The organism is Clostridium uliginosum (assembly GCF_900112485.1).
GTDB classification, from domain to species: domain Bacteria; phylum Bacillota; class Clostridia; order Clostridiales; family Clostridiaceae; genus Clostridium; species Clostridium uliginosum.
In genome coordinates, this window is sequence record NZ_FOMG01000012.1 from 1 (window position 1) to 100,213 (window position 100,213).

At 29.3% G+C, this 100,213-nt stretch carries 88 protein-coding genes and 2 pseudogenes; 69 read left to right on the forward strand and 21 right to left on the reverse strand.

The annotated features are described in order from the left end of the window. Positions 1–563 precede the first annotated feature (563 nt). The 3 genes from BM027_RS09235 to BM027_RS09245 form a co-directional block, all read right to left on the reverse strand. Positions 564–860 (reverse strand): hypothetical protein, encoded by a 297-nt coding sequence (locus BM027_RS09235; RefSeq protein ID WP_090091123.1) that lies wholly within the window; start codon positions 858–860, stop codon positions 564–566. A 455-nt stretch (positions 861–1,315) separates the two neighbouring features. Beyond that, positions 1,316–1,786, reverse strand: a complete 471-nt coding sequence (locus tag BM027_RS09240) for a hypothetical protein (RefSeq protein ID WP_090091125.1) — start codon at positions 1,784–1,786, stop codon at positions 1,316–1,318. Between the two features lie 3 nt (positions 1,787–1,789). Beyond that, entirely contained in the window at positions 1,790–1,987 is a 198-nt protein-coding gene (locus BM027_RS09245; protein WP_090091127.1) for a helix-turn-helix transcriptional regulator, read from the reverse strand. Between the two features lie 267 nt (positions 1,988–2,254). Between BM027_RS09245 and BM027_RS09250 the strand changes: the two genes are divergently transcribed. The 10 genes from BM027_RS09250 to BM027_RS09295 all read left to right on the forward strand — a co-directional run bounded on the left by BM027_RS09250 (position 2,255) and on the right by BM027_RS09295 (position 12,432). After that, on the forward strand, positions 2,255–2,911 hold the full coding sequence (locus tag BM027_RS09250) for an HAD family hydrolase (protein WP_090091129.1): 657 nt from the start codon (positions 2,255–2,257) through the stop codon (positions 2,909–2,911). Between the two features lie 420 nt (positions 2,912–3,331). After that, positions 3,332–4,066: a phosphocholine cytidylyltransferase family protein gene (locus tag BM027_RS09255; protein ID WP_090091294.1), complete on the forward strand. Its 735-nt coding sequence runs from the start codon at positions 3,332–3,334 to the stop codon at positions 4,064–4,066. 14 nt (positions 4,067–4,080) lie between these two features. Continuing rightward, positions 4,081–5,379, forward strand: a complete 1,299-nt coding sequence (gene aepX, locus BM027_RS09260) for a phosphoenolpyruvate mutase (RefSeq protein ID WP_090091131.1) — start codon at positions 4,081–4,083, stop codon at positions 5,377–5,379. A 2-nt stretch (positions 5,380–5,381) separates the two neighbouring features. Beyond that, a complete protein-coding gene (gene aepY, locus BM027_RS09265; RefSeq protein WP_090091133.1) occupies positions 5,382–6,518 on the forward strand; it encodes a phosphonopyruvate decarboxylase in 1,137 nt (378 codons plus the stop codon). Positions 6,519–6,539: 21 nt separating this feature from the next. Further along, the gene (locus BM027_RS09270) at positions 6,540–7,646 is read left to right on the forward strand and encodes a 2-aminoethylphosphonate aminotransferase (protein WP_090091135.1); all 1,107 of its coding nucleotides are present in this window, start codon (positions 6,540–6,542) and stop codon (positions 7,644–7,646) included. Positions 7,647–8,259: 613 nt separating this feature from the next. After that, positions 8,260–8,472: a hypothetical protein gene (locus BM027_RS09275; RefSeq protein ID WP_090091137.1), complete on the forward strand. Its 213-nt coding sequence runs from the start codon at positions 8,260–8,262 to the stop codon at positions 8,470–8,472. After that, positions 8,450–10,345, forward strand: coding sequence for a ribosomal protection-like ABC-F family protein (gene abc-f, locus BM027_RS09280; RefSeq protein WP_090091139.1), 1,896 nt, complete (start codon positions 8,450–8,452; stop codon positions 10,343–10,345). The genes BM027_RS09275 and abc-f overlap by 23 nt, the downstream gene beginning before the upstream one ends. 124 nt (positions 10,346–10,469) lie before the next feature. Then, entirely contained in the window at positions 10,470–10,802 is a 333-nt protein-coding gene (locus BM027_RS09285; RefSeq protein WP_090091141.1) for a PadR family transcriptional regulator, read from the forward strand. A 1-nt stretch (position 10,803) separates the two neighbouring features. After that, a complete protein-coding gene (locus tag BM027_RS09290; protein WP_090091143.1) occupies positions 10,804–11,514 on the forward strand; it encodes a DUF2812 domain-containing protein in 711 nt (236 codons plus the stop codon). A gap of 738 nt (positions 11,515–12,252) precedes the next feature. Beyond that, on the forward strand, positions 12,253–12,432 hold the full coding sequence (locus BM027_RS09295) for a hypothetical protein (protein WP_139209540.1): 180 nt from the start codon (positions 12,253–12,255) through the stop codon (positions 12,430–12,432). Between the two features lie 20 nt (positions 12,433–12,452). Here BM027_RS09295 and istB read toward each other — a convergent pair whose 3' ends face one another. Together istB and istA are read right to left on the reverse strand one after the other, a co-directional pair. Next, on the reverse strand, positions 12,453–13,211 hold the full coding sequence (gene istB / locus BM027_RS09300; protein WP_090091145.1) for an IS21-like element helper ATPase IstB: 759 nt from the start codon (positions 13,209–13,211) through the stop codon (positions 12,453–12,455). Positions 13,212–13,220: 9 nt separating this feature from the next. Continuing rightward, positions 13,221–14,396 carry an IS21 family transposase gene (gene istA, locus BM027_RS09305; protein WP_175559960.1) on the reverse strand — a complete coding sequence of 392 codons (1,176 nt, stop codon included), beginning with the start codon at positions 14,394–14,396 and terminating at the stop codon, positions 13,221–13,223. A gap of 566 nt (positions 14,397–14,962) precedes the next feature. Here istA and BM027_RS09315 point away from each other — a divergent pair. From BM027_RS09315 to BM027_RS09340, 5 genes and pseudogenes are all read left to right on the forward strand, one after another. Continuing rightward, positions 14,963–15,580 carry a DUF1062 domain-containing protein gene (locus tag BM027_RS09315; protein WP_090091149.1) on the forward strand — a complete coding sequence of 206 codons (618 nt, stop codon included), beginning with the start codon at positions 14,963–14,965 and terminating at the stop codon, positions 15,578–15,580. A gap of 305 nt (positions 15,581–15,885) precedes the next feature. Beyond that, complete coding sequence (locus tag BM027_RS09325; protein ID WP_090091153.1) at positions 15,886–16,341, forward strand: LytTR family DNA-binding domain-containing protein; 456 nt, start codon at positions 15,886–15,888, stop codon at positions 16,339–16,341. 1 nt (position 16,342) lies between these two features. Beyond that, positions 16,343–17,041, forward strand: a complete 699-nt coding sequence (locus BM027_RS09330) for a LiaF transmembrane domain-containing protein (protein ID WP_090091155.1) — start codon at positions 16,343–16,345, stop codon at positions 17,039–17,041. A gap of 248 nt (positions 17,042–17,289) precedes the next feature. Beyond that, positions 17,290–17,472 (forward strand): hypothetical protein, encoded by a 183-nt coding sequence (locus tag BM027_RS18520; protein ID WP_242943303.1) that lies wholly within the window; start codon positions 17,290–17,292, stop codon positions 17,470–17,472. A gap of 142 nt (positions 17,473–17,614) precedes the next feature. Then, positions 17,615–18,028: pseudogene (locus tag BM027_RS09340) on the forward strand (transposase); the annotation flags it as partial. Positions 18,029–18,156: 128 nt separating this feature from the next. On the opposite strand, the gene BM027_RS09345 reads toward BM027_RS09340, so the two are convergent. Next, a complete protein-coding gene (locus BM027_RS09345) occupies positions 18,157–19,287 on the reverse strand; it encodes an ROK family transcriptional regulator (RefSeq protein ID WP_090091158.1) in 1,131 nt (376 codons plus the stop codon). A gap of 474 nt (positions 19,288–19,761) precedes the next feature. Here BM027_RS09345 and BM027_RS09350 point away from each other — a divergent pair, with 474 nt between their 5' ends. The 4 genes from BM027_RS09350 to BM027_RS09365 all read left to right on the forward strand — a co-directional run bounded on the left by BM027_RS09350 (position 19,762) and on the right by BM027_RS09365 (position 23,636). Further along, the gene (locus tag BM027_RS09350; protein ID WP_090091160.1) at positions 19,762–20,787 is read left to right on the forward strand and encodes a zinc-dependent alcohol dehydrogenase family protein; all 1,026 of its coding nucleotides are present in this window, start codon (positions 19,762–19,764) and stop codon (positions 20,785–20,787) included. A gap of 17 nt (positions 20,788–20,804) precedes the next feature. Beyond that, positions 20,805–22,163 carry a GntP family permease gene (locus BM027_RS09355; RefSeq protein ID WP_090091162.1) on the forward strand — a complete coding sequence of 453 codons (1,359 nt, stop codon included), beginning with the start codon at positions 20,805–20,807 and terminating at the stop codon, positions 22,161–22,163. Positions 22,164–22,274: 111 nt separating this feature from the next. Next, the gene (locus BM027_RS09360) at positions 22,275–23,234 is read left to right on the forward strand and encodes a carbohydrate kinase family protein (protein ID WP_090091164.1); all 960 of its coding nucleotides are present in this window, start codon (positions 22,275–22,277) and stop codon (positions 23,232–23,234) included. A 15-nt stretch (positions 23,235–23,249) separates the two neighbouring features. Continuing rightward, positions 23,250–23,636, forward strand: coding sequence for a VOC family protein (locus tag BM027_RS09365; protein WP_090091166.1), 387 nt, complete (start codon positions 23,250–23,252; stop codon positions 23,634–23,636). A 438-nt stretch (positions 23,637–24,074) separates the two neighbouring features. On the opposite strand, the gene BM027_RS09370 is transcribed toward BM027_RS09365, so the two are convergent. The 3 genes from BM027_RS09370 to BM027_RS09380 form a co-directional block, all read right to left on the reverse strand. Next, on the reverse strand, positions 24,075–24,374 hold the full coding sequence (locus BM027_RS09370) for a hypothetical protein (protein WP_090091168.1): 300 nt from the start codon (positions 24,372–24,374) through the stop codon (positions 24,075–24,077). A 143-nt stretch (positions 24,375–24,517) separates the two neighbouring features. Continuing rightward, positions 24,518–24,637 (reverse strand): helix-turn-helix domain-containing protein, encoded by a 120-nt coding sequence (locus tag BM027_RS18890; RefSeq protein ID WP_090091296.1) that lies wholly within the window; start codon positions 24,635–24,637, stop codon positions 24,518–24,520. Next, complete coding sequence (locus tag BM027_RS09380) at positions 24,619–25,410, reverse strand: AraC family transcriptional regulator (RefSeq protein WP_090091170.1); 792 nt, start codon at positions 25,408–25,410, stop codon at positions 24,619–24,621. The genes BM027_RS18890 and BM027_RS09380 overlap by 19 nt, the downstream gene beginning before the upstream one ends. Positions 25,411–25,628: 218 nt before the next feature. Here BM027_RS09380 and BM027_RS09385 point away from each other — a divergent pair, with 218 nt between their 5' ends. From BM027_RS09385 to BM027_RS18710, 4 genes are all read left to right on the forward strand, one after another. Beyond that, entirely contained in the window at positions 25,629–26,870 is a 1,242-nt protein-coding gene (locus BM027_RS09385) for an MFS transporter (RefSeq protein ID WP_090091171.1), read from the forward strand. Between the two features lie 110 nt (positions 26,871–26,980). After that, positions 26,981–27,592 carry a sugar O-acetyltransferase gene (locus tag BM027_RS09390; RefSeq protein WP_090091173.1) on the forward strand — a complete coding sequence of 204 codons (612 nt, stop codon included), beginning with the start codon at positions 26,981–26,983 and terminating at the stop codon, positions 27,590–27,592. A 373-nt stretch (positions 27,593–27,965) separates the two neighbouring features. After that, a complete protein-coding gene (locus BM027_RS09395; protein ID WP_090091175.1) occupies positions 27,966–29,861 on the forward strand; it encodes an endonuclease MutS2 in 1,896 nt (631 codons plus the stop codon). A 65-nt stretch (positions 29,862–29,926) separates the two neighbouring features. Next, positions 29,927–30,058, forward strand: a complete 132-nt coding sequence (locus BM027_RS18710; RefSeq protein ID WP_278320225.1) for a hypothetical protein — start codon at positions 29,927–29,929, stop codon at positions 30,056–30,058. Positions 30,059–30,504: 446 nt separating this feature from the next. Here the strand turns inward: BM027_RS18710 and BM027_RS09405 are convergent, their stop codons facing one another. After that, positions 30,505–31,200 carry a GntR family transcriptional regulator gene (locus BM027_RS09405; RefSeq protein ID WP_090091176.1) on the reverse strand — a complete coding sequence of 232 codons (696 nt, stop codon included), beginning with the start codon at positions 31,198–31,200 and terminating at the stop codon, positions 30,505–30,507. A gap of 1,187 nt (positions 31,201–32,387) precedes the next feature. Here BM027_RS09405 and BM027_RS09410 point away from each other — a divergent pair. The 10 genes from BM027_RS09410 (at position 32,388) to BM027_RS09455 (ending at position 44,387) form a co-directional block, all read left to right on the forward strand. Continuing rightward, a complete protein-coding gene (locus BM027_RS09410) occupies positions 32,388–33,161 on the forward strand; it encodes an acyl-CoA dehydratase activase (RefSeq protein ID WP_090091188.1) in 774 nt (257 codons plus the stop codon). A gap of 19 nt (positions 33,162–33,180) precedes the next feature. After that, positions 33,181–34,416 (forward strand): 2-hydroxyacyl-CoA dehydratase subunit D, encoded by a 1,236-nt coding sequence (locus BM027_RS09415; RefSeq protein ID WP_090091190.1) that lies wholly within the window; start codon positions 33,181–33,183, stop codon positions 34,414–34,416. A 1-nt stretch (position 34,417) separates the two neighbouring features. Beyond that, positions 34,418–35,542 (forward strand): 2-hydroxyacyl-CoA dehydratase subunit D, encoded by a 1,125-nt coding sequence (locus BM027_RS09420; RefSeq protein ID WP_090091192.1) that lies wholly within the window; start codon positions 34,418–34,420, stop codon positions 35,540–35,542. A 241-nt stretch (positions 35,543–35,783) separates the two neighbouring features. Next, entirely contained in the window at positions 35,784–37,382 is a 1,599-nt protein-coding gene (locus BM027_RS09425) for a class I adenylate-forming enzyme family protein (RefSeq protein WP_090091194.1), read from the forward strand. After that, positions 37,379–38,518, forward strand: a complete 1,140-nt coding sequence (locus BM027_RS09430) for an acyl-CoA dehydrogenase family protein (protein WP_090091196.1) — start codon at positions 37,379–37,381, stop codon at positions 38,516–38,518. The genes BM027_RS09425 and BM027_RS09430 overlap by 4 nt, the downstream gene beginning before the upstream one ends. Positions 38,519–38,536: 18 nt before the next feature. Beyond that, complete coding sequence (gene etfB, locus BM027_RS09435; protein ID WP_090091198.1) at positions 38,537–39,322, forward strand: electron transfer flavoprotein subunit beta; 786 nt, start codon at positions 38,537–38,539, stop codon at positions 39,320–39,322. 15 nt (positions 39,323–39,337) lie between these two features. Further along, a complete protein-coding gene (locus tag BM027_RS09440; RefSeq protein WP_090091200.1) occupies positions 39,338–40,519 on the forward strand; it encodes an electron transfer flavoprotein subunit alpha/FixB family protein in 1,182 nt (393 codons plus the stop codon). A gap of 59 nt (positions 40,520–40,578) precedes the next feature. Then, positions 40,579–41,808 (forward strand): CaiB/BaiF CoA transferase family protein, encoded by a 1,230-nt coding sequence (locus tag BM027_RS09445; RefSeq protein WP_090091202.1) that lies wholly within the window; start codon positions 40,579–40,581, stop codon positions 41,806–41,808. Between the two features lie 464 nt (positions 41,809–42,272). Further along, the gene (locus tag BM027_RS09450) at positions 42,273–43,328 is read left to right on the forward strand and encodes a PTS sugar transporter subunit IIC (protein WP_090091203.1); all 1,056 of its coding nucleotides are present in this window, start codon (positions 42,273–42,275) and stop codon (positions 43,326–43,328) included. 72 nt (positions 43,329–43,400) lie between these two features. After that, the gene (locus BM027_RS09455) at positions 43,401–44,387 is read left to right on the forward strand and encodes a D-isomer specific 2-hydroxyacid dehydrogenase family protein (protein WP_090091205.1); all 987 of its coding nucleotides are present in this window, start codon (positions 43,401–43,403) and stop codon (positions 44,385–44,387) included. A 345-nt stretch (positions 44,388–44,732) separates the two neighbouring features. Here BM027_RS09455 and nrdJ read toward each other — a convergent pair whose 3' ends face one another. Both nrdJ and BM027_RS09465 read right to left on the reverse strand, forming a co-directional pair. Next, positions 44,733–46,826 carry a ribonucleoside-triphosphate reductase, adenosylcobalamin-dependent gene (nrdJ, locus tag BM027_RS09460; RefSeq protein ID WP_090091207.1) on the reverse strand — a complete coding sequence of 698 codons (2,094 nt, stop codon included), beginning with the start codon at positions 46,824–46,826 and terminating at the stop codon, positions 44,733–44,735. A gap of 277 nt (positions 46,827–47,103) precedes the next feature. Further along, positions 47,104–47,721 carry a histidine phosphatase family protein gene (locus BM027_RS09465; protein WP_090091209.1) on the reverse strand — a complete coding sequence of 206 codons (618 nt, stop codon included), beginning with the start codon at positions 47,719–47,721 and terminating at the stop codon, positions 47,104–47,106. Positions 47,722–47,854: 133 nt separating this feature from the next. Between BM027_RS09465 and BM027_RS09470 the strand changes: the two genes are divergently transcribed. The 6 genes from BM027_RS09470 to BM027_RS09495 all read left to right on the forward strand — a co-directional run bounded on the left by BM027_RS09470 (position 47,855) and on the right by BM027_RS09495 (position 54,721). Continuing rightward, positions 47,855–48,742: a LysR family transcriptional regulator gene (locus BM027_RS09470; protein WP_090091211.1), complete on the forward strand. Its 888-nt coding sequence runs from the start codon at positions 47,855–47,857 to the stop codon at positions 48,740–48,742. Positions 48,743–48,976: 234 nt separating this feature from the next. Then, positions 48,977–49,993, forward strand: coding sequence for a LytTR family transcriptional regulator DNA-binding domain-containing protein (locus BM027_RS09475; protein WP_090091214.1), 1,017 nt, complete (start codon positions 48,977–48,979; stop codon positions 49,991–49,993). 277 nt (positions 49,994–50,270) lie between these two features. Further along, positions 50,271–51,116, forward strand: coding sequence for an ABC transporter ATP-binding protein (locus BM027_RS09480; RefSeq protein ID WP_090091216.1), 846 nt, complete (start codon positions 50,271–50,273; stop codon positions 51,114–51,116). Next, complete coding sequence (locus BM027_RS09485; RefSeq protein ID WP_090091218.1) at positions 51,116–51,832, forward strand: ABC transporter permease; 717 nt, start codon at positions 51,116–51,118, stop codon at positions 51,830–51,832. The genes BM027_RS09480 and BM027_RS09485 overlap by 1 nt, the downstream gene beginning before the upstream one ends. Positions 51,833–51,914: 82 nt before the next feature. Further along, complete coding sequence (locus tag BM027_RS09490; RefSeq protein ID WP_090091220.1) at positions 51,915–52,820, forward strand: TraB/GumN family protein; 906 nt, start codon at positions 51,915–51,917, stop codon at positions 52,818–52,820. A gap of 434 nt (positions 52,821–53,254) precedes the next feature. Beyond that, a complete protein-coding gene (locus BM027_RS09495) occupies positions 53,255–54,721 on the forward strand; it encodes a methyl-accepting chemotaxis protein (protein ID WP_090091222.1) in 1,467 nt (488 codons plus the stop codon). Positions 54,722–54,991: 270 nt separating this feature from the next. Here the strand turns inward: BM027_RS09495 and BM027_RS09500 are convergent, their stop codons facing one another. Beyond that, the gene (locus BM027_RS09500; RefSeq protein WP_090091224.1) at positions 54,992–55,549 is read right to left on the reverse strand and encodes a class I SAM-dependent methyltransferase; all 558 of its coding nucleotides are present in this window, start codon (positions 55,547–55,549) and stop codon (positions 54,992–54,994) included. Positions 55,550–56,124: 575 nt separating this feature from the next. Here BM027_RS09500 and BM027_RS09505 point away from each other — a divergent pair. Together BM027_RS09505 and BM027_RS09510 are read left to right on the forward strand one after the other, a co-directional pair. Beyond that, the gene (locus tag BM027_RS09505) at positions 56,125–56,931 is read left to right on the forward strand and encodes a nuclease-related domain-containing protein (protein ID WP_175559961.1); all 807 of its coding nucleotides are present in this window, start codon (positions 56,125–56,127) and stop codon (positions 56,929–56,931) included. 270 nt (positions 56,932–57,201) lie between these two features. After that, on the forward strand, positions 57,202–57,516 hold the full coding sequence (locus BM027_RS09510) for a hypothetical protein (protein ID WP_090091228.1): 315 nt from the start codon (positions 57,202–57,204) through the stop codon (positions 57,514–57,516). Positions 57,517–57,816: 300 nt separating this feature from the next. Here BM027_RS09510 and BM027_RS09515 read toward each other — a convergent pair whose 3' ends face one another. After that, positions 57,817–58,206, reverse strand: a complete 390-nt coding sequence (locus BM027_RS09515) for a DUF4234 domain-containing protein (RefSeq protein ID WP_090091230.1) — start codon at positions 58,204–58,206, stop codon at positions 57,817–57,819. A 233-nt stretch (positions 58,207–58,439) separates the two neighbouring features. Next, on the reverse strand, positions 58,440–59,996 hold the full coding sequence (locus BM027_RS09520; protein WP_090091232.1) for an ABC-F family ATP-binding cassette domain-containing protein: 1,557 nt from the start codon (positions 59,994–59,996) through the stop codon (positions 58,440–58,442). Between the two features lie 453 nt (positions 59,997–60,449). Here BM027_RS09520 and BM027_RS09525 point away from each other — a divergent pair, with 453 nt between their 5' ends. Continuing rightward, positions 60,450–60,719, forward strand: a complete 270-nt coding sequence (locus BM027_RS09525; protein ID WP_090091297.1) for a metal-sensitive transcriptional regulator — start codon at positions 60,450–60,452, stop codon at positions 60,717–60,719. Between the two features lie 443 nt (positions 60,720–61,162). On the opposite strand, the pseudogene BM027_RS18525 reads toward BM027_RS09525, so the two are convergent. After that, a pseudogene (locus BM027_RS18525) lies at positions 61,163–61,362 on the reverse strand (IS5/IS1182 family transposase); the annotation flags it as partial. 341 nt (positions 61,363–61,703) lie between these two features. Here BM027_RS18525 and BM027_RS09530 point away from each other — a divergent pair. Both BM027_RS09530 and BM027_RS09535 read left to right on the forward strand, forming a co-directional pair. Continuing rightward, positions 61,704–62,732 (forward strand): phosphodiester glycosidase family protein, encoded by a 1,029-nt coding sequence (locus BM027_RS09530; protein ID WP_175559963.1) that lies wholly within the window; start codon positions 61,704–61,706, stop codon positions 62,730–62,732. A gap of 19 nt (positions 62,733–62,751) precedes the next feature. Further along, on the forward strand, positions 62,752–63,786 hold the full coding sequence (locus tag BM027_RS09535; protein WP_090091234.1) for a dipeptidyl-peptidase IV: 1,035 nt from the start codon (positions 62,752–62,754) through the stop codon (positions 63,784–63,786). Between the two features lie 126 nt (positions 63,787–63,912). On the opposite strand, the gene BM027_RS09540 is transcribed toward BM027_RS09535, so the two are convergent. Together BM027_RS09540 and BM027_RS09545 are read right to left on the reverse strand one after the other, a co-directional pair. Further along, positions 63,913–64,362 (reverse strand): threonine/serine exporter family protein, encoded by a 450-nt coding sequence (locus tag BM027_RS09540; protein WP_090091236.1) that lies wholly within the window; start codon positions 64,360–64,362, stop codon positions 63,913–63,915. Positions 64,363–64,366: 4 nt separating this feature from the next. After that, the gene (locus tag BM027_RS09545; RefSeq protein WP_090091238.1) at positions 64,367–65,131 is read right to left on the reverse strand and encodes a threonine/serine exporter family protein; all 765 of its coding nucleotides are present in this window, start codon (positions 65,129–65,131) and stop codon (positions 64,367–64,369) included. A gap of 384 nt (positions 65,132–65,515) precedes the next feature. Between BM027_RS09545 and glyA the strand changes: the two genes are divergently transcribed. From glyA to ymfI, 9 genes are all read left to right on the forward strand, one after another. Continuing rightward, positions 65,516–66,751, forward strand: a complete 1,236-nt coding sequence (gene glyA, locus BM027_RS09550; RefSeq protein WP_090091240.1) for a serine hydroxymethyltransferase — start codon at positions 65,516–65,518, stop codon at positions 66,749–66,751. Between the two features lie 791 nt (positions 66,752–67,542). Next, positions 67,543–68,712: an ABC transporter substrate-binding protein gene (locus BM027_RS09555; protein ID WP_090091242.1), complete on the forward strand. Its 1,170-nt coding sequence runs from the start codon at positions 67,543–67,545 to the stop codon at positions 68,710–68,712. A gap of 24 nt (positions 68,713–68,736) precedes the next feature. Next, entirely contained in the window at positions 68,737–69,630 is an 894-nt protein-coding gene (locus tag BM027_RS09560; RefSeq protein ID WP_090091301.1) for a branched-chain amino acid ABC transporter permease, read from the forward strand. 3 nt (positions 69,631–69,633) lie between these two features. Then, positions 69,634–70,689 carry a branched-chain amino acid ABC transporter permease gene (locus tag BM027_RS09565; protein ID WP_090091244.1) on the forward strand — a complete coding sequence of 352 codons (1,056 nt, stop codon included), beginning with the start codon at positions 69,634–69,636 and terminating at the stop codon, positions 70,687–70,689. Between the two features lie 2 nt (positions 70,690–70,691). Next, complete coding sequence (locus BM027_RS09570) at positions 70,692–71,462, forward strand: ABC transporter ATP-binding protein (RefSeq protein ID WP_090091246.1); 771 nt, start codon at positions 70,692–70,694, stop codon at positions 71,460–71,462. Next, positions 71,455–72,165 (forward strand): ABC transporter ATP-binding protein, encoded by a 711-nt coding sequence (locus tag BM027_RS09575; RefSeq protein WP_090091248.1) that lies wholly within the window; start codon positions 71,455–71,457, stop codon positions 72,163–72,165. The genes BM027_RS09570 and BM027_RS09575 overlap by 8 nt, the downstream gene beginning before the upstream one ends. Before the next feature lie 284 nt (positions 72,166–72,449). Then, on the forward strand, positions 72,450–73,382 hold the full coding sequence (locus BM027_RS09580) for a metallophosphoesterase (protein ID WP_090091250.1): 933 nt from the start codon (positions 72,450–72,452) through the stop codon (positions 73,380–73,382). A gap of 16 nt (positions 73,383–73,398) precedes the next feature. Beyond that, positions 73,399–74,334, forward strand: a complete 936-nt coding sequence (locus BM027_RS09585; protein ID WP_090091252.1) for a dipeptidase — start codon at positions 73,399–73,401, stop codon at positions 74,332–74,334. 137 nt (positions 74,335–74,471) lie between these two features. Then, positions 74,472–75,215, forward strand: coding sequence for an elongation factor P 5-aminopentanone reductase (ymfI, locus tag BM027_RS09590; RefSeq protein WP_090091254.1), 744 nt, complete (start codon positions 74,472–74,474; stop codon positions 75,213–75,215). 305 nt (positions 75,216–75,520) lie between these two features. On the opposite strand, the gene BM027_RS09595 is transcribed toward ymfI, so the two are convergent. Next, the gene (locus tag BM027_RS09595; RefSeq protein WP_090091257.1) at positions 75,521–76,549 is read right to left on the reverse strand and encodes a branched-chain amino acid aminotransferase; all 1,029 of its coding nucleotides are present in this window, start codon (positions 76,547–76,549) and stop codon (positions 75,521–75,523) included. A 225-nt stretch (positions 76,550–76,774) separates the two neighbouring features. Continuing rightward, the gene (locus BM027_RS09600) at positions 76,775–78,673 is read right to left on the reverse strand and encodes an NAD(+) synthase (protein ID WP_090091259.1); all 1,899 of its coding nucleotides are present in this window, start codon (positions 78,671–78,673) and stop codon (positions 76,775–76,777) included. A gap of 276 nt (positions 78,674–78,949) precedes the next feature. On the opposite strand from BM027_RS09600, the gene BM027_RS09605 reads away from it, so the two are divergent. Together BM027_RS09605 and BM027_RS09610 are read left to right on the forward strand one after the other, a co-directional pair. Continuing rightward, positions 78,950–79,384, forward strand: a complete 435-nt coding sequence (locus tag BM027_RS09605; RefSeq protein ID WP_090091261.1) for an NfeD family protein — start codon at positions 78,950–78,952, stop codon at positions 79,382–79,384. Between the two features lie 2 nt (positions 79,385–79,386). Beyond that, a complete protein-coding gene (locus BM027_RS09610; RefSeq protein ID WP_423230329.1) occupies positions 79,387–80,328 on the forward strand; it encodes an SPFH domain-containing protein in 942 nt (313 codons plus the stop codon). Positions 80,329–80,520: 192 nt separating this feature from the next. Here the strand turns inward: BM027_RS09610 and ptsG are convergent, their stop codons facing one another. Further along, positions 80,521–82,563: a glucose-specific PTS transporter subunit IIBC gene (gene ptsG, locus BM027_RS09615; RefSeq protein ID WP_090091266.1), complete on the reverse strand. Its 2,043-nt coding sequence runs from the start codon at positions 82,561–82,563 to the stop codon at positions 80,521–80,523. Positions 82,564–83,012: 449 nt separating this feature from the next. Between ptsG and BM027_RS09620 the strand changes: the two genes are divergently transcribed. From BM027_RS09620 to purD, 14 genes are all read left to right on the forward strand, one after another. Then, positions 83,013–83,525, forward strand: a complete 513-nt coding sequence (locus tag BM027_RS09620; protein WP_090091268.1) for a hypothetical protein — start codon at positions 83,013–83,015, stop codon at positions 83,523–83,525. Positions 83,526–83,730: 205 nt separating this feature from the next. Further along, positions 83,731–84,555, forward strand: coding sequence for an amino acid ABC transporter substrate-binding protein (locus BM027_RS09625; RefSeq protein WP_090091270.1), 825 nt, complete (start codon positions 83,731–83,733; stop codon positions 84,553–84,555). Positions 84,556–84,617: 62 nt separating this feature from the next. Beyond that, a complete protein-coding gene (locus BM027_RS09630) occupies positions 84,618–85,259 on the forward strand; it encodes an amino acid ABC transporter permease (RefSeq protein ID WP_090091272.1) in 642 nt (213 codons plus the stop codon). Between the two features lie 15 nt (positions 85,260–85,274). Continuing rightward, a complete protein-coding gene (locus BM027_RS09635; RefSeq protein ID WP_090091274.1) occupies positions 85,275–85,958 on the forward strand; it encodes an amino acid ABC transporter ATP-binding protein in 684 nt (227 codons plus the stop codon). A gap of 145 nt (positions 85,959–86,103) precedes the next feature. Beyond that, positions 86,104–86,259, forward strand: coding sequence for a zinc-ribbon domain-containing protein (locus BM027_RS09640; RefSeq protein WP_090091276.1), 156 nt, complete (start codon positions 86,104–86,106; stop codon positions 86,257–86,259). 308 nt (positions 86,260–86,567) lie between these two features. Continuing rightward, entirely contained in the window at positions 86,568–88,157 is a 1,590-nt protein-coding gene (locus BM027_RS09645) for a ClC family H(+)/Cl(-) exchange transporter (RefSeq protein ID WP_242943305.1), read from the forward strand. A gap of 540 nt (positions 88,158–88,697) precedes the next feature. Beyond that, on the forward strand, positions 88,698–92,444 hold the full coding sequence (locus tag BM027_RS09650) for a phosphoribosylformylglycinamidine synthase (RefSeq protein ID WP_090091279.1): 3,747 nt from the start codon (positions 88,698–88,700) through the stop codon (positions 92,442–92,444). Positions 92,445–92,590: 146 nt separating this feature from the next. Then, on the forward strand, positions 92,591–93,070 hold the full coding sequence (gene purE / locus BM027_RS09655) for a 5-(carboxyamino)imidazole ribonucleotide mutase (protein ID WP_090091281.1): 480 nt from the start codon (positions 92,591–92,593) through the stop codon (positions 93,068–93,070). Next, positions 93,070–93,777 carry a phosphoribosylaminoimidazolesuccinocarboxamide synthase gene (purC, locus tag BM027_RS09660; RefSeq protein ID WP_090091283.1) on the forward strand — a complete coding sequence of 236 codons (708 nt, stop codon included), beginning with the start codon at positions 93,070–93,072 and terminating at the stop codon, positions 93,775–93,777. Before purE ends, purC begins: the two co-directional genes overlap by 1 nt. 25 nt (positions 93,778–93,802) lie before the next feature. After that, positions 93,803–95,233 (forward strand): amidophosphoribosyltransferase, encoded by a 1,431-nt coding sequence (gene purF / locus BM027_RS09665; protein ID WP_090091285.1) that lies wholly within the window; start codon positions 93,803–93,805, stop codon positions 95,231–95,233. A gap of 9 nt (positions 95,234–95,242) precedes the next feature. Further along, a complete protein-coding gene (gene purM, locus BM027_RS09670; protein ID WP_090091287.1) occupies positions 95,243–96,244 on the forward strand; it encodes a phosphoribosylformylglycinamidine cyclo-ligase in 1,002 nt (333 codons plus the stop codon). Next, on the forward strand, positions 96,232–96,843 hold the full coding sequence (gene purN, locus BM027_RS09675) for a phosphoribosylglycinamide formyltransferase (RefSeq protein WP_090091289.1): 612 nt from the start codon (positions 96,232–96,234) through the stop codon (positions 96,841–96,843). Before purM ends, purN begins: the two co-directional genes overlap by 13 nt. 15 nt (positions 96,844–96,858) lie before the next feature. Next, positions 96,859–98,358, forward strand: coding sequence for a bifunctional phosphoribosylaminoimidazolecarboxamide formyltransferase/IMP cyclohydrolase (purH, locus tag BM027_RS09680; RefSeq protein ID WP_090091290.1), 1,500 nt, complete (start codon positions 96,859–96,861; stop codon positions 98,356–98,358). 84 nt (positions 98,359–98,442) lie between these two features. Next, on the forward strand, positions 98,443–99,693 hold the full coding sequence (gene purD, locus BM027_RS09685) for a phosphoribosylamine--glycine ligase (protein WP_090091292.1): 1,251 nt from the start codon (positions 98,443–98,445) through the stop codon (positions 99,691–99,693). The last annotated feature ends 520 nt before the right edge of the window (positions 99,694–100,213 follow it).

Consider the following 100,213-nt stretch of genomic DNA (forward strand, 5'->3'; position numbering starts at 1 on the left):
AAGAAAACTTCGTACCAAATCTTCGGTAAGCTTCATTTATAGAGTAGCATAAATTTTATCATATTTCAAAAAAACAGATGTAAATCTGTTTATTTGTTGCACCCAAAAATATTATTTTGTAGCATGTATAGTAAGACAAAAAAGTCACCTAAGAATATTTTCAATATCCTTAGATGATCTTGACAAGGATAAATCCTTATCTAAATGACATTGGTCAGTTGCTAGTCTATTTTGTGTCATACTGAGTCAGCATATTGGATTAATAATTAACCATTGAGCCAATACGATTCCTTGTCTGACTTAAAATATACATCGCATCTTTGACTTGTTATTTTCTTTTATGTGCCTAAATGAAGATAGTATATAATTTATAAGAAATAAAAAAAATGAGGCAAGATTTAAGCCTCATTTTCTTGATTAAAAATATATAAGTTATTTTATTGTTATATAAAATAAAGGATAACTAGTTAATAAAATTTATCTTATTACTACTATTACTAACACCCTTATTTTCTAAAGTTCATATGTAGAGAGTATTTCTCATAAGAAAATTCAATATGAACCTAAGAATCACTTGATTCAGAATCTTTATTAACACATTCTGAAATCCAAGGCAATGCTCCCTTGTGTAAAAATCCTGCGTGATCAGGAGTAATTTTAGATATGAAGAAAAGAGTATTAGCTTCTATTACTGTTTCGATAGAAGATTTTATTTCTTCTGAAGTCATTGAAGTTGTTACAATCCAAGCTGAAGGCATAACATGTCCCCATGAACCTAATGATTTGATTTTTCTACTTAAATTATCATTTTCATCATGTTGATGATGATCTAAATGATATGTAATTAAATATACATTCATATTAATACCGCCTTTAAATAATACTATTTTGATATGAATTTATTATACATCAATTGATAATTAATTGCAATAAACAATTGAATTCAATTATGAAATTTATTTATATTAGTTTGTGAAGAAAATTATAAAATATACATAAGAGAAGTAGTTGAAGATAAATTTAATGTCCTAGAGTAGCATAAGTTACCCTAGGGCATTTTTAACTTTGGCTCTGTTTTAAAATAGTGTTGATATTGTTATATAATAGCGAATTGACATTGAAATTTGCTTTGTAGAACTCTTAATGGATATTTGTACTATTAATTGCTTGTCACAATCTTTGATTGGGAACATGCATTAATAGGACTAATATTTATTTTAGAGTTCTTAAAGTAAATTTCATCGTCCACGAGCGTTATAAAACAATATCAACACTCAGCTAAAACAGAGCCTTAACTTTAGACATATGAAAAAAATTATATAATTTTCTTTAAAACTAAATTAACTATTAGTAATATTATACTAAATACAGCTAGAGAACATAGTAGAGTAATTAAAACAACAAAATTATAAATTCCTGAAAGTAATATTGCAATATATAATAATAATGCAAAAATGAATGCAGATATTGACAAAGTTTTTTGAAGAATAAATCTATTTCGTTCATCATTATCTTGAATCTCAGCTTTTTTAAATTTATCTTCATTTTTAAGATAGATGTTATTCTTTATTATTGTTGCTATACCAGCACCAATTAAGCCACCACCGGTTCCAATATAAAATCCACTTGAAAAATCATTTGTATATTTTAATTCATTAATTTTCATAAAAATAACAATTGAAATAGAAAATATACCACATAAAATAAAGATAATACTTAAAATAATTCTAAGGATTATTTTTTCTTTAAAAGATATATTGTGTAAATTAAATTTTGATAAAAACATAAGTTATTCCTCCTCAAAAATGAAAACTTCTTCAATAGACAGATTAAAAAATTTAGAAATTTTATAAGCAAGAGATAATGAAGCATTATATCTACCATTTTCTAATGAAATTATAGTTTGTCTGGTAACACCAACTGCATCTGCAAGTTCTTGCTGAGTAATTTTTTTTGGCTTTCTCAATTGGTTTATTCTATTATTCAAAATCAATCCCCTTTCTTAATGTAATGTACGCTTTACAATTTAAGTATAGTTAACTTTACTTATAATGTCAAGCAAACTATACAAAAATAATTAAATAAAAAAGAAAGTTATATATAATTATAAAATTTTCTTAAATAGTAGTATGTTTTTTGTGTTAGTAAAAATATTATAAATTAGTATTTAAAAGTTGGAAATATTTAAAGTAACATGTTAGTATAAGGTAAGGGTAATAACAAAAATATTTATATACAAAAGGAGAATAAAATAATGAAAGATATAAATGCTGTTATTTTTGATATGGATGGATTATTATTTGATACTGAACAAATATCATTTGAATCTTTTAGACAAGTTATTAGGGAATATGGTCTTGATATGGAAAAGGAACTACATCTAAATATAATTGGTAGAAATGTTAATGGAATAAAAGAAAAAATGATGGAAAACTATGGACAAGACTTTCCGTTTGATAAATTATACGAACAGAAAACTAAAGTAATGACTGATTGCTTAAATAACAAAGGAGTACCTGTTAAAAAGGGAGTCTACGAATTACTTGATTATTTAAAGAAAAAAAAATATAAAATAGCTGTAGCCACTTCAACAAGAAGAGAAAGAGCAATTGAGTTATTAGAAATGGCAAAAATTAAAGATAAATTTGATTGCATAGTTTGTGGAGATGAAGTTATAAATTCTAAACCAGATCCAGAGATTTTCTTAAAGGCAGCAAAAAAACTTGATGTGCCTACTGAAAATTGTATTGTTTTAGAAGATTCAGGGACAGGTATACGAGCAGCACATGCAGCTGGAATTAAGAGTATAAATGTTCCAGACATGAAAAAACCAGATGAGCAAATGAAAAAATTAGCATTAAGAATATGTGAAAGTTTATTAGAAGTAAAAACCATTTTAGAAAGTGAGTAGGAAGAGATTCATAGTAATGCATTAGTAAGGTCAAAATTATTTAGAAACTATTTTACTTTTATATAATAAAAATGGATATATGCGTTCTATTGATATAGCAAAAGAATTAAATATACAGGCATACTGGTCTATTATTTTTTTGAATGTGCCTTATAAAGTGATTCTTAAAACGATTTAAAAGCTATCTAACTAGTTAATGGTTAGATAGCTTTTTTCGTTTGAAAAATAAAATGCAATATTTTTACATGAACATATTGTATTGAACAATGAATAATGATAATATAAAGTTGTTCAAAAAATGAACAATAAATCAGGAATAAAAAGTAGTGTAATAAAAATTATTTATTTTGCTACAAAATAGACAAACATATTGGTCTGTTATTTTTTGAATTTGACGTAGAAAGGAGTTAGATGAATTTAGTGAAGAGGATAACTACTGCTGTAATTCTAGCAGCTGGAATGGGTACACGAATAAGTGAAATAACTAATGATAAGATACCTAAAGGATTTATCTCAATAAGTGGAATAAGCTTAGTTGAGAGATCGATTAGTAAGTTGAAAAAAGTTGGAATAGATAAAATATATATAGTAACAGGTCATTTAAATCATTTTTATGATGAAATAGTAAGCGAAGGAATAAATATTTATACAAAAAAGAATGAAAATTATAAATGTACAGGCAGTATGGGATCATTAGCAATTTTAGAGAATGAGTTAAAAGAAGATTTTTTACTACTTGAAAGTGATCTTGTTTATGAAATTAGTGCGTTAGTTAATGCTATTAATTATCCCCAAGATGATTGTATTATGCTAAGTGGAAAGACTAATTCAGGAGATGAATGTTATGTAGAAATAAAAAACAATAATTTATATAAAATTTCTAAAAATATTAAAGATATAGAATTTGTATATGGTGAATTAGTTGGAATTTCAAAAATATCATTAAAATTATATAAAGAAATGCTAAAGGAATATAAGAATTCAAATATAGAACAATATCATTATGAATATGCAATCTTTGATGTTGCAAGGAAAAGTAATGTTGGATATTTAAAGGTTGATGATTTGGTATGGGCAGAAATTGATGATAAAAATCAGCTTGAAAGAGTAAGAGATATTATAATGCCTAAATTATATAAAAAAGGTGAGGAGTAAGAAAGGAGATTATTATGAAAAAAGTATACATTGCAATGAGTGCAGATATAGTCCATCATGGTCACTTAAATATAATTAATGAAGCTAGGAAATTAGGGGATGTAATAGTAGGCCTTCATACAGATAAGGTTATTTTAGAATATTGGAGAAATCCTGTAATGAAGTACGAAGAAAGGAAAAGGGTAATTGAAAATATTAAAGGAGTTTCAGAAGTGATTCCTCAAGATACTTTAGATCAAGTACCAAACCTTCTTAAAATCAGACCTGATTATGTTATGCATGGTGATGATTGGAAGACAGGATTACAAAAAAATCTTAGAGAAAGAGTAATAAGTGCGATTAAGGGATGGGATGGTAAATTAATAGAGATAAAATATACAGAAGGTATATCTATTACAAAATTAGAAGAAGCATTGATGGGAATAGGGACAACACCTCAAATGAGAATGAAAAAACTCAAAGAATTAATATATTCAAAAAAGTTAGTTAGAATACTTGAAGCGCACAATGGACTTACAGGGTTGATTGTTGAAAAGACTAAAATAGAAAAGAATGGTAAGATAAAAGAATTTGATGGTATGTGGGTAAGTTCACTTTGTGATTCAACGTCTAAAGGTAAACCAGATATAGAGTTGGTTGATTTAACATCAAGATTAAATACAATTAATGATATTCTTGAGGTTACCACAAAGCCAATAATTCTTGACGGAGATACAGGTGGAAAGGTAGAACATTTTGTTTATACTGTTAAAACATTAGAAAGATTAGGGGTATCGGCTATTATTATTGAGGACAAAGTTGGACTTAAGAAAAATTCATTATTTGGTACTGATGTTGATCAAACTCAAGATACTACAGAAAACTTTTGTGAAAAAATAAAAGCTGGAAGAGAAGCAAGAGTAACTAGTGACTTTATGATAATTTCAAGAATTGAAAGCTTAATTGCAAAGGCTGGAATGGAAGATGCATTAAGTAGAGCTAAGGCATATATACATGCAGGTGCCGATGGAATTATGATTCATAGCAAAGAAAAAGATGGAAAAGAAATAGTAGAGTTTTGTGCAAAATATAATAAATTTGAAAAGAGAGTACCATTAATAGTAGTTCCAACGTCATATAATTTTATGACAGAAGATGAACTTTCTAACTTGGGAATTAATGTAGTTATATATGCAAATCATTTGATAAGAAGTGCGTACCCAGCTATGGTAAATACGGCAAAGAGCATTTTAATAAATGAAAGAGCTAAGGAAGCATCAGAAAATTGTATGCCAATAAAAGAAATCCTAACATTAATACCAGGAGGAATGTAAAAATGATAGAGGTTTCAAGTTTTTACAAAGAACTAATAAATAATAATATGAATTTTTTTTCAGGTGTTCCAGATTCTCTATTAAAATCTTTTTGTGCTTATCTTAAGGATAATGTAAATGAGGAAAATAATATAGTTACTGCAAATGAAGGAAATGCTGTTGCATTAGCAACCGGACATTATTTAGCTACAGGAAATATAGGACTTGTTTATATGCAAAATTCAGGTTTAGGTAATGTTATAAATCCACTTACATCTCTTGTAGATAAATTGGTATATAGTATCCCGATGATGCTAGTTATAGGATGGCGAGGAGAACCTGGAAAAAAAGATGAACCTCAACATAAAAAGCAAGGATTAATTACTATTGAAATGTTAGAAACTTTAGATATAAAGTATGATATTTTAAGTGAAGATAATAGTGATGAAGAGATGAAAGATATATTAAATAAGGCTTGCATTTATATTAAAGAAAATAAAGAGCCATATGCTTTAGTCGTAAAAAAAGGATCATTTGGAGAATATAAGAATATAAACAATACTGTAATTGATTTTGAAATGAGTAGAGAGGAAGCCATAGAAGTCATAATATCTAAAATGAAAGAGAATTCTGTAGTAGTATCTACAACAGGGATGGCATCTAGGGAACTTTTTGAATTAAGAGAAAAAAGAAGAGAATGTCATAGCAAAGATTTTCTGACAGTTGGCTCTATGGGACATGCTTCTCAAATTGCATTAGGAATTGCATTAAGCAAAAAAGATAGAGATGTTTACTGCATTGATGGAGATGGAGCTTTAATAATGCATCTTGGAGGACTTGCCATAATTGGAACACAAAATGTAGCTAATTTTAAACACATAGTAATCAATAATGGTGCTCATGATTCTGTCGGAGGGCAAGAAACTGTTGGATTAAATATAGATGTTTCAGCTATTGCAAAGGCATGTGGGTATAAGCAATGCTATTCTTGTAATACGAAAGAAGAATTACTAATGTATGCAGAAAATATCAAGAATAGTAAAGGCCCAACATTGTTAGAGATTAAAGTTAGAAAAGGTGCAAGAAAAGATTTAGGAAGACCTACTACAACTCCAATTGAGAATAAAGAAGCATTTATGAGTTTTTTGAATATATTTTAAAATAAGAAAAGAGGAACTAAAATGGAAATCAAGAGAAATATATTGCTTAATCCAGGACCAGCAACAACTACAGATAGTGTTAAATTTTCTCAAGTTGTACCAGATATTTGTCCAAGAGAACATGAATTTGGACAAGTTATGGAATTTGTATCAAAAGAGCTAACTAATATAGTAGCTTCAAATGATAAGTATACTGCTGTTTTATTTGGTGGTTCAGGAACAGCTTCAGTTGAAGCTATGTTAAGTTCAGTAGTTGGTGATGATACTATTTTAATAATTAATAATGGTGCTTATGGAAAGCGGATGTGTGAAATAGCTGAAATATATAATTTAGATTATATGGAATTTGATAGCTCTCCTATAGATGCTATAAATTTTGTGGAATTAGAAGAAACAATTAAAAATAGTAAAAAGACAATAAGTCATCTATCATTAATACATCATGAAACTACAACAGGATTATTAAACGATATTAAAAAAGTAGGAATGATTTGTAAGAAGTATAAAATAGATATGATTGTTGATGCAATGAGTTCATTTGGAGCTATACCTATTAATATGGAAGAGATGAATATTAAATATTTAGCTTCTAGTTCAAATAAGTGTATACAAGGTATGGCAGGAATTAGTTTTGTAGTATCAAATTTAGAAGCTTTAGAGAAGACTAAGAATATTAAGCCAAGAAATCTTTATTTAAATTTGTATAAGCAGTATGATAATTTTAAAAATGCTTATCAAATGCGATTTACACCACCAGTACAAGTAATATATGCATTAAAGCAAGCAATAATAGAATATAAGGAAGAGACAATAGAAAAGAGATATACAAGATATAAGAGTTGTTGCAATATTTTATGGGATGGACTAGAAAGATTAAAATTAAATAAACTAGTAGATAAGAAAAATCATTCTATGCTTATAACATCAATTCTCGAACCAGAAGTAGAAGGCTATAGTTTTGATGAAATGCATAAATATTTATATGACAGAGGTTTTACAATTTATCCGGGAAAAATATCACTTGAAAATACATTCAGAATAGCTAATATAGGAGAAATATATCCACAAGATATGGAAAAATTTATAAAAATATTAGAAGAATATCTTAATATGATAGTTTATAAATGAAGATATCATTTTAATAAGGCACATGCAAGAAAATGACAGATAAGAATACTGGTCTGTTATTTTTTTATGTGATTAAGTTATAAAATATAAAAATAGATTGTAATGTAGATGTTCAAGTTGTATATTACCAATATTTGATGTATAATTAATTTAATTATTTTAAAAGGAGGGTAGATCATGGCTAATATAGTTAGTACTGTTAGAATTATTTTAAATAAACGATGGAAATACAGTAGTTCCATTACAAAAAGCGCAATTTCAGCTTTCAACGGGAGAAGTGCGTCCATTTTTAGAATAAGTACTTACTATAGTGTAAATCCATGATTCTATATCTTTCGGTTAGTTGAATTCATTATATATGTGATATGAATTTTATTGCTAATTAAGTTAAGATCTATTTAGGACTCAAGGTTTTATACTTTGAGTCCTTTTAATATGTACTTATTTAAACTAATAAGCTTTTGACTTTAAAAACTTATGTGAAAAAAATTCGTTAAAAACTCGAATTCTTTATCATATATGTTTAATGTTGAAGTTGAAAGACTTGGGGATACATTTTCTTTCATAAGCCTTTTGCTATTAAGCTTTTTTAATAATTTTCTATTAAAGAAGCATGGATAGAGGGCTTATTTTTATTTGCAAAAAACTTGGAAATATTAATTTGTTGGAAGATATATTAGCAGGAAAAATAGGTTTTTCAATAACCTTTGGAATTATAGGATTACTGTATATTCCAGTGAGGTTATTTTTAATCCTAAAGCTTATGAAACACAAAAATAGAGAAAATTTTGGAGGAATTAAAAATGATAGAATTAGCTTTAAATAAATTACAAAAGTACTATGGAGCCACTATGGTTTTAGATGATATCACCTTTGAGGTACAAACATCTGAAAAGGTAGGAATTGTAGGTAGTAATGGGTGTGGAAAAAGTACACTTTTAAAAATAATTATGGGCATTGAAGATTATGAACACGGGATGATGTCAATTAAAAAAGGAGTAAAATTAGGGTATCTTGAGCAGATGCCAATTTATCCGGATAGCTTTAAAGTCATTGATGTATTAAATGCAGCCTTTGAAAAGGTTGATAAATTGTATAAAGAATTAGAACTGCTGGAAAAACAGCTTTCAAGTGTTGATGAATCTAATATGGAGAGACTATTAAATAAGTATTCAAAGATGCAGGATCTTTATGAGAGTTTAGGAGGCTATGAAAAAGAAGAAAAGTTAAGTAAAGTTTGTACAGGACTTAAGATTAATGATAAATTTAAGAAAAAATTATTTTCACAATTGAGTGGTGGAGAAAAAACTACAATAATCCTTGGTAAAATACTACTTCAAAATCCTGATATATTATTGCTGGATGAGCCATCAAATCATTTAGATTTAGATGCAATGGAATGGCTTGAAGCCTATCTTAAAGAGTACAAAGGTATAGTAATAATAGTATCCCATGACAGATACTTTTTAGATAATGTAGTAACAAAGATAATTGAAATAGAGGATATGGTATCAAAAAGCTATAATGGTAATTACACAGCTTTTGTAAAAGAGAAGGAAAGACAGCTTAAGCTTCAGATGGATGCCTTTTTAGATCAGGAGAAAAAGATTAAAGCTATGGAAAAGTCCATTGCTCAGTTAAGAGACTGGGGAATGAGAGGGGATAACAGTAAATTTTTCAAAAGAGCAGCAAGTATGCAAAAGCTTCTCGATAAGATTCAAATAATAAATAAGCCTGTGCTTGAAAGAGAGAGTATTAGTATTAATGCAAATACTGCAGACAGGTCTGGAGATAATGTAGTTATAGTTAAGGACTTATGTAAGAGTTATGGTGAAAAAGTCCTTCTAGATAAAACTAATTTGCTGGTAACCAATAGAGAAGCTGTAGCATTAATAGGAGCAAATGGCTGTGGAAAATCAACCTTGATCAAAATTTTATTGGGGATTGATGAGGCTGATGATGGAACTGCATTCTTAGGAAGTTCTATAAAGCTTGGATATCTGCCACAGAATATAACGTTTAATGATGAGAATAAGACTATATTGGAATGCTTTAGAGAGGATATAGTAATAACTGAAGGAAAAGCAAGAGAATATCTTGCAAAATATATGTTCTTAGGTGAAAGAGTGTTTAAAAAGGTTAAATCTCTTTCTGGAGGTGAAAGAAGCAGACTGAAGTTAGCCATGCTCATGTATAGTCAAGTGAACTTATTAATTTTAGATGAACCGACAAACCATTTAGATATTGATTCAAGAGAGGAACTAGAGGACTTTTTAAAAGAGTTTAAAGGTACATTGTTATTTGTATCTCATGATAGATATTTTATAAATAATATAGTAAGTAGAGTGATAGAACTATCAGAGGGTTCCATAATTTCCTATGGTGGTAATTATGAGTATTATAAAGAAAAATCAGTACAACTAAAAGGTTCAACAGTAATTAAAAAAGCTGTCAATGAAAATAAGATAACAAAAGCAAAAAAAGAAAAAATATCTAAACAAACTAAACCGCGTAATAATGAGTGTCAGAAATTGAAATTAGAAAAACAAATAGAAGAATTAGATGAAAGTTTGAAGGTTATAGAAGAGGAAATTAATAAATTCTGTAATAATTATGAAAAGGTAAATAACTTATATAATGAAAAGTTAGAGCTACAGAAAAGCATTGATAGATTGATAGAGAAGTATTTAGAATATTAAATAAAAGTGAACATTTTTGAAAATAAAAATAAACTATATCATTTATTGACACATATATCATTTGATGATATAGTTTATTTAATGATATATCATTAAAAGATATACGGCGGAGGTGACATAGGATTTGGCTAGAAATAAGTCTTTAGAGATGGGTGAACTCACAGATGCTTACTATTATATTCTGCTATCTTTAATAAAACCTAAACATGGTTATTTAATTATGAAATCAGTTGAAGAAATGTCTGAAGGTGCATTTTCAATAGGTCCTGCATCATTATATACAAGTATAAAAAAACTTCTTGATGCAGAATTTATAAAACTTACACAAGAATCAGAACAGAAAAAAGTTTATGTAGTAACAGATAACGGTATTGAATCTTTAAAAAATGAAATTAAAAGAAAGAGTAAAATGATTAAAATTGCTGAAAAGATATTTAATGATGAGGAGATGTTATAATATGTTTAATACAAAATATGTTATGAACAAGGGATTATCAGTTGCAGAACATGAAGAAATGCAGATGTTATCAGAATATGCTAGTAGGGGTTGGAAGTTAGATAAATGTGTATTCTTAGGATATAAACTAAAAAAAGCTAAACCTGAAAATTTACAATATGATTTAGATTATAGAAAAAATCCAGATAAAGATTATTTTTTATATTTTGAAGAAGCAGGATGGAATAAGGTGTGTTCTGTAGGAAATACGATACATATCTTTAGTGCTCCTGAAGGAACAAAATTAATTTATACTGATAATGATACTGAAATAGAAAAATATATAAGCATATATGAGTCAACTAAAAAAGTGGCAATACCATCTTCGGTATGTTCTATTTTACTTATGTTTTTAATACTTCTTGCTAAATATAATTACTTACCTGACATATGTAGAATAAGATTTGCTGTTATTTTAATGCCTACACTAGCAATTACTATTTTTACAACAATACCATGTATAAATTATTATTCTAAAATAAATGAACTTCAGAAAGTTTCTAATTCCAATAAAAAACATAAAATAAGTAGATTTGCAATAATAATGCTTATATCATTTATATTTTTGCTTATTTTATTCGGTTTAAAGATTATAAGTATAAGCATGGCAATATTTTCTTTTATTTGGTTAATTATTATTCTATTATCTGTATCCAGAAATTCTGTAAAATAAAAATACTAGAATCATATATCTTAAAAATTATTTGAGATATATGATTCTAGTATTTTTATGTTTATGTACTAACATTTAACTATGCAACAGGTGGTATGTAATATTCAAAATAAACAACAGATTAAAATATTACATTCTGAATGTGCACAATACTACTAAGAGATGTTACCCCAAACTATATCACTTACTACTGATACGGTGAACCTTACCATAAGTAAATGTAAAACACACTGAAAGTAATATGGTAAGCTTTGTTTAATTTATATATAATATAGATGGGATAAAAATATAATTTAAGATGTATTATAGATATCTAAATTAAGAACTAAATTTAATAATTTTTTGATTTTATTGAATTTAGGCACATTTAAAAAAATAACAAGTCCATCTGCCAAGCCTATTTTCCATCATACTGCGTCAGCAGATTTCCCTAATAGGCCCACTATGAGGGCACTCTACTTCCTTGCCTGATAAAAAATAATCGATGGCATTTTGGACTTATTATTTTCTTTCATGTGCCTTAAGTTACTATGATGTTTCAGGTTTTTAAATTGATTATTTATAGTAAGAAGTTTGAATGAAAATCTATACAATTGATAGGCAAAAAGGAGGCATGTTTTTTATGGGTACACCTGTTATTTATGCATAGCAAAGGCTATTGCATAACAGTTAATAATTAAATTATGAAATAGCTTTTGCCCAAACCTAAAATAGTATTATATTTAGGAGGAGCAGATAATGAGCTATGCAAGTGCCAGGGAGATTTTCCCTGAAGATATATTAAAAATAATACAACAATATGTGGATGGTGAATGCATTTATATACCAAGGAAAGAAGAAAATAAAATGGCATGGGGGGAGATAACCTGTAAATGTCAACATCAAAATGTTGAAAAGTTCCAACATGAAAATGCATAAATATTTGATAGTTAATTTAATTAGTCTCTAGTTCTTTCTTGTTGAATTAGATCATAAACATCCTTTGTTCTATATGAGGGTCCAACAATTTTTACAATATGAGAATGATGCAATAGTCTATCTAATATTGCATTAGCCAAAGTTACATCAGAGAAAACATCTCCCCACTTACTGAATGGCTGATTAGTTGTTATTATAGTAGAATTATGCTCATATCTCTTTGTTATAAGTTGAAAAAATAAATTAGCACCTAAGTGGTCGACTGGAAGATATCCAATTTCATCAATGATTAATAATCTATATTTATTATAGTGCTTTAATCTTGCTTCTAAACGATTTTCATCATATGCTTTTCTTAAATTTTGTATTAAATCATGGCAGGTAATAAAATATGTAAGATATCTTTTACTCGCTGCTTCAACTCCGATAGCGGTAGCTAAGTGCGTTTTTCCAACACCAGGAGTTCCATAGAACAATATATTTTCTTTATTCTCAATAAATCTTAATGAACACAAATCTTTAATCTGAGCCTTATTAACCGAAGGTTGGAAGTCATAATCATATTCATCAGCTCTTTTTACAAAAGGAAAACCGGCTACCGTTATTTGTATCTTTGAAGCCATTGCATTTTTATATGCTATTTCTTTATCGGTTAGATGCACAAGGGCATCTAACACAGGAGTTCCTTCTTTTACAGCAGTATCTAAATAGTTAGGAACATAGGAATACATTTTTTCTAATTTTAAAGTTTCTAAGTTATTTAATAATTTGGCATACATTTAAATTCCTCACTCTCTTAATAATATATCCATCATCGTCATATTTTCTTTTATAAATTCATCTATTTTCGCATCTGTAAGATGCTTACATGCATCAGATTTTAGTATTTCATGCATATGCCCAACTTTATAGTTATATTTATTTTCACTTAGTGAGTGACATACAATGAAATCTTCATTATAATAAATACTGATATTGCCATCACATGCCTGGGTAATATTAACCTTTAGACCAATGTATTTGGTTGGAACAGAGTATTTTCTACCTTTGTAATTAACCATAGATTCTTTTGATACCTTATATTCTTTTTCGCAGGAGACATATGATACCAATGAATCCATTGGTGGCAATGGTTTAAGATACTCTAGTTCTTTATTTAAACGACTTAAAGGAGTTTCGTTTATTGCTTGTGATACTTCATTATTCACTTCTTTCATGAAATCTTGGACTATTCTATCTAAATCATCATAATCCTCAAATTCGCAATTATAAACGGCCAAACGGTTAGTAAGACGTGCGAGGGATTCAACTTTTCCCTTTGTTTGTGGCCTATATGGCCGACATGCAATAGGTTTGAAACCAGCATCATTTGTAAAATGTTTAAAAATTTTATTAAATTCAACACTAGAAAATGTTGATTTACTTCTATCTACTACTGTTTTCATATTATCAAATAATATTTCCTGTGGTATTCCTCCAAAATAGCTAAATGCAGAGATCATGCATTTGAATAGAGTTTTCTGTTCTCTATTAGTAGTTAGTTTTACATATTTTATTCTTGAATAACCAAGTACCATTAGGAAAATATTCACCTTAAATATTTCGCCATGTTTACTTATCATAGTCAAATTTTCTTTCCAATCTACTTGGGCTTGTAGCCCTGGCGTTGTTTCAAATCTAACAGTCGCTTTTTGAATTTCAACATTTTTATATTTTTTTACAAATGCGGCTACTGTACTATATTTACCTTTATATCCTTTCTTCTCAATAAATTTATACACTGCCATAGCAGTGGCTCCGTAAGTATCTACTTTTTCAATAATAATGGATTTATAATCATCAATAAATGATTCATAAACCCTTGATGATTTTTTAGGTTCTAGCTCCCCTGAATTGATTTTTAAATACCTGTCTATTGTTCTTGAATCGCAATTAAATCTTCGTGCTAATTCACTTTTATTCAATAAGCCATGCTCCTCTCTAGTGTATTTTTTTAGTTTATTATGTATATCTGTTCTCATTATAATTGCACCTACTTCATTAGAAATCCTATACAATTATATCTTGAAAAAACTATACATAAAAAGTGCATAAATTCCTACATTTCCATGTTGGAACTTTTATGCACTTTCATATTAACATTTACAATAACCAAAAGTAAAGAAGAACTTCTGGTTAGAAACAAGAGGATATATGAAGATTATTTATCAGGAATATCTATTCAAAACCTTTCAAAAACATATTATTTGTCACCAAAAACTATACAAAGAATTATTTTACAAAAAAAGAATATATGATAATAGAAAGTGCGCTGTCTAATTTGTACTGGATGGCGCATTTTTATTTATTAAATAAGAATGAGGTTTTATGTAATATGCAGAGTTGATAAAATATATATAGAAAAAAGATTGGAGGAATTATTTATGACAATAGATATTTTTAATGCATAGCAGAGGCTATTGCATTATGATAAAAATGTGATGAAATAGCCTTTGCAAATCCTAAAAAATAAAGACTTTGGAGGAGCAAAATGAGCTATTTTAAAAAATATCAATGGGAACTAGTCCCTAAAAATTTACCAATAGTAAGAAGGAATTGCCCTAAATGTAATGAAAAAGCACGCTATATAAATAGTGAAAAATTTAGAGTAAATGCAAATAAAAATAGCATTGATATTTGGTTGATTTATCAATGTGAAAAATGTAAATCAACTTGGAATATGACAATATATGAAAGAATAAAACCATATGATATTAATAAAGATGAGTATGAAAAATTTCTTTCTAATGATAAAGAATTGGCTAGAGAATATGCTTTTAATTTAAGTATATATAATAAAAATAAAGCTGAAGTTATCCTAGAAGACGTTAATTATGAATTAATCCAAAAGAAATTAGAAGCATATTATATCAATGAAAATGAACTTGTTATTGAAATTGTTTGTAAGTATCCAATAGAACTCAGAGTAGATAAGCTTTTAAGTGATACACTTGGAATTTCAAGAAACAAAATAAAAAATATGAATAAAAAAGGAGTAATCTTCATTAAGGATAATAAAAATTCATTAAATATAAAAGTAAGAGATAAAATGGAGATACATGTTTTAAATGTAGTAGAAAATATAGAAATTTTAGAAGCTATAGTATAAGTCATTTCAAAAATCACTATAAACAAAGCTGGAGAGAGTGAAGCAATAGAGCTTAATATAAGTGATAACTTAATAATGTATTTAAGTAATGGAGGAGAACTAAGTCCGGATTATGGAGGTGGTTCTCCTTCTTCTTTGCTTTATAGAATAAGGTTGAAGATAAATCCTGCGAATTATTTTATGTAATTTAATATAACATCTGTATAAAAAATATACCACTTACAAGTAATAACTAACCACTTACTATTGTTATATTTACAAGCAAAAAAGGAATCAATATAATAATAACTGTGGGGAGTGAAAATATGAAAATACGAGTTGAATTAGATAATAAAATTAAAGAAAATGAATTTATTATTAGATGTAGTGAACTAAGTGAAGATGTTAAACACATTCAAATTATTCTTGGCGATATGCTATCGAAAAAGAAAGGTATAACTTTTTACAGAGGTGATACTGAGTATTATCTTTCTTTGGAAGAAATTTTATTTTTTGAAACTGAAGAAAATGGGATTTGTGCACATACCATTGACAATATATATAGTGTAAAATATAAACTTTATGAACTTGAAGAATTATTGCCAGGATATTTTATGCGAGTTTCAAAATCAACAATTTTAAATACAAATCATATTTACTCCATAACACGTAGCCTATCATCAGCAAGTAAGGTTGAATTTCAAAATACTCACAAACAGGTATATGTTTCAAGATATTATTATAAACCATTAAAAATTAAATTATTAGAAAAGAGGAAATAAGATGAAAAAAGAAAGTGTTTTTTGGGGAGTTTTATTTATATTAGCAGGTATTTTTTTGATTATAAGTAAACTTGGATACTTCCCAGATGTGAATATATTTAGTTTATTGTTAACAGTTTTTTTGGTAGTAGTTATTGTGAAAAGTTTGCCTCGTCTTAATTTTTCAGGTATTCTATTTCCTAGTGCATTTATTTGCATAATATATGATAAACAATTAGGGCTTACAGCTATTACACCTTGGACTGTATTGATTGCAGCACTATTTGGTAGTATTGGTCTTTCCATGATTTTTCATAAACACATTAAATGGATTAATCACAAGCATAATCATGAAGATTACAAGTTTGAGAAAATTGATATAGAAGATGAAAGTCATGTTGGATTTAAAAATTTATTTGGTGCTAGTATAAAATATATAAATACAGATAAGTTTGAGCAAGCTGACTTTAATTGTTCTTTTGGAGCTATGAAGGTGTATTTTGACAATGCAATCATGAGTAATGAAAATGCTATAGTTAGGATTAATGCTTCTTTTTCAGGAATAGAATTATATATACCAAAAACTTGGAATGTTGACGATAAAACTAATGTATTTTTGGGTTCTGTTAATGAAAAAAATAGAAATAATCAAATAACAACAAATAATTTAACATTAGTTGGTGATGTTAGCTTTTCAGGAGTAGAAATAATTTATATCTAAATAAAATAAGAAAACCTGTTATAAAAAGGAAATGTGCTAAATATAAGTTGAACTGAGCCCTGTTAAGTAGACACAGTTAAAGAAGCTGTTGTATTAGTTACTTAATGGGGTGATTTTATGTCTAGAAAACAAAGAGAAAATTCATTTGAAATAAAGTTAGAAGCAGTAAAACTTTATCTTGAGAAAAATATAGGAAGTACGACCATTGCAAAAGAGCTTGGACTAACAGATGGTAGACGAGTAATGTTGTGGATCAAAAGAAAAGATATAAGGAATTTGGTGAAGATGGTCTTAAAGAGCGTCGTGGAGCAGATAAATGGTTGTCAAAGGGAAGAAGTAGTAGTAAAGAATTAACTCTAGAAGAAGAAAATTTAAGACTAAAAGTAGAAGTAGAATATCTAAAAAAGTTACTTCAAGTAGAAAGGTTGTGATAAATATAATATAATAGTTACTCTTAAAAACACATATAATATTAAATAGAGACTTTGAAGCATCAAAGCTTAACGAAAAATGGGTTACCGATATTACATATTTATATTATGGTAAAAATCGTAAAAAGGCTATTTATCAGCAGTTATGGATTTATACAATAATGAAATTGTAGCTTATAAATTAAGTTCATCATTAAAAATGGATTTTGTTAAGGATACTTTTAATGAGGCTTTTTCTAAACAAAAGGGACTTGATTTAAGTGATTTAATTGTACATAGTGATCAAGGTGGGCATTATAAATCTTTACAATATAAAAAGATAATTAAAAATAATAAAGCTAAATTAAGCATGTCTAGAAAAGGAAATTGTTATGATAATGCTTGTATTGAAAATTTCTTCGGTCATCTTAAATCAGAACTAATATATCAAAATTTCTTTGATAATAAGAACGAATTATTTAAGGCAATTGATAGCTATATTTATTGGTATAATAACTCAAAATTTCAATCTGTATTAAAAAACCGTACCCCTATCGAAGTAAGGTGTACGGCTTAGAAAAAAGCATCTTTTTTAAACTATGTCCATTTAATTGGGCTCAGTTCAATGTTTGCTGGAGCATCACCTTTTATACTCGACCGTAGGGAGATTTTGTTCTTTACTATGTTTTAAGTAGAATTTATATTTTATATTGTTTTTAAAAACTTATCTACTAATATGAGAGCACTACCTATTGCGGGAGATAATTCTCCATAATGACTGAGTGTGATAAAATTATCAATTATTGGGAAGGGTAGTGATGCAGATACACGTTCATTAAGGGAGTTTATATCTTCTTGTATTAAATAAGGTGCTAGGAAGCCGCTAACGATAATATTACAGTCTAAAATAACATTTAAATTTCTAATAGCTATTGCAAGATTATCTAAATATTCAATCCATATTTTATTACAAAAGGAATCGTCTTCTCTAAGTTTTTTAAAGAAAGAATCCAAATCTTCTCCTGCTGATTTTTGGAGACTATTTGCAGAACAATATGTTTCTAGACAGCCTTGGCTTCCACAATAACATAAAGGACCATTATGGTTGATACACATGTGTTCTATTACTCCACTATGCATGTTTATACCATAATGGACTTCACGATTTACAATAACAGCACTACCAAAGTTTCTATTTAATAAGAATACAACGGCATCTTTTAAATTTTTATGATTCCATAATTCTACATAGGCGGCAGCTTTAGAATCATGTTCTAGAATACAATTATAAGGAATATACTTTGAAATATTATCTAAGTTTAATCCTGTATCAGTTAATATCTTTCCATAAGAAATAGTTTTACCATCGTTTGAAATTATACCTTGAATGGCAATTCCTACTCCAAGTATAATGTCTTTATGCCATAAATTCATTTCTATAAAACTATTAATTGAATTACCAAGTTTGTAAAAGTATTGATCAGAAGACTCAAATTTAATATCGATTGTACTACTATTTAAAATGTCTCCATATAGAGTGATAGCAACAATATGAACACAGTCTTTTAAAATATCTACACCAATAGAAATACGTGCAGTACAATTAATTTGAATAGCTTGTGCTTTCCTTCCTCCTGTTGATTCATAATGTCCATTTCTTTCAATGAGTTTTTCTTCTTCTAATATTTTTAAATTTTGTGTAACAGTAGTTAGTCCTATATTTAATTTCTGTGCAATCATCTGTTTAGAAATTGATTTCTCAGAATAAATCAAAGAATATATAGTGCTTTTATTAATTTTTTTGACTTCCATTGTTGTCATTCCGGTGGTCGTCATAATAATCACCTTTTCTTCTATATTTATTTATATTTGGCTATGTTTTAGTATAATTTTGAAAATTTATGATTTTTAAAGAAAGTTCACAAAAATACATCCCTTAATTTGCCATGTAAGCATTAATGTGTTGAATATGGAAAATTACTTTTTAATTTATAAATTCGGCCTAATTATAGCATACCAAAATAAACATATCAAATTTCAACATTTAATTAAAATACAGCCTTATATTTAAATTTTTTAGTTTATATCACTAGTACAGATACTAATATATATATTATGTTGTAACAAATTGGAATTGAAGGTAATTAAAAATTAAATTGTGAAATCATACAAAAAACAAAGGAATCAATTGTGATTTATAACAATTGATTCGTTTACAGTAATCGTTTATTATAAACTTATAATCACCTATTAAACATAAGTAAAAACTATAAGGCGTGATTCAAAAGAGAAAATTTAGGAGGAATAAAAATGAAAAGTGCAGTATTTTATGGAAAACATGAAATGAAAATTAAAGAGGTAGAATTACCAATAGTAGGTCCAGATGATGTTTTAGTTAAGGTAAAAGCTTGTGGAGTGTGTGGTACAGATGTGCATATCTATGAAGGAGATAAAGGTGCAGCAGAAGTAACACCTCCAACAATTCTTGGTCATGAATTTGCAGGTATAGTAGCTAAAGTGGGGAAAAATGTAACAAAGTATAAAGAAGGAGACAGAGTATGCGTAGACCCTAACTGTTACTGTGGTAACTGCAAATATTGTAGAAGTGGTATTGCTCACTATTGTACAGATATGATTGGTTATGGAACAACAATGAATGGTGGTTTTGCTGAATATTGCAGTGTAAATCAAAAACAAATTTATCCGATTGGAGATAATACAACATTTGAAAAAGGTGCTATGGCAGAACCAGTAGCTTGTTGTCTTCATGGAATTGATATGTGTAATATTCATCCAGGAAGCAATGTTGTAATTATTGGAGGTGGCATGATTGGATTATTAATGATGCAGCTTTCTAAATTATCAGGAGCAACAAAAGTAGCTTTATTAGAGCCAGTGGAAAAGAAACGAGAAACCGCTATGAAATTAGGTGCAGATTTTTGTATAGATCCAATTAAAGAAGATGTAAAAGCTAAATTAAAAGAAAATGGAATGACATGGGTAAATGTAGTTATTGAATGTGTTGGACGTCCATCTACAATTGAACAAGCAATTGATATTGCAGGTAATAAAGCAGTTGTTATGATGTTTGGCTTAACAAAACCAGATGAAACAATATCATTAAAACCTTTTGAAATATTCCAAAAAGAGATAGAGTTGAAAGCATCTTATATCAATCCATATACACATAAACGTGCAATAGAATTAATTGATTCAGCAAGATTAGATGTAAGCAGTATGATATATGAAGTATGTGGCCTTGAAAAATTAGAGGATATTTTAAGCAAGCCAGAACTTCGTGCAAATGGTAAATATATTATAGCTCCTTACAAATAAGAAGGTGAAAAGTTATTATGGTAAATGAAGCATTTGTAACAGATCCAACAAGGTTAATGATAGCAGCTGTTACAGGAATTATAGTTTTGCTATTATTAATTATGAAATTTAAATTCCATCCAATTCTATCATTATTGATATCTGCTTTATTTATTGGGTTAGGTGCTGGGATGCCAGTACCTAACTTGATCAAAACAGTTGAATATGGTGCTGGAGACACATTACAGGGAATAGTTCTTTTAATTGGTCTTGGATCTATGTTTGGAGGAATCCTAGAAGTATCTGGAGGAGCTGAATCAGTTGCTAAAAAATTGATTCATAAATTTGGCGAAAAGAAAGCAGGATGGGCATTAGGAGTAACTGGGCTTGTAGTAGGAATTACTGTATTCTTTGAAGCTGGGGTCGTAATTTTAATTCCACTTGCATTTGGACTTGCCAAGAAGACAAAGAAATCTACTTTATATTATGTGATTCCTTTATTGGCAGGATTAGCAACGTCATTTGCATTTATACCTCCTTCAGCAGGTTCAGTATTGGTAGCCAATATGTTAAATGTTGATTTAGGGGTTATGATTTTAGTTGGTGTACCAGTAGGAATTTTAGCTATGTTAGTTAGTGGGATACTATGGGGAAAATATATTGGAAATAAAATTCATTTAAAACTTCCTAGTAATATTAGAGACGTTGTAGAATCTGAAGAAGAAAAATTACCTAGCTTTGGAATTGTTTTAACTATTATTATGATTCCATTGATACTTATTTTACTTAGTACAGTTTCTACATATATTCAGTTTTTAAAACCAGTACAGCCTATATTGGAATTCTTAGGAACTCCTTTTGTAGCACTTATTATTGCTACTCTTGTTGCTATGTATTTACTTGGTATAAAACATGGGTATAATAGTGAACAATTAAAGCAAATTTTAGATAAATCTTTAAGACCTACAGGTATGATTTTGCTTGTAATTACTGGCGGCGGTATCATTCGATGGGTACTACAAAACGCAGGGATAGGAGGAATTATTGGGCCGACTTTGGAAAAGAGTGGGTTACCATTGATCATTATAGCTTTTTTTATAGCAGCATTAATTCGTACATCGGTTGGGGCAGCAGTAGTAGCAATGACTATGGCAGCTGGGATTATGGCAACAATGCCTGCAGTAGCGGAATTATCTCCAATATATAGAGCTGCAATGGTATGTGCTATTAATGGAGGAGCAACAGCATTTAGTCATGTAAATGATTCTGGATTCTGGTTAGTATCTTCTCTTTTAGAGATGAATGAAAAAAATACACTAAAATCATGGACTATAATGGAGACATTAATTGGTATCACAGGTTTATTATGTGCATTAATTATTTCTTGCTTCGCATAGTAGGTAAGGATATAAAAATAATTTTAATAATATATTAAAGATAATACAGAATGTAAAGAAAGCATTAAATATATAAGAATTCAAATTGATAGAAAGGATACAGAAGGAATTATGAATAAAACAAGATTTGATATTACAGCTTTTGGAGAAATGTTAATTGATTTTACGTTTCAGGGTTTTAATGAAAAGGAACAAAAGTTATTTTCACAGAATGCAGGTGGAGCTCCTGCAAATGTACTTGTAGCGGCAAGTAAGTTAGGTGCATCTACAGCTTTTCTTGGAAAAGCAGGAAATGATATTCATGGAAAATTTCTAAAAGAAACATTAGAGAAAGAAAATGTTGATAATACAGGATTTGTATTAAGCGATGATGTATTTACAACACTTGCTTTTGTTGATTTAAATAAACAAGGAGAAAGAACATTTTCATTTGCAAGAAAGCCAGGGGCAGATACTATGATGGAAAAAGAAGAAATTTCTTTACCAGTTTTAAAAAATAGTCATATATTTCACATAGGATCTTTATCACTTACAGATAATCCAAGTAAGGAAACTACATTATATGCATTAAAGAAAGCAAAAGATTTTGGAAGTATTATTTCTTATGATCCTAATTATAGAGATTCATTATGGGAAAGTGAAGAAAAAGCTGTGAAAGAAATGCGTTCAGTTATTCATTATGCGGATATTATGAAGATCTCTGATGAGGAGATTAGACTTATTACAGATGAAAAAGATCCAGAAGCAGCTGCAAAAAAATTAATCCAGCAAGGTGTAAAAGTTGTTGTAGTTACACTAGGTGCAAAAGGAGCTTTTGTGGCAACAAAAGATGGAGGAACGGTAGTGCCAGGTTTTGAAAGTAAGGTAGTAGATACAACAGGTGCAGGAGATGCTTTCTGGGGAGGCTTTCTATTTAAAATAAGTAGAAGTGAAAAAAATCTAAAAGAATTAACGTTGGAGGAGTTAGAAGATTTTACGAGATTTGCTAATGCTGTTGCAAGTATTTGTGTACAAGGATATGGGGCAATTGCATCTATGCCAACTATAGAAAATGTAAATGAGATAATGTAGAATGGGGGATATATAATGAAGAGTTTATCAGATGGAATTGCACATATTGGAATTCCTACAAATAATATAGAGAAAACAATTAAATTTTACACAAAGTTAGGATTTGAAATTGCTTATGAGACAGTAAATAAAGAAGCAAACGAAAAAGTAGCTTTTTTAAAATTAGGAAATTTAATTATAGAAACTTATGAAAATAATTCTGCAAAAATGGAATCAGGTGCAATAAATCACGTGGCAATTAATATTACAGATATTGAAAAGGCATATGAATATATAAATACAAAAGGATTAAACACAACAAATGATAAAATTAAATTTCTTCCATTTTGGGATAAAGGAGTACGTTTTTTTACAATAGAAGGACCAAACAAAGAAAGAATAGAATTTAGTCAAATATTATAAAATTAATATAAAAATAGCATTAATATTTATTTGATAGATAGAATAGAGCTTCCTATCTATCAGTTAGTCTATAACCTTGTTTGTGGACACGGGTAATTACCAAAGGGAACCCCAACCAGCCAAACATAGAATTCTACCTGATGGAATGATACGCTTTTTTACGGGTATAAGCTTATAGAGCTCGTCAGAGGGGACACATCTATCCTCTATTTAGGAGTATTATACTAAAATAAATAATAAGATGTTTCCAGAGGGGAAAGATGAAGAACATACCTAAATATGTAGCTAGATTTATTAAGAAATTAAGAAGAGAACTAGAGAAGTAAGTTTATTTTAAGTAAGAAAGTGTAGTGTGTGTGGTGGTGCTTCGCCTCCACCATGAAACCTACGACAATACTAATATGTGTTGTCGTAGTTTTTTTTATTGTGACATAGTTTTTATATTAAATAGATAATTTCATATTCAGGACAGATTTTTTCTACAGCAGCTAAATCTATGTTGCCTACATTTTTCTTAGAATCTTCTATTTTTTGAATCGTTTCATCTGATAGTTGGTTATTTGATTGTCCTCTATTTGATCGTAAATCAATATGTTTGGAATCATCTAAACGAGTATGTATATTATCTATACCATTAGGAGCAACTTTAGCAAGTTTAGCTTTCATACTCTCTGGGCTCTCGCCCTTTACACGTGTATAAATATCTGTATAATAATATGATGGAATATCTATTGACATATTTTTCCCTCCTTATTTAAGATTGTTTTTGTTTTATAATTATATATTCGTATACATTTTGGAAATATTTATATAAAAGTAACAAAAATTAACTTATAGAAATTAATTGTAACTATTTAGCTATAGCAATTATTTTATATTTATTATAATTTAGGGTGGGTGTGTCTTCTATATTCTGTTGGTGTAATATGATAATAACTCTTAAATTTGCGATTGAAGTTAGAAAGATTGTGAAATCCACTCTCTAAGGCAATATCAGAGATGGATAAATCAGTTGTCTTAAAAGTTCGTTAGCAACTCTGAGGCGAACTTGGATGATGTATTCAACGCAGGAGATACCTACTGTTTGTTTAAATAAGCTCATAAAATGAGTCTTGCTAAAATGGCATAAGCCTGCTAATTCCAATATAGAAATAGACTCTTTGTAGTTATCTTGGATATATTGTAGAACTGTTTTAATTTTGCCCATATAAATGGATGTTGTCCCAGAAATATTTGTTTTCATAAAACATTGATATTTAAAGAGTAGGTATAAAAGATGGTATAACTTTTCTTTTAAAATCAGCTCTAAATAAGTATCTTTGTTTTTTATACAAATAAAAATTTCGTTAATACATGCTGACATTTCTAAATATGAAGGATGGTTTTGATTTATATGCGATAGTAGACGGAGAGAGCCATTAAAAAGTGGACGCAGATAGGTGAGGGTACATTGATCCATAACTGAGTAACCAAGTAAATCCAAGTGAAAAACCAGAGTGTCAGAAATTTGTGTAAGTCCGGCAATAGGATAAACTGAATGTAAGGTATTAGGGGATATAAAGATTAGGTCACCTTTTTGAGAATGAAAAGTTTCTTCGCCAATTTGATAAGTTGCACTGCCATCTCGTACAAAAGTCACTTCAACTTCAACATGCCAATGAAGCAATACATCAGGCAAAACAGTTGGTATGATACAGTGGTAGTAAGAATATGGTGCAAGCTGGTCTCCATGGTTGATAGCATCTTTCTGGGATGATAATAAATATTTTTCCAAAATAAGTTCCTCCTAAAATGAATATTTAATAAAAATAGTATAATAGTATCAGTTTTTGAGAGTATAATACAAGAAAATTGCATAACTATCATGTTATAATATCAGAAAATAATGAATACAACAATATAAAACTAATATTGCTGCATTTGTACAAATACATAGAACTTTTTAAACTAATTACTAATGTAGAGTCAATTTAATTCAAAGGTGGGGGAACTGTGGTAAAGGAAATAATAAATAAAAACAGATCAAACTTAGTGTTTATTGGGTTGGTTATAATAAATATATGTGTATCCTACCTTACTGGTAGTACAGGAATATATGCAGTTACAGCTTTTCGTGAATACGGTAGATTAGATTTGTTCAACACCATGTTTGTAATAGAACCATTAGCAAGGAGTATTTCATTACTTATTTCTGGTAGAGTCGGAGAATATTTTGGGCGTAAACAATTATATATATGGAGCGTGGGTGCTTTTGCTCTAAGCATTGCAATTAGTGCAGCCGCATCAAGTGGAACTATATTTCTGCTTGCTAGAGGTGCTTCAGGTTTATTTTGGGGATTATTTTTGGCAAATGTATTTACAATGGTAAATGACATAGTGCCAGAAGAAGAGTACCCTGTTAGAATTGGTATTATGCAGACCATTTATTCTTTGGTACTCATTGTGGGACCAGTACTTTGCGGAATATTTACAGAAAGGTGGAATTGGCGTATATCACTTGCAATACTACTTCCTTTATTTGTAATTGGGATGCTATTAGTAGGCTGTTTTATGCCGGCAAGTAGGATGAAAAAAGAAATGTGTATAGGCAGCATAAAGGAAGATTCTAAAGGACAAAATTTACATAAAAATAGAAATGGTATAAATGAATTAATGATTATAAAATTACTAAAACAGAAGGGTTATCCCATAATTATTTTAATTACTTTTATAGTTACATGTATTTCTTGTAGTGGTAACTATATACCACTTTATGCGCAAACAGAATTAGGGGCTAATGCAACTATTAGTGCTATTGTGCTTGCTCCTTGCAATATTTTTGTCATGGCTTTCTCAAGTGCTGCAGGCATATATATTTCAAAGAAAGGCTGCACAAAGTCCAGTTTAATGCTAATGTCAGGAACTGCTCTTGTAGGAACGTTTATTTATATAGCAACATTAATTATATCTAGTTACGTTATTATTATACTAGCTACTGCAATCATGGGTATAGGAGTGGGTATACATCAAGTTGTTCCATTTGCATTTGCACAGAAGCATTTAGATGATAATCTGATTGCAGAAGGAATCTCATTTATTAGTTTTGTACAAGGAGTTGCAGGGGTTATTGTAGGTATGATTTATTCAGCAACCATGAGAAATGGAATCGCATTTTCATTGGCATTTGCAGCAGTTTATAGTGTTATTCTAATTTTAATTATTATATTAAAATATAAAGAACCAAAAGGTGATTAGTATTAAATAAATAATATTCTAATAAGGTAATACATAATTAATTATGAAAAATTTAAAAAGTAATAAAAAGTAATTACAAAAATAAAGATAAAGAAAAGGGGAATAGAGAAATGAATCAAAAAGAAAGAATGCTAGAAGGATTACCATATAAAGCTTGGTTAGATGGGCTTAGTGAAGAAAGAATGAAAAATAAGTTAAAAATACATGATTATAATTTACTTCGTCCAGATGAAATAAATAAAATGGATGAATTGATTAAAGATATATTGGGGAAAACTGATGATAAAGTTTTTATAGAGCAACCATTTCGCTGTGATTATGGTAAAAATATTGAAGTGGGTAATAATTTTTTCGCTAATTACAATTGTACAATATTAGATGTCGGAAAGGTAGTAATTGGTGAAAATGTTATGTTCGCACCTAATGTATCAATTTATACAGCAGGGCATCCAATTCATCCACAATCAAGAAATTCAGGTTATGAGTATGGTATTGAAGTAATAATTGGAGATAATGTATGGGTAGGAGGAAGTGTTGTAATAAATCCAGGTATTAAGATAGGAAATAATGTTGTAATAGGCTCTGGAAGCGTTGTAACAAAAGATATACCAGATAATGTTATTGCAGTAGGAAATCCATGTAAGGTAGTACGAGAAATAACAGATGATGATAGAAAATACTATTTTAAGGATAGAGAATTTGATGTTCAAGATTATTTATAACAATTAATTTACAAAGATTAGTATATCTATGTATAATAACATTGACAATTAGATTAAATTTAATTTATACTGTATAAGATAGATTTCAAAAAAAGAGAGGTATTTTTGTGAGTGTTTAGTATCTAAAATAGTTAAGTTAATATTAATTCTAAAAAATAAGGGGTATACCTTTTATTTGTTATGGAATTAATTTGTACTATTAAAGATACAAGTCCACGAATTTACTTTAAAGAGGTAAGAGAATTACCTTTATTAATTGTTGAATTTTAAGCTGTGGAGGTATCCATAGCTTTTTTTATTATATAAAAATAGAAATCTATCAAGATTTCGTAGACTTGTAGTGTAATAAAAGATACAAGGAAGGATTATTAATATGAATAAAGTAACATTAGAAAAATTACATTACTATGAGTTGAAAGAAACAGTAAAAGGATATTGCGTTAGCGGATTAGGAAAAAGATTAATTGATAAATTAGAACCTAGTAGCAATATAAAAATTGTAAATCAAAGACTAAATGAAACATCAGAGGGAAGAAGATTATTAGATGCATCTTATAATATACCGCTAGAGGGTATTTTTAATATATTACCTCTTATTGAAAAGATTGAAAAAGGAGCATCTTTAGAGGTAGCTGATTTGACTATGATGTCAAATTTTTTAAGAGGATGTAGGAAAGTCAAGTTATTTATAAAGGACAAAGAGGGATATGCGCCTACATTAAGTTCTTATGGGGAAAACATTTCTGATTTGAGCTACATTGAAGATGAAATAAATCTATCAATGAGAGGAAGTATTGTTGACTCAAATGCTAGTAAGGATCTTAAAAAAATAAGAAGACATATTGATATATGTGAAAGTAAGATAAAAGAGAAGTTAGATAAGTTCCTTAAAAATGGTCAAAATAAAGAGTATATTCAAGAATTTTTTATTAGTCAGCGTGATGGAAAATACACAATTGCAATTAAGGCAGCACATAAAAATCAAGTTCAAGGAACCATTATTGAAACATCTTCAAAAGGAACGACTGTTTTTATGGAGCCAAATGTTATTTCAAAGCATACAAGTGACTTAGTAGTATTAAAAGCAGAAGAAAGTATAGAAGAGTACAGAATATTAGCTACTTTAACGGATATGCTTTTTGAAAGAATAAAAGATTTGAAGATGAATGTTGATGTTATATCTGAATATGATATGATTTGGGCAAAAGCTAAATATAGCAAAGCAATAAAGGGAATAAAACCTAAACTAAATGACTATGGATATATAAAAATGATTAAAGCGAAATATCCTCTTATTAAAGATAGTATACCGTTAGACTTTGAAATTGGTAAAAATTACAGAGGATTAATAATAACAGGACCAAATGCAGGTGGTAAAACTGTAGTATTAAAGACAGTTGGGTTGTTAACATTAGCAATACAATCTGGATTTCATATAGAAGCTGAAGAAGGGACAGAATTTTCAGTATTTAAAAAGTTATTTGTTGATATTGGTGATAATCAAAGTGTTGAAAATGCATTAAGTACATTTTCATCTCATGTAAAAAATCTAGCAGAAATAATTAGAGAAAGTACAAAGTCAACACTACTATTGTTTGATGAAATTGGCAGTGGAACAGAACCCAATGAGGGATCTGCTCTGGCTATTGCAATATTAGAAGAATTGTATCATAAGGGTTGTATAACTATAGCAACTACTCATTATGGAGAAATAAAAAACTTTTCAAAAGAACATCCCGATTTTGAAAATGCAGCTATGGAGTTTGAAAAAGAAACTTTGGAACCGCTATATAAGCTTAATATAGGAAAAGTAGGCGATAGTAATGCTTTATATATTTCTAAAAAGATGGGGTTATATGATTCAATTATTGATAAAGCAAGAAAATATATTGATACTAAAAGTTATAATTATAATTTAATAGAAGATAGCAAGGTTATAAAAAATAAAGAGTTGCAAGCAAAGGAAGATTTTTATGAATACTCTGTAGGGGATAAAATTATTTTTTTAGAAAATAATGAATCAGCTATTGTGTATAAAGAAAGAGATAGATTAAATAATGTGACTATACTATACAATAAGGAATTTATTGAAGTTAATTATAAAAGAATAAAACTAGAATTAAAGGCAAGTGAACTTTATCCAGAAGGTTATGATTTAAATCAGTTATTTATAATCTATAAGGAAAGAAAGCTAGAAAAAGATATTGAGAGGGGCTCAAAAAAAGCATTAAAAAAAATAAAAAAAGAAACTTTAAAATGCTCTAAATAAATTCACAAAACGGAGGGTACATTTATGGAAATAAATATTATCCACGTTTCGGATTCTAGGAAACTTTGAATTTTGGAATTGGAGCACCATTTGAAATTCCTAGTGAAAATTTTATGGCAATTGAACTTGTAAAGAATTCACTTAAAGATGTAAAAGGTAAGGTAGTATACGCTAAAGAATTTTTTGAGCAAGAATAATATACAAAACTTTAAATAGGACTGTGTTTAATCTGATACCTTTGTCAAGGACAATTAAAAAAAGAGAGTGTTATATCTATACTGATACCTATGGACTGGACACTTAGAAAAAAGTGTTTAGTCTGTCTGTATTTTTTTAAAACGGAGATTGTATACTGGTAGCCCTAAATCACTATGAAGTATTAAAGGCTTAGTTGGATTTTGTAGCTCCATAGCGATTTTTACTGGCTTTGTGGATATCTATAATTACTTTTTTTATCTTATTATCCTATAATTCTCGATTACTTGATTTCTTATTATGTATTTGTAATAGGAACTTCTACATATTTTTAAAACCTTGCACATAAGCTTAATATCATGATATTTCTTGTTGTTAGTAATGATTCAACTAACAACCACCACTTTTATTAACCATATCAACATATAAATAATGATAAAACACTAGATTATTTTGTAAAATATTGTGGATATTTTTCCTTTGCCCTGCCAGCAATTTGAGAAATAGTTTCCAGATGGGTTTCCATAGCATGCTGAGCTTTAATAAGGTTATTCTCTTTAATTGCATTTTCAATGGCTCTATGCTCATCTATTAATTCAGGTAGCCTATTATCAAAAGCCACATCAAAGTTACGCCATCTGGCAATGTGAAGCATCGGATTCTCTAAAATTTTTACCAATCGATAACGTTTTACGCTATCAATCATAATTTTATGGAATGCAGAATCTAGTTTTTGGAATTCTTTACCGTATAATTGCATGCTCCGACAATGCTCCTGTAATTCTAAATTGTTTTCTAACTCTTCTACTAACACCAGGCGTTTACTTTCTTTAATTTTTGTAAACATCTCATATAATACTTCTTTTTCTACTGCAGTCCGCAATATCAGCAAGTCTTCTATATAGTTCAAATCAATCAAACTGACATAAGTTCCTCTTTGTGGATAGATGGTAAGTAATTCCAATTGATTCAACCGGATAAATACATTACGAATGATAGAGCGAGAAACTCCATATTCCTCACACATCTGATTTTCACTAATTTTCTGTCCTGGCTCTAACTGCAATTTTAATATCTTTTTGCGAATGTCACGATATACCTGTTCTACGCTAATTGGCTGATTGTTGCTTGAAATATAATCCATGCGAATCCTCTTTTCATAATGCTTTTAGTCACTTGTGGAATTCCGCAAGCGTCCATCCAAATAGGATGAAAATTATACTGTTTGTAAATGTATTGAAATATGTCTATCTTCTTTTAAATTTAATCCGTGTATTGAGCAACCCAAAACAGTGAGTAAATCAACTATGCGTGTTGATTTATATTTAACAGCTATTTCTAAACTTATAAATGTAATACTGGCTTACGTCATGAATAATCTAGAATATATTATAAGCATAAATAAACTTCTTAAATAAAGAAGCTTAATCAACATATTCATAATTGAATATCAAACCATATGCTACTCATGCCTTTTTACCAAAAGGCTTTTTGTCGTACTTTTTTTGGGGATTTTCAAGCAAAGTTTCGAAAGTTATCTACATTATTTCTTTCTTGATTCTACAATCATCTAATAATGTTTTAATATTATACTAGTATACCACAATTCAAATTTAATGCAAAATGAGAAACTGACTCAGTTTGGTCAAGTCCTAGTGGTCAATAATGCAAGTATTAGTGAATATCTTATTCGTCAATTGAGTTAGGCGATTTATTAATATAATCTAAAAATCTGTCTAAACATCGAAGGTAATACTGAACTGTTATTGCACTATATCCCATAAGCTCTAAATTTACTATTTTATTAGATTTAGTGTTTATAGATCCAGCATATTGCCGGATATGTCAAAAAATTTCGTAGCGAAGTTTGGGAGGTGAAAAATGCCTAAATGAATTGATGAATGAATATTGGATTCATTTAGACATATGGATAAATTTTAATATAGATTTTGACGAGTGCCTAAATGATTTGATAAAAGAACACATAGAAATAATATAAGGAATTAAAGAAAAAAATAAAAAACGCAAGATAGCATAGCAAAACACCTAAATACAATTAATGGAATTAGTGAATGTGTAAGAAAAGAGTATCAACACTACAGTATTTTAAAAAATAGGGAATCATATTTATGATTTTGTATAGGAAAACTATTGTTTTAATGTGAACTTTGTGAAAAGATAAGAAAACATTTACAAACAAAAATCAGTATGGTATTATTTAATTACAAAACTTGTATACAAGAATACTAGAAAACCAAAAAACTATAAGACTGAAATAGCCATAGTCAATTTATAGAAGTTATTTTGGAGAGAAAAGGGGAATTATTAATTATGTATACCTTAGGTATTGATATAGGTTCAACAACATCAAAGTGTGTGATTGTAAAAGATGGAAAAGATATAATTGCTTCTTCCATTGTTATTGCAGGAACAGGGACAGAAGGACCAAATCAGGCAAGGGAAGAAGTGCTGAAAAATGCTGGATTGAAGCAAGAGGATTTGAAATATGTGGTAGTAACTGGATATGGAAGAACTATATATACAGATGCTGATGCTGAAATCAGTGAATTAAGCTGTCATGCATTGGGAGTAAAGCACATATTTCCTGATGTGAGAACAATTATTGATATTGGTGGACAGGATGCAAAAGTACTAAGTCTAAATGAGAAAGGCAATATGGTTAACTTTTTAATGAATGATAAATGTGCAGCAGGTACAGGCAGATTTTTAGATGCTATGGCTGGAATTTTACAGTTAGACATTAATGATTTGGAAATTAAGGCATCAGAAGCGACTAATCCAGCTAAGATTTCTAATACATGTACGGTATTTGCAGAATCAGAGGTAATATCTCAACTTGCAGCTGGGGTAGAACTCAATAACCTAGTTGCTGGAATTTGTAGTTCTGTAGCCAGTAGAGTTGCTTCTCTAGCTAAGCGTATTGGAATTAGAGAAAAAGTGTGTATGAGTGGTGGTGTAGCACGTAATGGTGGAGTCAGAAGTGCTCTATCAAAGGAATTAGGAGTAGAGATTTTTTATTCACCTTTCGCTCAATTAATGGGTGCACTTGGTGCAGCATTAGCTGCTTATAATAAAGTGAATTAGAAAAGGGAGGACTTTAAAAATGAGTGAAGCAAAGAAAAAAGAAAAACGTGTCATAGATCCTAATTCAGCTAGTTATAAGTTGAATCAGATCACTGTGAATCATTACAAAGAAGTTCAGGAGGCAAAAGACCGTGGCGAAAAAATTGGATGGTGTGCCAGCAATTTTCCACAAGAGATTTTTCAGACATTAGGAATTAAAGTTTGTTATCCAGAAAATCAGGCAGCGGCAATTGCAGCTAGAGGTGCAGGTGAAAGGTTATGTTCCGAGTCAGAAGCTGATGGTTATTCCAACGACATTTGTGCCTATGCAAGAATAAGTTTGGCTTATATGAAATTAAAAGATGTTAAAGAACAAAATATGCCACAGCCAGATTTTTTATTATGTTGTAATAATATCTGTAACTGTATGATTAAATGGTATGAAAATATTGCTAAAGAGTTGAATATACCACTTGTTTTGATTGATATTCCTTTCAATCCAGATTATGAAGTATCAGATGCTCAGATTGCTTATGTAAAAGGCCAATTTTTAGATGCAATTAAGCAGTTAGAAGAAATCACTGAAAAAAAATGGGATGATGAAAAATTTAAAGCGGTTATGGAAGTTTCCAACCGTACATCTAGAGCGTGGCTTGAAGCTACAAGCTACACAAAATATACACCTTCACCATTAAATGGTTTTGATTTACTAAATCATATGGCAGTGGCAGTATGTGCTAGAGGAACTGTAGAGGCAGCGGAAGCATTTGAAACTTTGTTAGAAGAATATAAAAAGGCAGTTGAAGAAGGTACAAGCACATTTCGTACAGAAGAAAAGTATAGAATTATGTTTGAAGGAATTGCTTGCTGGCCACATCTTCGTGCCACATCCACTGGACTGAAATCAAGAGGTATTAATATGGTAGCAACAATTTATGCAGATGCATTTGGTTTCATATATGACGATTTTGATGGTCTTATCAGAGCATATTGCAATACTCCTAATGCTATCAATTTGGAACTTGCACGTGATAAGAGAGTTGCAATAGCTAAAAAAACTAGTACTGAAGGTTTATTAGTGCATACAAACAGATCTTGTAAGCTTTGGAGTGGATTTATGTATGAGATGAGTCGTCAGATTGGAGAGGAATGTGACATTCCTGTTACATCATTTGATGGAGATCAAGCCGATCCACGTAATTTTTCGGAAGCACAATATGTAACCCGTGTACAAGGATTGACTGAGATTATGGAAGCAAATAAGGGAGGTAAATAAAATGGCTGCATTGAATGACTTATTAAAAAAATTTTATGATATTGCTGCGAATCCGGACAAGCAGCTTAAATCTTATCTTGAAGATGGTAAAAAGGTAGTTGCATGTGCCCCTATATATACACCAGAGGAAATTATCCATTCTATGGGACTTATTCCTATGGGCGTATGGGGTGCAGATGTGGAAATAAAAGAAGCAAAAAAATATTTTCCAGCTTTTATCTGCAGTATTATGCAGTCTGTTTTGGAATTGGGAATTACAGGTGTATATGAAGGCGTCTCTGCCATTGTTATTCCTTCTCTTTGTGATTCACTAAAATGTCTTGGACAAAATTGGAAGTATGCTGTGAAAGATATTCCATTTATTCCGATGACTTATCCACAAAATAGAGCCAATGAAGTCGGAAAAAAATTTACAAAGGCTGGATATGAAAGAGCTATTAAAGAACTTGAAGTAGCAACAGGAGCAGTTTTTTCTGAAGAAGCATTACAAAAATCTATTGAAATATATAATGCACATAATGTGGCCATGAGAAAGGTCAGTGATTTATTAATCCATTATCCTCAAATAACAGCTTCACAAAGAAGTGATATCTTTAAAAGTGCATATTTTATTGAAAAAGAAGAACATACAAAGCTATTAGATGAACTGATGAATATATTACAGGAAACTAGTCAGGTGGAAAATAAAAAAATCAAGGTTATAACATCAGGAATTTTGGATGATAATAAAAATCTGTTGAAGATTTTGGATGACAATAATATTCAGATTGTTGGTGATGATATTGCAAATGAGTCACGTCAGTATAGGATAGATGCTAAACCTGCTGTGTCATCATTAGATGCCTTGAGTGAAAAATTCTCTAAAATGGATAATTGTTCTGTATTGTATGATGTGGATAAAAAAAGAGCTAATTATATTGTAGATTTAGTGAAACATACAGGTGCGCAAGGTGTGATTATTTTTATGACAAAGTTCTGTGATCCAGAAGAATTTGATTATGTCATTGTGAAAAAAGCTCTTGATTCAGCAAAAATTCCAAGTATCATGATTGAAGTTGATAGACAGATGGTTAACTATGAACAGGCTAAAACTATAATTCAGACTTTTAAAGAAATGATTGGTTAGTAGTATTTTAGATTGTACTCACGCAAGAGATGAGTAAAGTGATAAGTAAAAATGTTTATAGCCCTGGGTAGAATACTATTTATCCTAATTATAGGGTTTCTAGATCATATCTTAACTTATTTAAACTTTATATTTTAAAGGATATTGAATCTTGTATGTTTATAAGATTACCTTTACCAATAAAAGCCTTGAAAAAGCTAATTTTGAGTTAGAAACCTTATAGAAAAGGAAGCGTTGATGCATGAAATTGAAAAATGTAACAATAGGACAAACTTTATCAGATAAGCTAGAAACTATGGCAGATAAAAATGCAATTGAATATGAGGATGTATTTTATACATGGAGAGAACTTGATGAAATCTCCAATAGGTTTGCAATAAAGTTTATGGATTATGGAATTGAATATAACAGTCATGTTGCTATTAGGAGTACTAATACTCCTAACTGGATAATTACTTATTTGGCATTGGCTAAAATTGGAGCTATTTCTGTATTGATTAATCCTAAGTATAAAGAAGAAGAATTAATTCAAATTCTTCAGTATTCAGAAGTCCAGTATGTATGTTATGGGGATTGTTATAAAAACAAAAACTGTAAAGATATTATCAGCAGTTTGAAGGAGAAAAGCATAGGAAGAGTAGAGAAATATATATATATAGGAAAAAATAAATTTAGTGAAGGGGACAAAAATCCGATTTTAGAGAAATTAACCTCTGTCGACATGGAGAGGCTGAAACAAGCAGAACATAAAGTTACACCCCATCACACTGCAAGCATGATATTTACATCTGGTACGACATCTATTCCTAAAGGCGTAATGCTTACTCATTATCAGCTTATGAATATTGCTATGGAATCTGTAGAACAAATGAGATGGACAAAAGAAGATAAAATGTGCATATCATTACCTTTATTTCATTGCTTTGGATTAAGTGTTGGCTTTTTTGCTGGTCTGTATAAAGGATTTTGTATTTATTTATTGCCAGAGTTTTGTACATCATATGTTTTAAAATGTATTGATCAATATAAAATTACCATCTTAAATGGAGTTCCTACAATGTTTTTAGCTCTATTGAATAATCAAGAGAGGAAAAAATGTGATTTGTCATCTCTGAAATCGGGAATCATTGCTGGTTCTACAGTTTTTAAAGAGGATTATTTAAAGATACAAAGAGAACTAAACTTTGAAAAATTACAGCAATCATATGGACAGACAGAAGCATCGCCATGTATTGCTTTTAATGATTATAATGAGTCCACTGATATTAAATGTGTTTCGGTTGGAAAAGTGATTTCTAATGTAGAACTTAAAATCATTAGTACAGAAGATAAACATGAATTAAAACCTTATGAGACTGGGGAAATCATCATTAAAGGATACAACGTAATGCAGGGATATTATAAACGTTCCGAGGAAAATTGTAAAAAGATTAAACAAGATGGATGGCTTTATACGGATGATATTGGGTATATCGACAATGACGGGAACCTTTATATCACAGGAAGAAAACAGGAAATTATAATACGCTCTGGAGAAAATATTTCACCAAAGGAAATTGAAGATGTCATTATGAGATATCCTGATATTTTTCAGACAAAGGTATTTGGAATACCAGCACCTGTTGTACAAGAAGAAATAGTTGCCTGCATTATCAGTAGTGATAAAAAATTTCAGACCAATAAGTTAAGAGAGCATTTGAAAAAATACTTGGCTGATTATAAAATCCCAAAATATATTTATGACTTCCGAAAATTTCCGTTAAATTCTAATGGGAAAATTAATATAAAACAATTAAAAGAAGAAATTCAATTAAGAATAAAAAAGGAGGAATATCTGTGATTTTAACAGAACAGCATGAGTTAATCAGAAAATTAGCAAGGGATTTTGCTGAAAAAGAATTAACATCAGATATTTTAGATGAAATTGAAGCAACTGGAACCTTTCCAGAAGATATTTTGAACAAAATGGCAAAGGCTGGTTTCTTTGGAATAAAAGCTCCAAGAGAGTTAGGTGGTGTAGGAGCTGATAATCGTGCATATGTAATTGTAATGGAAGAGATTGCAAGAGTTAGTGCAGTTGCTAGTATTTATGTTTCTTCGCCAAATTCCCTTTCAGGAGGACCACTGCTATTATCAGGAAATGATGCGCAAAAAGAAAAGTATTTAAGACCGGTTGCAACTGGAGAAAAGAAACTTGCATTTGCATTAACAGAACCAGGAGCTGGTTCTGATTCAAGTGGAATGACTACGACAGCAGTAGAAGATGGTGATTACTTCATATTAAATGGACGTAAAACCTTTATTACAATGGCACCTTTAGCAGACTTTGCTGTAGTTTATGCCAAGACTGATGTAACTAAAGGAGCAAAAGGTATTTCTGCTTTTATTATTGATATGAAACAGGAAGGCGTATCTTGTGGTAAAGCAGAAAATAAAATGGGAGTTATAGGATGCGCTACTAGTGATATCATCATGCAAAATGTTAGAGTTCATAAAAGTAATCTTTTAGGAGAATTGAATAAGGGATTTATAAATGCTATGAAAACTCTTGATACAGGACGTATTGGTGTAGCAGCTCAATCGATAGGGGTAGCACAGGCAGCTTTAGATGAATCTATTAAGTATGCTAAAGAAAGAAAGCAGTTTGGAAAAAGAATTGGAGATTTTGAAGCTATCGGTTTTATGATTGCAGATATGGCAACAAAGTTGAAAGCTGCTAAAGGGCTTGTTTATGATGCTGCTTATTTGAAGGATATAAATAAAGATGCGTCTATGGCAGCGTCTATGGCTAAATATTATGCAGCAGAAACTTGTAATGAAATTTGTGGTAAGGCTGTCCAAATTCATGGTGGTTATGGATTTATGAAAGAATATAAAGTAGAGCGTTTATATAGAGACTGTAGAGTATTTACTATTTATGAGGGAACTTCACAGATACAACAAATGGTAATTGCTCGTAATTTATTAAAAAAGTAAGAAGGAGAGTAATAAATTATGAAAATTTTAGTATGTGTAAAACAGGTACCTGACACAAATGAAGTGAAAATTGATCCTGTAAAAGGTACGTTAATAAGAGATGGAGTTCCTAGTATTTTAAATCCTGATGATGCTAATGCATTGGAAGCTGCACTGGCTATAAAAGATAGTAATCCTGAGACAACAGTAACGGTATTAACTATGGGACCACCACAGGCAAATGTTATGTTGCGGGAATGCCTGGCTATGGGAGCTGATCAAGCATATTTGTTAAGCGATCGTGCGTTTGGTGGAGCTGATACCTGTGCAACATCTACAACTATTGCAGCTGGTATTAAAAATATTGGTGATGTAGATATTATTTTCGCAGGAAGACAGGCTATTGATGGTGATACTGCTCAAGTTGGACCACAGGTAGCACAAAGGCTAGGATTACCAGTGGTGACTTATGTGCAGGATATAAAACTTGAAGGGGATAAGGTAATTGTGCAAAGGCAGATGGAAGATGGATATGAAGTGCTTGAAGTACAAACTCCTTGTTTGTTAACTGCTGTAAAAGAATTAAATGAGCCAAGATATATGAGCATGTATGGCATCGTTGACGCGTATAAAAAAGAAATTCCTATGTGGAATCATGAAGATGTATCATTAAATCCGAAAGAGTGTGGTTTAAATGCATCACCAACACAAGTATTCCGTTCATTTACACCAGCACCAAAAGGGAAAGGTGAAATGTTAAAAGGTCCTGTAAATGAAATGGTATCCAGTCTTATTTCCAGACTGGAAGAAAAACATGTGTTATAGAAAGGACGGATTAAAATGGCTATAAAAGTTTTAAAAGAGAAATGCAAAGGATGTACTAAATGTGTAAAAAATTGTCCTTTTAGTGCAATCACTATGGAAAATAAAATTGCTGTTATTGGGGCCTCTTGTACTGGATGTGGTGTTTGTGTAAAAGAGTGCCCGTTTGAAGCAATCGAAAAAGTGGAAGAAGAAAAAGAAGCAGTTGACTTAAGTGCCTATAAAGGTGTCTGGGTATTTGCGGAACAACGTCAGGGAGAAATTATGCAAGTAGCGATTGAATTACTTGGCGAAGGTAAGAAATTGGCAAAAGAAGTTGGAACAGAACTGTGTGCAGTTTTATGTGGAAACAATATTAGTGGACTAGCAGATAAATTATTTGCTTATGGTGCTGATAAAGTTTATGTAGCCGATAATCCAGAATTAGAAAACTATCGTACTGATGCCTATACAAAAGTAATTTTTGAAGCGATTTCTATATATAAACCAGAAATTGTATTATTGGGAGCTACCCATATAGGACGTGATTTAGGTCCATGTCTTGCTGTAAAATGTAATACTGGATTAACAGCTGACTGTACTAAACTCGAAATCGATCCAGAAGATAAAAAAATTAAACAAACTAGACCAGCTTTTGGTGGAAATCTTATGGCTACTATCATTTGTCCAAACAATCGTCCACAGATGTCTACGGTAAGACCTGGTGTTATGGATAAGGCTATTTATACAGAAGGTCGTAAAGGGGAACTTATAAAACTGGATGTAGAATTTAAAAAAGGTGATATAAGAACAAAGGTTCTTGAGATTGTAAAAAAAGCAGGAGAAATGGTTTCATTAACTGATGCAGAAATTATTGTTTCAGGTGGTATGGGTATTGGAAAACAAGAAGGTTTTGAATTGTTAAAGCAGTTGGCAGATACATTAGGTGGAACTATTGCTTCCACAAGAGCATGTGTGGATGCAGGATGGATTGATCATTCATATCAAGTAGGTCAAACAGGTACAACTGTAAAACCTAAAATTTATTTTGCATGTGGTATTTCCGGTGCTATTCAACATTTGTCAGGTATGCAGAATTCTGATTATATTGTAGCCATCAATAAAAATGAAAATGCTCCTATTTTTGAGGTAGCCGATTATGGTATTGTTGGTGATTTATATGAGGTGATTCCTGTAATTTTGGAAGAACTGAAAAAATAATTAACGATAATTAAAATATATTAAATAATATTAAATAATAAATTAGGGGGAATTGAATTATGAGTAATAAACCATTGTCAGGAGTAAAGGTTGTTGAATTGGCAACATTTATAGCAGCTGCAACAGCAGGACGTTTTCTTGCAGATTTAGGCGCAGACGTTATAAAGATAGAAAGTGCGAAGGGTGATCCTCTTCGTTATACAGCACCAAGTGAAGGAAGACCTCTAGATATGTATGAAAATACTACATGGGATCTAGAAAATGGTAATAAACGTTGTATTTCTTTGAATATGAAAACTTCAGAAGGAAAAGATGCGTTCTTTAAATTATTGGATACAACAGATATTTTAATTACAAATTGGAGACCTCAAGCTTTAAAGCGTGCCGAATTGGATTATGAAAATTTAAAAAAGAGATATCCAAGCTTAGTTTATGCAATGTGTACAGGCTATGGAGAATATGGTCCTGATAAGGATTTACCAGGATTTGATTTTACTGCATTTTTTGCAAGAGGAGGATATCTTGAAACATTGCGTCAAAAGGGATCTGTTCCTATGAATGTTGTACCTGGATTAGGAGATCACAATGTAGGTATGAATCTTGTTGCTGGTATTTTAGCTGCATTGTATCAAGCAAAAAATACAGGAAAAGGTGAGAAAGTCACTACAAGTTTATTCCAAAGTGCTGTTTTTAATATGGGAATGATGGTTCAAGCAGCTCAATATAAAGACACAGGAATTCCATATCCTGTAAATATTCGTGAAGCAGATAATCCTTTTAATTCTGCATGGGAAACAAAAGAAGGAAGATATATACAAACATGTATGCCAGATTACAATACGTACTATAAGAAGTTCATGAGTGCTATCGGCAGAACTGATTTAGTAGATTGTGAGAAATATTTCCCAATTCAAAATTTGCAAAAAGCTGGAATAGGATACGAGGTTTATGACATTGTTATGGAGAGTATGAAAACTATGACAATAGCTGAGTGTAGTGAAAAATTAAAAGCAGCGGATGTTCCTTTTAGTGTTGCACAATCATGGGAAGAAATTCTGGAAGATAAACAGGCATGGGCCAATGAATGTTTCTATAGCATGAAATATGAAAATGGTAATGTAAGAACATTGGTTAGACCACCTGTTAATTTTAGTGAAATGGGAGAACCGGATTATGCACATGGTCCAATGATTGGTGAGCAGGGTAAAGATATTTTAAAGGAAATTGGGTATACAGATGAGGAAATCAGCAACCTAATTAATAATAAAACACTTTATATTATGAAATAATAAGAGGATTCAATCGTCCTTGTAATGTTATATCAATATTCAGTTAGTTTACCACAACTTTATACAATGATATTGCATAAAAATAAAGTTATTATGTGACATTAATTCTGTTAGGGTGTTATGAAAAAATATCTTAACTTTCATAAAATTTCTCGTTCTTTGAAAATTATATAAGTTTGGTAGACTTATTTTTATGAGTCCAGGTTTGAATAGTAACATGAGAAGCTCTTATATTTGATGTTGTTAAAAGAAACTATTGATATTTTTGATTAGCACGTTTATCTAAAGCAAACTTATATAATTTGGCATAATATCAACAATTATATTTTACTTTTGTTTTGTTCATTGTTCTTCTCCTTTCAAGGGGATATTAGGTTCTTGTCAAATTTATTGTATTTCCCAAGATTGAGAAGATCAATGTTCATATAATTTAATAGAACGAAAAAAATAGTGAGGAGAAAGTTATGGAAAATAATAAGATGACTTCTAAAGTATTTATGAACAAATTATTAGTTGGATTAAGCATTGGTATTGTTGTTGCATTAATACCTAATGCATTATTTGGCGAATTATTAAAAGCAATAATTCCACACTTTGCACCAGCACAAACTTTATTAAATGTAACAACACTTGGAATGATATTATCTCCAATGGTTATAGGTGTATGTATTGCAATGCAATTTGGATTAACTCCAATTCAAACAACTGCTGTAGGAATGGCTGCTGTAGTTGGTTCTGGTGTTGCAAAAGTTGGCGAAAAAGGCACATTTACAGTTGCTGGTACAGGAGATGTTATAAATGTTGCAATTACGGCTGCTATTGCGGTAGGTCTTATACTACTTTTAGGAAACATGCTTAAAGCTTATACAATATTATTAGTTCCACCTATAGTTCTTATAGGTGCAGGAACTATGGGTATAATTACATTACCATATGTTAAACAATTAACATTAATGCTAGGTAATATAATAAATAATTTCACTACATTTCAACCAATGTTAATGGGAATATTAATTTCAATTTGTTTTGCATTCTTAATAGTATCACCATTTTCAGCTGTTGCGGTTGCTACTGCAATTGCATTAAGTGGAATAGGATCAGGCGCTGCTAACTTAGGTATTGTAGCTGCAGGATTTGGACTAGCTATATGCGGATGGAAAGTAAATTCATTTGGTACATCAGTTGCACATTTCTTAGGTTCACCTAAGATGCAAATGGTTAATTTAATTAAGAAACCAATAATGATGATTCCTATACTATGTAATGCGGCAATACTGGGAGCATTAGCTGGAATATTTAATATTCAAGGAACTCCGATGTCAGCTGGTTTTGGTATATCAGGATTGATAGGACCTATAAATGCTATTAATTTAATGGGAGGATATACTCCTAAGAACATAATAATAATATCGTTAATATTTGTAGTTATTCCAGTAGCATTAGCAATATTATTTAACTATGTATTTACTAAAGTTGTTAAAATAGTAACAGGAGAAGATTATAAATTAACTTTTGAATAAAATATAAGTAGAGTTTTAAGGCTATTACTATATTACTTCATAAATTAATATAAGAGAAGGGAAAGGTTAGTTATGAAAATAGTAGCTTATTGTGTTAGATTAGATGAAATGAGTAGTTTTGAAAAATTTTCTAAGAAGTATGATCATGATGTTAAAATAGTAAAGGAATCTTTTAGTCCTGCAACAGCTAATTTAGCTGAAGGATATGATGCAGTATGTATATTGGGAAATTGCACAGCTAATAGAGAAGCTATTGAAATGATTTCGAAGTTAGGGGTAAAATATTTAGCAACACGTTCTGCAGGATTCAATAATATAGATTTAGAAGCAGCTAAAGAAGTAGGAATAGAGGTATCAAATGTTCCTGCATATTCACCAAATGCAGTAGGAGAATTTGCAGTAGCAGTTACTTTATGCTTAGCTAGAAACTTTAAGCAAGCCTTTAAGAGAGTTGAATTACAAGATTTCTCTTTAGGTGGATTAATAGGCTTTGAATTAAGAAATAAAACCATAGGATTTATTGGAACAGGAAGAGTAGGACAAACAGCTATAAAAGCTTTCAGTGGATTTGGATGTAAGATGATAGGATATGATTTATATCCAAATGATAATGTAGCAAAGTATTTAGAATATAAGACTTTAGCTGAGGTTTTGGCAGAAGCGGATATAATTTCATTACATTGCCCATTAACAGAGGACAATTTACACTTAATTAATGAAGAAACTATAGCAAAGATGAAGGATGGAGCAATTTTAATTAATACATCAAGAGGACAACTTGTAGATTCTAGAGCATTAATTGAAGGATTAAAAAGTGGTAAGATAGGTGGAGCTGCTATTGATGTATATGAGAATGAGTATGGTATATTCCACTATAATCATGAAAATGATATAATTAAAGATGAAAATTTACTAACATTAAAATCATTGCCAAATGTTATAGTAACATCTCATTATGCTTTCTATACAGATGAAGCAGTTACAAATATGGTAGAGTATTCTCTCCAAAACCTTTATGAATTCGAAAAGACTAATACATGTAAAAATAAATTAGTATAAAATAAAAAATAATCAAAAAAGTGTCAAAATAACCTATGTAAATAATATGTTTTTAGTTTAAATACCAAAGGAGAAATAGAATACTATAATATAAGAAGTTATCTATAATAATTATTTAGCTTTTGAATATGGGGACAATAAAATATAAACTTTTCTTTTAAATTTAAACTAATATTACAATATAAAATAAATATTAAATATAAGCGATTAATAACTTGTCTTAATCATAGTTATTAATCGCTTATATTATTGTAAAAAATCTGTGATGAAAATTATTTGAAGATTAGGCGCTGTTTTAATATCAAAACGGTTTTAAAACAGCACCAAAGATTAAAATTGCATATATTACCTTATAGGACAAATTCCATTTTCACACTCTTTGTCAATTATTTCGTGTTCATCGTCATCGTCAAGTTGTGATAATAATTCATAATCTATTGGCTTTATATTTTTTATACGTTCTTCATAATCTTCTTTCGTTATAGATTCATACGGAAGAAGTGGATAAGTTTCATCCATTAATGGTAAAAATGTTATACCAACTACATACTGGAAGTTTTCATATAACCACTCAGCAACGTCGTTCCATTCTTCATCTTTTACATGTACAGTAATTGAAGTATTATGATCTGTCCAGTTTATCATTGACAGTTTATAAAGTTCAAGCTGCTCAATAGCTCCAACGTCATATTTTGTTTTTCCATTGGGGGCTTTTACTGGAAACTCTATAACTTTTGTTGTACAAGTTTCATCTGTTTGGCCATTTTCGTTATATATAGGATAACATTTAAGTTTTTCTATCATTTTATATAATGGGTCAGATGTAGAAATTCTAACTCTTCTAATGTAATAATTAGAATGTGAATAATGTATTCCGGAACTTACACATGGTAAAGTTGAAAGAGATCCTTCTGGCTTAATGGTAGTCATAAGCTCAGGTACTGAAATTCCAAGCTCTGTGCAATATCTTGTACCTTCATTTCTAACAATCTTTCGTAAATGCTTTAATAATTTAGCCAAATCTTCATAACTCATATTTGTTTTATTTATCATATCCATCATACCAGTTAAAGAAATTCCAATTATTCTATCTTCTTTCATAACCCTATCCCATTCTGGAAGCTCAACATCTACTAAGGTCATTCTAATTGCTACTCTTGTAGATAATTTTAATATTTCTACTAAATGTTCAATATCTAGCTTATTGTTTTCATTTAAAAAAGCTACTAAATTGTTTGTAGACAAATTACAGCACTCATGAGATTTAAGCAAAATTTCTCCACATGGATTGCAACCTTTAAAAGAATCTTTTCTTTTTTTTGCTTCAGTTCCATTAATAAATCCTGGTTCACCATTTATTTTTATGGAATTTAATATTTCTTTTATTTTATCTAAAGATGGCCTTTCCTTATACAATATAGAATTATTACTCATTTTTCTATGGGAAACATCTGCGTTTTCTATCCAATTTCCATCAACTATTTTGTAGAGATTACTTTTTGCATTAATAACATCTTTATCGTCTTCATCGCAAAGAATCATCATAGCACTACGTCTTACGCCACCAGATACAACATTTTCGCTTATTATAGTGGCTAGATCAAGAACGTCTATTGATTTTAAGTTGCCATCTATAAGATTATTACAAACCTTATTAATCTTTTCAAACATTCTCTTTAAGGATTTGTGTCCAGATGCGCGTCCACCAAATCTTTTTAGTCTTTCACCTTCAGGTCTAACGCAACTATAATCAACTATTACTTTTTTGATATTAATATATTCTGGGTATGTAATTAATTTGAAGTAAATTTCTAATGCATTACACCAACCCTCTTTACTGTCGCCAACTTGGATTGTAGCTATAGATAAATCTTTTTCATTTATAGTAAGTTTTGTATCTTCCAGATATTCTTTTGGCATATATTTGTGAACACCTTCATTATATTCTCCATTTAAAGATAGCTTTCTTACTTTAGGCATGTTTGATATCAATTCCTTATCAATTCTAACTCCTACACCAGCACCAACCATAAGAAGATAAAATATATCTACAAAATCATGAAATTCTTCAATCATTGTAAAGCAACAGTTGTAATTTGAAAGTGGATATTCTTTTACTATATCTGTCCCGCCCATATAAAGAGTTCTACCAGATGTAAAAGTTCTTAAATTAAATAAATTATCAAATAAACGTTCAGCTTCTTTAACTTCATCTTTCATGTTTATAAATAATCCATGTTTCTTTTTAAAATCTATACCTAGTTCAATATTATATTCAGTTGTTCTAAGAACAGTTTCAAACCAATGTTCCCTTCTTTTTTTATTGCCCAAATATCTTGAATAGGTTCTTAAATAAACAAATTCACCAATATTGCTTAAAGGTGTATTCTTAACCTCTCTATATTCGTTTAAAAAACTTTCTGATAATACTTTATTCATATACAATCCTCCATTTTTTGTTTTCCAATAACTTTAGAATTATTTAAGAAATCATTTTGTTCTTTTCTTAAGTAATAATTATTATTTTAAACTATTTAATGGAATTACACAATATGTAGTATTCATTAAAATTAAAAATACTACATATAGTCTTGTCTATTTAAAGCATGTAGCAATTATAAAAAATATTTAATTTAGTATATTAAATAATCAAATGGATCATTACAACAACTATAGATACCCATTGAACCTAAATAAGATTATCCCCTTTGGAATTTTATTTATAATGAGAGGTATCACCAAACAATAAAATTTTAGATATTCCGTTTTCAATACATATCTTGCAAAGACTGGCTGGTTCTATGTCTGCAGTATCCCAAATATTTTGTATTTCTTGATTATTGAAATGTGCCATAATAACTTTTAATGTAATTCGATGAGTTACGATAATAATAGTTTTACCTTGGTTTGAATTTATAATATTTTTAACTTCAGGTATAACTCTATCTTGTAGCTTTTGATAGGATTCACCTAGTCCAGTAGGAGTATACAGGAGAGGATCATTCCAAAAATGATTCCAAATTTCAGGATATTTACTAATGATATCTGACTGTTTCATACCTTCCCAATCTCCCATATTAATTTCTCTTAGTTCTTTATTTACAATTATAGGAATGATTCGATTACCTTTGATAATCTCTGCTGTATCACAAGCACGTTTACTTTCGCTAGAATAGATAACATCAATAGTTTCTTCAAAAAGTTTATTATATAATCCATTTGCTTGAGTTATACCAAGATTTGTTAGAGGTGAGTTTTTATGTCCTTGCATTCTTTTCTCTAAATTCCATTCTGTTTGTCCATGCCTAACCAAATATATAATAGTTTGTTTCATATTTACCTCCTAAGTATCTGTAGTGAGTTTTCTCACTAGCAATTTATAAAACTAGTATAAAAGAAAAGAATTTATATGTATAATATATGTTATTAATGTAATTATATATAAAATATATGAATGGAGTTAGAATATGAATTTACATGGATTAAGGTTATTTTATATGGTGGCAAAGACTGGTAGTGTGACTCTTGCAGCTGAGCAATTAAGAATTAGTCAACCATCAATAACTTCTCAAATTAAAAAATTTGAAAGAGAAAGAGGAATAACACTATTTTTACCTCAAGGTAGAGGTATTCGTTTAACTGAAATAGGTGAGCAGTTAGCAAAGGAGGCAAGTTTGCTTTTTCAATTGGAAGATAGAATGGAAACACTGATAAAAAATTATATACAAGGTAAAAATGGCACTTTGAAAATAGCTGGTAATTATCTTTCATCTAATTTCTTAATACCTAAATGGGCAGCATGTTTAAAACAACGAAATGAAAATATAAACATTGAAATCACAACAATGAATACTGAAGACACAGTTAATAGTCTTATTAGTTATCAAGTTGATGTAGCAATTCTTGGTGGTGGAGCAGTTAATTATATGGATAAAATTGATGTCAATAAAATAATGCAAGATGAGCTATGGTTTGTGTCTGCTCCTAATCACAAATATGCTAATAAAAAGGTTAGTTTAAGTGATATAATGGTAGAACCATTTATAATGAGAGAAAAAGGAAGCTATGCTAGAGTACGTTTGGAATCTATCTGTAATACCTTTGGAATTTGTTTGCCTAAGGTAGTACTTGAGTTTAATGGATTACATGAAACACTTATGGCTTCTATGTCAGGTTATGGTGTGAATTTTTGTTCTTCAATAGCAGTTAAAGAATTTGTTGATATGAAAAAATTATCAAGAATTTATGTTGAGGATATTAATCTTAAAAATGAAATTGTTATTTGCACACGAAAAAATGAAAATAGGGGACAGTTAGTTAATGATTTTATCTCTATTATTGAGAACTATAATTAATAAAATGTTAGTGGTATATAAAATATAAGAACGAAGAAAAATTCCAGGTTTGGTAAAGAGTATATTAAAGAAGTAGCTAGTAAAATTAATTAAGTTTTACTAGCTATATTTTTATGTAATATTTAGACAAGGAGAATTATAGTTGATATAATCTTAATGGACAAACTAAGACATATAAGGTAAAAGTTAGTTTAAAACGTTACATAGCTAAAAGCTTGAGGGGAAGAGAGTACATTGTTAGAAATAAAAAGTTTATATAAAAAGCAAAACGATAATGTGATAAATAATATTAGTTTTAAAGTTGAAAAAGGTAATTTAGTAAGTATAGAATCTAGTAGCGAACTTAGTGATATATTAATTAAGCTTATATTAGACAATGAAGTACTAGGAACTGGAGAAATATACATAGAGGGTATAAAACATAGTGAGTATATAAAGAAAAATAAAAAAAATATTGGTGTAGTATTTAGAGAAGAAGGTTTTTATGAGAGGCTTACAGTAGATGAGTATATGAAATACTATAGTGACATAATTGATTCTAAGGTTAATTATAAAGATGTAATGTTAAAATTTTCACTATTAGAGATTGCCAATAAAAAAATAAAAACTTTAAATTATTCTAAAAGAAAAATGCTTAGTTTTGCTAGGGAAATGTTGAAGGGACCTAAGATTCTAATATTTCAGGACCCAATATTTAATATGGATAAAGAGGGAACAAGAATAATATTGGAGAATATTGAAGAGTTATATTCTAAAGGAACAGCAGTATTAGCTATATCCATGTCTTTTAAGGACACAATGTTAATTGGAGGAAAAACTTATATTCTTGATGAAAATGGAATGGAAGAAAATCAAGAGAAAAAAGATGAAGATATTAGTGAATTAAATTATAAAGAAGAAAAAGGTTATTTACATAAAGTTCAAAAAATACCAGCAAAGCTTGATGAAAAAATTTTGTTGTTTGATCCTGTAGAGATAGACTATATAGAAAGTGAATCTGGAATAAGTAATTTAAATGTAAGGGGAGAAAAGTTTCCATGCATGATGTCATTAACAGAACTTGAAAATAATTTAGAGTTTTTTGGTTTTTTCAGATGTCATAGATCTTATATTGTCAATCTTCAAAAAGTAAGGGAAGTAATAACATGGACAAGAAATAGTTATAGTTTAACCTTAGATGATAAGCAAAAAAGTGCTATTCCACTTTCTAAGGGAAAACTAGCAGAATTAAAGAATATTTTAAAAATATAAGTGATCCATTTAGGACAAGATATACTCCAGTCAGCAGAATTTATAATTAGAATACGCTAAAACTGTATTATCTTAGGCTGTAAATTGCACCATTTAACACTAATTTTACTCCTTTCATGGTATTTTTGTAGTTAGTTGATTTGAAATATATGATAATTATATTACTATAAGTAGCAAAACAAAATAATTTAATTTAGATTATTTGTAATGTTGATTAGAAAAGTAATTAATCTTTTATCAAATGTTATAAATAGATTCTGCAAGGAGGAAAATAATTTTGGGAAATATAATTTCTATGAAAAAAGTTAGAAAAGATTTTAACAAAAGTACAGTATTAAAGAATTTAAACCTCGATATTAAAGAAGGAGAAATCTTTGGATTTTTAGGGCCAAGTGGAGCTGGAAAAACTACTACTATAAAGATTCTCACATCACAATTAATACCTACAAGCGGACAAGTAATGGTCCTTGGCGATGAAATATATGTTAAAAATTTAAAGGATTTTAAAGATATAGGCATACTTAGTGATAATAGTGGTTTATATGAAAGGCTTACTGTTAAAGATAATCTTATGTTATTTGCTAATATTAATAAATTACAAGAAAAAGATGTTGATTATGTACTTGAAAATATGAATATGACAGAGTTTAAAAACAAAATTGTTAAAAAATTATCAAAAGGAATGAAGCAAAGAGTAATGCTTGCAAGAGCAATAATTCATAAACCTAAATTATTATTCTTAGATGAACCTACTTCATCTTTAGATCCAGGAACAACTTCAGAAATTCATAGGTTTCTTAGAAAACTTAATGAAGCAGGAACTACTATATTTTTAACTACACATAATATGGAAGAAGCAGATAAACTTTGTGACAGAGTAGCCTTTTTAAATGAAGGAGAGATAGTGGAGATAGGAAAGCCAGAAGAATTAAAATTAAAATATTCAGGAGATGATATACAAGTTAAATTAAAAAGTCAAAACAAATCAGTTATTATAAAAAATAATAAAGAAGGTGCAGAACAAATTAAGTGTTGGATGAAAGAAGAACAAGTTTTATCAATACACTCTATGGAACCAAATTTAGAAGAAATATTTCTGCATTTAACAGGGAGGGAAATTTAATGAATTTTTCAATGAGAAGAGTAAATGCATTATTTAAGAAAGAAGCAAAGGATTTATCAAAAAATATAAATGTTTTATTTATGTGTTTACTTCCAATGATTTTTTGCATTATGTATTCAAAACTTTTTTGTGATTCACAAGAAGGTAAATTATATATTTTAAATATGTGTTTAAATATGAATTTTGTATTAGTGTCAGGCCTTACAATTGCAATGATGATTGCAGAAGAAAAGGAAAAAAATACTTTAAGAACATTAATGTTAGCATGTGTTTCACCATTAGAATTTCTAGTTGGAAAAGCTATTATAATATTATTACTTTCACTTGGAACTAACATACTAATGTTTTTTATTATAGGCATGGAATTTTCGTATCTAGGACATTTTATTTTTATAACAACCCTAGTGGTTATATCTATGATGGAATTTGGGGCAGTAGTAGGAATTATAGCAGAAAATCAAATGAGTACAGGGACTATAGGAATGCCTTTTTTTATGATTATCTTAATCATACCTCTTTTTGCAAAAATAAATGATGCTTGTAAAATAGTAGCTAATTTTTTACCCAATTGTAATATGGAAATATTGCTAAATAGAATTTTTACTAATGAGCATATAAACATGAACTTTACTTATAGTATAGCAATAATTTTGGGCTGGATAATAATGGGGGCAGGAGTCTTCGCTTACGCTTATAGTAAGAAAAGATTAGATTAGTAAGAATAAAAATATAGACTAATCTGTTGAGTTAATATGAAAAAATAAATTAATATTTTATAGAATTAAGGAGAAATGAATTATGAAAAGAATAGGAATGAAATTAATAGCATTAGTTTTATTAATGACAACAATATTTTTAACACCATGTGGTGTTTTAGCTAGTGAAGCAATATCAAATGAACCAACAAAAGGTTTTATTTGGGAAGCAACTAAGGGTGATAATTCTATATATCTTGTTGGGACAATGCACCCAGCACCCAATAATGTAAATTTCTTTAATGATAAAATTAATAATATTATTAAAGAAACAGATGGACTTGCAACAGAAATTGATTTAACAGACGAAAAAAATATAAAAGAGTTACAAGATTATGTGACTAATAATTTTTCTTTAAAGAATGGTGAAATTAAAGATTTACTAGTAGGTGATGAAGAAAAAATACTTTGTAATATCCTTCTTGACTATAAACTTACATATAATGATATTAGTAAGTTAAATTCCAATGGATTAATAATGGCTTTGTGTAATCAAAGTTATACTTTGAATGAATTTACAGGTCCTATGTTTGATTTATTATTACAACAAAAATATAAGGAGTTAAACAAAGAAGTTATAGGTCTTGAAAGTGTGAAAGAACAGATGGGGACTCTAGGCACTGATATGGATAGTTTGAAAAAATATATTGATAAATATGATAGAAATCTTATAAAAGAAGAAAGTAAATATGCAAATGAACTTTTTGAAGGTTATAAAAATGGTGATTTTAATGTTGCTGAACAAGCTATAAAGAAACATCAAGAAAATATAGATTCATATAAAAAGCTTATTGTAGATAGAAATATTAAAATGGCTGATAAAATTGAAAAGTTATCTAAAAGCAGTAAGAAATATGTAGTAGCTGTTGGATATCTTCATTATTTTGGAGAGGATAGTATAATTAAACTTTTAGAGAAAAAAGGATATACAGTAAAATCTCTTAATTAAGATAGTTTTATAAGTAGTTTGCAATTTATTTTTGCTAACAATTAAATTTAATTGTTATTTTATAATCTAATTTCACAATAAAATAGAGCAAAATAAAAAGATGTTGTTACAGTATACTGATACCTATAGATTTCACACTTAGAAAAAAGTGTTTGGTCTGTAGGTATTTTTTTATAATTAAATGATCAATAAGAGCAAGATAATTAGGCAGATTAACTAATTAATGGGTGAGTATGGATCTGAGAGGGGGAAGTTCGTGAGGCCTTTTCATTTTTAATTATATAAAATATAGAAGGATATTGTATTACATAGGAGAATAATGTATTATATTGTAGAATAATAAGGAATTACAGGTAATCAGAATAATTTTTTTAATGTTATAAAATTTAATATTAAAAAAGAAAAAAATATAATTAATATATGGAGGAATGTTTATGGATTATAAGAAAAATTTAGAGTTAAAGAACAAGATTATGCTAGTAGGGTTTCTACTTTCGGTAATATTAAGGACAATTTTTGATATTTGTCTAAATATAGAACCGAAATTTATAATGATATTAGTTGTTTTTTCAATTCCATTATGTTTAGTGGATGTTATTTTAATAAAAAAGAAATACATTATTCAAACTATGTATTACACTATATTTATGTATATACTTATTATATTTATAATGTTTATATCAGAACCAAGCATAGCCAATTTTGTTTTAATTTATTATGGTATTATTTTAATAAGTGTATACCAAGATTTAAGAGCAATGATAATAGAAGCAATAGCCAGTGTAGGCCTTATATTATATTTCTTTTTAAACTATAAAGCTACTTTATTTGCTTCTGTAGGATATGAAGAATTAGCATTTTATGTATTATACGTTGTAGCAGGATCAGTTATATTATCTATTAATGCCATTATGACAAAAACTATCTATAAAAATTTGGCAGAAAATTATAAAATTGTTGAGGAATCTAAATCTAATTCTGAAGTTTTATTAAATAAAATATACAATACAATAAAAACTTTAACATTAGCTAACAAAAAAATTAAAGGTGGAATTTCCACAACAGGTCAAATAGCAGAAGAAATTACAACTTCTACAAATGATGTTGCTAATAAAGCAACAAAAGAAGTAGAGATAATGAATAATATGAAATCAGTAATTACAGTGGGGGTAGAAAAAGTAGAGGAAGTTACAAGAGCAATTAAGACAATGGAAGAATTATCAATATCTACAGAAAGTGTTGTTTTAGAAGGTACCAATAAAGTAGACAACCTATCATCAGAAATGAATAATTTAAATGTAAAGATTATAAGTGTAGTAAATTTAATAAATGAATTGAGTAAAGAAAATACAAAAATAGTACAGATTATTAATACAATAAATGAAATATCAGATCAAACTAATTTATTAGCACTTAATGCATCAATAGAAGCAGCAAGAGCAGGAGAACAGGGAAAAGGCTTTGCAGTAGTTGCAGAAGAAGTAAGAAAACTTGCGGAAGATTCAAAAGCATCTACTAATGAAGTAGAACTAATATTAAATAATATTTCTGATAAAACAAGAGTAGTATCTGATGAAGTATTAAATGAACAAAAATCTATTGAGTTATGTAATACACACACTAATGATGTTAAGAATTTATTTGAAAATATAAATAAAAATACTTCAAATGTATTAAATCACTCAAAGAATGTTAGCTATCAATCTGTTGTATTAGAAGATTCAATGAAGAATACATTAAATTCAGTAAATAATATTAGTGAAGATGTAGAAACTACAGCAACAGCTATGGAAGAGATATTTGCTGCGATTGATGAACTTAATAATAGTATAGCGGATATAACTAGTAGCTATAATGATATTGATGATACATGTAACGAATTAAATTCTATACAATTTTAGAATAATTGAAACATTTATTCAACATAATGAAATAGTAGATAGTTTTGTGTAAAAACGAAACTATCTACTATTTTTTAAAAATTGTATTAGCCTTAATTTACGATGTTTATTATAATAATTAACTCATAAACTCCGCTATATTTTCAGCTAAAATTCAATACTGTACTCATAATAATCCATTACAGACTTTTCCTCAAAACCACAAGCTTTATATAAATTTAGTGCAGTATTGTTTTTACAGTCCACATCTAATTCTATTTTATTTCGTTTTTATAAGTTATAAACTACATTAAATCTATTAGGATTATAATATCCCTCTATAATTTTCCAATCTTTAAAATCATTCATATTATATAATAGGTGTTCTTCCCTATGTGATGTAATTGGTAGATCGCCAATTAGAATTGCTTTTTTAGCAACTCTTTTCATTTCATTAATTGCTTTTTTAGCGTATTCTTGATTTGGAAAATAATGAAATGCACCAAAACAAAAAACTTTATCAAATGTTTTATCTTTAAATATTAAGTCATTAGCTTCTCCTGTTAAAACTGAATTATTAAGTAGCTCAATATGTTTTTTTACAAGAGAACTAGAATAATCAACCCCAACATATTCTTTACATTTTATATATTGTGCTAATCCTCCAGCACCACATGCAACTTCTAAAACTCTATCAGTTTCTTTTATGTCTAATTCTTTAATAATATTTTTTGCTATTTCTGCTACATTTGCAGTAGTATCTTCATATCCATCTAATACCTCTAAGGACTTTGTTGTATCTCGTCCCTTTCTTTCCCAAACTTCTTTCCAATAAGTCATGTCTTCCATATTTTTTTCCTCCCATTTTTAATTAAAATTTTCTTAAAGTAATTTGATTTATCCAATCGCTATCACTGCTAACACCTAGATTTTCTATCAAAGTAGGAGACTAGGTACTCATTGATAGTATAAGTACTGATACTTGCCTGAATAAGTTCTTCTAAGATTCAGATGGAGAGAGTCTTTATCATAAGCAAACTTCACCTAAACTTAATAATTACTTGATAAAGTATAATAAAATTTGTTCTAATCAGGCAGTTCATTTTATGAACAACTTTAGTTTATCACCGTTCATTGTTCACTTCAATAAGTTCATCAAAAATTTTTAAATTTATTAATAGATATATATTTTTATAATTTATATATTCACATGCTAAGTGTATTCATGATATTATTAGGCATATGAAATAAAATAATAAGTCAGTGATGAGACGAACATTTTGTCTTAAAACCAGGTATCCCTTTAGGATATAAATTCAACTCAATTCATCTGTAGTATAAAAACTCTAGATGAAAAGTTTCACTTTATATCAGTCAAGGAAAAAATCAGATTATAAATAAATAGAAATTTAGAGGAGATGTATATGAAATTTTTAAGAAATATTTTACAATTGATTTTAATTGTAATTATAACAATAGGTTGTAAAGAAATAGCTAATTTTTTGAATTCTAAGAATTGGACAATAGCAGTCACTATTATATATGTAGGTATATTAGTTTACATATTATTAAAAGACCTTTTTATAGCTAAAAGAAAAGATAAAATGATAAGAATAGCAGGAGAAGAAGGAGAGTCAAAGGTTAAGAATGTATTAAAAAGTTTGGATAAGAAGAGTTATAAAGTAATGAGTGGATTTTATTTAAAAGGAAATAGTTTAACTCAAGAACTAGATAGCATAGTGATTTCAAAAAAAGGTATTTTTAATATAGAGGTTAAGAATTTCTCAGGAAATATTACAATTAATAAATCTGGAGAATGGACAAGAATAAAGAATAACAAAGTAGAAACTCTTAAAAATCCTAAAGAACAAGTGGAAAGGCATCATAAGGTTATAAAAGAGGTTGTTGGAAGCGAAGTAAAAGTAGTAGATATTTTAGTAATTGCAAATAATAAAGCTACTTTATCAATAAAAGGGAATACTAATTTTAAGATTTTATTGTATGAAGAATTAGATGAGTATATTAATAATTATAAAAGTGATTCATCTTACAATATGGAGGAATTAGAAAAGAAGATACTTAAGAGAAAAACAGGGGATAGTTCTATAATGGGATATAAAGAAAAAACAAATAGAACTTCATTTGACAAGATAGTATTTTATACAAAGTGCATATGTGTTGCCTCTTGTGTTATATATTTTTTATGGAATATAATATATAAGTTTAACTAATTTATTCTATTAGGCACTTTAAAAAATAACAATCCAATAGACTAACATATTGATTAGGCACACTCAAAAAAATAACAAGTCCATCTGCCAAGCCTATTTTCCATCATGCTGCGTCAGCAGATTGCCCTAATAGGCCCGCTATGAGACCAATCTGCTTTCTTGCTTGATGAAAAATAATCATGGCATTTTGGACTTGTTATTTTCTTTCATGTGCCTTAGTTAATTTTTAATATATAGACTTGATACTAAAAAGTAATTAAGGAGTACATTATGAAGACAGATATATTTACAATTAGCGAGATAATAACTATTGTTATGGATTTAGTTGATAAATTAAAGACTTATGAATTATATGGATTTGAAGATGAAAGTGAATTACATATTCCAAAACCAATAAATGATAAATTAGAAAGTTTAGATTTTAGCGATTATAATAATTTTATAAGTAAGTGCTCTGAGATAGCAGAAGAAATTTTGTCTATAAAAACTGGGGAACTTAATGAATTAAATTATTGTCATGAACAAATAACTTTTTTAGCAGAGGACATGCTGAAAAGCTATATTAGAGCACATGAAGGAAAATAATAAACTCAATATACAAGCACATTGGTCTATTATTAATATCATTTCATTATTGCATAAAAACTTTTTGAAAAATTTCAACAAATTATCTCCTTTACAATATTCATGTAAATAGGTATGAATTTTATAGCTTAATCATACAAGGGGCTGTCTCATAATACAAATCATTTACTGATATGATGTATATTCAAAAAAGAAATAGAAATAACATTAGCGAAACTTTTCTAGTCTTCTTTAATAAATGTTATTTCTATTTCTTTGTTATTACTTCACTTAGTAATTCTGAGACAGCCCCTTCATTAACTAAGCAATCTTAGCATTGTAATTTTCAGCAAGTAAATTCATATTTTTTACTAAAATGTACATACCAATAAATGGCCCAAGACCACATAACATAGATCCTATTAACATCCATAATAAAATTGTTGAACCGCCTTCACTAATTATAACACTGTTGCGATTACCAACTCTTTGCATTTTATCACCAATATTGTAAGACCATACAAAAGTATAAATTCCACAAGTTATAATTGAAAGTAATATAACTATTATGTAATTTGGAAGTGGTTTTCCTTCACCTTCACATATTTTATTAACATCTTCATTAAAAGTATACCAAAAAATAATTCCGTAAATTCCAAGTGTAATTATACTTAGCAAAATAAGTAATCCAAAGCTTCTCTTTTTAATCATGTATAAACACTCCTTTCTAGTTATTAACAAAAATTCTACATAATTCTACCATAAACCCCTTTAAAGTTCAATATTGCTTTCTTTTAGACAAAACCATAATAGGATTTAGTTATTATTTATTTACTGAGTTAGTAATTTCCTTGAAGTGTTTATAATTTAATCGTATGCTATTTAGAATTATAATTCAATAAAAAGAGCCAGTTTTAATTAAACTGACTACTTTTCTAGAATTATTATACAATTTTAGTTGTCCAATCCTCACAATTCCAAGTTTCTGTTATTATATCTTTATAAAACTCAGGTTCATGTGATACTAAAAGTATGGTACCTTTATATTCTTTAAGTGCTCTCTTAAGTTCATCTTTTGCATCAACATCTAAATGATTAGTAGGCTCATCTAAGATAAGAATATTTGTTTCATTATTTAAGATTTTGCAAAGTCTTACTTTTGCAGCTTCTCCACCTGATAAAACTCTTATTTGAGATTCAATTTGTTTACTTGTTAATCCACATTTGGCAAGTACAGATCTTATTTGATATTGAGTATAACCAGGAAACTCTTGCCAAACTTCATCTATACAAGTATTAGTATTATTTGTTCTATCTTCTTGTTCAAAGTATCCTATATATTGGTAATCACCAAGTTCTGCATCTCCACTTATAGGTTTGACTATTCCAAGTAAACTTTTTAAAAGAGTTGATTTACCAAGTCCATTAGCTCCAACAAGAGCTATTTTTTGTCCTCTTTCCATATATAAATTTAATGGTTTTGTAAGAGGGGAGTCATATCCTATAACTAAATCGTGAGTTTCAAATATAACTTTTCCAGCTGCTCTAGCTTGTTTAAAACTAAACTCAGGTTTTGGTTTTTCTTTTGAAAGTTCTATTACTTCCATCTTATCTAATTTCTTTTGTCTAGATTTAGCCATATTTGCAGTAGCGGCATTAGCTTTGTTTCTAGCAACGAAATCTTCAAGTCTTGCAATCTCTTTTTGTTGCTTTTCAAAAGCAGCTTCCATTTTTTCTTTATGTAGTGCATGTATTCTTTCGAATTCATGATAATCTCCAACGTATCTAGTAAGTTTTCTTTCTTCTACATGATATATTAAATTTATTACTGAGTTTAAGAATGGAATATCATGTGAAATTAATATAAATGCATTCTCATAACTTTGAAGATATCTTTTAAGCCATTCTACATGCTCTTCATCCAGATAGTTAGTAGGCTCATCTAAAAGTAATATGTCAGGACATTCAAGTAATAGTTTTCCTAGAAGAATTTTAGTTCTTTGTCCACCGGATAAATCATCAACATCTTTATCTAGTCCTAAATCTAAAAGTCCAAGTCCTTTAGCTACTTCTTCAACTTTTGGATCAATAACATAAAAGCCATTATGATCCAGCATATCTTGAATTATAGCAGTTCTTTCAAGCATTTTATTTAATTCATCTTCATTACAATCGCCCATCTTTTCATATAAGTTGTTCATTTCTTTTTCTAAATCAAAAAGGTATTTAAATGCATCTCTTAATGCATCTTTTATACTTTGACCTTTTGTTAGCGCTGCATGTTGATCCATATAACCAACTCTAACATTATTTGACCAAATAACTTTACCTTCATCAGGAATAAGTTTATTAGTAACTATGTTCATAAATGTTGATTTACCTTCACCATTAGCTCCAACAAGACCAACATGTTCTCCTTTTAATAATCTAAAAGAGACATCTTCAAATATTGCTCTGTCTCCAAAACCATGATTAATATTTTTAACAGTAAGTACGCTCATATAGTCCTCCTAAAGTGTAAGGCATTTATCAAAAAATAACTACTTCATATATAATGATGTTAGTTATTATGTTTGTGGTAATGCCTTATATAATCCAATTTTAAAATATACTTTATATCTTTAATTATTTTAAGTGATGGAAACCCTTTATGTCAAAGTAATTTTTATGGAAAGCATATTAATTTATGATTATAAAGTATACATTATTAATGGTTAAAGTGAAGTACTGTTTAAAATTATTAATATATATAAGTTCTAATTAATATTTTACAGTTAATTTATTATATAGTAATGAAATATAAGTAGTATCTTTAATAGAACATATATATTGAAACAAAACTAATGTTAAAAGTATTAATATGTTTAATTAAATAAAAAATTCTTTGTAAGAAATATATAAATTGGATAAAATAATATATGGATGTCATAGGAAGAAGAGAAAGGAATAGATTTATGGACAATGATAAGAGTAAATCCAAAAAAGATATAATAAATAGATTAAGAAGAATAGAAGGTCAAGTAAAAGGTATACAAGGAATGGTAGAACAAGAGTCATGTTGCACAGATATATTAGTGCAAGTTTCAGCAATAAGATCAGCTATTAATAAAGTAGGCGGATTAATAATAGAAAATTATGCAGGTGAATGTTTAAATATTGACAAAGATGAAAAGCAAGAAGAAATAAAAAAATTAATAAAGACAATGGTCAATTTCACTAAATAAGGCATACATAAAACTTTTTTTGTGTACTGGAAATTCATTAAATCAAAATCGCTTATTTCATAGATAATATTATAAAATACAAAATGATAGAATAACAGGGGGAAAGATAAAAAAGAAAGTTAGAAATAGAGGTCACTAAAAAATCTATACTTTTTTTCAATAGCCTTGGATAAAGAAAGAAGGGGCTGTCTAGTAATACAAATCATTTACTGATATGATGTATATTGAAAAAAGAAATAGAAATAACATTTGTGTAAGAAGCATTGAAAAATAAGCTTAGAGTTTCTTCATTTGAAGTTGTTCCATAAATGATTGTCCTAATGCATATTAGGAGCAATCTTTTATGGGTACAACTTTAAATGTTAGAAACTATTAGTGAAATTTTTCTAGTCTTCTTTAATAAATGTTATTTCTATTTCTTTGTTATTACTTCACTTGGTAATTCTGAGACAGCCCCTTTTAGTTTCAATTTTATATCTTTCTTTAGATTTTTCTTTGAATTTTTTACTTTCTTGAAATTCTATTTTATCTTTATGAAAAGTTGATTTTATTGAAATAGAATAGTTTTTTGACTTAGCTCCATCTGTATAACCCCTTCTTTACTTGAGCATATCTTACGTTTTTCTATATCAAAATAATATGTTTTTGTTTAGTTTGTACCTACATCTTTAACTAGTCTATTTTCCTTTATGTGAATTAATAGGATATTGATAACATTGATAAATATTGATAATTTTATATTAATATGGTAAGATGACTTTAATTCAGTCTATAGTCATAGACTGAATGGACTTTAGTAGGTTATAAATAAAAGTGTGCAGTACATTTTTACATTAATTTAGTGTTTTTTTCTTCATTATTCAACAAGTGATGGAGAAACTTTAAAGTTTATAATAAAACTAAAAGTAAAAGAATTTAATACAAATGAAAATAAATAATATTTATTTATAATTTAGGAGGAAAATGTAAGTGAATACAAATGGAATAAAGAAAAAGAAAAAGAAAATAACAAAGTTTAGACATAAATTAGAAAGTGGTAAAAAAAAGACGAAGAAGTTATCTTTTATTACTGTATTGTCATTTTTATTATTTGAACTTGTCTTTATGGTATGTACATTTCCATTTTTACTTTTATATGGACCGTTTGAAAATGCAAAAAGAATATATGTTGGATCAGCAATGGGTACAATGAATACTCAATATTTAGCTACATGGTTTTTGTCAGATGAAAAAATAGATAGTATTATAGGGAAATCATCATCTGAGACCAAAGATGAAACTACTAATGTTAATGAAGTGAAAATTCCGAAGAATAAGGATGATACTATTGAGCTGTATGATATAACTGATAATCCTAAGTATAAAGGACACTATCTTGTTATAAAGGATTCAACAAGAGTAAAGATAGGAACTAGTTCTAAATTAGAAACAGAGGGTGAGACTACAACTGAAATTGCTGAAAATAGCGGTGCTATTGCTGCTGTTAATGGGGGCGCATTTGTAGATAGGTCTTCAGTTAAGTGGACAGGTACAGGAGCATTTCCAGATGGAATTGTAATTAGTGATGGTAAAAAAGTATGGAATAGTTTGGATGAAGATAGTAAAACAGATTTATTTGCAATAACAAAAGATGGAATATTAATTGTAGGGAAGTATTCAGAAAATCAACTTAAAGAATTAGAAGTTCAAGAAGCATTAAGCTTTGGACCTACACTTGTAGTAAATGGGAAAATGACTGAGATTACTATGGATGGAGGAATAGCACCAAGAACAGCAATTGGACAAAGAGAAGATGGTGCAATAATTCTTTTGGTTATAGATGGACGAAGTCTAACAAGCTTAGGAGCAACGTATAAAGAAGTACAAGAAGTATTATATAAATTAGGTGCCATTAATGCAATTAATTTAGATGGTGGAAAATCTACAACAATGTATTATGATGGAGAGATTATTAATACACCATCAAATAGCATGGGTGAGAGAACAATTCCAACAGCAGTTATTGTTAAGTAAACTAAAGGGGAGCAACAGGATGAAAAAATTTAAAAAAATAATTGTTTGGGCAGTATTATCTTTACTATTACAAACAGGTCTACTATATATATTAAATAATTTTGTGTTTATTAATTCATCAGAATTTAAAAGTAAAAAGATTGAAATTAAAAAAGATAATACAAAAGATATTAATGCAAGTATTCCAAATGATGCAAAGACTGCTAATTTATCATATGATGGAAAATATTTAACATATTTTAAATCGGATACTCTATATATTGAAGATACTAAAACAGCTAACGTGAAGGAAGTTAAAACTGAAAATAATGGAGTAATTATGTACTGTAAATGGTTAGATAACAGAGATATACTTGCAATAGTAGAAAAAGTGAAAAAAAATGGAGTAGAAAAAATTCAACTTATAACATACAATGCTACAAATTCTTCTGAGACTTTTGTACAAGAAATATGCAAGTATGAAAAGAATATGGAAATAAATAATATGACCACATCAGTTCTTACTAACGTGTATTATATACATGTGAATAAAGGTGGTTCAAGAAATGTAGTCTATAGGATAGATAGAAATGATACGTTGAGTAAGATTGATATTAAAACTAATATGTTAGGAAATATGAAAGTAATACCACATGAAGATAGATTAATTTATGAAGACAAGGTAAACGGTAAATTCTTTGTTACAAGTCCTAATAAACAATTAACGTTTAATTCTAATAAGAAATTGACTCTTCTAGGTATTGATAGAAAAGATGTAATATATATGGGTGAGCTTAATGGTGATAAGATAGAAGGTATAGTTTATGGTAAAGTTAGTGAAGATACATCAACTTGGAATAAATTAACTCTTGACTCAGCTGCAAGTATTGATGACTTGTACTTTAGTAATGAAAGTGAAATACTAATTAATAACAATCTTAAAGGAAGCGTTAAAAACTTAACCACTGGTGATGAAATTGAATATGAAGGAAAACTTCTTCAAATAAAAGAAGAGTTTATAGCGACTATTGATAGTAGTGGAAAATTAGTTTATAAGAATTTAAAAGGAAAATAGAAATTAATAAATAGCATTTAACCATAATGGTGAAAGACTTTGAGCGCCTTGGGTGGGCTCAATACTAGTTATAGCAGGGTACTATTTGGATTTATGATAAGTATATTATATAGTACCCTGCTATAACTATTTTTTGAATAACTTTTCTCTTACCTTTTTTAAGTTTATAACTTGTTTTGTAATTGTTGAAACAAATATTATCCCGAGTGCTAATGTTCCAGCTTTGGCTATAGTGTCAAGACCAACTTGAAGAGAACTTATAATATCTCCAGTTATAGTCTCATACATGGTATAATACATCCCCGCTCCAGGGACTAAAGGAATCAATGAACATATTATTATGGTAGTAACTGGGGTCATAAGAATTCTTGCACAGATTTCTGAATAAATACTAAATATAACTGAAGATATAAATAAAGAAAGAATAGTACTAATATTAAAACTTATTAGGAGAGAATAAGAAAACCAACTTAAGCCTCCACCAACAGCAGCAAAAAATAAGTTTCTTCCTTTTATATTAAATATTATTCCAAATCCTAATGATGCTATAAAGGCAAATAAAGTTTCACGAATCATTATGTTATAGCCCCCCAAATTTATTTATAAATATGCTTAAAACAGCACCAGTACCAACAGCTATAGAAACAGCAACCAAGAATGCTTCAGCGGCTTTGGTTATGCCTGCTAAAAAGTCTCCAGCAATAGTGTCTCTAATTGCATTTGTAATTATTAATCCTGGAACCAATAACATTACAGCACCAATAATTGTTTTATCTAAGCTATTACCAAAATTTATCTTTATAAAAATCATAGCTAATAAAGCGGATAAGCCACCACACAAACAATTTATAAAGAACTCATTTATAGTTAATTTTTGACATGTATTAGATACTAATTTTATCACTAATCCAATTAAGGTCGCTACAATAAAATCTTTGTAGTTTCCACCAAAAAGTATAGAAAAGCATCCAGCCGAAATTGCAGACCATGCTAGAGTAGATAATTCAGAATATCTCTCCCCTTTAGATATTTTTAAAAGTTCATTATTGAATTCATCAAGATTTATAGTGGTTGATTGAATTTTCCTAGAAAGAGCATTAATTTTATCTATTTTGTTTAAATCTACACCTCTAGAAGTAACTCGTTTAATTAAAGTTGATACCTCGTTTTTATAAGCAATTGATACCATAATGCCTGTTGGAGTTACAAAACTATCAGCTTGATCAACACCAAAAGAGTTACATATTCTACAAATAGTTTCTTCAACTCTATAAATTTCACCACCACTCTCTAGCATAATTTTACCAGCAAAGGTTGCAACTTGAAGCAATTTATTTAAATCCATGATTTTATCCCTCACATAAAATTTATCTAATGGTTATTATATCTTTTGAATAAGTGTTTTAAAAAACTAAATTGGATAAATATATTCTATATACATAAACTACATTCAAAGTCAAGAATAACTCAATGAAAGTATTATAACATAAAGTGTTTTTATATTATAGGGAGTGTAGCATAATACTACTTATATAATGATTTAATAAAATTATTGGTATATACATGATAGTTTAATTAATATTAGGGGAATAAAAAAATAGTTGATAAATTTACTCAGAAAACTTATAATTTGAATAAGGTCGTTATCAAAAATATACCAAACAGAATAGTTTTGTATATTTCGATAAGTGTTTTATTGATAATGTCTAATAAATATTGGGGTGATAAAATGAATTTTGAAAACATAAGTAGAGAAGACAATGAAATTTATACATTAATTCAAAAGGAATTAATAAGACAACAAAAAGGAATAGAATTAATTGCATCAGAGAATATTGTAAGTCCAGCTGTTATGGAAGCTATGGGTTCATATTTAACTAATAAATATGCTGAAGGATATCCAGGAAAAAGATATTACGGTGGATGTTATGTAGTTGATGAAATAGAACAACTTGCAATTGATAGAGCTAAAAAATTATTTGGAGCAGAACATGCAAATGTTCAACCACATTCAGGTTCACAAGCAAATATGGCTGTATACTTTACAGTATTAAATCCAGGAGACACTGTTTTAGGAATGGATTTAAGCCATGGTGGACATTTAACTCATGGCTCACCAGTCAATTTTTCAGGAAAATTATTTAACTTTGTATCTTATGGAGTAGATAAAGAAACTGAAATGATTGATTATGAAAATGTAAGAATGATTGCTCTTGAAAATAAACCAAAGCTTATAGTTGCAGGTGCAAGTGCATATGCAAGAACTATAGATTTTGCTAAATTTAGAGAAATTGCTGATGAAGTTGGAGCGCTACTTATGGTAGATATGGCTCACATTGCAGGTTTAGTTGCTGCAGGAGTACATCCATCACCAGTACCATATTGTGATTTTGTAACAACAACAACTCATAAGACTTTAAGAGGTCCAAGAGGTGGATTAATTCTTTGCAAAGAAGAATACGCTAAGGCTTTAGATAAGAACATATTCCCTGGAATTCAAGGAGGTCCTTTAGAACATATTATAGCTGCAAAAGCTGTTTGCTTTAAAGAAGCATTAGATCCAAGTTTTAAAGTTTATGCTAAAAATGTAGTTGAAAACTGTATAGAACTTGCAGAAAAGCTTAAACAACATGGATTTAAAATAGTATCAGGTGGAACTGATAATCATGTATTCCTTGTGGATTTAAACAATAAAGAAATAACAGGAAAAGAAGCAGAACATTTATTAGATTCAATAGGAATTACTGCTAATAAAAATACGGTACCAAATGAAACAAGAAGTCCATTTGTAACTTCTGGAATTAGAATTGGTACAGCAGCAATTACAACAAGAGGATTTGAAAAAGGAGATATGGCAGAAATTGCATCTATTATAGATGAAGCTATAGCAAATAGAGAAGGAGATTTATCTCCACTTAAAGTTAGAGTAGAAGCTTTGTGCGATAAACATCCTTTATACCAATAATTAGAAATATTTTTTTAAATAGCAAGTCAGTATGTTAATATATTTGACTTGTTATTTTTTTCATGAGCCTTAAAAAGTTAAACTAAAAATGGGGCTGTCTCAGAATTATCAAGTGAAGTAATAACAAAGAAATAGAAATAACATTTATTAAAGAAGACTAGAAAAATTTCGCTAAGATTTTCTAACATTTAAAGTTGTACCCATAAAAGATTGTTCCTAATATGCATTAGGACAATCATTTATGGAACAACTTCAAATGAAGAAACTCTAAGCTTATTTTTCAATGCTTCTTACACAAATGTTATTTCTATTTTTTTTGAATATACATCATATAATTAAATCATTTGTATTATGATACAGACCATTTTTTTAGTTAGATTTAATGTGAAATATGTCACATTAAATTTTAATGATTTTATATTTTAAAAAAAAAGTATAAGCAAAATATTCTGTCTGTAAGCGAGATAAATACACGTGTATTTTAAAATGGGATAGCTTTGAATACGCTTTACAATTTATGTCATGTATTGACACAATAACTCATATAATATAATATATTGATAACTTAAAATTTATCAATAATCATCATTATTTTTTAATAAATTACTAATTGTTTGGGCAACTTATTGATAATAATAAATGATTTTCAAAGGTACATTTAAGACATATAAAAGTTATTATAAAAACAAGGAAATGCAGATTGTTACAATGTTCTATGTAAAATTGCATTTTCAATGGAATGTTTTTTAATAGTACATATACTTAAACTAACATAGGGGGGCTATTTTTTTATGAAAAGGAAAATTTCTTTACTTTTGATGCTAGTTATGTCAACTTCATTAATGCTAGCAGGTTGTACTTCTAAATCAGATTCAAAAGCAAACGTGGATAGCGATGTAGTGAAAATCGGAATGTTTGAACCAATGACAGGTTCTAATGCGGCTGGAGGTGAGCTCGAAGTTGAAGGAGCAAAACTTGCCAATGAACTTTATCCAACGGTTCTTGGTAAAAAGGTAGAATTAGTATTTGCAGATAACAAGTCTGATAAAGTTGAAGCAGCCAGTGCAGCCTCAAACCTTATAGAGCAAGAAAAGGTTAATGCTATTATAGGAAGCTGGGGAAGTGGAAATTCTATGGCGGCAGGAGAGATTGTTATGAACGCTAAGGTTCCAGCAGTAGGGGCTTCTTGTACAAATCCACTAGTAACTGCAGGAAATGATTATTATTTTAGAGTTTGTTTTATAGATCCTTTCCAAGGTAAAGTTATGGCAAAGTATGCAGCTAATAAATTGCAAGCTAAGAAGGTGGCACTTATTCAAGAAGTTTCTAGTGATTACTCAGTTGGGATTTGCAAATTTTTTACTGATGAGTTTAAAAAGATTACAGGGGATGAAAATGCTATTGTAGCTAACTCTAAATACAATACAGGAGATCAAGATTTTACAGCTCAGCTTACAAATATAAAGAGTAAAAATCCAGATGTAATATTTGCTCCTGGTAATTTTACTGAAGGATCATTGATAATAAAACAAGCAAGACAGCTTGGTATAACAACTCCTATCATAGGAGGCGATACGTGGGAAACACCAGAATTTATAGATATAGGTAAAGAAGCAGTAGAAGGTACAGTTTTTTCAACTTTCTTTGCTAGTGAAACTCCTATAACTGAAGAATCAAAGACTTTTCTTGATGCGTATAGAAAAAAATACAACAAAGAGCCTTCAGCATGTACAGCGTTATCGTATGATGCTTACTTAGTAATATTAGATGCTATAAAAAGAGCTGACTCTACGGATCCAGTAAAAATAAGAGATGAAATCGCAAAAACTAAAAAATTCCCTGGGGCTGCTGGAGTAATTACTATAGATGAAAATAACAATGCTATAAAAGATGCAGTTTTAAAGGTGGTTAAAGATGGTAAATTTACTTATCTTGATACCATAAAACCAGAAGAAAACTAAATTAGGGGTGAAGAGATGATTTTGATGGACTTTACTACATTTATGCAATATTTAACAAATGGAATTTCCCTTGGAAGTTTATATGCTCTTATAGCTATAGGATATACTATGGTATACGGAATATTAAAGCTTATAAATTTTGCTCATGGAGATATATTTATGATGGCTGCTTACTTCGCATTTTTCGGAGTAGCTACATTTGGTCTTCCTTGGTATTTTGCCTTTATAATAGCTATAGCTATAACTGGGATACTAGGAATGACAATTGAATTTGCGGCTTATAGACCTCTTAGAAGTGCACCAAAAATATCTATTTTAATTTCTGCTATTGGTGTTTCGTTCTTGCTTGAAAATTTAGCAGTTGTTTTATTTGGAGGAAGACCAAAAGCTTTTCCAAATATAGAGTTGTTTACAGATGTAGTTGTTATAGGTGGTGTTTCTATTCAAAAGCTTACTTTTATAATTCCCATAGCAACAGTAATAATATTATTTGCTTTGCTACATTTAGTTAATAAGACAAATGTTGGTATGGCTATGAGAGCAGTGGCTAAAGATGTTGAAACGGCAAGACTAATGGGCATAAATGTAAATAGAATAATTTCTTTTACTTTTGCTATAGGTTCAATGTTAGCTGCTGTAGGTGCTATGATGTGGTGTGTTAAATACCCACAAATAGTTGCTCTTATGGGAATGATTCCTGGAATGAAGTGCTTCATAGCTGCAGTTATAGGTGGGATAGGTGATATCAAAGGGGCAGTTATTGGAGGGTTTATTCTTGGTATAAGTGAAATTATGTTAGTTGGTTTTCTTCCAGGATTAACAGGATATAGAGATGCTTTTGCTTTTGTACTTTTAATAGTAATATTACTATTTAAACCTACAGGAATAATGGGCAAAAACTTAACAGAGAAGGTGTAAGATATGAAAAAGAGAAATAAATATTTAAATATAGCTCTTATTGCAATTATATTTTTACTCTTATTAGCTGCAAATAATGGCTTAGATTCTTATAAAATTAGAATTTTAAATTTATGTGCAATATATACAGTTCTTGGACTTAGTATGAATTTGATAAATGGATTTACAGGTTTATTTTCACTAGGACATGCTGGATTTATAGCAGTAGGTGCATATACATCAGCACTTCTTACTATGTCTGAAAAAGTTAAAACTCAGAATTTCTTTATGGAACCTTTAATATCTCCATTAAATCATATATCAATGTCACTTCTTCCGTCATTAATTATTGCTGGGCTTGTTTCAGCTGGAATAGCATTTTTAATAGGTGCTCCTGCTTTAAGACTTAAAGGAGATTACTTAGCTATTGCTACACTCGGTTTTGCAGAAATTATAAGAATAGTTCTTAATAATGCTCAAAGCTTAACTAATGGTGCTTTAGGACTAAGGGGTATTCCACATAAAACAAATTTATATTGGACTTTTGGAATAGCAATTGTAACTATAATAATTATTGTTTCACTTATAAATAGTTCTTACGGAAGAGCTTTAAAAGCTATAAGAGAAGATGAAATTGCAGCTGAAAGTATGGGGATAAATCTATTTAAACATAAAACTATAGCTTTTGTAACTGGTGCTTTCTTTGCAGGTGTAGGCGGAGGCCTTTTAGGGAATTTACTTGGTACTATAGATCCTAATATGTTTAAATTTGTTCTTACTTTTAATATACTTCTTATAGTAGTTATTGGAGGTATGGGAAGCGTTACTGGTACAGTAATTTCAGCTTTTATTGTAACAATTTTAGGCGAGTGTTTAAGATTTTTGGATATGGAAAAACAATTTAATTTTGGATTTTTAAGCTTCCAAGGTATACCTGGACTTAGAATGGTTGTTTTTTCAGTTTTACTTATGATTATAGTATTATTCTTTAGAACTGGAATTATGGGAACAAAAGAACTTACATGGAAATCAATATTTAGATTTTCTAATAAAAAACCTCTAGAAGAAGGGAGGGAATAGCAATGGCACTACTAAAGGTAGAAAATGCAACTATGCAATTTGGAGGTCTTACAGCAGTAAAAGATTTTAATCTTCAAATTAATGAAGGCGAGATAGTTTCTTTAATTGGACCTAATGGAGCTGGTAAAACCACAGCTTTTAATATGATAACAAATGTGTATACACCTACAAAGGGAAAAATAATTTTTAATAATACAGATGTTACTGGAATGAGACAGGATATTATAACTCAAACTGGTATAGCAAGAACTTTTCAAAATATAAGACTATTTAATGATTTAAGCGTACTTGATAATGTATTAATTGCAAACCATGTTCATATTAAATCTAATTTTATTGAAGCTACATTAAAACTACCTAAGTATAGAAGAGAAGAGAAGGAAATGATTGAAAAATCCCTTGATCTTTTAGAAGAATTAGGACTACAAGATTTAAGATATGAAAAGGCTACTTCTCTTCCTTATGGTAAACAGAGAAAACTTGAAATAGCCAGAGCTCTTGCAACTAATCCTAAGCTTCTTCTTCTTGATGAACCAGCTGCAGGTATGAATCCTACAGAAACAGATGAACTTACAGCTTTTATTAAGGAAATTAAAGAAAAGTTCAATTTATCTATATTTATGATAGAACATCATATGAATATGGTTATGGGTTTATCAGATAAAATACAGGTTTTTGAATATGGAATTACTATAGCTGAAGGTACGCCTTCTGAAATACAAAATGATAAAAAGGTTATAGACGCATATTTGGGGGTATCTGAAGATGATTAAAATAGATAATTTAGTAGTATCATATGGTGGTATAGAGGCTTTAAAAGGTATAAGCTTAGAGGTACCAAGTGGAAAAATAGTAACTCTAGTTGGAGCTAATGGAGCGGGTAAAAGTACTACATTAAAATCTATAGTAGGTCTTGTTAAACCTAAAAGCGGTAGTATAGATTATGAAGGTATAGATTTAACAAAACTCAACACTGAGAATATGGTTAAAAAAGGTATAGCCTTAGTTCCGGAAGGAAGAAGGGTTTTTGCAGACCTTACAGTACTAGAGAATTTAAAAATAGGTGCTTACTCACGAAAAGATCGCACAGGCATATCAGAGGATTTGGAAAAAGTATATTCACTTTTTCCAAGACTTAAAGAAAGAACTTGGCAAGCAGCAGGTACTCTTTCTGGTGGAGAACAACAGATGCTTGCTATAGGAAGAGCTCTTATGTCAAGACCAAAATTAATCATGATGGATGAACCCTCTTTAGGTCTTGCTCCTATAATTGTAAAAGAATTATTTGGAATTATAAAGAAAATTAATGAAGAGGGTATGACAGTTCTTCTAATAGAACAAAATGCTAATGCAGCTTTAAAAATAGCTGATATAGGTTATATTATGGAAACAGGAAGAATAACATTAAAGGGCACAGGTAATAAATTGCTTAATAATGAAGAAATTAAAAAAGCTTACCTTGGTGAATCACTGTAAGGCATATGAAAGAAAATAACAAGTCAAAGATGCGACGTATATTTTGTATCAGACAAGGAGGTAATGTTAGCTCATGGCGTGCTATTAGCTGATATTATCGACACAGTATGATACAAAATAGACTATCATGCTGACTTGCTATTTTTTTGAATGTGTATAACATAAAGACTGTAATAAGATTTGTATTCAACAAGTCTTGTTACAGTTATTTTTTTTAATACCTTATCATTTCGCATTCTCTGCTCATATACTAAATAGAATTAATTTTAAATGGATTGTTGTTTATGATGAAGAATTGTTTTAATAGTAAAGATTTTATTGAAAGAATAACAAAAAATGGACCAGTATTAAAGTTTGATAAAGATTCTAAAATAGTACTTTTAAGTGATATGCATAGAGGTGATGGTGGCAACGCAGATTCTCTAAGGCCAAATAAAAATATATATAAAGCAGCTCTTGGATATTATTTTAGATACGGTTATAATTTAATTGAAGTGGGCGATGGAGATGAGCTGTGGAAAAATAAGAATTGCTCAGATATTGCTTATAATTATAAAGATATTTTCAAGATATTGAATAAGTTTAATAATGATAATAGATTATACTTACTTTATGGAAATCATGATATGGTAAAATCTAAACCAGGCTTTATTCATAAGCAAGAGAAAGCATTTAATAAAATAGATTATGGTTTTGGAAAAGATCTATTACATCTTTATAGTAATACAAAGTTTTATGAAGGACTTATACTTAGATATACTCCAATGAACAAAGATATACTTGTTTTTCATGGACATCAAGTTGATTTTATGAATTGTGAGCTTTGGAAATTTAGTCGATTCTTAGTTAGATATTTATGGGGATTTTTAGAAGGAGTTGCTGGTTTTAAAGCTCCAACAAGTCCTGCAAATAATTATAATAAAGGAAGTAAAATAGATAAAATTTTAGAGAGGATAGCAAGAAAAGAAAAGACAATGTTTATATGTGGTCATACTCATAATGATATATTTCCTGAAGTTGGTAAGGGGTTATATTTTAATGATGGATGTGGTGTATTTCCATCCACAATAACTTCTATTGAAATTGTAAAAGGAGAGATTTCTTTAGTTAAATGGAGCATAGAGGTGGATGAAAAAAATAGTTTGTATATTAAGAAAAGTGTAATTGGAGGACCTCAAAAAATAGAATGGTATTTAGATTACGCAAAAAGGTTATAGTGGGAGGAAGAAACAAATGAATTTTATTGATTTACATTGTGATACCGCAAGCAAAATATATTATGATGAATTAAATATTGAGAGTGATGTATGCAAGGTTAATATTCATAAATTGAAAGAAGGAAATGCATTAGCACAGGTGTTTGCTTTTTTTATAGATCAAAGTATAACAAAGACACCGTATGAAGAATTCTTAAAAGTGTATAATAATTTTAATCTTCAAATTAATAAGCATTCTAGTGAAATAAAGATTGTAAAAAATTTAAAAGAACTTGAATCTTGTAAAAAGAATGGCAAAGTAGGAGCTTTTTTATCAATAGAAGAAGGAGAAGTAATTGAAGGGGAGGTAGAAAAATTAAGAAATGTCTATCAAATGGGGATTAGAATATTAACTATTACATGGAATTATAAAAATAAACTTGGATATCCTAATGCTGGTTTTAAATATCAAAATAATGGATTAACTGAGAAAGGAATAGAAATCCTTGAAGAGGTTGAAACTTTAGGAATAATACCAGATGCTTCACATTTATCCGATGGTGGATTTTATAATTTAGCTAAACTGTGTAAGAAACCGTTTATAGCATCTCACTCTAATGCTAGAGCAATAACAAATCATCCTAGAAATTTAACTGATGAAATGATAAGGAAATTATCAAATAATGGTGGAGTTATGGGAATAAACTTTTGCTCAGAGTTTTTAGGTAAAGAGAAGATATCATCACTAGAAGATATATTGGTTCATATAAAACATATAAAAAATGTTGGAGGAATTGATGTTATATCACTTGGAAGTGATTTTGATGGAATAGATAATGAAGTTGAAATAAGGGATTGTTCAAAGTTTAATAAACTATATGTAGCTCTTAAAGAAAATGGATTTAATGAAAGTGAGATAGAAAAGATATTTTATAAAAATACAATGAGAGTTTTTAATGAAGTGTTAAAGTAATAATAATGAAATAAAAAAACATCAAAGAAATTTTTAAAAAATACTTTAAAGAAATTTTGAAAAAAGTATATTTATGATATCAACTATGCATAACATTATGAAGTTGAAATGCAATAAAGATTAGGAGAAGAGGAAAATTGGGAAAACTATTAGGAAAAGTAGCAATTGTTACTGGTGCTTCAAGAGGCATAGGAAGGAATATTGCTATAGAATTAGCTAAAGAAGGAACTAATATAGTTATAAATTATTCTAAAGATGATGAAGGAGCACAAGAAACGTTGAATTGTATAAAAAGCATCGGAGGATATGCTGTTTTATGTAAGGAAGATATATCATCTTATGAATCAACAAAAAAAATAATAGAATTTACTATAAATACATTAGGCAAAGTAGATATTTTAGTGAACAATGCAGCTAAGAGTATTATTGGATTATTTATGGATTCAAGTGAAGAAGGGATAAATGAAATTATAAATACAAATTTTTTAGGTGCTATATATATGAGTAAGCATGTACTTCCTTACATGGTTTCAAATGGGGGAGGAACTATAGTTAATATTTCATCTATGTGGGGTGATGTTGGAGCATCTTGTGAGGTATTATATTCTGCTTCAAAAGGTGGATTAAATTTATTTACGAAGTCACTTGCAAAAGAAATGGCTCCTTCAAATATAAGAGTTAATGGAGTTGCACCTGGCGTTATAGATACAAACATGAATTCATTTTTAGAAGAAGATGAAAGAAAATCTTTAGAAGAAGAGATTCCTATGGGTAGATTTGGAAAACCTAGTGAGATTGGTAAGATAGTAACATTTCTATGTAGTGATGATTCTTCATATATTACAGGACAAATTATAAGAGCGGATGGTGGATATATTTAGAATTAATTATTGATAAAAATAGACTATGTTTTAAAATCGTGTTGATATTGTAATATAAAGCTCATGGACGGTGGAATGAATTTATATAGGAAACTCGACTCATGTGCATTTGCTGAGTAAATTCAAAAGCAAAATATAAAATTTTGATTTTCACTTAAGAGTTCTACAAAGCAAATTCCAATGCCAATTCGCTCTTATATTACAATATCAACATTCGATTAAAACATAGCCTAAAAATATCCCTTAAAAAGAGTATGTTAAATCATATTTTTAAGGGATATTTTTTATAATTAGCTTAGACATATTTATTTTACTTCATATATCCAGCCTTCTGGAGCTTTAACATCACCAAGTTGAATTCCATAAAGAGTATCATATAATTTACGAGTTATAGGACCTACTTCAGTTTCACTGTAGAATACATGTAAATTATCTTTATATTGAATTCCTCCAATAGGAGTAATTACGGCAGCAGTACCACAAGCACCTGCTTCCTTAAATTGATCTAATTCATCAATGAAAACTTCCTTTTCATAAACTGGCATATTTAAATAATGTTCTGCAATATAAAGAAGTGAATATTTAGTTATGCTAGGTAATATGGAAGGTGATGCAGGAGTAACAAATTCATCATTTTTAGTTATTCCAAAGAAATTTGCAGCACCCACTTCTTCAATTTTAGTATGAGTTGCAGGATCTAAGTATATACAATCAGCAAATCCTTTTTTTGCAGCTTCAGCATGTGCTTGAAGAGATGCTGCATAGTTACCACCAACTTTTTGTCCTCCAGTACCATGAGGAGCAGCTCTATCATAATCATCTGAAACAATAAAATTACAAGGAGTTAATCCATCCTTAAAGTAAGGACCAACTGGCATACAGAATATAGTAAATATATATTCTGGAGCTGGTTTAACACCTATGTTATGTCCAACACCCATCATAACTGGTCTAATATATAAGGTAGCACCACTTCCATAAGGTGGAACATATTCTTTATTAGCTTTTACAACTTGCATAACAGCATTAATAAATTTCTCTTCAGGAATTTCTGGCATAAGAAGTTTTTTACAACTTTCATTTATACGTGCTGAATTTCTATCAGGTCTAAATAATTGAATTTTACCTTCTTTTGTTGTGTATGCCTTAAGGCCTTCAAAACAACTTTGGCCATAGTGAAGAACAGTAGAAGCTTCACTAATATGAAGCATATTGTCTTCAGTTAGTTTACCTTCATCCCACTTACCATCTTTCCATACTGAAATATAACGAAGATCTGTTTTTATATAATCAAATCCTAGTTTGCTCCAATCAATATCAACTTTTTTCCCCATTTTGTATTCCTCCATATCTATAGGCTTAATGCCTTCGTTTATTTAATATCATCTATTGTAGCACTACTTAAAAAATATTTCCACAATTTAATATAAAAAGCAAAATTTTATTATTAAATCAACAATAAAAATGAGTAAATCATAAACAATTAATAATTATTCTGCGTGCCTTATTATTAAAAAACATAAATTTATATATTTAATCTTTAATTATGTATTGATAGTTTATTTCCATGGAGCAGCATCAGAAGGCATTCTAAAATCTCCTCTAGGGCTTAGAGATATACTTCCAACTTTAGGACCATCAGGTAAAGCACTTCTCTTAAATTGTTGGGTGAAAAATCTCCACATAAATTTATCAAGACATTTCTCAATTTCAGCATTACTATAATTGCCTTTAAATGCTTCAGTGGCTAAGAAAAATATTCTTTCCTTTGATGAACCATGTTTTATAAAATGATATAAGAAGAAATCATGAAGTTCATAAGGACCTACTATATCTTCAGTTTTTTGAGTGATTTCTCCATTAGAATCTTTAGGTAGTAACTCTGGACTTACTGGAGTATCTAATATATCAATAAGAGTATTGCTAACTGTATCATTAGATTCTTTATCAGCTACATATTTCACTAAATATCTAACTAAAGTTTTTGGAATGGAAGGATTTACAGAATACATAGACATATGATCCCCGTTATAAGTACACCATCCAAGTGCTAGTTCAGATAAATCTCCAGTACCGATTAAAAGTCCATGCTCTTTGTTTGCTAAGTCCATTAAAATTTGAGTTCTTTCTCTTGCTTGCACGTTCTCATAAGTAACATCATGTATGTCTTTATCATGACCAATGTCTTTAAAATGTTGAAGAGCAGCATCGACAATATTTATTTCTCTTAAATCACAATTTAGTTCTTTGCATAAAGTCAACGCATTATTATATGTTCTATCAGTAGTTCCAAAACCAGGCATAGTAATAGCTACGATATTCTTTTTATCTAAATGAAGCAGTTCAAATGTTTTAACTATTACAAGAAGAGCAAGAGTAGAATCTAATCCACCTGAAATTCCAATTACAGCTTTTTTTGATCCTGTATGCTCAAATCTTTTTGCTAAAGCAGAACTTTGAATATTGAATATTTCTTTACATCGTTCTTCTCTTTCTTTTTTAGAAGACGGAACAAAAGGATGTTTATCTATAAATCTATCAAATTTTTCAATGCTAGTAGTTTTAAATTTGAAATTAATTGTATAAGGTTTTTTACCTGTAAATTTAGAAGCATCTCTAAAACTGAGATTTTTCATTCTTTCAGCTCTTAATTTAAAAACATCAATATAAGAATATATAACTTCATTTTCTCTTTGGAATCTTTCATTTTCCTTTAATAAAGAACCATTTTCGCTAATTAATAAATGTCCACTAAATAATAAATCAGTTGATGATTCATGAACTCCAGCGGAAGAATAAATATAACTACATATTCCTCTAGCACTTTGATTTAATATAAGGCTTTTTCTGTAGTTCATTTTGCTTACTAATTCATTAGAAGCAGAAAGATTTCCTATTATATTAGCACCCATAAGAGAAAGATAAGAACTAGGAGGAATAGTTACCCATAAATCTTCACAAATTTCAACTCCAAAGTTTGCAATATTAGAAGAAAAAATGAGATTTGTACCAAAAGGAATATTCTTTTGAAAAGGTAAATTTATTTCATAAGTTTCTATAGAAATACCTTCAGTAAACCACCTTTTTTCGTAAAATTCACTATAATTAGGAATATATGATTTTGGAACTATCCCTAAAATATCTCCTTTAAATAATAAAAAAGCACAATTATATAATATACTATCAATTAATAGAGGAGCACCTACTGCAATTAAAATATCTTTATCTTCAGTAGCACGTAATATCTCATGTATACCATTTAAAGATTTATTTAAAAGATAATCTTGTAAAAATAAATCTCCACATGTATAAGATGTGACACAAAGCTCTGGAAATACTATAAATTTACTTGAATTTTTGTTAGCATTATTTATACAATCTAAAATATTAGAAATGTTATAATCTACATCTCCAACTCTTGTTTTAGGACATGCAGATGAAACCTTAATAAAATCCATATTATCAACTCCAATTTTTATTATATACTTTTAGTATAACCAATAATATCTGTTATATATAACCATAATATGATGAAAGTAATAGAAAATCAATGACAATAATAAGAAGGATATTTAATAAGGTACATTCAAAAGATAAATAATTTACAAACAGAATTGAAATATGATATAATATGGTTTATTATACTATATAACCAAATTATACTAAGTAGTACTTTGGAAAACTTAGTAATTAATGATATACTAAGTACAGTAAATACAAAGGAGGAGAATATAGTGACAAGCCTTATATTTTGGATTGTAGTTGGGATTGCTGTATTTTTATTAGATATTTTTACTAGTAGCTTTCTGTTTGTATGGTTTTCAATAGGTGCAATTGCAGCATTTATAGCTGGATGCTTAAATGCAAATTTTGTAGTTCAAGCAATAATTTTTTTAGTAGTAAGCATTATTGCAATTTCAATTGGATATCCTTGGATAAGAAAAAAATATAAAAATTGTGAGCATAGAACACCACTTATGGAAGAAAATTATATTGGAAGAGTAATGATAGCAGAAAAAGATATTGAGAGTAAAGTAACTTTAAAAGTAAGTGGCATATATTGGACAGGCATTAATGAGGGAGATTTAATACACGAAGGAGAGAATTTTGTTATTTCAGGAATTCAAGGAACAAAATTAAAGATTAAAAAAGTAGAGGAGGAAAAATAATAATGGTTATAATTATACCAATAATATTAATATTTATAATATTTACAATTTTATCTTCAATTAAAATTGTAAATACTGGATACCTATGTGTTGTAGAGAGGCTTGGTCAATTTAGTAGGGTGTTAGAACCAGGATGGCATTTTATAATTCCTTTTGCTGATTTTGTGAGAAAAAGAATTTCAACAAAACAACAAATATTAGATGTACCACCACAATCAGTTATAACTAAAGATAATGTTAAAATTTCAGTAGATAATGTTATATTCTATAAATTATTAAATGCTAGAGACGCTGTATATAACATAGAAGATTATAAATCAGGTATAGTATATTCAGCTACAACAAATATTAGAAATATTTTGGGAAACATGAGTCTTGATGAAATACTATCAGGAAGAGACGCAATAAATCAAAATCTTTTAAGTATTATTGATGAAGTAACAGATGCTTATGGAATTAAAATCTTAAGTGTTGAAATAAAAAATATCATACCTCCAGCTGAAATTCAACAAGCTATGGAGAAACAAATGAGAGCAGAACGTGATAAGAGAGCTATGATTCTTCAAGCAGAAGGTCTTAGACAATCGCAAATTGAAAAAGCTGAAGGAGAAAAACAATCTCAAATACTTACAGCAGAAGCAGAAAAAGAAGCAAATATTAGAAGAGCAGAAGGTTTAAAAGAATCTCAACTACTTGAAGCTGAAGGTAAGGCTAAAGCAATTGAAAAAATTTCAGAGGCTGAAGCTTCAGCAATAATGAAAGTAAATAAAGCTATTATAGAATCAGGTACTGATGAAAGAGTTATTGCTATAAAGCAAGTTGAAGCTCTTAAAGAAATGGCTTTAAATCCTGCTAATAAGTTAATACTTCCAAATGAAACTTTATCATCATTAGGAAGCTTAGCTGCAATAGCTGATACATTAAAAGATGCTTATAAGAAATAGTAAAACTATACAATAAAAGGCTTTGTTTTAAAACCGTGTTGATATTGTAATATAAAGCTCATGGACGGTGAAATTTACTATTATATAACAATATCAACATTCTTCTAAAACATAGCGAAATAAAAAAAGATGTTTCTATATATTATTATTTAGAAGCATCTTTTTTTGTATAGTATGAAAATTGAATATGTATTATTGTTTAATACTAGCTATATTTTTATCTTTAGCTTTATGTTTTCCATAATTAATTTTCAATTCTGCATTTTCATTTAAATTAGTAAAAACTACAGGAGTTATTATTGAAGGAACTTTATCTTTAATTGAATTAAAGTCTACTTCTAGTAATTTATCACCTGCTTTTACTTTATCACCTTGAGTCACAAAAGATTTAAATCCTTCCCCTTTTAGATTTACAGTATCCATTCCGACATGAATTAAAATTTCCAATCCATCATTTGATACTAATCCAAGAGCGTGCTTAGTTGGAAATAAAGTAGCGATTGTAGCATCGATAGGTGAATAAACTATATTATCTTCTGGAACAATAGCAAATCCATCACCCATCATTTTTTCAGAAAAAACATCATCAGGAACTTCAGATATTGGTATTATTTGCCCACCTATAGGACAAATGATACTACAATTTATAGAGCTTTTTTCATTGGAAGTTGACTGATAAACATCTTCTTGAATGTCATCTACATCGTCTGAAACAATCAACTTACCTGAAATAATATCTTTCATTTGAGTTTTGATATTGTCTGATTTAGGTCCAAAAATTGCTTGGATATTATTACCTACTTCCATAACACCTGCAGCACCTAATTGTTTAAGTTTATTTTTATCTACTTTATCTTTATCTTTAACTATTACCCTAAGTCTTGTAATACAAGCATCAAGATTATCAAGGTTTTCTTTTCCGCCGAATGCTCCAATTATGGCATTAGCTAAAGCACTTCCTTCTTTTCTAGTACTAGGAGTACTGGCTAAGATATCATCATCTTCTCTACCTGGAGTCTTTAAATCAAATTTTCTAATAAAAAATCTAAATCCAAAGTAGTATATTACTGAAAAACAAAGTCCTACAACGATTGCTAACCACCATCGTGTTCTATTTGGAATAACTCCAAATAATATAAAGTCTATAATACCACCAGAAAAAGTTAAACCTATTTTTACATTAAGAAGTTGCATTATCATAAATGAAAGTCCAGCAAAAACACAGTGAACTGCGAATAATACTGGAGCTACGAATAAAAACGCAAATTCAAGTGGTTCTGTAATACCTGTTAAAAATGTAGTTAACGCTCCAGAAATTAAAATACCAGAAACTAGACTTTTCTTTTCAGGCTTAGCTTCATGATACATAGCAAGTGCAGCAGCAGGGAGTCCAAACATCATAAAAGGAAATTTACCAGTCATAAATGTACCTGCAGTAAAAGGAACTAGGTCTTTAAGTTGAGCAAAGAAAATCTTTTGATCACCTAAAACTAAATTTCCAGCTTTATCAACGTATTCACCAAATTGATACCAGAAAGGATTATACCAAATATGATGTAATCCAAATGGAATCAATGCTCTTTCAACAACACCAAATACAAATGCAGCAAATGTTTTATTTGTATCTATCATGCTCCTTGAAAAAATAAAAAGTCCATTTTGAATTGGAGGCCAAACAAATGTCATAACAATTCCTAGTAATACCGCAGATGCAGCAGTTACTATAGGAACAAATCTCTTTCCAGCAAAGAAACCTAAGTAAGAGGGGAGTTCTATATTATAGAATCTTTTATATAGCGAGGAGGCTATAACTCCTATGATAATACCACCAAAAACACCAGTTTGTAGCGTTGGGATTCCAAGGACTAATGCATACATTGGGTCAGTTAATTGAGCATTTGTAACTCCTAACATTTTACCCATTGTTGTATTCATAATTAAAAGACCTACTATAGCAGCCAGACCAGCAACACCATCTCCATCACTTAGTCCAACAGCAACACCAACAGCAAATATTAAAGGTAGATTATCAAAAATGATACCGCCAGAACGTTCCATTACTGTTGCAAATAATTGAAAACCAGTAGCACCAAAAATAGGCATTCTAACTAAAAAATCTGGATTTTGAAACATGGTGCCAAATGCAAGTAGTATACCAGCAGCTGGCAATAGTGCAACAGGTAACATTAAAGCTTTTCCGATTTTTTGTAGTTCGCCAAAAACTTTTTTCCACATAAATAATTACTCCTTTTCTTTTAAATTATCAAACTTAGTATTACCTAATAAATTAAAAATATTAAAAAAATTAGTAATAATAAGTATTTTAATATCATAATAAAGAAGATATTGTAGAATAAAGCAAAAAAATAGTAGTACTGATTAGTATAAAAACTGTTGAAGAATTGTTAGAAAAGTATTAGAATATGAAGTATAAGTTTATATTTGCGATATTAGGCACATTCAAAAAATAACAGACCAAATATACGGTGCATCTTTGGTCTGTTATTTTGTTTCATGTGACTTATGAAAAAGTAAAAAACTGATGTGCTTTTATATTTTGTATAGAAAGATATAAATATAATTAAATAAAGGTATATTTAATTTGTAACTCTAGGTTAGTATAATAATGTATATACTAAGATTTTTAGTTACTTATTTAAAAATGCTTTACTTGAGGTGAAAAGATGAAAAAGAAGAACTTAATGGCTTTATTCATGTGCGGTATTTTAAGTTTTACTTTAATTGGATGCAATGTTAAAGATGATTATGTCATTACAAGAAAAGTAAATGAGGATGAAGTACCAACATCAGAAAAAGTAGATGATATTTTTGATTCTGAAAAGGTTCGGGAATTAGAAGATAAACTAAAAGATAAGCCATCAGAAATCACTGATAAGATAGATGAGATGGATGGAGACAAAGAAAGAATAATGAAAGAACTTACTGATAAGGCAGATGAATTAACAGATAAATTAAATCAAGCTGACTTACAAGGTAAGAGTGAAGATGTTAAAAAAGAACTTGAAGAAGTTAGTGATAAATTAGATGAGCTTAAGGACAAAACTGATGATGCAAAAGACAAATTAGAAGATCAAGAAAATCCTATTGATGAAACTAAAGTTACGGATGTGAAAGATCAATTTGATTCTCATATGGACAACCTACAAAAGGCTTTAAATAGAGTAGGGAATCACTAATTTGGTGGGATTTAACAATTCTTAATATAGTGTTTAAATACAGGAGAGCTGATTTATAAGGTAGACCAGCTCTCCTGTATTTTAATATGCCTAAGGCACATTAAATAAAACATATAAATAATTTTTTATAGGAACTATATTGACTTTTTCGCTTTAGTATGATAAAGTAATAAATAAGAGAAGCGAGCTAAGGGGGAATATAATAATGAAGATAAATAAATTAATAAAAAAGATTTTAATGATATCATGTGTTGTTATGATTGGTACGAGCCTAGTAGCATGTCAAACAAGTAAAACGCAAGGTACATCTGATAAACAAGAATTAGTAATGGGGTTTGATGATACATTTGTACCAATGGGATTTAAAGATGAAAATGGGAAGTTAGTAGGTTTTGATGTGGAACTAGCTAAGGCTGTAGGAGAAAAACTTAATAAAACTATCAAATTTCAAGCTATTGATTGGAGTATGAAAGAGTCAGAATTAAAAAATGGAAATATAGATTTGATTTGGAATGGATACTCAGTTACAGATGAAAGGAAGAAAATGGTTGAATTTTCTAACGCTTATTTAAATAATAGACAAGTTATAGTAACTTTAGCAAATTCTAAGATTAGTAGTAAACAAGATTTAGCAGGGGCTAAGGTTGGTGCTCAAAATCAATCTAGTGCAGTAGATGCAATAGAAGCAGATGGGGATATAATAAAAACATTTGATAGTGGCAAGATTGTTACATTTGAAACAAATAATGATGCATTAATGGATTTAGAAGCGGGAAGAATAGATGCAGTTGTTGCTGATGAAATTTTGGCTAAATATTATATAAAAGAAAGAGGAAAAGATAAGTATAAAGTTTTAGATGATGATTTTGGTAAGGAAACTTATGCAGTTGGAATTAGAAAAGGTGATACAAAATTCGTAGAAGAATTTAATAAAGCACTAGAGGCTGTAGTAGAAGATGGAAGTGCTGGAGAAATTTCAAAAAAATGGTTTGGCGAAGATATAATAGTTAAGGCAGATGAAAAAAAATAGACTAGTATGCTGATTTGTTATTTTTTCAAATATGCCTAAGTAGTAAAAGAGGAGGAGCTATATTGAATTATATTTTATCACTAATGCCTCAAATATTAGAGGGATTAAAGGTTACATTAGAAGTTTTTTTATTGACATTAGTATTATCTATTCCACTTGGAATTATAGTTGCGTTAGCTAGGACATCAAAATCTCTAGTATTAAAAAAAATAATGGGAGCATATGTACTTGTAATGAGAGGAACTCCATTGTTACTACAAATAGTTATAATATTTTTTGGATTACCAATAGTAGGTATTACTTTTGATAGATTTTTAGCTGCTATTATAGCTTTTGTATTAAATTATACTGCATATTTTGGAGAAATATTTAGAGCTGGAATAATATCAATTGACCATGGACAATATGAAGGTGCAGAAGTTTTAGGATTAACCCAAAAGGATACATTCTTTAGAATAATATTGCCTCAAGCAATTAAAAGAGTTATACCACCAGTTGCAAATGAAATCACAACTTTAGTAAAAGATACTTCATTAGTGTATATATTAGGCTTAGATGAATTGCTTAAAATAGCAAAGATAGCTTCTAATAGAGATGTTACTTTAGTACCATTATTATTAGCAGGAATTGTTTATTTAATAGTTATAGGAATTTTAAGTAAGGTTCTAGAGAAAATAGAGAAAAAGTATGAGTATTATAACTAGGAAGGATTGATTACTATGTTAAAAGTTAGTGGCGTTGAAAAAAAGTTTGGTAATACAGAAGTTTTAAAGGGTATTGATCTTAATATTGATACTGGTGAAATATTAGTTATTGTTGGTCCTTCTGGAGGCGGAAAAACTACATTGCTTAGATGTGTAAATGCTTTGGAACATTGTGATAATGGAAGTATAGAGATTAATGGAAGAGCAATATGTAAAGATGGAAAGTATGTAGATAAGAAGACAATGGCTGAAATAAGAAAAGATATTGGATTAGTGTTTCAAAATTTTAATTTATTTCCACATATGAGTGTTTTAGAGAATATAATAGAAGCACCTCAAAAGGTTTTAGGGATGAGTAAGAAAGATGCAATTAAAAAGGCTGAAGAAATTTTGGGGTTTTTAGATTTAGAAGATAAAAAGAATAATTATCCATTTGAATTATCAGGTGGACAAAAGCAAAGAGTTGCTATAGGTAGGGCTTTAGCGTTAGAACCTAAAATTATGTGCTTTGATGAACCAACATCAGCTTTAGATCCAGGACTCACAGGAGAATTTGCTAACTTAATAAAAAAATTAAGTAATAATGGTATGGGTATGATGATAATAACTCATGATATGGAATTTGCAAAGAAAGTGTCTGATAGAATAGTTTCTATGAGTGAAGGTAAACTTCAAAAAGGATTAATATTTGAAGAATAAATTAATTTGTGTTGAATTAAGGAGTAAAATGTGATATTATAAATTAGTAATATAATTCAAGATTTAATCAGTACTACACATTTCCTCTGTTTCAGAGATTGGTTCTAGTATGAGGTTATAATCTATGAAAAGGGAGGAATTTATAATGGAAGATAAAACATTAGTATGTAAAGATTGTGGAAATGAATTCATATTCACAGTTGGAGAACAAGAATTCTACAAAGAAAAAGGATTTGACAACGAACCAGTAAGATGTCCTGATTGTAGAAGAGCTAGAAAGCAACAAAGAAACAATAGATAGTATTCTATTTAGGTCATAAGATTTTATCTTATGACCTTTTGTTTTTTTTAAGGTATATGAAACAAAATAATAGATCAAAGATGCGTCGTATATTTTGTCTTAAGACGACGTGCCCCTTGATGGTATAAGTTCAACTAAATTTATCTGGAGCATAAAAACTCCACCTGAAAAGTTTCACTTTATGTAAGGACACGAATGTAAGTTCAGTTAATAGGGAGCTATTAGCTGAATTTGCTGACATAGTATGATGCAAAATAGACAAGCATACTGTTCTATTATTTTTTAATGTGACTAAAGGAGGGATGGATTTGGATGAAAATGCATCAGAAGTGAAGAAGATATTAAATAATAGAAAAAACTTAAAGTTTAAATTAGTATTAGAATCAGCAGTAATAGGAATATTAGTTGGACTTATAATTGTTTGTAATAGAATTTTAGTTTCGAAGTTATCATATATATTTAATTACATTTATAAATTATCAAATGGAAGTCCTACAAAAATATTAGTATTATTTTTAGGGCTTATTTTATTGGGCTATTTTGTAGGATGCTTACTTAAAAGAGAACCAATGATTTCAGGTAGTGGCATTCCTCAAGTTGAAGGGATTTTAATAAAAAAGATAGAGGTTAATCCATTAAGAGTATTGATTTATAAGTTTATAGGTGGAACTGTAGCTTTAAGTGCAGGTCTATCAGTAGGAAGAGAGGGACCCTCAGTTCAAATGGGTGCTTCAATAGCTCAAGTCTTTGCAAAACTTTTTAAAAGACAAAATTTAGAGGAACAATTCTTATTAACTAGTGGTGCAAGTGCTGGACTTTCAGCAGCGTTTAATGCTCCATTGTCTGGAGTTATGTTTGCATTAGAAGAAGTTCATAAAAACTTTTCACCTTTAGTATTATTATCAGCAATATCATCTTCTATAATGGCAGACTTTGTTTGCAAGGAATTTTTAGGATTAAAACCAGCGTTAGTGTTTTCAAATGTACAGGTATTCCCACTAAGTTATTATTTTGCGCTTCCGTTACTTGGAATAGTATTAGGAATAAGTGGAATGATTTTTAATAAAGGAATTTTAAAAAGTCAAATGCTATATGGAAAATTAAAAAGTGTTCCAGTACAAGTTAAAGTAATAATTCCATTTTTAGTTACTGGAGTTGTAGGATTAAGTGCACCAATTTTACTTGGAGGGGGAAGCAACTTAATTGAGTCATTAGCTGATGGTGGTTTTACATTAAAACTATTGTTTATTTTTTTATTGTTTAAGTTTTTACTTACGTTAATCTGTTTTGGTTCTGGTACACCAGGAGGTATATTTTTTCCATTATTAGTACTTGGAGCAATAGTTGGTAATATCTTTGGGATAGCATTTTGTAATTTTACAGATTTACCAATGCTATATGTAGTAAATTTTATTATATTTGGTATGGCAGGTCACTTTGCCTCAACAGTTAAATCTCCAATTACGGGAATTATATTAATAACTGAGATGACAGGATCATTTGAACATTTATTAGCTTTAACAATCGTTGTAATTACAGCATATATTGTGTCAGATGTCTTAAATTGTAGTCCTATTTATGAAAGTTTACTGAACAATTTATTAAATAAGAAAAATAATGTAAAGGAATCTGAACAATTAAAAGGAAATGATAGAATCAAAACTCTTCTTGAAATTTCAGTATGTATGGGAAGTTATATAGAAGAAAAGAAAATTAAAGAGATATCATGGCCTAAAAAATGTTTAGTAGTGTCTATAAAAAGAGGAGATAAAGAAATAATTCCTAAAGGAAATACGAAAATATTAAATGGAGATTATTTAGTTGTTATGGTAAATGAAACTGAATCAGGAGAAGCTTTGGAAAAAATAAAAAGCTTAGCAAGTGAATTTAACAACTAAATAACAAGTCAGTATGCTAGTCTACTTTACAAAAATATAACAATATCAACACTATTTTAAAACATAGCGATAATTTTAAATGCACTCCGTCAAGTAAACACAGTTAAAAAACTATGTTTACTTGACGGAGTGCATTTTGTTTTACAGGTAAGTGTTTTTTTTATTTGGATATATTCAGAAATTTTTCAAAAAACAACTAGTATTTACTTGAATAAAAATGTTAAGAAGAAACTAGATGTATTGTGAGGAATAAATAATTTTAATAAAGGTTTTAAAATATATAAATTTGAGAATAATAGATTAAACATAAAATTTCAAAATACAGATATAAAACACGAATAATTAAAATTTTTAACAAATATATAGTTCGGATAAAGACTGATTTTAAGAAATTTTAATATAATAAAAGTTGACATCATACGTGTTAGATGATAATCTTAGAATATCGATACGAAAGTTAGCGCGATGTTATCAAAAAACATTCGGAATTATATAAATGGTGATTAAGCTAAACTCATAATATTTTTTGGAGGAATTAAGATGTTAGATATTAGAAGCGTATTTGTTGAAAAGAAAAAAGGATTTAATGTAGAAGCTCAAAGTTTATTAAGAGATTTTAAGGATAACTTAGGAGTGAACAACTTAGAAGATGTAAGGCTTATTAATAAATATATTATTTCAGACATAACTGAAGAATATTATAATAAGGCATTACATACAATTTTTTCAGAATCAACAGTAGATGTAGTATATGAATCAGAATTACCAATTAATGAAGGAGAAGTAGTTTTTGGAGTAGAATTTTTACCAGGCCAATATGACCAAAGAGCAGATTCCGCATCTGAATGTTTAGCCCTTTTAACAGCTGAAGATAAGGTCGAAATTAAGTCAGCAAAAATAGTTGCATTAAAAGGAAACATTTCAAAAAGCGATGTAGAAAAGATTAAAAACTATTATATAAATCCAGTCGATTCAAGAGAAGTAGATATAAATAGCAAAGACTTATCATCAACTTCAAACATTCCTAAAGATGTTCAAATCTTAGATGAATTTACAAATAAAACTTTAAAACAATTACAAGAATTTCATAATGAGCAAGGATTAGCAATGAGCATTGATGATCTAGTTATGATTAAAGATTATTTTAAAGGAGAAAATAGAGAACCATCAATTACTGAAATTAAAGTTATTGATACTTATTGGTCAGATCACTGTAGACATACAACATTCTCAACGATCTTAGAAGATATAGAGATTGAAGAAAATAAATACACAGCTCCTATTAAGAAAAGTTACGAGAGTTACATAAAATCAAGAGAATATGTATATGGAGAAAAAGAGAAGAATAAGACTCTTATGGACATTGCAGTTATTGCAATGAAGGAATTAAGAAAAAGGGGCAAACTTCAAGATTTAGATATATCAGAAGAAATAAATGCTTGTTCAATTAATGTAAAAATTGAAACAGATAAAGGTATGAAAGATTATCTGGTAATGTTTAAAAATGAAACACATAATCATCCAACAGAAATTGAACCTTTTGGAGGAGCAGCAACTTGCTTAGGTGGAGCAATAAGAGATCCATTATCAGGTAGAACTTATGTATATCAAGCTATGAGAGTTACTGGATCTGCTGATCCAACAGTTGCAATTGAAGAAACATTAACAGGGAAACTTCCTCAAAGGAAAATAACACTTGGAGCAGCACATGGATATAGCTCATATGGTAATCAAATTGGTCTTGCAACTGGGCAGGTTCAAGAAGTTTACCATCCCAATTACGCAGCAAAGAGAATGGAAGTTGGAGCAGTTATAGCAGCGGCACCAAAGGAAAATGTTATACGTGAAGAACCAAAGTTAGGAGATGCAATAATCTTACTTGGTGGTAGAACAGGAAGAGATGGAGTAGGTGGTGCAACAGGATCATCTAAAGAACATACTGTAGATTCAATTAATGAATGTGGAGCGGAAGTTCAAAAAGGTAATGCACCGACAGAAAGAAAAATTCAAAGATTGTTTAGAAATGCAAAAGTAGCAAAGATGATTAAGAGATGTAATGATTTTGGTGCTGGTGGGGTTTCAGTTGCAATAGGAGAACTTTGCAGAGGTTTAGATATAGATTTAGATAAGGTTCCAAAGAAGTATGAAGGATTAGATGGAACAGAACTTTCAGTTTCAGAATCACAAGAAAGAATGGCTGTAGTTGTAACAAAAGAAAATGCAGAGGAATTTATTAGACTTTCTAATCAAGAAAATTTAGAAGCAAGTTTAGTAGCTCATGTTACAGATACTGATAAATTAAGAATATACTGGAGAGGCAAAAATATTGTTGATTTAAAGAGAACTTTCTTAGATACAAATGGAGCTGATCAAAGAACAAGTGTTAAGGTTAAGGCGCCTTCTGATTATCCATATGCAGTTTTAGATGTTGATGTTAAAGAAACTTGGATTAGTAACTTGAAAAATTTAAATGTAGCATCTCAAAAAGGATTATCAGAGAGATTTGATTCAACAATTGGTGGAGGAACAGTATTAATGCCATTTGGCGGAAAGTATGCAAATACACCAGCAGAAGGTATGGCAGCTAAGATTCCAGTACTTGGTGGAGAAAGTAAAGATGCAACATTAATGACTTTTGGATTTAATCCAAACCTTGGTACTTGGAGTGAGTATCATATGGCTTATTATTCAGTAATAGAATCAATAGCTAAACTTTCAGCTATGGGTGGGGACTATAAGAGAGCGAGATTAACGTTTCAAGAATATTTTGAGAAATTAGGTAAAGACGAAACTAGATGGGGTAAACCTTTTGCAGCATTACTTGGAGCTTATGAAGCTCAAATGATACTTGGAATTCCTGCAATTGGTGGAAAAGATTCTATGTCAGGAAGTTTTGGGGACTTAGATGTTCCACCAACTTTGGTTTCATTTGCAGTAGGGGTGGAAAAAGCAAAGAGAATTATATCACCTGAATTTAAAGAAGTAGGTTCAAATTTAGTTTTACTTACAACTGAAAAGTTAGAAGATAAAACTATTGATATGGAGAAGTTTAAAAAGAATTTAGAAGTACTTTACAACTTAATAGGAGATGAAAAAGTTATTTCAGCATCTGCTATTAAATTCGGAGGAGTTTCAGAATGTATTACTAAAATGACTTTAGGAAATAGAATCGGAGTTGAATTTGAAAATTTAACTAAAGAAGAATTGTTTGGATTTAACTATGGTAGCATAATATTAGAAGTTAAAGCTAACGTTAATGTATGTGATGAATTTAAAGATTGCTTATACAAGGAAATAGGTAAAACAATATCTTCATCATTGATAATATGCAAAGAATATGATTTAGAGTTACGAATTGAAGATTTAGAAAAAATTTATGAAGAAAAATTAAGCAAAGTATTTGAAATTAAAACTAAGGATGTTTTAGATAAGGTTGAAACAGTATTAAATGATAAAAAAGTATACAAAGCTCCATCTATTAAAATAGCTAAACCAAGAGTTGTAATTCCAGTATTTCCAGGAAATAATTGTGAATATGACTGTGCTAGAGCTTTTGAAAGAGAAGGTGCGGAAGTATCAGAAGTAGTATTTAGAAATATTACTAAGGAAGCTTTATTAGAATCAATAGAAAATCTTAAATCAGAAATAAATAAATCTCAAATAATTATGATTCCAGGTGGATTCTCAGCAGGAGATGAACCAGATGGATCAGGCAAATTTATTGCAACAGTATTTAGAAATGAAAAAATTAAAGATTCTGTAATGGAATTATTAAAAAATAGAGATGGATTAGTATTAGGTATTTGTAACGGCTTCCAAGCTTTAATTAAATTAGGATTAGTACCTTATGGTGAAATAGTTGATATAAAAGAAGACATGGCAACATTAACTTATAACAATATAAATAGACATATGTCTTCAATTATTAGAACAAAAGTTGTTTCAAAAAAATCACCATGGTTTAGTGAAGTAAACTTAGGAGATATACATTCAGTTCCAATTTCACATGGAGAAGGAAGATTTGTTGCACCAGAGGAATTAATTAAAAGTTTAAGAGAAAATGGTCAAATAGCAACACAATATGTTGATTTTGATGGAAAAGTATCTCTTAATATGCCATTTAATCCTAATGGGTCAATGTATGGAATAGAAGGAATCACAAGTCCTGATGGAAGAGTTTTAGGTAAAATGGCTCATTCAGAAAGAATTGGAGAAGATTTATACAGAAATATTCCAGGAGAATTTGATCAAAAAATCTTCAAATCAGGAGTAAATTACTTTAAGTAGATAAGTGAGAGTCCAAATTTTACATTTGGTTGTTCGAACTTAGCTAACGACCAAATGGAGTTAGCCGCATAAGAAATGATTTTGTGTGAATCACTTACTCAGTAAACTTAGATAAAATAAGATATTTAAAATTTAGGAGGTTTAAAATGAGGGTAGCAATATTTTTTGGAAGCAAGTCTGATACAGAAGTAATGAGAGGTGCTGCAAATGCATTAAAGGAATTTAATATAGAATATAAAGCATTTATTCTTTCAGCTCATAGAGTACCAGAAAAATTAGAAGAAACATTAGAAATGGTTGAAAAAGAGGGTTGCGAGGTAATAATAGCTGGAGCAGGGCTTGCAGCACATTTACCAGGTGTAATTGCATCTAAAACCATACTTCCTGTAATAGGAGTTCCTATTAATGCAGCACTTCAAGGTTTAGATGCACTATATTCAATAGTACAAATGCCAAAAGCAATTCCAGTAGCAACAGTTGGGATAAACAATAGCTATAATGCAGGAATGTTGGCTTTACAAATGTTATCAATTAAAGATGAATCATTAAAAAATAAATTAATTGAATTTAGAACAAATATGAAAAAAAGATTTATAGATGAAAATGTGGAAGGGGTACAATTATAATGGAGAGACTAGAAATGTTATATGAAGGAAAAGCTAAAAAGGTTTATGCAACAGATAAGGCTGATGAAGTAGTAGTATACTATAAAGATGATGCAACAGCATTTAATGGAGAGAAAAAAGGTCAAATAGAAGATAAAGGTATAATGAATAATTCAATCACTTCAGTATTATTTGAATTATTAGAAAAAGAAGGAGTTAAAACTCACTTTATAAAAAAATTAAATGATAGAGAACAATTATGTAAAAAGGTTCAAATAGTTCCATTAGAAGTAATAGTAAGAAATGTTGCAGCTGGTAGTATGGCTAAGAGATTAGGTCTTGAAGAAGGATTTGCACTTAAAACTACTGTATTTGAATTATCATATAAAGATGACTCATTAGGAGATCCATTAATAAATGATTATCATGCAGTTGCAATTGGAGCAACAACTTTTGAAGAATTAAAGAACATTTATGATATGACAGCTAAAATAAATGATATTTTAAAAGCAGTATTTAAGGAACAAAACATTAATTTAATTGACTTTAAGATTGAATTTGGTAGATGTAGTGATGGAACAGTTGTTTTAGCTGATGAAATTTCACCAGATACTTGCAGGTTCTGGGATGCAACTACAGGAGAAAAGCTAGATAAAGATAGATTTAGAAGAGATTTAGGTAATGTTAAAGATGCTTATGTTGAAATATTAAAGAGAATTTCTAAATAAGATGTAGAGTGAAAGGGTTGTATAAATGAGTAATCCAAATTTTGAATTAATAATGGATCCAAGTAATGATAAATTTAAAGATGAATGTGGAGTGTTTGGTGTTTATGCAAATAATCCTATAGATGTTGCATCTATGACTTATTATGGATTATATGCACTTCAACATAGAGGACAAGAAAGTGCTGGAATAGCAGTTGCAGATGGAGAAAAAATTGACTTGCATAAGGGATTAGGATTAATTACAGAAGCATTTAACAAAGAGGATTTAGTTAAATTACAAGGGCATATAGCTATAGGCCATGTAAGGTATTCAACAACCGGAGGAAATACGGTGGAGAATGCTCAACCTATATTAAGCTCATCAAAAATTGGATCAATAGCTATGGCACATAATGGAAATTTAGTAAATGCTGATGTTATAAGAGAATTACTTGAAGATGCAGGTCAAATATTTCATTCTTCAATTGATTCAGAAGTAATTTCTTGTCTTATAGCAAGAAGTGCTAAGAAAGGTCTTGAAAAAGCAGTAATTGATGCAATGGAAGCTGTTAGAGGATCATTTGCATTAACTATTCTTTCTAAAGATAAATTAATTGGAGCTAGAGATCCACATGGAATTAGACCACTTTGTTTGGGAAAATTTGAAGAGGGATATGTACTTTCTTCAGAAAGTTGTGCTTTAGATGCAATAGGTGCTGAATTTGTAAGAGATGTAGAACCAGGGGAAATTGTTGTAATAGACAAAGAAGGAGTACATTCATATAAATATTCTGAAAATACTAAATGTCAAACTTGTGCTTTTGAATATATTTATTTTGCTAGACCAGACTCAAGAATTGATGGATTAGAGGTATACACAACAAGAGTAAAAGCAGGAGAACAGTTATTTAAGGAACATCAAATAGACGCTGATTTAATTATTGCAGTTCCAGACTCAGGAATACCAGCAGCAGTAGGATATGCTAAGGCATCAGGAATTCCTTATGAAATTGGATTTATTAAAAATAGATATGTTGGAAGAACTTTTATATCACCATCTCAAGAAATCAGAGAAAGAGCAGTTGCTGTAAAATTAAATCCACTAAAAGTGAATGTGGAAGGGAAAAGAGTAGTATTAATTGATGATTCTATAGTAAGGGGTACTACTTCGAAGCATTTAGTTGAATCTTTAAGAAGAGCTGGGGCTAAGGAAGTTAATTTCTTAGTTGCTTCACCAAGTGTTAAATATCCATGTTATTTTGGAATAGACACTCCTTATAGAAGTGAGCTTATTGGAGCTAATAATACTGTAGAGGAAACAAGAGATGTTATTGGGGCAGATTATTTAGGATACTTAAGTGAAAAAGGTATTTATAAGAGCTGTGATGATAGAGAAGGATTCTGTATGGGATGCTTCAATGGAGTTTACCCAGTTGCAACACCAATAGAAACATCAAAAGACCATCTTGAAAGGTAGGATTAATAAATGATTACTTATAAAGAAGCCGGAGTTAATATAGAAGAAGGATATAAATCAGTTAAATTAATAAAAGAATATGCAGCTAGGACTATGAGCGAATATGTTTTAAATGGTCTTGGTAGTTTTGCAGGAATGGTTGAACTTCCAGAAGGTTACAAAAAGCCAGTATTAGTTTCAGGAACTGATGGAGTAGGAACTAAACTTGAAATAGCTTTTAAGAACAAAAAGTATGATACAGTTGGAATTGACTGTGTTGCCATGTGTGTAAATGATATATTATGTCATGGTGCAAAGCCACTATTTTTCTTAGACTATATAGCTTGCGGAAAGCTTGAAGCTGAAGTTGCATCAGACTTAGTTAAGGGAGTATCAGATGGTTGTGTTCAATCTGATTGTGCTTTAATTGGTGGAGAAACTGCAGAAATGCCGGGTTTTTATAGTGATGGTGAATATGATATGGCAGGTTTTGCTGTTGGGATAGCTGATAAAGACAAAATTATAAATGGTAAAGACATAAAAAAGGGAGATAAATTAATAGGTATTGCATCATCTGGAATACATTCCAATGGCTATTCATTAGTTAGAAAAATATTTACTGACTTAAATGAAGAGTTTAATGGAGGAGAAGTATGGAAGACATTAATTACTCCAACAAAGATTTATGTAAAACCAGTACTTAAGTTATTAGAAAGCTTTGATATTAAAGGAATGGCTCATGTTACAGGAGGAGGATTTATTGAAAATGTTCCAAGAATGTTTAATGGTGGAGATTTCACAGCTGTAATTAATAAAAATTCATATCCTCTTCCAAAAATATTTGAAAGAATTATTGAAAAAGGTGTAGATAAAAACCATATGTATAATACCTTCAATATGGGAATAGGATTTGTTTTATGTGTTAAAGAAGCAGATGTTGAGCCTGTTTTAAAAGCATTACTAGAAATGGGAGAAAGAGCTTATGAAATAGGATATGTAACATCTGGGGGTGAAGGTGTTTGTTTAAAATAGCAGTATTAGCCTCTGGTGGTGGAACAGACCTTCAGTCTATAATAGATGCAGTAGAGAATAAATACATTAATGCTAAAATAGAAATGGTTATAGGCAGTAAGAATGATATTTATGCTCTTGAAAGGGCTAAAAATTATAATATAGATACTTTTGTGGTTTCAAGAAAAGAGTATGGAATAAAATCATCAGATAAGATTTTAGAATTAACAAAGGATAAGGTTGATTTAATTGTACTTGCTGGATTTTTATCAATTTTAGATGGGGATATTTTAAAAGAATTTGATAATAAAATTATAAATATTCATCCATCATTAATTCCATCTTTTTGTGGACCTGGTATGTACGGTTTAAAGGTTCATGAAGCTGTAATTAAAAGTGGTGTAAGATTTTCAGGATGTACAGTTCACTTTGTAAATTGTAAAGTTGATGGTGGAGCAATACTTCTTCAAGAAACTGTACCGGTTTATTTTGAAGATGATGCTGAAACTCTTCAAAAGAGAGTACTAGAAAAAGAACATATAATATTACCGAAGGCAATTAAATTACTTAGTGAAGGTAAGGTAAAAGTAGTAGATGGTAGATCTAAGATAGAAGAATAGAGGGAGGCCTTTTTCATGAAAAAAAGAGCTTTAATAAGTGTATTTGACAAAGATGGAGTTTTGGATTTTGCTAAATTTTTAGTATCTAAAGATGTTGAAATTGTATCAACAGGTGGAACTTATAAGTATTTAAAGGAAAATGGTATAAATGTAATAGAAATTAATGAAGTTACTGATTTTCCTGAAATGTTAGATGGTAGAGTTAAAACTCTTCATCCATTAGTTCATGCTGGAATACTTGCAATAAGAGATAATGAAGAACATATGAATACTTTAAAAGAAAGAGATATTCACACAATAGATTATGTTGTTGTAAATCTTTATCCATTCTTTGAAAAGGTTAAAGAAGATTTAGAGTTTGAAGAAAAGGTTGAGTTTATAGATATTGGTGGACCTACAATGCTTAGAGCTGCAGCTAAGAACTTCCAGGATGTTGTTGTTATTTCAGATAAGAATGATTATGAAGTTGTTATGGAAGAAATGAAACAAGGAGAAGTTGATTTAAAGATTAAGAAGAGATTAGCTGGTAAAGTATTTAACCTTATGAGTGCATATGATGGAGCTATTTCAAACTTTTTATTAGAAGATGAAGAATATCCAGAATATCTTTCAGTTTCATACAAGAAGAAGCAAAATCTTAGATATGGTGAAAATTCACATCAAAGTGCAGCTTTTTATAGTTCAACAATGGAAGATGGAGCTATGAATACTTTTGAAGTATTAAATGGTAAAGAATTATCTTATAATAACTTTAAAGATGTTGACATAGCTTGGAAGTGTACTAGTGAGTTTGAGGAACCATCATGTTGTGCATTAAAACATAACACTCCTTGTGGTGTTGCTGTTGGAAAAGATTCCTATGAATCTTATATGAAAGCTTATGAAGTAGATCCAACTTCAATTTTTGGAGGAATAGTTGCTTTTAATAGAAAAGTTGACAAAAAGACTGCTGAAGAAATGGTTAAGATTTTCTTAGAAGTTATTGCTGCACCAGAATATGATGAGGATGCTTTAGAGGTACTAAAGACTAAGAAAAATTTAAGAGTGCTTAAGTTTAAGAATACTCCTAATAGTGAAAAATACATGGTTACAGTTGATGGTGGAATATTAGTTCAAGAAGAAGATAAGAAGTTAATTGATGAAATGAAAGTTGTAACTGAAAAAGCACCTACTGATGAAGAAATGAAAGACTTACTATTTGGAATGAAGGTAGTTAAGTACGTTAAATCAAATGCTATAGTTGTTGCTAATGATGGAGTAGCGCTAGGAATTGGTGGAGGTCAAGTTAATAGAATTTGGCCAACAGAGGATGCTTTAAGAAGAGGAAAGGGTGCAACAATACTCGCATCAGATGCATTTTTCCCATTTAGAGATGTTGTTGATAAAGCTGCAAAAGCTGGTGTTAAGGCTATCATTCAACCAGGTGGATCAATGAGAGATCAAGAATCAATAGATGCTTGCAATGAACATGGAATTGCTATGGTATTTACAGGATTAAGACACTTTAAACATTAGGCTACGTTTTAAAATAATGTTTATATTGTAATATAAAGTTCATGGACAGTGAAGTGTATATTAGAAAATTGGAGGGATATCTATATGAAACTGCTTTTAATAGGATCAGGTGGTAGAGAACATGCATTAGCTTGGAAGCTTTCAAAAAGTAAAAAGGTAGAAAAGATATTTATTGCACCTGGTAATGGTGGAACTGCAATAGAAAAGAAATGTGAAAACATAAATATAACTGATATAGATGAATTGATTAAATTCGCTAAACAGGAAATTATTGATATTACTATAGTAGGTCCAGAAGATCCATTAACTAATGGAATAGTTAATAAGTTTAAACAAAATGGATTAAAGATATTTGGCCCAGCTCAAAATGGAGCGATGCTTGAAGGAAGTAAGAGCTTTTCTAAGGAATTTATGAAAAAATATGGGGTAAAAACTGCTGAGTATGAAGTGTTTTATGATGCAGATAAAGCCTTGAAATATTTAAATACTTGCTTATATCCAACAGTTGTTAAGGCTGATGGACTTGCAGCCGGTAAGGGAGTTGCTATTTGCAATACAAAAGAAGAAGCAATAAAGGCAGTAAAATCTTATATGATAGATGATATATTTAAAGGTGCTGGTCAAAAGATAGTAATTGAAGAATTCTTAGAAGGTGTTGAAGCTTCAATATTATCTATAACAGATGGTAAAACAATAATTCCATTTATTTCAGCAAAGGATCATAAACAAATTTTTGATAGCGGAAGAGGTCCAAATACTGGAGGCATGGGAGTTTTAGCACCAAATCCTTATGTTACAAAAGATATATTAAAAGATTTTGAAGAAAATATAATGGATAAAACTTTAGTTGGAATTATACAAGAAGGCTTTGATTTTAAAGGAATCATATTTTTTGGACTTATGATTACTAAAAAAGGAACATATCTTTTAGAATATAATGTTAGAATGGGAGATCCAGAAACTCAATCAGTACTTTATTTAATGGAAAGTGATCTTTTAGAAGTTATTGAAGCTACTTTAAGTGAAGAGCTAGATAAAGTAGATATAAAGTGGAATAATGGGGTATGCATAAATGTTGTTTTAGCATCAGATGGATATCCAGGAGACTTTGTTAAAGGTTATGAAATAAAGATTGATGACAAAATAAAGGATAAGGTGTTTTTAGCAGGAGCTAAGTTAGAAGATAATATACTAAAGACTAATGGTGGAAGAGTGTTATCTGTAATTGGATTAGGAAATACTTTAGAAGAAGCTAGAGAAGAAGCGTATGAAAATATTAAAGGTGTTACCTTTGAAGGTGCTTATTGTAGAAAAGATATTGGTATTTTTAAATAAGTCACATTCAAAAAAATAATATATAATTACAAAATAATCATGTATGTATAAGAGCACATATTAAACTTAGGCATATGAAAGAAAATAACAAGTCAAAGATGCGACGTATATTTTGTATCAGACAAGGAGGTAAAATCAGTTTATAGAAGGCTATGGGCTGATTTCACCGACACAGTATGACGCAAAATAGACTAGTATACTGACTTATTGTTTTTTTGAATATGCCTTAAAGTTTAATATGTCTTTTTTTATTTAGATTTAGTATCAAAACAGAAATTGGGTAAGCTATATTAAAGGAATATAAACAGAGTTCTTAGTCTCAGTTGGGGATTTGAGCTCATTTGAAATTTGGAAATCGTTATATAAGGAGTGTGCGGGCGTTATCTAGTAATTATGGATGCTATCTATCAGATAAAATTTATATTCTATAATAGTGCAAAAATGCTTGAATAATTTTACAATTGAATAAAATAAAAAAACATTTATGATAAATCCTTGTTATAATTGAGTTCTCACACAA

What these genes read in the sequence shown, in the direction of transcription:
- BM027_RS09545 (WP_090091238.1), bottom strand. Translation starts at nt 65,131, where the DNA reads ATGGATTTAAATAAATTGCTTCAAGTTGCAACCTTTGCTGGTAAAATT.
- BM027_RS09565 (WP_090091244.1), top strand. Translation starts at nt 69,634, where the DNA reads ATGAAAAAGAGAAATAAATATTTAAATATAGCTCTTATTGCAATTATA.
- purF (WP_090091285.1), top strand. Translation starts at nt 93,803, where the DNA reads ATGAGTAATCCAAATTTTGAATTAATAATGGATCCAAGTAATGATAAA.
- BM027_RS09295 (WP_139209540.1), top strand. Translation starts at nt 12,253, where the DNA reads ATGAGCTATGCAAGTGCCAGGGAGATTTTCCCTGAAGATATATTAAAA.
- BM027_RS09465 (WP_090091209.1), bottom strand. Translation starts at nt 47,721, where the DNA reads ATGAAACAAACTATTATATATTTGGTTAGGCATGGACAAACAGAATGG.
- purD (WP_090091292.1), top strand. Translation starts at nt 98,443, where the DNA reads ATGAAACTGCTTTTAATAGGATCAGGTGGTAGAGAACATGCATTAGCT.
- BM027_RS09315 (WP_090091149.1), top strand. Translation starts at nt 14,963, where the DNA reads ATGAGCTATTTTAAAAAATATCAATGGGAACTAGTCCCTAAAAATTTA.
- BM027_RS09495 (WP_090091222.1), top strand. Translation starts at nt 53,255, where the DNA reads ATGGATTATAAGAAAAATTTAGAGTTAAAGAACAAGATTATGCTAGTA.
- BM027_RS09405 (WP_090091176.1), bottom strand. Translation starts at nt 31,200, where the DNA reads ATGGATTATATTTCAAGCAACAATCAGCCAATTAGCGTAGAACAGGTA.
- BM027_RS09360 (WP_090091164.1), top strand. Translation starts at nt 22,275, where the DNA reads ATGAATAAAACAAGATTTGATATTACAGCTTTTGGAGAAATGTTAATT.
- BM027_RS09235 (WP_090091123.1), bottom strand. Translation starts at nt 860, where the DNA reads ATGAATGTATATTTAATTACATATCATTTAGATCATCATCAACATGAT.
- BM027_RS09330 (WP_090091155.1), top strand. Translation starts at nt 16,343, where the DNA reads ATGAAAAAAGAAAGTGTTTTTTGGGGAGTTTTATTTATATTAGCAGGT.
- BM027_RS09620 (WP_090091268.1), top strand. Translation starts at nt 83,013, where the DNA reads ATGAAAAAGAAGAACTTAATGGCTTTATTCATGTGCGGTATTTTAAGT.
- ptsG (WP_090091266.1), bottom strand. Translation starts at nt 82,563, where the DNA reads ATGTGGAAAAAAGTTTTTGGCGAACTACAAAAAATCGGAAAAGCTTTA.
- BM027_RS09240 (WP_090091125.1), bottom strand. Translation starts at nt 1,786, where the DNA reads ATGTTTTTATCAAAATTTAATTTACACAATATATCTTTTAAAGAAAAA.
- BM027_RS09410 (WP_090091188.1), top strand. Translation starts at nt 32,388, where the DNA reads ATGTATACCTTAGGTATTGATATAGGTTCAACAACATCAAAGTGTGTG.
- BM027_RS09415 (WP_090091190.1), top strand. Translation starts at nt 33,181, where the DNA reads ATGAGTGAAGCAAAGAAAAAAGAAAAACGTGTCATAGATCCTAATTCA.
- BM027_RS09420 (WP_090091192.1), top strand. Translation starts at nt 34,418, where the DNA reads ATGGCTGCATTGAATGACTTATTAAAAAAATTTTATGATATTGCTGCG.
- BM027_RS09510 (WP_090091228.1), top strand. Translation starts at nt 57,202, where the DNA reads ATGAAGACAGATATATTTACAATTAGCGAGATAATAACTATTGTTATG.
- BM027_RS09520 (WP_090091232.1), bottom strand. Translation starts at nt 59,996, where the DNA reads ATGAGCGTACTTACTGTTAAAAATATTAATCATGGTTTTGGAGACAGA.
- BM027_RS09355 (WP_090091162.1), top strand. Translation starts at nt 20,805, where the DNA reads ATGGTAAATGAAGCATTTGTAACAGATCCAACAAGGTTAATGATAGCA.
- BM027_RS09555 (WP_090091242.1), top strand. Translation starts at nt 67,543, where the DNA reads ATGAAAAGGAAAATTTCTTTACTTTTGATGCTAGTTATGTCAACTTCA.
- BM027_RS09560 (WP_090091301.1), top strand. Translation starts at nt 68,737, where the DNA reads ATGGACTTTACTACATTTATGCAATATTTAACAAATGGAATTTCCCTT.
- BM027_RS09650 (WP_090091279.1), top strand. Translation starts at nt 88,698, where the DNA reads ATGTTAGATATTAGAAGCGTATTTGTTGAAAAGAAAAAAGGATTTAAT.
- BM027_RS09525 (WP_090091297.1), top strand. Translation starts at nt 60,450, where the DNA reads ATGGACAATGATAAGAGTAAATCCAAAAAAGATATAATAAATAGATTA.
- BM027_RS09345 (WP_090091158.1), bottom strand. Translation starts at nt 19,287, where the DNA reads ATGACGACCACCGGAATGACAACAATGGAAGTCAAAAAAATTAATAAA.
- BM027_RS09325 (WP_090091153.1), top strand. Translation starts at nt 15,886, where the DNA reads ATGAAAATACGAGTTGAATTAGATAATAAAATTAAAGAAAATGAATTT.
- glyA (WP_090091240.1), top strand. Translation starts at nt 65,516, where the DNA reads ATGAATTTTGAAAACATAAGTAGAGAAGACAATGAAATTTATACATTA.
- BM027_RS09505 (WP_175559961.1), top strand. Translation starts at nt 56,125, where the DNA reads ATGAAATTTTTAAGAAATATTTTACAATTGATTTTAATTGTAATTATA.
- abc-f (WP_090091139.1), top strand. Translation starts at nt 8,450, where the DNA reads ATGATAGAATTAGCTTTAAATAAATTACAAAAGTACTATGGAGCCACT.
- BM027_RS09365 (WP_090091166.1), top strand. Translation starts at nt 23,250, where the DNA reads ATGAAGAGTTTATCAGATGGAATTGCACATATTGGAATTCCTACAAAT.
- BM027_RS09470 (WP_090091211.1), top strand. Translation starts at nt 47,855, where the DNA reads ATGAATTTACATGGATTAAGGTTATTTTATATGGTGGCAAAGACTGGT.
- BM027_RS09575 (WP_090091248.1), top strand. Translation starts at nt 71,455, where the DNA reads ATGATTAAAATAGATAATTTAGTAGTATCATATGGTGGTATAGAGGCT.
- BM027_RS09250 (WP_090091129.1), top strand. Translation starts at nt 2,255, where the DNA reads ATGAAAGATATAAATGCTGTTATTTTTGATATGGATGGATTATTATTT.
- BM027_RS09595 (WP_090091257.1), bottom strand. Translation starts at nt 76,549, where the DNA reads ATGGGGAAAAAAGTTGATATTGATTGGAGCAAACTAGGATTTGATTAT.
- BM027_RS09535 (WP_090091234.1), top strand. Translation starts at nt 62,752, where the DNA reads ATGAAAAAATTTAAAAAAATAATTGTTTGGGCAGTATTATCTTTACTA.
- BM027_RS09450 (WP_090091203.1), top strand. Translation starts at nt 42,273, where the DNA reads ATGGAAAATAATAAGATGACTTCTAAAGTATTTATGAACAAATTATTA.
- BM027_RS09270 (WP_090091135.1), top strand. Translation starts at nt 6,540, where the DNA reads ATGGAAATCAAGAGAAATATATTGCTTAATCCAGGACCAGCAACAACT.
- BM027_RS09425 (WP_090091194.1), top strand. Translation starts at nt 35,784, where the DNA reads ATGAAATTGAAAAATGTAACAATAGGACAAACTTTATCAGATAAGCTA.
- BM027_RS09370 (WP_090091168.1), bottom strand. Translation starts at nt 24,374, where the DNA reads ATGTCAATAGATATTCCATCATATTATTATACAGATATTTATACACGT.
- BM027_RS09485 (WP_090091218.1), top strand. Translation starts at nt 51,116, where the DNA reads ATGAATTTTTCAATGAGAAGAGTAAATGCATTATTTAAGAAAGAAGCA.
- BM027_RS09585 (WP_090091252.1), top strand. Translation starts at nt 73,399, where the DNA reads ATGAATTTTATTGATTTACATTGTGATACCGCAAGCAAAATATATTAT.
- aepX (WP_090091131.1), top strand. Translation starts at nt 4,081, where the DNA reads ATGAAAAAAGTATACATTGCAATGAGTGCAGATATAGTCCATCATGGT.
- BM027_RS09500 (WP_090091224.1), bottom strand. Translation starts at nt 55,549, where the DNA reads ATGGAAGACATGACTTATTGGAAAGAAGTTTGGGAAAGAAAGGGACGA.
- BM027_RS09540 (WP_090091236.1), bottom strand. Translation starts at nt 64,362, where the DNA reads ATGATTCGTGAAACTTTATTTGCCTTTATAGCATCATTAGGATTTGGA.
- aepY (WP_090091133.1), top strand. Translation starts at nt 5,382, where the DNA reads ATGATAGAGGTTTCAAGTTTTTACAAAGAACTAATAAATAATAATATG.
- purC (WP_090091283.1), top strand. Translation starts at nt 93,070, where the DNA reads ATGGAGAGACTAGAAATGTTATATGAAGGAAAAGCTAAAAAGGTTTAT.
- BM027_RS09580 (WP_090091250.1), top strand. Translation starts at nt 72,450, where the DNA reads ATGATGAAGAATTGTTTTAATAGTAAAGATTTTATTGAAAGAATAACA.
- BM027_RS09395 (WP_090091175.1), top strand. Translation starts at nt 27,966, where the DNA reads ATGAATAAAGTAACATTAGAAAAATTACATTACTATGAGTTGAAAGAA.
- BM027_RS09490 (WP_090091220.1), top strand. Translation starts at nt 51,915, where the DNA reads ATGAAAAGAATAGGAATGAAATTAATAGCATTAGTTTTATTAATGACA.
- BM027_RS09290 (WP_090091143.1), top strand. Translation starts at nt 10,804, where the DNA reads ATGTTTAATACAAAATATGTTATGAACAAGGGATTATCAGTTGCAGAA.
- nrdJ (WP_090091207.1), bottom strand. Translation starts at nt 46,826, where the DNA reads ATGAATAAAGTATTATCAGAAAGTTTTTTAAACGAATATAGAGAGGTT.
- BM027_RS09350 (WP_090091160.1), top strand. Translation starts at nt 19,762, where the DNA reads ATGAAAAGTGCAGTATTTTATGGAAAACATGAAATGAAAATTAAAGAG.
- BM027_RS09445 (WP_090091202.1), top strand. Translation starts at nt 40,579, where the DNA reads ATGAGTAATAAACCATTGTCAGGAGTAAAGGTTGTTGAATTGGCAACA.
- istB (WP_090091145.1), bottom strand. Translation starts at nt 13,211, where the DNA reads ATGTATGCCAAATTATTAAATAACTTAGAAACTTTAAAATTAGAAAAA.
- purM (WP_090091287.1), top strand. Translation starts at nt 95,243, where the DNA reads ATGATTACTTATAAAGAAGCCGGAGTTAATATAGAAGAAGGATATAAA.
- etfB (WP_090091198.1), top strand. Translation starts at nt 38,537, where the DNA reads ATGAAAATTTTAGTATGTGTAAAACAGGTACCTGACACAAATGAAGTG.
- purH (WP_090091290.1), top strand. Translation starts at nt 96,859, where the DNA reads ATGAAAAAAAGAGCTTTAATAAGTGTATTTGACAAAGATGGAGTTTTG.
- BM027_RS09610 (WP_423230329.1), top strand. Translation starts at nt 79,387, where the DNA reads ATGGTTATAATTATACCAATAATATTAATATTTATAATATTTACAATT.
- purE (WP_090091281.1), top strand. Translation starts at nt 92,591, where the DNA reads ATGAGGGTAGCAATATTTTTTGGAAGCAAGTCTGATACAGAAGTAATG.
- BM027_RS09515 (WP_090091230.1), bottom strand. Translation starts at nt 58,206, where the DNA reads ATGATTAAAAAGAGAAGCTTTGGATTACTTATTTTGCTAAGTATAATT.
- BM027_RS09570 (WP_090091246.1), top strand. Translation starts at nt 70,692, where the DNA reads ATGGCACTACTAAAGGTAGAAAATGCAACTATGCAATTTGGAGGTCTT.
- BM027_RS09640 (WP_090091276.1), top strand. Translation starts at nt 86,104, where the DNA reads ATGGAAGATAAAACATTAGTATGTAAAGATTGTGGAAATGAATTCATA.
- BM027_RS09635 (WP_090091274.1), top strand. Translation starts at nt 85,275, where the DNA reads ATGTTAAAAGTTAGTGGCGTTGAAAAAAAGTTTGGTAATACAGAAGTT.
- BM027_RS09390 (WP_090091173.1), top strand. Translation starts at nt 26,981, where the DNA reads ATGAATCAAAAAGAAAGAATGCTAGAAGGATTACCATATAAAGCTTGG.
- BM027_RS09600 (WP_090091259.1), bottom strand. Translation starts at nt 78,673, where the DNA reads ATGGATTTTATTAAGGTTTCATCTGCATGTCCTAAAACAAGAGTTGGA.
- BM027_RS09275 (WP_090091137.1), top strand. Translation starts at nt 8,260, where the DNA reads ATGGATAGAGGGCTTATTTTTATTTGCAAAAAACTTGGAAATATTAAT.
- BM027_RS09440 (WP_090091200.1), top strand. Translation starts at nt 39,338, where the DNA reads ATGGCTATAAAAGTTTTAAAAGAGAAATGCAAAGGATGTACTAAATGT.
- BM027_RS09455 (WP_090091205.1), top strand. Translation starts at nt 43,401, where the DNA reads ATGAAAATAGTAGCTTATTGTGTTAGATTAGATGAAATGAGTAGTTTT.
- BM027_RS09625 (WP_090091270.1), top strand. Translation starts at nt 83,731, where the DNA reads ATGAAGATAAATAAATTAATAAAAAAGATTTTAATGATATCATGTGTT.